Annotated in this window: 102 protein-coding genes, 3 pseudogenes and 1 riboswitch; of the genes and pseudogenes, 58 read left to right on the top strand and 47 right to left on the bottom strand. The window is 51.1% G+C overall.

Annotated elements, in window-relative coordinates; genetic code table 11:
• Positions 1-861 precede the first annotated feature (861 nt).
• The 3 genes from QLG08_RS06035 to QLG08_RS06045 all read right to left on the bottom strand — a co-directional run bounded on the left by QLG08_RS06035 (position 862) and on the right by QLG08_RS06045 (position 2866).
• On the bottom strand, positions 862-2094 hold the full coding sequence (locus tag QLG08_RS06035; RefSeq protein WP_174261550.1) for a hypothetical protein: 1233 nt from the start codon (positions 2092-2094) through the stop codon (positions 862-864).
• Between the two features lie 68 nt (positions 2095-2162).
• Positions 2163-2639 carry an HNH endonuclease signature motif containing protein gene (locus QLG08_RS06040; protein ID WP_174261549.1) on the bottom strand — a complete coding sequence of 159 codons (477 nt, stop codon included), beginning with the start codon at positions 2637-2639 and terminating at the stop codon, positions 2163-2165.
• 77 nt (positions 2640-2716) lie between these two features.
• Positions 2717-2866 (bottom strand): hypothetical protein, encoded by a 150-nt coding sequence (locus QLG08_RS06045; protein ID WP_174261548.1) that lies wholly within the window; start codon positions 2864-2866, stop codon positions 2717-2719.
• Positions 2867-3317: 451 nt separating this feature from the next.
• Here QLG08_RS06045 and QLG08_RS06050 point away from each other — a divergent pair.
• Positions 3318-4208 (top strand): annotated as a pseudogene (locus QLG08_RS06050) (lipoate--protein ligase); the annotation flags it as partial.
• 87 nt (positions 4209-4295) lie between these two features.
• On the opposite strand, the gene QLG08_RS06055 reads toward QLG08_RS06050, so the two are convergent.
• The gene (locus tag QLG08_RS06055) at positions 4296-5186 is read right to left on the bottom strand and encodes an ABC transporter six-transmembrane domain-containing protein (protein ID WP_105078650.1); all 891 of its coding nucleotides are present in this window, start codon (positions 5184-5186) and stop codon (positions 4296-4298) included.
• A 94-nt stretch (positions 5187-5280) separates the two neighbouring features.
• Here QLG08_RS06055 and QLG08_RS06060 point away from each other — a divergent pair, with 94 nt between their 5' ends.
• The 5 genes from QLG08_RS06060 to QLG08_RS06080 all read left to right on the top strand — a co-directional run bounded on the left by QLG08_RS06060 (position 5281) and on the right by QLG08_RS06080 (position 10479).
• Positions 5281-5865, top strand: a complete 585-nt coding sequence (locus tag QLG08_RS06060) for a TetR/AcrR family transcriptional regulator (RefSeq protein ID WP_014333223.1) — start codon at positions 5281-5283, stop codon at positions 5863-5865.
• Between the two features lie 466 nt (positions 5866-6331).
• Positions 6332-7714: a diaminobutyrate--2-oxoglutarate transaminase gene (locus QLG08_RS06065; protein ID WP_014598279.1), complete on the top strand. Its 1383-nt coding sequence runs from the start codon at positions 6332-6334 to the stop codon at positions 7712-7714.
• Positions 7715-7728: 14 nt separating this feature from the next.
• Complete coding sequence (locus tag QLG08_RS06070) at positions 7729-9195, top strand: aspartate aminotransferase family protein (RefSeq protein ID WP_072138431.1); 1467 nt, start codon at positions 7729-7731, stop codon at positions 9193-9195.
• A gap of 305 nt (positions 9196-9500) precedes the next feature.
• Positions 9501-9971: a DUF1203 domain-containing protein gene (locus QLG08_RS06075; protein WP_019105907.1), complete on the top strand. Its 471-nt coding sequence runs from the start codon at positions 9501-9503 to the stop codon at positions 9969-9971.
• 220 nt (positions 9972-10191) lie between these two features.
• On the top strand, positions 10192-10479 hold the full coding sequence (locus QLG08_RS06080; RefSeq protein WP_019105906.1) for a VF530 family protein: 288 nt from the start codon (positions 10192-10194) through the stop codon (positions 10477-10479).
• A 79-nt stretch (positions 10480-10558) separates the two neighbouring features.
• Here the strand turns inward: QLG08_RS06080 and mqo are convergent, their stop codons facing one another.
• Complete coding sequence (gene mqo / locus QLG08_RS06085; protein WP_019105905.1) at positions 10559-12208, bottom strand: malate dehydrogenase (quinone); 1650 nt, start codon at positions 12206-12208, stop codon at positions 10559-10561.
• 380 nt (positions 12209-12588) lie between these two features.
• Complete coding sequence (locus tag QLG08_RS06090) at positions 12589-13533, bottom strand: Rpn family recombination-promoting nuclease/putative transposase (protein WP_158150437.1); 945 nt, start codon at positions 13531-13533, stop codon at positions 12589-12591.
• Between the two features lie 259 nt (positions 13534-13792).
• Here QLG08_RS06090 and QLG08_RS06095 point away from each other — a divergent pair, with 259 nt between their 5' ends.
• Positions 13793-15433: a sensor histidine kinase gene (locus QLG08_RS06095; protein WP_029571380.1), complete on the top strand. Its 1641-nt coding sequence runs from the start codon at positions 13793-13795 to the stop codon at positions 15431-15433.
• Positions 15430-16149, top strand: a complete 720-nt coding sequence (gene dcuR / locus QLG08_RS06100) for a two-component system response regulator DcuR (RefSeq protein WP_013027948.1) — start codon at positions 15430-15432, stop codon at positions 16147-16149. The genes QLG08_RS06095 and dcuR overlap by 4 nt, the downstream gene beginning before the upstream one ends.
• Here dcuR and QLG08_RS06105 read toward each other — a convergent pair.
• Both QLG08_RS06105 and QLG08_RS06110 read right to left on the bottom strand, forming a co-directional pair.
• On the bottom strand, positions 16143-17111 hold the full coding sequence (locus QLG08_RS06105; protein WP_110286873.1) for an FAD:protein FMN transferase: 969 nt from the start codon (positions 17109-17111) through the stop codon (positions 16143-16145). The two genes, dcuR and QLG08_RS06105, sit on opposite strands and share 7 nt — an antisense overlap.
• Before the next feature lie 66 nt (positions 17112-17177).
• Positions 17178-19955 (bottom strand): flavocytochrome c, encoded by a 2778-nt coding sequence (locus tag QLG08_RS06110; protein ID WP_014333233.1) that lies wholly within the window; start codon positions 19953-19955, stop codon positions 17178-17180.
• A 590-nt stretch (positions 19956-20545) separates the two neighbouring features.
• On the opposite strand from QLG08_RS06110, the gene QLG08_RS06115 reads away from it, so the two are divergent.
• A complete protein-coding gene (locus tag QLG08_RS06115; RefSeq protein ID WP_013027951.1) occupies positions 20546-22054 on the top strand; it encodes a DASS family sodium-coupled anion symporter in 1509 nt (502 codons plus the stop codon).
• A gap of 156 nt (positions 22055-22210) precedes the next feature.
• Positions 22211-23857, top strand: a complete 1647-nt coding sequence (gene fumA / locus QLG08_RS06120) for a class I fumarate hydratase FumA (RefSeq protein WP_014598272.1) — start codon at positions 22211-22213, stop codon at positions 23855-23857.
• Between the two features lie 53 nt (positions 23858-23910).
• Here fumA and QLG08_RS06125 read toward each other — a convergent pair whose 3' ends face one another.
• Together QLG08_RS06125 and QLG08_RS06130 are read right to left on the bottom strand one after the other, a co-directional pair.
• Positions 23911-24564 carry an SDR family oxidoreductase gene (locus tag QLG08_RS06125; protein ID WP_014598271.1) on the bottom strand — a complete coding sequence of 218 codons (654 nt, stop codon included), beginning with the start codon at positions 24562-24564 and terminating at the stop codon, positions 23911-23913.
• An 87-nt stretch (positions 24565-24651) separates the two neighbouring features.
• Positions 24652-25716, bottom strand: coding sequence for an SDR family oxidoreductase (locus QLG08_RS06130; RefSeq protein ID WP_282472840.1), 1065 nt, complete (start codon positions 25714-25716; stop codon positions 24652-24654).
• Between the two features lie 99 nt (positions 25717-25815).
• On the opposite strand from QLG08_RS06130, the gene QLG08_RS06135 reads away from it, so the two are divergent.
• Together QLG08_RS06135 and QLG08_RS06140 are read left to right on the top strand one after the other, a co-directional pair.
• Entirely contained in the window at positions 25816-26718 is a 903-nt protein-coding gene (locus tag QLG08_RS06135) for a LysR family transcriptional regulator (protein ID WP_013027955.1), read from the top strand.
• Between the two features lie 296 nt (positions 26719-27014).
• Positions 27015-27800, top strand: a complete 786-nt coding sequence (locus tag QLG08_RS06140; RefSeq protein WP_272847700.1) for a CDP-diacylglycerol diphosphatase — start codon at positions 27015-27017, stop codon at positions 27798-27800.
• Between the two features lie 5 nt (positions 27801-27805).
• Here QLG08_RS06140 and QLG08_RS06145 read toward each other — a convergent pair whose 3' ends face one another.
• On the bottom strand, positions 27806-27985 hold the full coding sequence (locus QLG08_RS06145; RefSeq protein WP_019105900.1) for a hypothetical protein: 180 nt from the start codon (positions 27983-27985) through the stop codon (positions 27806-27808).
• Positions 27986-28006: 21 nt separating this feature from the next.
• On the bottom strand, positions 28007-28516 hold the full coding sequence (locus tag QLG08_RS06150; protein ID WP_282472841.1) for an alpha/beta hydrolase: 510 nt from the start codon (positions 28514-28516) through the stop codon (positions 28007-28009).
• A gap of 325 nt (positions 28517-28841) precedes the next feature.
• Between QLG08_RS06150 and QLG08_RS06155 the strand changes: the two genes are divergently transcribed.
• Positions 28842-30044 carry an MFS transporter gene (locus QLG08_RS06155; RefSeq protein ID WP_014598266.1) on the top strand — a complete coding sequence of 401 codons (1203 nt, stop codon included), beginning with the start codon at positions 28842-28844 and terminating at the stop codon, positions 30042-30044.
• Positions 30045-30406: 362 nt separating this feature from the next.
• Positions 30407-31882 (top strand): glycine betaine/L-proline transporter ProP, encoded by a 1476-nt coding sequence (gene proP, locus QLG08_RS06160; protein ID WP_013027960.1) that lies wholly within the window; start codon positions 30407-30409, stop codon positions 31880-31882.
• Between the two features lie 60 nt (positions 31883-31942).
• Here proP and QLG08_RS06165 read toward each other — a convergent pair whose 3' ends face one another.
• Entirely contained in the window at positions 31943-32479 is a 537-nt protein-coding gene (locus QLG08_RS06165; protein WP_013027961.1) for a YbhB/YbcL family Raf kinase inhibitor-like protein, read from the bottom strand.
• A 368-nt stretch (positions 32480-32847) separates the two neighbouring features.
• Here QLG08_RS06165 and QLG08_RS06170 point away from each other — a divergent pair, with 368 nt between their 5' ends.
• A complete protein-coding gene (locus QLG08_RS06170) occupies positions 32848-33021 on the top strand; it encodes a GhoT/OrtT family toxin (protein WP_014333244.1) in 174 nt (57 codons plus the stop codon).
• 327 nt (positions 33022-33348) lie between these two features.
• Here QLG08_RS06170 and QLG08_RS06175 read toward each other — a convergent pair.
• Together QLG08_RS06175 and clcA are read right to left on the bottom strand one after the other, a co-directional pair.
• Positions 33349-33546 (bottom strand): annotated as a pseudogene (locus tag QLG08_RS06175) (VasL domain-containing protein); the annotation flags it as partial.
• Between the two features lie 77 nt (positions 33547-33623).
• Entirely contained in the window at positions 33624-35030 is a 1407-nt protein-coding gene (clcA, locus tag QLG08_RS06180) for a H(+)/Cl(-) exchange transporter ClcA (protein ID WP_014333246.1), read from the bottom strand.
• A gap of 270 nt (positions 35031-35300) precedes the next feature.
• On the opposite strand from clcA, the gene glsB reads away from it, so the two are divergent.
• On the top strand, positions 35301-36221 hold the full coding sequence (gene glsB / locus QLG08_RS06185) for a glutaminase B (RefSeq protein WP_013027986.1): 921 nt from the start codon (positions 35301-35303) through the stop codon (positions 36219-36221).
• A gap of 1 nt (position 36222) precedes the next feature.
• On the opposite strand, the gene QLG08_RS06190 is transcribed toward glsB, so the two are convergent.
• Positions 36223-37164 (bottom strand): D-2-hydroxyacid dehydrogenase, encoded by a 942-nt coding sequence (locus QLG08_RS06190; protein ID WP_028716069.1) that lies wholly within the window; start codon positions 37162-37164, stop codon positions 36223-36225.
• A gap of 185 nt (positions 37165-37349) precedes the next feature.
• Between QLG08_RS06190 and QLG08_RS06195 the strand changes: the two genes are divergently transcribed.
• Positions 37350-37778 (top strand): DUF2946 domain-containing protein, encoded by a 429-nt coding sequence (locus QLG08_RS06195; protein ID WP_272847702.1) that lies wholly within the window; start codon positions 37350-37352, stop codon positions 37776-37778.
• A 63-nt stretch (positions 37779-37841) separates the two neighbouring features.
• On the top strand, positions 37842-39578 hold the full coding sequence (locus QLG08_RS06200) for a DUF2534 family protein (RefSeq protein WP_272847703.1): 1737 nt from the start codon (positions 37842-37844) through the stop codon (positions 39576-39578).
• Positions 39579-39637: 59 nt separating this feature from the next.
• Here QLG08_RS06200 and QLG08_RS06205 read toward each other — a convergent pair whose 3' ends face one another.
• Positions 39638-39856, bottom strand: a complete 219-nt coding sequence (locus QLG08_RS06205) for a helix-turn-helix domain-containing protein (protein ID WP_042676311.1) — start codon at positions 39854-39856, stop codon at positions 39638-39640.
• Between the two features lie 149 nt (positions 39857-40005).
• On the opposite strand from QLG08_RS06205, the gene QLG08_RS06210 reads away from it, so the two are divergent.
• The 6 genes from QLG08_RS06210 (at position 40006) to crtB (ending at position 46559) form a co-directional block, all read left to right on the top strand.
• Positions 40006-40554, top strand: coding sequence for a YtfJ family protein (locus QLG08_RS06210; protein WP_207806232.1), 549 nt, complete (start codon positions 40006-40008; stop codon positions 40552-40554).
• 243 nt (positions 40555-40797) lie between these two features.
• On the top strand, positions 40798-41706 hold the full coding sequence (locus tag QLG08_RS06215) for a polyprenyl synthetase family protein (protein ID WP_014333254.1): 909 nt from the start codon (positions 40798-40800) through the stop codon (positions 41704-41706).
• 9 nt (positions 41707-41715) lie between these two features.
• Positions 41716-43011, top strand: a complete 1296-nt coding sequence (locus tag QLG08_RS06220) for a glycosyltransferase (protein WP_014604684.1) — start codon at positions 41716-41718, stop codon at positions 43009-43011.
• On the top strand, positions 42995-44143 hold the full coding sequence (crtY, locus tag QLG08_RS06225) for a lycopene beta-cyclase CrtY (protein WP_282472842.1): 1149 nt from the start codon (positions 42995-42997) through the stop codon (positions 44141-44143). The genes QLG08_RS06220 and crtY overlap by 17 nt, the downstream gene beginning before the upstream one ends.
• A gap of 11 nt (positions 44144-44154) precedes the next feature.
• Positions 44155-45633: a phytoene desaturase gene (locus tag QLG08_RS06230; RefSeq protein ID WP_029571298.1), complete on the top strand. Its 1479-nt coding sequence runs from the start codon at positions 44155-44157 to the stop codon at positions 45631-45633.
• Positions 45630-46559 carry a 15-cis-phytoene synthase CrtB gene (crtB, locus tag QLG08_RS06235; protein WP_013027995.1) on the top strand — a complete coding sequence of 310 codons (930 nt, stop codon included), beginning with the start codon at positions 45630-45632 and terminating at the stop codon, positions 46557-46559. The genes QLG08_RS06230 and crtB overlap by 4 nt, the downstream gene beginning before the upstream one ends.
• Here crtB and QLG08_RS06240 read toward each other — a convergent pair.
• The 3 genes from QLG08_RS06240 to QLG08_RS06250 all read right to left on the bottom strand — a co-directional run bounded on the left by QLG08_RS06240 (position 46498) and on the right by QLG08_RS06250 (position 48751).
• Complete coding sequence (locus QLG08_RS06240) at positions 46498-47025, bottom strand: sterol desaturase family protein (protein ID WP_013027996.1); 528 nt, start codon at positions 47023-47025, stop codon at positions 46498-46500. The genes crtB and QLG08_RS06240 overlap by 62 nt on opposite strands.
• A 112-nt stretch (positions 47026-47137) precedes the next feature.
• Entirely contained in the window at positions 47138-48154 is a 1017-nt protein-coding gene (locus QLG08_RS06245; RefSeq protein WP_014333258.1) for an NAD(P)-dependent alcohol dehydrogenase, read from the bottom strand.
• A gap of 12 nt (positions 48155-48166) precedes the next feature.
• A complete protein-coding gene (locus QLG08_RS06250) occupies positions 48167-48751 on the bottom strand; it encodes a flavin reductase family protein (protein ID WP_282472843.1) in 585 nt (194 codons plus the stop codon).
• Positions 48752-49105: 354 nt separating this feature from the next.
• On the opposite strand from QLG08_RS06250, the gene QLG08_RS06255 reads away from it, so the two are divergent.
• The gene (locus tag QLG08_RS06255) at positions 49106-49657 is read left to right on the top strand and encodes a thioredoxin domain-containing protein (RefSeq protein ID WP_282472844.1); all 552 of its coding nucleotides are present in this window, start codon (positions 49106-49108) and stop codon (positions 49655-49657) included.
• A 53-nt stretch (positions 49658-49710) separates the two neighbouring features.
• On the top strand, positions 49711-50124 hold the full coding sequence (locus tag QLG08_RS06260; RefSeq protein WP_014333261.1) for an ASCH domain-containing protein: 414 nt from the start codon (positions 49711-49713) through the stop codon (positions 50122-50124).
• A 1-nt stretch (position 50125) separates the two neighbouring features.
• Here the strand turns inward: QLG08_RS06260 and QLG08_RS06265 are convergent, their stop codons facing one another.
• Positions 50126-50539, bottom strand: a complete 414-nt coding sequence (locus QLG08_RS06265; RefSeq protein ID WP_282472845.1) for a nuclear transport factor 2 family protein — start codon at positions 50537-50539, stop codon at positions 50126-50128.
• Between QLG08_RS06265 and QLG08_RS06270 the strand changes: the two genes are divergently transcribed.
• The 3 genes from QLG08_RS06270 to QLG08_RS06280 are packed head-to-tail and all read left to right on the top strand — an operon-like array spanning position 50528 to position 52153.
• Positions 50528-50980: a VOC family protein gene (locus tag QLG08_RS06270; protein WP_237734461.1), complete on the top strand. Its 453-nt coding sequence runs from the start codon at positions 50528-50530 to the stop codon at positions 50978-50980. The two genes, QLG08_RS06265 and QLG08_RS06270, sit on opposite strands and share 12 nt — an antisense overlap.
• A 53-nt stretch (positions 50981-51033) precedes the next feature.
• Positions 51034-51636: a LysE family transporter gene (locus QLG08_RS06275; RefSeq protein WP_014333263.1), complete on the top strand. Its 603-nt coding sequence runs from the start codon at positions 51034-51036 to the stop codon at positions 51634-51636.
• Between the two features lie 49 nt (positions 51637-51685).
• Positions 51686-52153, top strand: coding sequence for a GNAT family N-acetyltransferase (locus QLG08_RS06280; RefSeq protein WP_014333264.1), 468 nt, complete (start codon positions 51686-51688; stop codon positions 52151-52153).
• Between the two features lie 13 nt (positions 52154-52166).
• On the opposite strand, the gene QLG08_RS06285 is transcribed toward QLG08_RS06280, so the two are convergent.
• The 6 genes from QLG08_RS06285 to QLG08_RS06310 all read right to left on the bottom strand — a co-directional run bounded on the left by QLG08_RS06285 (position 52167) and on the right by QLG08_RS06310 (position 56331).
• On the bottom strand, positions 52167-53129 hold the full coding sequence (locus QLG08_RS06285) for a HesA/MoeB/ThiF family protein (RefSeq protein ID WP_072139184.1): 963 nt from the start codon (positions 53127-53129) through the stop codon (positions 52167-52169).
• A gap of 9 nt (positions 53130-53138) precedes the next feature.
• On the bottom strand, positions 53139-53897 hold the full coding sequence (locus tag QLG08_RS06290; RefSeq protein WP_282472846.1) for a thiazole synthase: 759 nt from the start codon (positions 53895-53897) through the stop codon (positions 53139-53141).
• A 2-nt stretch (positions 53898-53899) separates the two neighbouring features.
• A complete protein-coding gene (gene thiS / locus QLG08_RS06295) occupies positions 53900-54097 on the bottom strand; it encodes a sulfur carrier protein ThiS (protein WP_014598218.1) in 198 nt (65 codons plus the stop codon).
• Positions 54094-55026, bottom strand: coding sequence for an FAD-dependent oxidoreductase (locus QLG08_RS06300; protein ID WP_013028009.1), 933 nt, complete (start codon positions 55024-55026; stop codon positions 54094-54096). Before QLG08_RS06300 ends, thiS begins: the two co-directional genes overlap by 4 nt.
• Positions 55027-55164: 138 nt before the next feature.
• Positions 55165-55284: riboswitch (TPP riboswitch) on the bottom strand.
• Positions 55285-55342: 58 nt separating this feature from the next.
• Positions 55343-55663, bottom strand: coding sequence for an AzlD domain-containing protein (locus tag QLG08_RS06305; RefSeq protein ID WP_013028010.1), 321 nt, complete (start codon positions 55661-55663; stop codon positions 55343-55345).
• Positions 55660-56331, bottom strand: coding sequence for an AzlC family ABC transporter permease (locus QLG08_RS06310; RefSeq protein WP_282472847.1), 672 nt, complete (start codon positions 56329-56331; stop codon positions 55660-55662). The genes QLG08_RS06305 and QLG08_RS06310 overlap by 4 nt, the downstream gene beginning before the upstream one ends.
• A gap of 94 nt (positions 56332-56425) precedes the next feature.
• On the opposite strand from QLG08_RS06310, the gene QLG08_RS06315 reads away from it, so the two are divergent.
• The gene (locus tag QLG08_RS06315; RefSeq protein ID WP_210523885.1) at positions 56426-56974 is read left to right on the top strand and encodes an XRE family transcriptional regulator; all 549 of its coding nucleotides are present in this window, start codon (positions 56426-56428) and stop codon (positions 56972-56974) included.
• Positions 56975-56996: 22 nt separating this feature from the next.
• Here the strand turns inward: QLG08_RS06315 and QLG08_RS06320 are convergent, their stop codons facing one another.
• From QLG08_RS06320 to QLG08_RS06335, 4 genes are read right to left on the bottom strand one after another with little or no spacing between them, the layout of a single operon-like run.
• A complete protein-coding gene (locus tag QLG08_RS06320) occupies positions 56997-58430 on the bottom strand; it encodes an ATP-binding cassette domain-containing protein (protein ID WP_282472848.1) in 1434 nt (477 codons plus the stop codon).
• Positions 58427-59206: an ABC transporter permease gene (locus tag QLG08_RS06325; RefSeq protein ID WP_024471494.1), complete on the bottom strand. Its 780-nt coding sequence runs from the start codon at positions 59204-59206 to the stop codon at positions 58427-58429. Before QLG08_RS06325 ends, QLG08_RS06320 begins: the two co-directional genes overlap by 4 nt.
• Complete coding sequence (locus tag QLG08_RS06330) at positions 59203-60138, bottom strand: ABC transporter permease (protein ID WP_282472874.1); 936 nt, start codon at positions 60136-60138, stop codon at positions 59203-59205. The genes QLG08_RS06325 and QLG08_RS06330 overlap by 4 nt, the downstream gene beginning before the upstream one ends.
• Positions 60138-61664: an ABC transporter substrate-binding protein gene (locus QLG08_RS06335; RefSeq protein ID WP_282472849.1), complete on the bottom strand. Its 1527-nt coding sequence runs from the start codon at positions 61662-61664 to the stop codon at positions 60138-60140. Before QLG08_RS06335 ends, QLG08_RS06330 begins: the two co-directional genes overlap by 1 nt.
• 217 nt (positions 61665-61881) lie before the next feature.
• On the opposite strand from QLG08_RS06335, the gene zigA reads away from it, so the two are divergent.
• The gene (zigA, locus tag QLG08_RS06340; protein WP_014333273.1) at positions 61882-63114 is read left to right on the top strand and encodes a zinc metallochaperone GTPase ZigA; all 1233 of its coding nucleotides are present in this window, start codon (positions 61882-61884) and stop codon (positions 63112-63114) included.
• A 141-nt stretch (positions 63115-63255) separates the two neighbouring features.
• Here zigA and QLG08_RS06345 read toward each other — a convergent pair whose 3' ends face one another.
• Positions 63256-64626 carry an aldehyde dehydrogenase family protein gene (locus QLG08_RS06345; RefSeq protein ID WP_282472850.1) on the bottom strand — a complete coding sequence of 457 codons (1371 nt, stop codon included), beginning with the start codon at positions 64624-64626 and terminating at the stop codon, positions 63256-63258.
• A gap of 479 nt (positions 64627-65105) precedes the next feature.
• Here QLG08_RS06345 and QLG08_RS06350 point away from each other — a divergent pair, with 479 nt between their 5' ends.
• The 4 genes and pseudogenes from QLG08_RS06350 to QLG08_RS06365 form a co-directional block, all read left to right on the top strand.
• Positions 65106-66035: a RepB family plasmid replication initiator protein gene (locus tag QLG08_RS06350; protein ID WP_013028019.1), complete on the top strand. Its 930-nt coding sequence runs from the start codon at positions 65106-65108 to the stop codon at positions 66033-66035.
• A 1871-nt stretch (positions 66036-67906) separates the two neighbouring features.
• Positions 67907-69106, top strand: a complete 1200-nt coding sequence (locus QLG08_RS06355) for an AAA family ATPase (RefSeq protein WP_105088754.1) — start codon at positions 67907-67909, stop codon at positions 69104-69106.
• A gap of 7 nt (positions 69107-69113) precedes the next feature.
• Positions 69114-70085, top strand: a complete 972-nt coding sequence (locus tag QLG08_RS06360; protein ID WP_013028021.1) for a ParB family protein — start codon at positions 69114-69116, stop codon at positions 70083-70085.
• A gap of 366 nt (positions 70086-70451) precedes the next feature.
• Positions 70452-71533: pseudogene (locus QLG08_RS06365) on the top strand (DDE-type integrase/transposase/recombinase); the annotation flags it as partial.
• 2645 nt (positions 71534-74178) lie between these two features.
• On the opposite strand, the gene QLG08_RS06370 reads toward QLG08_RS06365, so the two are convergent.
• Positions 74179-74553: a RidA family protein gene (locus QLG08_RS06370; protein WP_014604569.1), complete on the bottom strand. Its 375-nt coding sequence runs from the start codon at positions 74551-74553 to the stop codon at positions 74179-74181.
• Positions 74554-74573: 20 nt separating this feature from the next.
• Complete coding sequence (locus QLG08_RS06375; RefSeq protein ID WP_013028026.1) at positions 74574-74906, bottom strand: hypothetical protein; 333 nt, start codon at positions 74904-74906, stop codon at positions 74574-74576.
• Between the two features lie 335 nt (positions 74907-75241).
• On the opposite strand from QLG08_RS06375, the gene QLG08_RS06380 reads away from it, so the two are divergent.
• A complete protein-coding gene (locus QLG08_RS06380) occupies positions 75242-75970 on the top strand; it encodes a YoaK family protein (RefSeq protein WP_272847711.1) in 729 nt (242 codons plus the stop codon).
• Positions 75971-76339: 369 nt separating this feature from the next.
• The gene (locus QLG08_RS06385; RefSeq protein WP_013028028.1) at positions 76340-76534 is read left to right on the top strand and encodes a hypothetical protein; all 195 of its coding nucleotides are present in this window, start codon (positions 76340-76342) and stop codon (positions 76532-76534) included.
• 88 nt (positions 76535-76622) lie between these two features.
• On the opposite strand, the gene QLG08_RS06390 is transcribed toward QLG08_RS06385, so the two are convergent.
• The 4 genes from QLG08_RS06390 to QLG08_RS06405 form a co-directional block, all read right to left on the bottom strand.
• Positions 76623-76877 (bottom strand): biofilm/acid-resistance regulator YmgB/AriR, encoded by a 255-nt coding sequence (locus QLG08_RS06390; RefSeq protein ID WP_014604571.1) that lies wholly within the window; start codon positions 76875-76877, stop codon positions 76623-76625.
• A 142-nt stretch (positions 76878-77019) separates the two neighbouring features.
• Complete coding sequence (locus tag QLG08_RS06395) at positions 77020-77307, bottom strand: hypothetical protein (protein ID WP_013028030.1); 288 nt, start codon at positions 77305-77307, stop codon at positions 77020-77022.
• Positions 77308-77476: 169 nt separating this feature from the next.
• Positions 77477-77722 (bottom strand): regulatory protein YcgZ, encoded by a 246-nt coding sequence (ycgZ, locus tag QLG08_RS06400; protein ID WP_019105874.1) that lies wholly within the window; start codon positions 77720-77722, stop codon positions 77477-77479.
• A gap of 229 nt (positions 77723-77951) precedes the next feature.
• On the bottom strand, positions 77952-78242 hold the full coding sequence (locus tag QLG08_RS06405) for a hypothetical protein (RefSeq protein ID WP_013028032.1): 291 nt from the start codon (positions 78240-78242) through the stop codon (positions 77952-77954).
• A 358-nt stretch (positions 78243-78600) separates the two neighbouring features.
• Here QLG08_RS06405 and QLG08_RS06410 point away from each other — a divergent pair, with 358 nt between their 5' ends.
• The 9 genes from QLG08_RS06410 (at position 78601) to QLG08_RS06450 (ending at position 87575) form a co-directional block, all read left to right on the top strand.
• The gene (locus QLG08_RS06410; RefSeq protein ID WP_231858616.1) at positions 78601-79476 is read left to right on the top strand and encodes a metal ABC transporter substrate-binding protein; all 876 of its coding nucleotides are present in this window, start codon (positions 78601-78603) and stop codon (positions 79474-79476) included.
• On the top strand, positions 79473-80294 hold the full coding sequence (locus tag QLG08_RS06415; RefSeq protein ID WP_014333019.1) for a manganese/iron ABC transporter ATP-binding protein: 822 nt from the start codon (positions 79473-79475) through the stop codon (positions 80292-80294). Before QLG08_RS06410 ends, QLG08_RS06415 begins: the two co-directional genes overlap by 4 nt.
• Positions 80291-81151, top strand: a complete 861-nt coding sequence (gene sitC, locus QLG08_RS06420) for an iron/manganese ABC transporter permease subunit SitC (RefSeq protein WP_014333020.1) — start codon at positions 80291-80293, stop codon at positions 81149-81151. The genes QLG08_RS06415 and sitC overlap by 4 nt, the downstream gene beginning before the upstream one ends.
• Positions 81148-81978: a metal ABC transporter permease gene (locus tag QLG08_RS06425; RefSeq protein WP_013028036.1), complete on the top strand. Its 831-nt coding sequence runs from the start codon at positions 81148-81150 to the stop codon at positions 81976-81978. The genes sitC and QLG08_RS06425 overlap by 4 nt, the downstream gene beginning before the upstream one ends.
• Positions 81979-82194: 216 nt before the next feature.
• On the top strand, positions 82195-82683 hold the full coding sequence (locus QLG08_RS06430) for a (2Fe-2S)-binding protein (RefSeq protein WP_014333021.1): 489 nt from the start codon (positions 82195-82197) through the stop codon (positions 82681-82683).
• On the top strand, positions 82680-83672 hold the full coding sequence (locus QLG08_RS06435; RefSeq protein ID WP_013028038.1) for a xanthine dehydrogenase family protein subunit M: 993 nt from the start codon (positions 82680-82682) through the stop codon (positions 83670-83672). The genes QLG08_RS06430 and QLG08_RS06435 overlap by 4 nt, the downstream gene beginning before the upstream one ends.
• Positions 83669-86005 carry a xanthine dehydrogenase family protein molybdopterin-binding subunit gene (locus tag QLG08_RS06440; protein WP_282472851.1) on the top strand — a complete coding sequence of 779 codons (2337 nt, stop codon included), beginning with the start codon at positions 83669-83671 and terminating at the stop codon, positions 86003-86005. The genes QLG08_RS06435 and QLG08_RS06440 overlap by 4 nt, the downstream gene beginning before the upstream one ends.
• A 2-nt stretch (positions 86006-86007) precedes the next feature.
• Entirely contained in the window at positions 86008-86607 is a 600-nt protein-coding gene (locus QLG08_RS06445) for a nucleotidyltransferase family protein (protein ID WP_348996723.1), read from the top strand.
• Entirely contained in the window at positions 86604-87575 is a 972-nt protein-coding gene (locus tag QLG08_RS06450; protein ID WP_105077514.1) for an XdhC family protein, read from the top strand. Before QLG08_RS06445 ends, QLG08_RS06450 begins: the two co-directional genes overlap by 4 nt.
• Before the next feature lie 55 nt (positions 87576-87630).
• Here the strand turns inward: QLG08_RS06450 and QLG08_RS06455 are convergent, their stop codons facing one another.
• Complete coding sequence (locus tag QLG08_RS06455) at positions 87631-88767, bottom strand: ABC transporter substrate-binding protein (protein ID WP_024471486.1); 1137 nt, start codon at positions 88765-88767, stop codon at positions 87631-87633.
• Positions 88754-90823 (bottom strand): TonB-dependent siderophore receptor, encoded by a 2070-nt coding sequence (locus QLG08_RS06460; protein WP_241533471.1) that lies wholly within the window; start codon positions 90821-90823, stop codon positions 88754-88756. The genes QLG08_RS06455 and QLG08_RS06460 overlap by 14 nt, the downstream gene beginning before the upstream one ends.
• A gap of 560 nt (positions 90824-91383) precedes the next feature.
• Here QLG08_RS06460 and QLG08_RS06465 point away from each other — a divergent pair.
• The 5 genes from QLG08_RS06465 to QLG08_RS06485 all read left to right on the top strand — a co-directional run bounded on the left by QLG08_RS06465 (position 91384) and on the right by QLG08_RS06485 (position 97072).
• The gene (locus QLG08_RS06465; protein ID WP_282472853.1) at positions 91384-92262 is read left to right on the top strand and encodes a MurR/RpiR family transcriptional regulator; all 879 of its coding nucleotides are present in this window, start codon (positions 91384-91386) and stop codon (positions 92260-92262) included.
• Positions 92263-92551: 289 nt separating this feature from the next.
• Complete coding sequence (locus QLG08_RS06470; protein ID WP_042676679.1) at positions 92552-94528, top strand: autotransporter domain-containing esterase; 1977 nt, start codon at positions 92552-92554, stop codon at positions 94526-94528.
• A gap of 208 nt (positions 94529-94736) precedes the next feature.
• Positions 94737-95609: a 23S rRNA pseudouridine(2604) synthase RluF gene (rluF, locus tag QLG08_RS06475; RefSeq protein ID WP_014598194.1), complete on the top strand. Its 873-nt coding sequence runs from the start codon at positions 94737-94739 to the stop codon at positions 95607-95609.
• Positions 95610-95624: 15 nt separating this feature from the next.
• Complete coding sequence (locus QLG08_RS06480) at positions 95625-96140, top strand: GrpB family protein (protein ID WP_105078514.1); 516 nt, start codon at positions 95625-95627, stop codon at positions 96138-96140.
• 260 nt (positions 96141-96400) lie between these two features.
• Positions 96401-97072 (top strand): hypothetical protein, encoded by a 672-nt coding sequence (locus tag QLG08_RS06485; protein WP_014333033.1) that lies wholly within the window; start codon positions 96401-96403, stop codon positions 97070-97072.
• Between the two features lie 48 nt (positions 97073-97120).
• Here QLG08_RS06485 and QLG08_RS06490 read toward each other — a convergent pair whose 3' ends face one another.
• The gene (locus QLG08_RS06490; protein ID WP_282472854.1) at positions 97121-98908 is read right to left on the bottom strand and encodes an EAL domain-containing protein; all 1788 of its coding nucleotides are present in this window, start codon (positions 98906-98908) and stop codon (positions 97121-97123) included.
• 690 nt (positions 98909-99598) lie between these two features.
• On the opposite strand from QLG08_RS06490, the gene QLG08_RS06495 reads away from it, so the two are divergent.
• Together QLG08_RS06495 and QLG08_RS06500 are read left to right on the top strand one after the other, a co-directional pair.
• Positions 99599-100792, top strand: a complete 1194-nt coding sequence (locus tag QLG08_RS06495) for a diguanylate phosphodiesterase (protein ID WP_282472855.1) — start codon at positions 99599-99601, stop codon at positions 100790-100792.
• Positions 100793-101278: 486 nt separating this feature from the next.
• Positions 101279-102049, top strand: coding sequence for a DeoR/GlpR family DNA-binding transcription regulator (locus QLG08_RS06500; protein ID WP_014333036.1), 771 nt, complete (start codon positions 101279-101281; stop codon positions 102047-102049).
• Between the two features lie 267 nt (positions 102050-102316).
• On the opposite strand, the gene QLG08_RS06505 is transcribed toward QLG08_RS06500, so the two are convergent.
• Positions 102317-102556: a hypothetical protein gene (locus tag QLG08_RS06505; protein WP_014598192.1), complete on the bottom strand. Its 240-nt coding sequence runs from the start codon at positions 102554-102556 to the stop codon at positions 102317-102319.
• 803 nt (positions 102557-103359) lie between these two features.
• Here QLG08_RS06505 and QLG08_RS06510 point away from each other — a divergent pair.
• On the top strand, positions 103360-105126 hold the full coding sequence (locus tag QLG08_RS06510) for a sensor domain-containing phosphodiesterase (RefSeq protein ID WP_013028054.1): 1767 nt from the start codon (positions 103360-103362) through the stop codon (positions 105124-105126).
• A 108-nt stretch (positions 105127-105234) separates the two neighbouring features.
• Here the strand turns inward: QLG08_RS06510 and QLG08_RS06515 are convergent, their stop codons facing one another.
• Together QLG08_RS06515 and ascF are read right to left on the bottom strand one after the other, a co-directional pair.
• The gene (locus tag QLG08_RS06515) at positions 105235-106665 is read right to left on the bottom strand and encodes a 6-phospho-beta-glucosidase (protein WP_014604583.1); all 1431 of its coding nucleotides are present in this window, start codon (positions 106663-106665) and stop codon (positions 105235-105237) included.
• Between the two features lie 29 nt (positions 106666-106694).
• Positions 106695-108143: a PTS cellobiose/arbutin/salicin transporter subunit IIBC gene (ascF, locus tag QLG08_RS06520; RefSeq protein ID WP_282472856.1), complete on the bottom strand. Its 1449-nt coding sequence runs from the start codon at positions 108141-108143 to the stop codon at positions 106695-106697.
• A gap of 312 nt (positions 108144-108455) precedes the next feature.
• On the opposite strand from ascF, the gene QLG08_RS06525 reads away from it, so the two are divergent.
• The gene (locus QLG08_RS06525; RefSeq protein ID WP_282472857.1) at positions 108456-109463 is read left to right on the top strand and encodes a LacI family DNA-binding transcriptional regulator; all 1008 of its coding nucleotides are present in this window, start codon (positions 108456-108458) and stop codon (positions 109461-109463) included.
• A 5-nt stretch (positions 109464-109468) separates the two neighbouring features.
• Here the strand turns inward: QLG08_RS06525 and QLG08_RS06530 are convergent, their stop codons facing one another.
• Complete coding sequence (locus tag QLG08_RS06530; RefSeq protein WP_041458051.1) at positions 109469-110227, bottom strand: DNA-binding transcriptional regulator YciT; 759 nt, start codon at positions 110225-110227, stop codon at positions 109469-109471.
• 36 nt (positions 110228-110263) lie between these two features.
• Positions 110264-111523, bottom strand: coding sequence for a DUF1479 domain-containing protein (locus QLG08_RS06535; protein ID WP_282472858.1), 1260 nt, complete (start codon positions 111521-111523; stop codon positions 110264-110266).
• Between the two features lie 223 nt (positions 111524-111746).
• Between QLG08_RS06535 and QLG08_RS06540 the strand changes: the two genes are divergently transcribed.
• Positions 111747-112568, top strand: coding sequence for a Cof-type HAD-IIB family hydrolase (locus QLG08_RS06540; RefSeq protein ID WP_014604586.1), 822 nt, complete (start codon positions 111747-111749; stop codon positions 112566-112568).
• A gap of 289 nt (positions 112569-112857) precedes the next feature.
• On the opposite strand, the gene QLG08_RS06545 is transcribed toward QLG08_RS06540, so the two are convergent.
• Entirely contained in the window at positions 112858-113544 is a 687-nt protein-coding gene (locus QLG08_RS06545) for a hypothetical protein (RefSeq protein ID WP_072404660.1), read from the bottom strand.
• Positions 113545-113714: 170 nt separating this feature from the next.
• On the opposite strand from QLG08_RS06545, the gene QLG08_RS06550 reads away from it, so the two are divergent.
• Both QLG08_RS06550 and QLG08_RS06555 read left to right on the top strand, forming a co-directional pair.
• On the top strand, positions 113715-114026 hold the full coding sequence (locus QLG08_RS06550; RefSeq protein WP_014333049.1) for a hypothetical protein: 312 nt from the start codon (positions 113715-113717) through the stop codon (positions 114024-114026).
• A gap of 189 nt (positions 114027-114215) precedes the next feature.
• Complete coding sequence (locus tag QLG08_RS06555; protein WP_028716050.1) at positions 114216-115274, top strand: diguanylate cyclase; 1059 nt, start codon at positions 114216-114218, stop codon at positions 115272-115274.
• The last annotated feature ends 69 nt before the right edge of the window (positions 115275-115343 follow it).

The raw sequence follows: 115343 nt of genomic DNA on the forward strand, positions 1-115343 counted from the left end.
TGGCGAAACGGGAAACATGAAGAAAAACCCACCGACATTACTAACTGAAGGTTGTATCTAATACTGGGGGCTGGTCAAATTCCCATATTAGTACTGCATGACACTTGATAAATTACCAGTGCTTCATATTGATAGGTATCAGTACTTTTAATTCTGATATATCGGTAAGTACTGAAGCAGTACCAATTGCTGGCGGGTACTTATGCATGATATCTGACCGCACCATCATAGGGGGTAGATTGATCCCTTGATCATGTACTGGACTTCAACAGGCCAGGGCAAGTGAGCGTAGCGAGTGCGTCAGGTACAAATCGGTACAATCCCCCTACTGTTGTTTTGTATTTGAGTACTTGAAAGGATTTCTTACGCACGAATGCCGAGTCCCGAGGCATGAGTAGTAAGTAAATCGATTTATGTTGAGTAAGCCCAAGAGATAGGTACATCTTCAACAGATACAGCAATCTTTGGGCTTACTGACCACTGTCTTCATACATGCCTTTTCACTATTAACAAATCTCACATCAGGCTCGTACCTCGCCTTATGCAAGATTGTCTCACTCACTCGAAAAAATCCCGCTGTTGCGGTCTTTTTCCTTCGTTCAGATTTCATCTATCAATTTTCTGATATTAATAGTTATATTATATAAGTAATATTATCAGATTATGATGGTGCTATCAGATCTCACCTGAGTAACGATCCAACTGTTCAAGCCAGACAAAACCGTACAACTCTGCATACTGTTCCTGCTTATGCCGCCACTTTGCAAACAACCCACGCACATTAGGCTTACCCTTGTTACTGTTCTTCCAACTGGCAAACTTTCGTGCAAGTACTTTATCGTCACTATCACGTGTTACTGGTCATCCTGCTTTCTTCTGAGTACTGACAAGTCCAATATCAATGTAGTTGTACTCTGCCCCACTTATGGTATGGGCTGTGACTTCATCGTATACGTACACATTCATTATCTGAGTACTGCTATAGTCGCGGATAACGCCACGATAGATGTACTGATTCAAAGTCTCAAAAGTCCACTCATTCACTAAGTCATTACTCTGGATTCCCCATATGTTGCCGTAATGAGGTATCACTACATCACTTGGATTCATTGCCGCCATGAACACGCATGAAGTTTTGTGCTGAAGAGTATTAATACCACGTTGCACAACTCCAACTTGGGATTCACGATTCAAGGTAAAGTTGATGGATTCATCATTGTTCTTTGACCAGTAGTAGTTCTCTACATTGCTAAGTATCCAATCCTGAATCAGTGGAATGTGTTCAGAAGTTCTCATGATGTTCTTGCTGAGTCCATACTGATTACCCGCAAGGAAGTAGTTCATCACGATGCGTTTATTGTTATCTTCCTGCCAGTGAGTTTTTGAGTACTCAACCTCCTGGAACTTGTCAGCGTGAGCACGGTACAAGCATGACATTTCAAACTGATTTGCAAGGTATGTGATATCGAGTTCATCAGCATATGCGGGGATATCATAATCACCCCACACAATGATCTTGTCTGATTCGGTAGTGAGCGATTTAGCAAGTATCCCCCGGCGAAGGTAGCCCGATAACTGATTATAGTAATCCCATGCACCTAACATATCTTCACTGACGTTCTCACGTGGGCACATATCGAAACTGAGATAGGTACTATCGAGTTCCCCACCTTCCCCATCAATTTCAATGTAGCCGCCAGTAATGAAAAGCTTGTTGTACACTGCTTCAATATTGTCTTCCTTCTTGTTACGTGCAAGCACGCTACAGAAGTTCAAACTGTCATCAATGAAGATCTTCCAGCCTTTAAGACGCCAGCGGTCAATCTTGTAGAACATTTTATCGGTGATGAATATTGTGCAGTCTTCAGGTTTCATGAGGTACATATGAATTTCACTGAGCAAATCGCCCTTGAACGATTCACTATTTAGTACTTTCACATCAATCATACCCCGTGAGAATTCATTGATAAGTTCAATGGTAGGCTGTACTACTAACTTACGTCCCAGTAATTTGCATTGTGCTTTTATGTGATTACCTTTACCTGTTCCAGGTTCAACACTTATGTACTTTATTTTTCCTTGATAAATAGTCATATAATTATAATCCTTTAGTTAATTTTCCTTGAGGTGAGGTATGTTCATGCATACCTCACCTTTTTCTTTTATTTCTTCGCTTTGTTATATGCTCTGGTATAAGTCTGACGATGAGAAGTACGAGAGTACTTTTCATTCATCTCTTTAGTTATTTTATTAAATGACTTTCCATCTTTACGCGATACTATAATCTCATCGATCTGGTTCTGCGTAAGACGTGGTTCATTATTACTTTTACGAGTGGCTTTCTGCATGTTTTGCTTCTGTGTAATCCACTGCAAATTATCAGCATGATTATTAAGCTTATCGCCATCAATATGATCCACTACAAGGCCAGGTTTAGAATTTGGTATAAAAATTTCAGCAACAATTCTATGAACTTCTTTCGTTACTCCGTTCTGTCCTTTTCCCATCGCAATACATACTTTTTTATAACCATTAGTTCCAGGTTTCGGATCTAATGGATTCTTCTTGGTGATATTGCGTACAACACCAGTATTACTTACTTCATAATTTTTATATTGAGTTTTCTTCCAAACTTCCATGTTATTTTCCTTTTTCTTATCTGGTACGTCCTGTACTCAGATTTAATTCCTCATTTTGATTTATTGTGATTACTTGATTATTCACCAAGCACCATATGTTTATTGATTAAGTACTGTATTGCTCCAGCTAAAGTTTTAGCCTTACCTTCATCAATTACTTTTTGTAGAGAATCCTTATGTGTGTCTGTAAATCTCACACTTACTACATTTGTTTTATTTTCCTTCATTTATCACCTTTTAGTTATGTAACCATTTATCGTAAAAATCCGCACAAAAAAACACCCCGCAATACTTCACGGGGAATTCTTGGAGGATTATGTTTCTGTCTTTACTACTTTATTTATCTTTCTTGTAGGGAATGAGCAACCAAATCAGTGCATAAATCGCAAAGATCGAAAATGCTGCTTTAGTGAATCCACTGAAAAGTAATGCGAGTAGGATGATTATCATATTTTCACCTCTTAATTAGATGAAAGTATTTATCATTACTGGAAGTATAGGACGCATAAATGTAACGTTTCACGGGAATTTTTAGGTATTAAGTACTCAATACTATAAAACGGTATTGAGTACTCTGAAAATGATATATGGTATTTAATACAATAGATTTGGGGGGTAATTTAGCTGTTTAATCACCAGCATATGATTATCATTCTCATGTGTGAAATATTTTGCATTACCGTGGTCATTGGTCGGGCGCAGAACCCGTGGAAAGAGTGCAATACACGTCGTATGGCAGAGGACGGTATTAAGCTGGCGCGACGCAGCAGTGGAGGCGGCGCGGTGTTTCACGATCTGGGCAACTGCTGCTTTACCTTTATGGCGGGCAAGCCAGGTTACGATAAAAGTGTCTCAACCGCTATCATCCTGCAGGCACTGGCAACGCTGGGCGTCAATGCGCAGGTTTCAGGACGAAACGATCTGGTGATCGACACCGGTGATGGCGTGCGCAAAATATCCGGCTCTGCTTATCGCGAAACGCCCGACCGTGGCTTTCATCACGGCACAGTTCTAATTAATGCCGATCTGTCGCGCCTGGCTGATTATCTCAATCCCGACGTGAAAAAGTTACAGGCGAAAGGCATCGCCTCCGTGCGAGCACGCGTGACAAACCTGCAAACGCTGGTGCCCAATATCAGCTACGAACGCCTTTGCCATGCCATCACGGAAGCCTGTTTTGAACACTTTGCCACTCGCTGTGAACCCGATGTTATTTCTCCTGATAACCTGCCGGATCTGCCGGGCTTTGAACAACAGTTTGCCCGTCAAAGCAGTTGGGCGTGGAATTTTGGCCAGGCGCCAGACTTTTCGCATCTTCTGGATCATCGCTTTGTATGGGGCGGCGTGGAGATACATTTTGATGTTGAACGGGGCGCCATTAGCCGCTGTCAGATATTTAGCGACAGCCTGAACCCTGCGCCACTGGAGGTGCTGGCCTCCCGCTTACAGGGTGCAGTCTATCAGCCTGACGTTATGGCTCAGCATGTAGAAACGTTGAAAACGGACTATCCGCTGCAGCAGCACGAACTGGATGAGCTTGCACAATGGCTGGTGACAAGTCTCCGCTGACAGTCCGGTGAGCGAGGTAGTGTTTGCCCGGCTCAGCAGCAGAAATGGGCCGCGTCAGACGATTGCCTGCGGCTGCTCAGGTTCAACTTAGCTTCCCGTATTGACGCGTTTGCCGATATCTTTCAGTTGCGAATATTTTTCAAGCAATCGGGGTCCGTCATCCAGGCTCATGGCAAACATCCACAGATAGGTCATGACCGAATAGATGTGCCCTGCGTCACCCATCCCATTACGGGTCATGGACAGGATGGTAAAGGCAAACAGCAGCGCCGCTGCTGTACCTATCGTTATAAAACCTAACGCCTCGCGATCGGATAGCCCTATGCGTAATCGCGCCAGTACGCCGTAGTGTTTCGCCAGAGCGGGTGCCTGGGCAACGGTGACCAGGCTAACCTCTTTTTCAAGCCGGTTATTCAGACGGCCAAACAGCGCTTCGTTCTTGCGCGAAAAGCCCGGCAGAAAGCAGGCAAGTATCAACAAAATGATCACACAGCCCACGCCCGTCCAGAACTCAATTACCAGAAGCATAATGGCTGCGCCGCTAATTGATGCCAGAGAGGTGATCAGCGTTGGCAGATGCAGCTCAAAAAAATCGACAAACTCACGTGACAAGGTCACGCGAGCGGCGATAGTGGAAGCATTTTGCTTCTCGTGACGTTGTGCCACGATAACCGGCACGGCCAGTTCGGCATAAATCCGGGCGAAGGTGCGGGTATCAACGCTGCGTCTTGCGGCGCCTAGTGCCCACATTGTAAAGACCATGACCGCATAAAGCACAGCATGAAGCGCCTGCCCGGTGACAATGGCGTTAATGGCGAACCCGGCTAACAGCGGATAAAGCAGGTAGGTAACGTTTTCCGCCACCACTAACAGCAGGGTAAGAAAGAGCTTTTTACTGTGACGACGTCCCAGCATCTTGAGGGTGGCAATGGCATTTTGCGGCGCCGTCTCCGGCGTTATTGTTTTGTGAGAACACATGATTTTCTTTTGGTAAACGGTTAAAATTGAGCGGTCGCTCAATAGCCAGCGCATCGTATTTGAGCGATTGCTCAAAGTCAATCCAGGAGTCATAATGAAAGCATCAACGGCAACATCTGGAGAAACACGCAAAGAGACGATTATTGCGGGCGCCATAGCGCTGTTTATCGAGAAGGGAATTGAAAAAACCACGACACGTGACTTAACGGAATCGCTGGGTATTTCACGCAGCCATATTTATCACTACTTTCCTGACTGGCACACGCTCACCCTGACTGCGCTGGAGCACTTTATGCAGCGCGAGTTGGATGATTTCACCCTTGAGCTGGCCGCCCTGGATCCTGTGCAGCAACTACACTCTATGATTGAAGGCCACATTCCTGACACATCAGATTCAGTCTGGCGGCTTTATGCTTCCTTCTGGCAAATGGCCAGCCATAATGCCGATTACGCTGAACTGGCCGACAAGATTATCGCCGGTTGGGATGCGTTGCTCTGCAAGATTATTCGCGCGGGCGTTGAACAAGGGTGCTTGCATACGGATGATGTGGCACGCAGCGCACGCCAGCTTAACGCCTTACTCAACGGCTACGCCGATCTGCTGAGTATTACGTCTTCACCCGCGCGAATTGAGCAGGCGTTGGCCGACATTCACCACTTTGTGCAATTTATGCGTTAACGGAGCGGGAAGTCAGTAAAGCGCCGTTTTCTTCTTTATTGCCATTAATTAAATGTTAAATAGAAGTTATACGAATGATGTGCATTACGCTTTAAATGTGTCATTCAAATGGCGCGCGCTTTACATTTTGTGGCTTGATTAATCTCAAATTTTATCGCTTATTCGCGCAGAAATGCTTGCTAACACACTTTATTTTTCTCGCCCAGACTGATGCCGAAATGCGATAAGCAGGTGTTTTTTGGCGCTTTATTGTTTACAGGTTTTGATAAAAGTGGCTGCCCTGGCCGTTAACTTGGGTCTAAGTCGCTGGTTTATAAAGTAAATACATTAACAAATCCTCATAAAATTAATCATTGAGTCCTGTGATAAAAACCAATATATTGGCCGCGTTTTTAACACTAGCTCTAAATTTTATTCACTTATCCAACTGCAGCGTGATGCCACGCCCGGTTGTAGGAGAGATATGATGACGGATAAAGTCCGTATTGATAGTTTGAATGCGAATACATTAAACGGTAACAATGAGTCTTATCTGGCCCGCCAGGCCGAGTTTGAATCAAATGTTCGAAGTTATCCGCGTAAATTACCATTAGCGATTGCGAAAGCTAATGGTGTCTGGATCACAGACGTCGAGAACAAACAGTATCTTGACTGTCTTGCCGGTGCCGGAACGCTTGCGTTAGGTCATAATCACCCTGACGTACTGCAAAGCATCCAAAATGTCATTACCAGCGGCTTGCCGTTACATACTCTGGATCTGACCACGCCACTCAAAGATGCGTTTTCAGAATACCTGCTCTCCCTGTTACCGGGTCAGGGCAAAGAATACTGCCTGCAATTCACCGGTCCTTCCGGCGCGGATGCCGTTGAAGCCGCTATAAAGCTGGCGAAGAAACATACTGGCCGTTCAGGGGTGATCAGCTTCTCCGGGGGTTATCACGGCATGACGCACGGTGCGCTTTCTGTCACCGGTAACCTGTCACCGAAAGAAGCCGTTAACGGCATGATGCCTGAAGTGCAGTTTATGCCTTATCCGCACCTGTACCGTTGCCCGCTGGGCATTGGTGGTGACGCGGGCGTAAAAGCGCTGACCTACTACTTCGAAAACCTGATCAACGACGTTGAAAGTGGTGTGCGCAAACCTGCGGCCGTGATCCTCGAAGCAGTTCAGGGTGAAGGCGGCGTGAACCCTGCCCCGGCTGAATGGCTGCAGCGCATCCGTAAAGTTACCCAGGAACACGGTATTCTGCTGATTCTGGATGAAGTTCAGGCAGGTTTTGCCCGCACTGGTAAATTCTTTGCGTTCGAGCATGCCGGTATTGAGCCCGATATCATTGTAATGTCAAAAGCCGTCGGCGGCGGTTTGCCGCTTGCCGTGCTGGGGATCAAAAAGCAGTTTGATGCCTGGTCACCTGGCCACCACACCGGGACATTCCGTGGCAACCAACTGGCCATGGCAACCGGCCTGACCACGCTGAAGCTGCTGAAAGAAAACAACATCGCTGGCAGCGTCGCTGAAAAAGGTGAGTGGCTGAAAGGCAAACTTGCCGAACTGCAGAAACGTTATCCTGCCATCGGTAACGTTCGCGGTCTTGGCCTGATGATCGGTATTGAAATGGTCAAGCCGAACGAAGCGCAGGATCATATGGGCTGCTACCCGGCCGATGGCGATTTATCGGCTCTGGTTCAGAAGAAATGCTTTGAAAACGGTCTGATCCTTGAGCGCGGGGGACGTCACGGTTGCGTATTGCGTCTGCTGCCTTCCCTGTTGATCAATCATGACGAAATGCAGGTTTTCCTGGATAAGTTCGAAAGCGCCCTGCTTGCCGCTGGCGTCGAAGCAGTTTGAGTGGAGTAAATTCGATGTCACGGTCAAATCCGATTCTGGCGTCCTCAGCGCAAAGCACTGAGGCTTACCAGCAGGCTATCGCACAAAGCAGTGCGGCAGTGGTTAAGTGGCTGGAACAGCCTGAAATGTATCAGGGTAAAACAGTTGGTGAACTGCGCGAACGTATCCAACTGGACTTTAATCCCGAGGGCCTGGGCAACCAGGCCGCCATTGAGCGCGCGATTGAGTATTTCCTGAAAGACAGTCTGTCGGTCCATCACCCACAGTGTGTGGCGCATTTGCACTGCCCGAGTCTGGTCATTAGCCAGGCTGCCGAGGTGCTGATTAACGCGACGAACCAGAGTATGGATTCCTGGGATCAGGCGCCTTCTGCCACCCTGATTGAAATGAAGCTGATTGAATGGCTGCGTTCACAGGTGGGTTATCAGGCAGGCGATGCCGGTGTGTTCACCAGCGGCGGCACCCAGAGCAATCTGATGGGGCTGATGCTGGCGCGTGATGCCTTCTTTGCCCGTCAGGGCCATTCTGTTCAGCAGGACGGGCTGATCGGCGATCTCAGAAAGATCAAAGTCTTTTGTTCAGAGAATGCCCACTTCTCCGTGCAGAAGAACATGGCGCTGCTCGGCCTGGGCTACCAGTCCGTGACGTTAGTGAAATGCGATGAGTTTGCACGCATGGACATAACCGATCTGGCTGACAAACTGGCACAGGCGAAAGCCAATAATGAACAGGTGCTGGCCATTGTCGCGACGGCAGGGACCACCGACGCCGGTGCTATCGATCCGCTGCGTGATATCGTCAAACTGGCCGCAGAGCAGAAAATCTGGGTGCACGTTGACGCGGCCTGGGGCGGTGCATTGCTGCTGTCAGAGAAGTATCGTCATTATCTGGACGGGCTGGACCTGGTGGATTCCGTTACGCTGGACTTCCACAAACAGTTTTTCCAGACCATCAGCTGCGGTGCTTTTCTGTTAAAAGAAGCCCGTCACTATGAGCTGATGCGCTATCAGGCGGCATACCTGAACTCTGAGTTTGATGAAGCACAGGGCGTGCCGAATCTGGTTTCGAAATCGTTGCAGACCACCCGTCGTTTTGATGCGCTGAAACTGTGGATGGGACTGGAAGCCCTCGGTCAGAAGCAGTACGCCGCCATTATCGACCATGGCGTAACGCTGGCTCAGCAGGTGGCGCAGTTTGTTGAGCAGCACGACGCGCTGGAACTGGTTATGAAACCTCAACTGGCGAGCGTCCTGTTCCGTTATCGTCCACAACAGATGGCGGAGTGGAGCGATGCCGACGTTGCGCTGTTCAATCAGCGTATTGGCGATGCTCTGCTGGAATCAGGTCGCGCCAACGTTGGCGTGACCGAGCATAACGGCGTTACCTGTCTGAAAATGACGTTGTTAAATCCAACCGTGACGCTGGAAGATATTACCGTCCTGCTGGCACTGCTTGAGAAAACAGCCCAGTCATTACGCTAAGTGCTTCATCATGCCGGTGACAGTGTCACCGGCATAGCGCTTTTATTTCCCATGCTGCTGGCGCATGAGTCCGCTGCACCCTCCCTCTGAATGCCTCCCTGCCCCTTTAATCAACAGGTTATCATCTGTTTGGACGTCACGGCGTTGCTGGACTTGCCGTTTGCAGGTCTCTTTAAGGCGAAGAAAAAGCGCAGCACCTATGGGATATCGCGCAGCACTGGCGTGATCATCTCCGTGGCCGAAAACAGCGAGAACGGCTGACGCAGAAACGTTATCGTCCTTCTGTTGATAACCGGAGGAGCACAATGACCTATCAAATCTCAGGCCTGAAAGCCGATGCTTTCACTCACCTTTACGGACAGAACGAGCGCTATTTAAAACAACATGGCGTAATGAGACTGAAAGTAGAAAACGCTCCTGGCTATCCCGACAGAATTTCACTGCGTGATATCCCGGCGGGTGAAACCGCGCTGCTGATTAATCATCTCTATCAACCGGCCCGAACGCCTTATTATGGTTCTCATGCGATCTACCTCTGGGAGCACTGTACCCAACAGGGCATTTACATTAATGCATTACCCCCGGTCATGACGCACCGGCTTCTTTCGTTACGGGGCTTTGATGCGCAAGATTTACTGATCCAGGCAGACGTCTGCGAAGGAAAAGCAGCAGACGAAATGATAACGCACTTTTTTAGCCACCCGACTGTGCGCTATATCCAGGTCCATAACGCCAGGCAGGGATGTTATTCCTGCCGGGTAGATCGTTGTGAGTAACGGGCCCGGCAGTGACCGGGGGAAGGCGAAAGGTGCGCTTCGTCTGTTTTGTTCCCGAAGTCGGTGAGGCGCAGAGAGTGAAATGATACAGCGCGCTCAGATAGCCCAGGAATGCGTGCAGCAGATTTTCAGAACAGACAGCGAATATGTTCAGTCAGCGCTTGCACCCTGAGGCACCATACTGCAGGATCGGTTTTTTACCGCATTTATCGGAAAGACTATGACCGTTCACGCCTCTAAAGATCCCCTGCATGGCGTTACGCTTGAAATGCAGGTCAACAGCCTTGTCGCACAGTATGGCTGGCCTGAACTGAGTAAGCGCATCAATATTAACTGTTTTAAAAACGACCCCAGCGTGAAGTCCAGCCTGAAGTTTTTACGCCGTACGCCGTGGGCGCGGGCAGAAGTGGAAGCGCTCTATCTGGCTTCGCTGAGTGAATCTCAGCCGGATTCTGCGCCCCCAGCCAGTGGTGATCCCTGGGCTAACTGGCGCGAAGATAAAACCTGAAAACGTGTTAACGCCCTTCTAAACAAAAAAAAGCCCGCGTCACGGATGGCGCGGGCTTAGTTTCGTTCAGATGACCGTATTACAGCGCCATATCGTGCTGCGCCGAGGCTGGGGCTTTTTCGCTGTTAGCAGCGGGCGCTTCAGTTGGCTGATTGCCCATCTGAATAACCGGCGGCTTGGTCAGCTGCAGCGTTGCTGCCGTTTCATCCCAGACCTGCTGCGTGAGCGCAGGGTTGTCGTTCAGTTTCTGGCCGTAAGCAGGAACGATTTTACGGATTTTTTCCTGCCATTCTGCTGACTTGAATTGTTCCGGGAACAGTTTCTGCATCACATTGATTGCGATAGGTGCAGCCGTGGATGCGCCAGGCGATGCACCCAGCAATGCGGCAACGGTTTTCTGCTGATCGGTCACAATTTCCGTACCCAGTTTCAGCACGCCGCCTTTATCCGCATCCTTTTTGATGATCTGCACGCGCTGACCGGCCTGAATCAGTTTCCAGTCTTCTTTCTTCGCTTCAGGATAGTACTCTTTCAGCGCGGCAAAACGGTCATCATCGCTCAACATAACCTGACCGATCAGGTATTTGACCAGGTCAAAGTTATCCATGCCTACGTGGGTCATCGGCATAAAGTTGTGCGTGGTCGTTGTGCTCAGTAAATCAAACAACGAACCATTTTTCAGGAACTTGGTTGAGAACGTTGCGAAAGGTCCAAACAGCACGACACGCTTACCATCAAGGTAACGGGTATCCAGATGCGGAACCGACATCGGTGGCGCACCCACGGAAGCCTGACCATACACTTTTGCCAGATGGCGATCGGCAATCGCGCTATTCTCTGTCACCAGGAAGGATCCCCCTACCGGGAAACCTGCGTAATTGTCGGCTTCCGGAATACCGGTTTTTTGCAGCAGTTTAAGCGCACCGCCACCTGCACCGATAAAGACGTATTTCGCGTCTACGGTACGTTCGCCGCCATTTTTGGCGTCTTTAATGGTAACGTGCCAGGAATTATCACTGTTACGTTTAAAATCGGTCACTTCCGAAGAGGTTTCCAGGCGGAAATTATCGTTCTTCTTCAGGCTGCCAATTAACTGACGGGTGATTTCACCATAGTTAACGTCGGTTCCTACTGGCGTCCAGGTAGCAGCCACTTTTTGTTGTGGATCGCGACCTTCCATAACCAGCGGCGCCCACTGCGCGATCTGCTTGTGATCGGTTGAGAACTTCATGCCCTGGAACAGCACAGTTTTCTGCAGTGCGGCATAGCGTTTCGTCAGATAATCAACGTTATCGCCCCAGACAAAGCTCATGTGCGGCGTTGAGTTAATGAACGAACGCGGATTATTTAACACGCCGTCTTTAACCTGAGAGCTCCAGAACTGACGAGAAATCATGAAGGCTTCGTTGATTTCCAGCGCTTTGGTCACGTCAATAGAACCGTCTGCACGCTCTGGCGTGTAGTTCAGTTCCATGTTGGCTGAGTGGCCGGTACCGGCGTTGTTCCAGCCGTTAGAGGATTCCAGCGCTACGCCATCAAGTTTCTCAACCATGATCTGTTTCCAGCCCGGTTGCAGCTCTTCCAGCAGGGTGCCCAGAGAGGCGCTCATAATACCGCCGCCAATCAGCAGAACATCTGTTTTTTCTGGTGAATTTTCAGCGTGGGTCACTGAAGAAACGAGTAACGCTGCAAGCGACAGTGCAGGTACAAATTTAGTTGATTTAATCATTAGGGATCTACGATTTCGTGGAGAACTAGTTAAAAAAAGTTCCGAAACTTTAAAATATTGTTATTTCGTAGTTAATATGAAAATAGTTAAAAAATTAAAAGACAGGGTTTTGCAGTTAATTTAGTTACAAAAGATTAACTTTGTTATCGATATATTTTAACCACACAATAAAGGGGCGTTTCGAAATATACAATGCCCTAACACAAATATTCTCTGTGCGACGAATAAACGGAAATGGCGGCGCCTGACCGGAAAGTGGGGTTATTTACTGCGGCAAACGTGCATTAACATGTACGGAACAGGATGAGGCGGTTGACGAAAAAGTATGGGCAGTACACGCAACCTGATGTCCCTGAACGATACGCCTTCAGGGACATGGATTAGTGGCGAATCAGCGCCAGTTCGTCTTCACTCAGACCGGTCATCTTCATAACCGTCTCACGGTCAAGACCGCTTTGAAGCATAGTGCGGGCGATTTTCAGCGTCGCTTCGCGCTCTCCCTCTGAGCGGCCTTCTTCGCGACCCAGTTGGATGCCTTTTTCCATGCCTTTTTCCATGCCTTTTTGTTCGAGCTGCTGCGCAATGGTCATCAGTACGTCTCCGTGTTGCGGCACGCGATGTGCCAGTTCTCTTACCAATGCTTCGGCGTCGGCGGTTTCTCCCGCCTGCACGATATAGTGTATCAGCGATACGACCTGTGATGAAGAAAGATAGCCCGCCAGTAAGACCGGGACAAGCTTATCAACCAACTCCGCTAAATCGCGCTGGTGGATATGTTTCTGAAGCAGGGTTAACGCGGCCATACTGCGGTGCTCTGCAATCTCCTCGTCAGGAATAATCGTGACATCCACCAGCGGAAAAGCCGTGCTATAGAGCCGGTTGGCCAGCGCAGGATCGGTAAATTCATCCAGCCAGCGCGTGGAATAAGGACAAGGACGACGTTTCCCGGTATAGAACAAGACAGGGATGACCAGCGGCAATTTTTTATGGCCGGCTTCAAGGTGGCGCTGCATCGCCGCCACGGCATAACGCAGCAGCCTGAATGCCATGTGCTTATCCGGTGAGGACTGATGTTCGATCAGGACGTGAACATAGCCGTCATCGCCTTGTGCGGTTTTCAGGCTGTACAACACGTCGCTGAAATATTGGCGAAGATCATCTTCAACGAAAGATCCGGATTCGAGTTTTAACGTGCTGAGATCGCACACGGCCCGTAATTCCGCAGGCAGGTGCAATTCCATAAAATCACGCGCAATCTCTGGCTGCGTAAGAAACTGGCGGAAGGTGGCATCGTGAGGCGTGGGTGTACTGTTTTTTTTCTTCATCTGTCCTGACTCTGCAAGCGCAACCTGGCGTAATGCTCACCGGCGCGAAAACGAATATGTCGATTCACACATACATTTTGTCCAGCACTCTCTGATTTACCTGCCATGCTGTCAGTATGATTTACAGGCGTTGTCCGTCATCATGCCAGATATCCACGGTTAAAAGCACGCTAACCTGCTTAATTTACTGGATTTCAGGCGCAAACTGTACTGGTGCGACGACTTCGCGTATGTTGCAACGCGTACCTCAACACATCTGATGCTGACTATGAATGACTACCGGCCACAACGATCGTTAAAGAAGCGCCCAATGAAGCTCAGCACCCTGTCGTCATTGATGATGGCGGCCGTGCTGATGACCGTAATATTAAGCGTCCATCTGCTTTATTACATCCAGATCGATAACTTCACCCGTTCGCATTTGAAAGATAAAGCGATGGCGGTGGCGCGCACTCTGGCCGACAGCCCGGAGATTCAGCAGGCCCTGACGCGGCCAGACGGAAGCACCATCATTCAGCCGATCGCGCAGGCAACGCGAAAACGTAACGATTTGCTGTTTGTCGTCGTCACCGACATGCGCGGTATTCGCTTCTCTCACCCGAACCCTGAAGTGGTTAATCAGCACTTTGTCGGGAACGATATTGAACCGGCGTTACGCGGCAGGGAGAATGTCGCGGTGAATCATGGCGTACTGGTTGAGGCGCTCAGGGTATTTACGCCCGTTTTCAATCAGGCGCATCAGCAAATTGGCGTGGTGGCAATTGGGATCTCGGTGAATGACGTCGCGGCGCAAATTGCGAAAAGCCGCTGGAATATTCTCTGGACCGTGCTGTTTGGCGGGCTGGTTGGCATGCTCGGCATATTAATCTTAGTGAAACGCTTAAAGCACATCTTACTGGGATTAGAGCCGTATGAGATTTCCAGCTTGTTTGAAGAGCGTCAGGCTATTCTCGATTCGATTAAAGAAGGTGTGATTGCGGTTGACGATCAATCCCGCGTCAGCCTGATTAATCAGGCTGCGCAGCAGCTGTTAAAAGAAACCACCCGCGAAGCGTTTCTGAGCGGTGACCGCGTGCCGGAAAATGCACAGATGCTGACGCATTTACGCGATGCATTGCACGAAGGCAAAGCCTCTTATGACGAAGAGCTGAACGTACGCGGCAAAATACTGATCAGTAACACCGTGCCGGTGCGCAGTCGTGACAGTATTATTGGGGCAGTGAGCACATTCAGGGATAAAACAGAAATCAGCCAGCTAATGCAGCGTCTCGACGGCATGGTAAACTATGTCGATGCACTGCGGGAGCGATCCCATGAATTCATGAACAAGCTGCATGTGATTCTTGGTCTGCTGCACATGAAAAACTATGCGCAGATGGAAGAGTACATCCTTAAAACGGCCAATAACTATCAAACGGAAATAGGTTCGCTGCTACAGAAGATTAAGTCGCCTGTTATTGCAGGCTTCCTGTTGAGCAAAATTAACCGCGTAACAGATGAAGGCCACCAACTGATCCTGAGCGAAGCCAGCTATCTGCCCGACAACGGCAGTGAACAGCAAATCGCAGCACTTATCACGGTACTGGGCAATCTGATTGAAAACGCGCTGGAAGCGCTTGAGCCGGAAATGGAAGGGGAAATCCATGTCATGCTGCATTATCAAAACGGCTGGCTGTCGTGCGAGGTCAGTGACGATGGCCCCGGTATTCCTGCCGATCAGCTCGCCGCCATTTTCGAACGCGGCGTCTCTACCAAAGGTGAAGATCGTGGCGTTGGACTGTTTTTACTCAAGCAACAAACGGAAAGTCTGGGCGGTAACGTCAGCGTGGAATCAGAACCGGGCGTTTATACTCAGTTTCTGGTTCAGCTTCCGTGGGAAAGAGGGAATATTAGCGAATGATCAATGTGTTAGTCGTAGACGATGATGCCATGGTGGCCGAACTGAACCGATGCTATATCGGGCAGATTGACGGTTTTACCTGCTGTGGTACCGCGTCCACCTTACAGCAAGCCAAAGAGCGCCTGTTGCAGACAGATCCGCCCGTTGATCTTATTTTGCTGGATATCTATATGCAGCAGGAAAACGGACTGGACCTGTTGCCAGAGCTGCGCAGTGCGGGGCGTCCGGTTGACGTCATTATCATCTCATCCGCTGCCGATGCGGCGACCATTAAAACGTCGCTGAACTACGGCGTTGTGGATTATCTGATAAAACCCTTTCAGTTTTCCCGCTTTGAAGAGGCGCTGACCGGATGGCGTCAGAAAAAACGGCTGATGGATAATCATCAGTTTTATCAGCAGGCCGATGTGGATCAACTGCTGCATGGTAATCAGGCCAATGCCAGCGAGACAAAACGCCTGCCAAAAGGGCTGACGCCGCAGACATTACGTACGCTGTGTTTGTGGATTGATGCGCACCCCGGTACCGAGTTTTCTACCGATGAGCTGGCCACTGAGGTGAATATTTCTCGCGTATCGTGCCGTAAATACCTGATTTGGCTGGCGCAGAGCAATATTTTGTTTACCAGTATTCACTACGGCGTCACGGGACGTCCGGTGTATCGCTATCGTCTGCAGCCGGAGTACCACACGCTTTTACGCCAGTACTGTCAATGACGGAGCTGAAAGCGGTTATCCAGTAAGGTGAAGTGAAAGTGACGTTGTGACGAGCAAATGACCTGCTTGTCGCGCGTCACGAAGACAGCCTCAATATCAGGATGGCTTTTCAGATACGCAATGCCCTTCTCAACGCCCATGCCATAAATCAGCGTGGTATAAATATCACCGTCGATCGACTGATCGGAAATAATGGTCACGCTATACAGCTCATTATCCAGCGGATAGCCGGTATGTCTGTCAAGAATATGGTGATAACAGACGCCATCCTGTTCGAAGTAACGTTCGTAGATCCCGGACGTCACCACGGATTTGTTCACAACATGAATGACCCCAATCAGGGCATCCTGGGCCGCAAAAGGGGTTTTCAGACCGATTGCCCATCCCTGCTGCGGCGCATCACGAGGTGCGCCTAACGTTTGCACGTTGCCGCCAAGGTTAATCAACGCGCTATCGACGCCCTGCTGCTGCAAAAAAGCCTGCACCCGATCGGCTATGTAGCCTTTGGCGATGGCACCCAGATCAATTTCCATCCCCGTTTTGTTCAGAAACACCGAACGCGTGTCCGCATCAAGCTGGACATTTTCAGGACAGGTTAAGGGCAACGTTGCCAGTATTGTCTCCCGCGCAGGAACGCAGTCACCCTGAAAGCCAATTTTCCAGCATTTCACCAGCGGGCCAATCGTGAGATTAAAACTGCTGTCTGGTAACAGACTGACGTTAAGTGCGCGCTGAATTAAATCAAAGACGGGTTGACTGACGCTCACGGGATGCTGACCGGCAGCATGGTTAATCGCCATCACTTCGGAGTGCGTCCGGTTAACCGTCAGCAGATTTTCGTACTGTTTGATTAATCTGAAAGCCTGTGCCGCAAGCTTTTCGTCGTGCTCGAATAGCTTAAGCAGAATGGGCGATCCCATCAGGACGGCGGAATAAGCAAAGACTTGCGACTCGGTTTGCATAAGCGACACCGCTCTGGGAGGGAATAAAACCGGCACCTGCATGCGGGCAGATGCCGGCGGTGACGACTAGCGTTTGGCTAACGCCGCAGCGTTGGCACCTGCCAGAATACCAAAGATGATGATGTCCGCAACCGCGTTACCACCGATACGGTTTGCACCGTGGATCCCGCCGACAACTTCACCGCACGCCCAGGCACCGTGGATTGGCTGTTTATGGCTGTCGAGCACGGCTGTGGTGGTATCAATGGTGACGCCACCCATTGTGTGGTGAACACCGGGCGCGATGCGGATCGCATGGAAAGGGCCCTCGTTCAACGGATGACGCAGCGCGGTCTGACGATCGAAGTCCGCGTCTTTCTGCTGTATCACAAAGCCGTTATAGCGATGCAGCGTTTCTTCCAGCGTCCGGTGTTCCATATTCAGTTTCACCGCCAGCTCGCCTACGGTTGGCGCGCTGATGACAAATCCTTTGGCAATATACTCATCGGCCGCTTTGTTATTCATACGAACCTGCTCATCGAAGACAATCCAGGCGCTTTTCTCCGGCAGTGCAATAATCTGCGCAGAAACTTTATCGCGGGTTTCCATCTCATTACAGAAGCGCTGTCCCGCCTGGCTGACCAGAATGGCCCCACCGCCACGAATAGACTCTGACACCAGATAGGATGTGGTTTGCTCAACCGTTGGGTGAATCTGAATCTCGCCCATATCCACGGTATCTGCACCAATTTTTTGCAGCATCGCAATGCCTGCGCCAGTGGCCCCTTTATGGTTGGTGGTGACAAAGCCATCCAGCTCAGGGCGGTATTTCACCACCATTTCCCGGTTGGCGCTGAAGCCACCTGTTGCGACGATGACGCTTTTCGCATTGAGAATACGGCTGTCGTTGTATTCATCCACCACTTTGACACCGCTGACCGCGCCGTTGTCGAACAAAATTTCCTCTACGGCGGTTTCAAGCAGGACGTCAATATTACGGTTATTGATATTTTTCACTAACCCACTGATCAGGAAGCCGCCAACGGCCGAGCGGTCGGCAGGACGGTGCGTACGATCAATGCTCATGCCGCCGGTGATGGTGATGTCATTCAGTTCGATACCGTGATCGGCCAGCCAGTCAATGGCTTCAGGCGCCAAATCAACGAACTCGCGCAGCAGGGTCGGGTTGTTTTTGTACTTACCGCCCTTGAGCGTTTCCTCATAAAACAGTTCTTTGCTGTCTTCGATACCTTTCAGTTTCTGAAAACGCGTCTCGGCGGCGTTCATCCCTACGGATGCTTTGATCGTGTTACCGCCGATAGTGGGCATTTTCTCAATGACAACCACTTTGGCACCTTCATCATGCGCCTGAATGGCCGCGGCCAGACCGGCACCGCCGCTTCCCACGACCACCACATCATACTGTTGCGGTGCATTGGGATTACCGCCCTCTTCAATCACATGGGCTTTATTTGAAGTGGTCATTGCACGCGATACTGCTTTTTTCAGGGCCTCACTCTGCGTGGTCGCGCCGGTGATAGCATCAACGTGTGGGCTGTTAGCCACCAGAATACGATTACGCAGGCTTTCGAAGGTGGTAGTGAAGTCAACGTCCAGCGTGTCGTCCGGTACCAGCGAGATATCTGTAATACGGTCGGTATCCAGCGTGACGTTGATCTTCAGCTTAAGCGCTTCAGCCTCAACTTTTTCCTGATAAACACCGGCTTTGTATTTGCGTCCCGACTCACTCATATCGCGAATCATGGCGTCAACCAGCGAGAAACGCCACAGCGGTTCAGGGATCAATAACGCTTCACGCTGGTTACTGTCGATGTAAAGTTCAAGATGCTCATTATTGATAATGCGATCTGTCCAGTCGGGATAAGCGATGCAGGCTTTACCAATCGCAACCAGGTCATAGCCTTTTTCCAGCGCTTTTTCCGCATCTTCTTTGTTTACCACACCGCCAACGCCAATGACCGGCACTTTCGCCAGCGTTGGGGACCGCATGTTAATAAACTTCTCAATCAGCGGGGTTGGATCGGTGGTATCAACGATAGAGGGGCGCATAAGCTGCCCAACAGAAAAGTGGACATAATCGAGCCCGCGTGCCGCCAGCTTTTCCAGTAGGTACAGGGTGTCATCGAAACGGATGCCCGGGACTTCAAGTTCTTCAGGGGAAAAACGATAGCCGATGATGAACCCGTTATGTGCAAATCGCGCGGCCATTTTATGGGTAATTTCGAGGACTTCCAGCGGAAAGCGGGCACGGTTATCGCGACTGCCGCCCCATTTGTCATCGCGTTGATTGGAATTGGGTGAGTAAAATTGCTGTATCAGATAGGTGTTTGCGCCATGAATTTCAACGCCATCAAATCCGGCTTTAATGGCGCGGTTAACGGCGTCACCAAATTTAGTGATCATGGTATCCACTTCTTCTGCCGTTAGCGCGCGCGGCGTCGTGGCACCCTCACGAGGTGCGGCAATGGCGCTTGGGGCGACAGGGGTTTTTCCCCCTATCAGCTCAGGCTCAACCATGCGGCCGCCGTGATAGATCTGCAAAATCGCTGTCGAACCTTCCTGCTTGATGGCGTCAGCAATTCGCTTTAGGCCCGGAATTTTGTTGTCGCTGTCGATGGCTATAGCCCCTGGAAACGCGGGACCTTTTGGATCGATAAAACAGCATTCAACAATGACCGTTCCGATGCTGCCAGCACGGGCACGATAATATTCAACCAGTTCACTGGTGACCGTTCCGTCATAAAAACCGGTGCAGGTTGTCATGGGTGCCATGATCAGGCGATTTTTTAAAACCGCGCCACGCGGCAACGTAATGGGATTGAGAATGGGGGTGAGTGTATTCATTGCGATTAACTCCAAAAATTCAAAACTCGGGAATTCTGTGCGGACGCTTTTTTATTAATAAATAAGTGGTCCGATGTCATAACGCTAATATACCAATTATTTTAGTTTCATAAGTTATAATTTTAGTTTTTTAACTTTTAAATATTTCATGCTTACTATTTGATTAAAGCAGGATCGTGATGTATATTTATTGTTAATCAATAGTTAAAGAAAATCAATGAGAATTATAAAATTAAAAATAATATAATAAAAACAAAAACTTAAACACGTAGTTTTGTTGCTTACCCTTGCCATATCAAGGCTTAAAACCCTTATTATTGCAGTTTAAATATTTAACTTTTGGTTATTAATAATTTAGTTGTTAAAAATTTAATCGTATATTTTAACTTACTTGATCTGGATCAATATTCTGTTTTTAATTAATCGCATCATATCCACATGATCTTTTATAAATGCCTCCATCGCACCAGAGGACAAGTTAAAAAATTATAAGGCATCACGGTTTATTCTCATAATTTAGAATAAAGAAGTCCCTATGGACGAATTGCCGGGACGCTGCTCGAATTATCCTTAACACGTAGAAAAATACTATGAAAACACTCTCAAACGTCAAAGAGCCTCCAAAAGCAGCCCCTGCAGCTGCGGGCAAAAATAAAGCACTTATGCTTCTTTTGCCGGTTTTGGTCGCCGTCCTGTTGTTACTCGTCCCCGTGCCAGCGGGTCTTGAACCTTATGCATGGCACTTCTTTGCCATCTTCGTCGGCGTCATCGTCGGGCTGATTTTTGAACCCTTGCCCGGCGCAGTGATTGGTCTGACCGGCGTCGTCGTCATCGCCTTGTTCAGCCAGTTCCTGCTCTTTAGCCCGGCAGAACTGGCCAACCCCAAATTTAAAGTGGCAAGTGAGTCATTTAAATGGGCGGTCAGCGGCTTCGGTAACTCAACCGTCTGGCTGATTTTTGGCGCATTCATGTTCGCTGCGGGCTATGACAAGACCCAGTTCGGCCGCCGTCTGGCATTGATTCTGGTGAAATACCTGGGCCGCCGGAGTTTAACCCTCGGCTATGCCATCACCTTCGCGGATTTGCTGCTGGCCCCTTTCACCCCGTCGAACACGGCCCGCAGTGGCGGTACCATTTACCCCATCATTGCCAATCTGCCGCCGCTTTATGGTTCAAAACCCAATGACCCCAGCGCGCGTAAAATTGGATCTTATCTGATGTGGGTTGCTATCACCGCCGCCTGTATCACCAGCTCCATGTTCCTGTCCGCCCTGGCCCCCAACCTGCTCGCCCTTGCGCTGGTCAAAAGCGTCATTGGTTTTGATATCTCCTGGGGAATGTGGTTCCTTGCCTTTTTGCCACTGGGCCTGCTGTTGATTCTGACCATGCCGCTGCTGGCGTACTGGTTCTATCCGCCTGAAGTGAAGGTGAATGATGAAGTGCCTCGCTGGGCGATTGCTGAGCTGGAAAAACTGGGTAAGTTGACCCGTAATGAAATCCTGTTACTGGTGTTTGTTGTCTGTGCGCTACTGATGTGGATTTTTGCCACTGCCTGGATCGAACCGGCCATGGCCGCTCTGCTGGTGATTATCCTGATGCTGTGGACTGGGGTACTTAACTGGAACGACATCACTAGCAATAAAGCCGCCTGGAACACCTTTGCCTGGTTTGCCACACTGGTTGCGCTGGCCGATGGTTTAGCCCGCGTAGGCTTTATCGCCTGGCTGGGCAAAGAAGGGGGAATGTTACTGCAGGGATACGATCCTCAAGTGTCGGCTGTGGTGCTGTTGATTGCCTTCTTCCTGCTGCACTACCTGTTTGCCAGTACCACCGCGCATACGACCGCCTTGCTGCCTGCGATGTTAACCATTGCCGCTTCCATTCCAGGTATTAACATGCCCGTGTTTTGCCTGATGCTGTGTACTTCACTGGGTGTGATGGGGATTATCACCCCTTACGGTACCGGCCCAAGCCCTATTTATTACGGCAGCGGCTATTTACCTACGAAAGATTACTGGCGTCTGGGCACCATCTTTGGTGCTATCTTCCTGATTGCTATGATGCTCATCGCCTACCCCTGGATGGTGTGGATGTTCTGATTGTGTCAAATGCATTTCGACGCGTCATACGATAACATGCCAACACTTGCCAGCCTGTGCTTATGGCTGGCAAGCATAATAAACAACTCATTCGCCTTTGATGTTGCTCCTGTCAGCCTGCGTTAACGGAGCCAGCACGTCATTAAGTGAGATACTATGTCGAACAAACCTTTTTTTTATCAGAACCCCTTTCCTCTTGCCCACGAGGACACCGAATACTATTTGCTTAGCCCCGACCACGTTTCCGTGGCTGAGTTTGACGGCCAGTCCATATTAAAAGTGGACCCACAGGCATTGACGCTGCTGGCCCAGCAGGCCTTTCATGATGCGTCTTTTATGTTGCGCCCGGCCCACCAGCAGCAGGTTGCGTCAATTCTGGCTGACCCTGAAGCCAGCGATAACGATAAATACGTCGCACTGCAGTTCTTACGAAACTCCGAGATCGCCGCTAAAGGTGTCTTGCCAACCTGCCAGGACACCGGCACCGCCATCATCATGGGCAAAAAAGGCCAGCGAGTGTGGACCGGTGGCGGTGACGAAGCCGCGCTGTCGCAAGGTATCTACAATACCTATATTGAAGATAACCTGCGTTACTCCCAAAATGCCGCGCTGGATATGTATAAAGAAGTGAACACCGGCACCAATCTTCCGGCGCAGATTGACCTCTACAGCGTGGACGGTGATGAATACAAATTCCTTTGCATCGCCAAAGGCGGCGGTTCCGCCAATAAAACCTATTTGTATCAGGAAACCAAAGCACTGCTCAGCCCCGGCAAGCTGAAAAATTATCTGGTCGATAAAATGCGTACGCTGGGTACTGCGGCTTGTCCACCCTACCATATCGCCTTTGTCATTGGCGGCACCTCTGCCGAAAGTACGCTGAAAACCGTCAAGCTGGCATCGACTCACTACTATGATGGTTTACCTACAGAAGGTAACGAGCATGGCCAGGCGTTCCGTGATGTTCAGCTTGAGCAGGAGTTACTGGAAGCGGCGCAGCAGCTTGGGCTGGGAGCACAGTTCGGCGGCAAATATTTTGCACATGATATCCGCGTAGTGCGTTTGCCTCGCCACGGCGCATCCTGTCCGGTTGGCATGGGGGTTTCGTGCTCCGCTGACCGCAATATCAAAGCTAAAATCAACCGCGAGGGTATCTGGATTGAAAAACTGGAAGCCAATCCTGGGCGTTATATCCCTGAGGCACTCCGCAAGCAAGGTGAAGGCGAAGTGGTCCACATCGACCTGAATCGCCCGATGAATGACATCCTTGCCCAGCTTTCGGAATACCCGGTTTCGACACGTTTGTCCCTGACCGGGACCATCATCGTTGCGCGTGACATTGCCCATGCCAAACTAAAAGAACGCATTGATAACGGCGAAGGCTTGCCGCAGTACATTAAAGATCACCCTGTCTATTATGCGGGTCCGGCCAAAACACCGGAGGGTTACGCATCTGGCTCACTGGGCCCGACGACGGCAGGCCGCATGGATTCGTATGTCGATCTTCTGCAGGCGAATGGCGGCAGCAAAGTCATGCTGGCAAAAGGTAACCGTAGCCAGCAGGTCACCGATGCCTGCCACAAGCACGGCGGTTTTTACTTAGGCAGCATTGGTGGTCCGGCTGCCGTTCTGGCGCAGCAGAGCATCAAGAGTCTGGAGTGCGTGGAGTATGCCGAACTGGGGATGGAAGCTATCTGGAAAATAGAGGTCGAAAATTTCCCGGCCTTTATCCTGGTGGATGACAAAGGAAATGACTTCTTCCAGCATATCGAACGTGAGCACTGCTCGCGCTGTGTGAAATAAACACGCGGCGGAAAACATGAAAAAACGGCCCCGTTACAGGGGCCGTTTTTTTATCATCGTTGCAGACGGAACATGGCGTCGCTTATGCTTTCGTCGCCTTCGGTCAGCTCAATAATTTTGCGCGAAATTTGCGGTGTTTCGACCAGAGCCACCAGCGTGGCGGCCACATCCTCACGCGGGACCGACCCGTAAGGAATCGCAAAATCTGCACGTACGGTGCCGCGGCCCGCCACATTGGTTAGCGTACCGGGACGAAGAATTACCCAGTCGAGTTGGCTTTCGACCAGGCGAACATCAGCCAGCCGCTTCACGCGCATGTAATTTTCGAAACCTTCAGATGTCTCTTCGCCACGTGCGGCATCCGGGAAGACTGAAACCAGCAAAAACCGCTTCACACCGGCCTTTTCGGCTGCGGCAACCGCCAGGGATGACCCCTCGCCGTCAATGGCGTTGGTCAGCTCAATACCCGCGCCTCCCGCCCCAGCGCTAAAAATCACCACATCGTGGCCGGCCATTTTCTGCGCCAGTTGATCCACGGTCAGCTTCTGGAGATCCCCCGCCACGGGAACCGCTCCGGCGGATTTAAGTGCTTCGGCCTGCTCAGATTTACGATGCAGTGCAGAAACCGCATGTTGCTTAGCGCTGAGCTGTTTCGTCAGATGAGAGCCAACGTTGCCCGCCGCGCCAATAATAAAACATGTCGTCATCGTCCTGCTCCTTTGAAAAAGTCAGATATCAGTATAGACAATAAGCGCAGCGGTAATGAGCGCCCGTCGGGGCGTTCCAGGACATGATTAAGGAATGATTTTCTCATGCTTCAGCTTATTGAAAAGCTGAGTGAAGGAATCCAAAGTGCTCCGGTAGCCAGTAAAGCCCGCCTTGCGACTTTTACTCATGTCGGTGAAGGCTTCCATGGGTCGCCCCAGATCCGCGTCGGTGTGCCACCATGAGGCCAGACGCGTGATATCCTGTTCACGCAGGTTTTCACGCTGAGCAAGCGCCTGCCATACGCTGGCCGCCTCCTGCATGCGCCCATCAAGCGGCATCATTTTCGCCGGATAAGCGGCAGCCTCGAGACCAAAATATGCCGCCAGTTTTGGCCACATCCAGTTCCAGCGGAAAACGTCACCGTTTACCGCGTTGAAGTCCTGATTTGCCGCGGCCGGGCTGGTCGCCGCCCACTCAAGTTGCTCAGCCAGAAGACCGGCGTCGGTCATATCCACCACGCCATTCCATTGCTCGGGTGAACCCGGGAAGATAAACGGCCAGCCTTTTTCTTTACATAAGGTGGCGTAAACGGCCAGAGTCTGCCCCATGTTCATGGCATTTCCGAGCGCATAGCCAATGATGGTATGCGGACGGTGGACGCTCCAGCGATAGCCATATTTTTCGGCGCCAGCGAAGACTTCATCCTCCTGGGCATAATAGAAGTTGTCTACAGGCTGACGACCCTGCTCTTCGCGGAAAGGCGTGACCGGCACAGCGCCTTTGCCGTAAGCTTCAAATGGCCCCAGATAGTGCTTAAGGCCCGTCACCAGCGCCACATGTGCGCCCTGGAGGCGTTCGCCAAGCGCTTCAATAACGTTGCGGATCATGCCGCCATTGACGCGGATATTCTCTTTTTCACTGTCCTGGCGCGTCCAGACGCTGAAGAACACTGCATCAGGTTTGACCGCTTTCAATGCCGTTTTTACCGCTTCAGGATCGGTTAAATCTGCGGTGAGGTTGCTGCAGCCCTCAGGTACCGCGCTGCGGCCCCGTGACAACCCGCTGACCTGCCAGCCTTCGTTATTTAGCCTTTCTGCTAACGCTCGACCAATCACACCACTGATTCCAACAATCAAAGCCTGCTTTTGCATGTTAATTCTCCTCTTTTTGCGTAATGCTAAGCGTAATAGAGAATTTCATTCCTATTTTGGGTAATAATTCACATCATTATCAACCTGAGTTCATCAATCATGCACGATCAGCGTCTTAAAGACATTGTTCCTTTTGTGGCCAGTGTAGAAAGCGGGAGTTTTACCGCTGCGGCTGCCCGTTTACATGTCACGGGTTCTGCCATCAGTAAAAGCGTTAGCCGACTGGAGATGCGACTGGGCTCGCGCCTACTCGAACGCACAACGCGAAAACTGCAACTGACGGATGCGGGCAGCGCGTATTACCAAACCTGCTTACGCATCATGGAAGAGCTGGCCGAAGCAGAAGCCGTCCTGGCTGCGCAACGGATTATTCCTTCCGGCCGTCTGAGACTGGCCGTGCCGCATACTTATGGCCGGCTGAACGTGATGCCGTTGCTGATTCCGTTTTGTCAGCAGCATCCCGAGCTTGAATTGAGAATGAGTTTTTCAGATCGCTTCATCGATCTGTTTGATGAAGGCATCGACGTTGCGGTCAGAATTGGCGGCTCAGATGATTTACCCGCATCAATGGGCTGCCGTCATATTGGTCGTGAACGCATGGTGTTTTGTGCCTCGCCAGCATGGCTGGAACGCGAAGGACGGCCGCAAAATGAACAGGCACTCATGCAGCATCGGGCCATTCTGTATGAACGGGCCGATAACACGCCAAAACCCTGGTTATTTAGTGGTAAAGACGGTCATTCGTACTGGCGGGACGTTCCCTTTCGCATGGCGCTGGCTGATGTGGATGCACAACTACAGGCAGTAATTGCCGGATTAGGCGTTGCACAAATGCCCTCGTGGCTGGTACAGAACGCCGTTGACAGTGGTGAACTGGAAATCTTACTGCCGCAGCAGCAACCCGAGGGGCTGCCACTCAGTGTGATTTGGCCCCGGCGTAAGCAGCTTCTGCCTAAAGTGGATGTTTTATTAACCACGCTAACGCAGTTAACCATTCGTTGATTGCGAGAGAATTTAATCGCTTTTTCACAGGGTGAGTAATGGAATATGGCGGATAATATAACGTCATTATAACGTTTATGCCTGTGCTGCCAGAATCGGATGGGCAGGTTAGGTCATAATATTTCAGTACTTTCTGGTCAACCCAATGGTGTTTATAACGGAGTGGCGCTAACGTAGAGGCATTCCAATCCGCTCAGGCGTAGGGACAAAGGCGATATGGCAGCAAGGGCGGTGAGCGTTAAAAAAATCAAAGGTTGTGAAACGTTGCCGGTACCTGACAGTGAACGGCTGCGTTTATGCTAAGTCTGCTCTTTCGCCTGATGATACTGACCATAATGGCACTTACGCTGGCGGGTTGCGCACGCTCAGATGCATTATGGGCGGTGACAGACAACGTTTGCATGGTGAACTATCACTACACTGGCCACCCGTCACCCTGTCAGCAAATCTATATCCCAGAGGGCAAACGGCAGGGTTTTGGCATTATTCAAAATCCTCGTTATCCCTATCATTTCATTCTGGTTCCCACGATTCCGGTATCCGGTATTGAAAGCCCGTGGCTATTCATGCCTGGCCGTCCAGATTATTTCGGCTACGCCTGGCTGATGCGTTATCAGTTGATGTCTCAATACGGCAGACCTGTGCAGGAGGACATGCTGGGCATGGCAATCAACTCGGCCTGGGGCCGCAGTCAGAATCAGCTACATATCCACCTCACCTGCCTGCGAGAAGATGTTTACAGGCAGTTAAAGGCTGAACGTCCCTATATTCAAGATGCGTGGCATCCCCTGCCCGATAAGCTCTTAACGCATACTTATTACGCTCGCCGTGTCCTTCAACCTACAGCGATGGGCATTTACCCTATCGCATCCGTTGCTCACTACTTTCGCCTGACGCCGCCTATGCTGGCTGAATATGGCGTCGCGTTAGTGCCGACAACGTTCTCGGGTGAAAAAGGGTTCATCCTGCTGGCAACCCGTCGCGGCTGGGATAAAGGCAATCGCGCCTCCGTTGAGTCTTTACTGGATAAGCGATGTGACATTCTGGGTTCGGGATCCGCAAAACCCTTACGTTTTAGATAATTAACTCACTTATGTAAAATGCGCTGAACCCACGCCCTCAACGCCTGATGTTCCCGAGGATGATGAAAATAGTGTTCGGCTCCTTGCACCGTCGTCAGTACCGCTTTGTGGCGGTGTGCAAAGGTGACAACCGCACTGAAATCGGCAATCTGGTCCTGGCTTCCAACCATAATATTCAGGGACAAGTTTTCTCCCGAAACCCGGTGCTATTGGAGATACGCAAGATAATCGGCTCGAAAAACCGTGCCGTCAGAAGCAATGATGGCCTTCTCGCGATTGAGCCGGGTTTCATCAACATCAGCCTTGACCATCATTTTTCTGATGAGACTGTCGAGATCGATAACAGGCGAAAGAAATAATGCCTGACTTATTTTTATTTTCTGAGCTGCAATCATGCTAAAACTGGCACCAATGCTGCAGGCAAATAGTGCCGTTGCACTGAATCGTTTCTGAGCATAAGCAAGCATGATTTTAATGTCATCAACGGCTTGTGCTACATGGTATTCAGACTCTACATGACGCCTTTCACCATGAGCAGGAAGATCGAAACTCAGTATGCTATATCCCGCTTTCACAGCCTCAGATGCCAGAATCTCAATGCACTGATCTTCTTTATGGGAAAAATAGCCATGTACGGCAAGGATAAGCTTACCGCCTGCCCGATTACCCCAGTGAACGCAAGGAATGCCCTGCACATGGCTTCGTGTGTTTAACATAGCGCTTCGCCTTCTTCAGCCTCTCACGTCCTCTGAGTCTAACCGGGCTCACAGCAGAAAATTTTGATTCTGGAACGCCTTAAACGGGACAGTTGTCGACGCCGCCAGGGAATGTGGACAACAGTGTGGCCCTGCATGGATACCTCTCACCACAGAACGGCCTTCAGACCTCACCGCCGCTAGACCAGATTACATAAAAAGTGAATTTTTTCATTTTGTAACTTTAACGTTATGTTACTTGGTATTTTTGCTGCCATGATTCATTGCGTTACTTATTGAAATGTGTTGGTCACCCAAACCTTACTATTGCTACAGGGAAAATCACATGTCACAACGGTCACTTCAGGCACTGTGTCTGATGAGTTTTTTTCTGGCCGACGTCAGAGACGGTCTGGGACCATTTTTAGGCATTTTTCTGACAGAACGCCACTGGAGCCCGGATGAAATAGGCCTGGTCATGACGTCAGGCGGCATTGCTGGGCTCCTCTCAACGTTGCCCGCAGGCGTGGTGGCGGATGCAACGCGCTATAAACGTCTTGTCATCCTGACAGGATGCATCGTGATTACCGTTGCGACCTTATTACTCTGGTACAGCAACCAGTCCTGGACGGCGATCATTTCACAGATCGTTGCCGGTATTGCTGCCGCTTTTATTGGCCCGACCGTAGCAGGGATAACGCTGGGCCTGACGGGGCAAAAAGGGTTCAACCACCAGATGGGGCGGAACGAGGCTTACAACCATGCCGGAAACACCCTGGCGGCTGTACTGGCAGGATTCGCAGCCTGGAAATGGGGGCTCGGCGCCGTTTTCATTTTAATGATGATAATGGCCGTCTTTGCCGCCATCGCGACGTTGGCGATACGTGGAGAGGATATCAATCATGAGGTTGCGCGCGGATTAGAAGACAATCAGTCTCAAAAGCCGACTCTGAGCCTGTGGATCCTGGCGCGCAAACCCGCACTGCTGGTAACCGGTCTGACTTTACTGCTGTTTCATCTGGCCAACGCCGCACTGTTGCCCATGCTGAGTATGCGCGTTGCCTCATCAACCGGGCCAGATGCGGTCGATCCCGGTTTGTATGCTGCGGCAACGGTTGTTATTTCTCAGCTGGTGATGATCCCTGTCGCGATTTACGTTTCACGCCGTGTGGATAAAATTGGCTATCGCTATTTGATCATGACGGCCCTGTTAATGATGCCGCTTCGGGCGCTTATTGCGGCAGAATTTCCAGAGACGCTATTCGTTATTCCAGTCCAGGTGCTTGATGGCATTGCGGCAGGAATACTGGGCGTTGCCGTGCCGGGCTACATTGTCTCCCTGCTGCGCGGAAGCGGGCACGTTAATGCGGGTCAGAGTGTGGTGATGCTAATGCAAGGCGTAGGTGCCTCCATGAGCCCAGCGATGACGGGGCTGATTGTGGCTCGCTATTCCTACAGTATTGCCTTTAGCGCATTGGGTTGTATCGCCCTGGTGGCCTTACTGCTGTGGTGGAGCACCGGACGAACGCCGGCGGCTGAACCGGCATAATTAAGGGTAATCTGCCAGCAATCTCACGCTGGCGGATTCTGGTTTACCCCTGAATACCGCATGCAATAGGCGAATCCGCCATCCTGAATGCCGTTTAAAAGGGACTCAGGCACCATCAAATGTGCCAGAATGTAAACAAAGGTAAAAAATGATTTATGCCTATCTCACTTATTAATCACTCTTTTTTCCTGATTACTTGCAAAAAATTACATTCATGTACTATGTTTTCTCGCTGCGGTTAAGAACGCTCTATCATTAATGTCACTGGCCTCTTATAGCTTTCTCTTCCTTTATTTCCGTTAACCTCGCTGACTGGCTGCGAAAGCTATAGGTCGTCTTCATTTAAGTAGTTTGAGGAAAATATGGATACAAACCGTTCATCGTCACCCAGGCCTAAAAAACATTTCTGGAATAAAAAGCAAAAAAAACTCACGGTTGATGACATAACCGTTATCGATAATGACATGTTAAAACGCGCTGTCGGTGCCGCCGCATTAGGTAATGCCATGGAGTGGTTTGACTTTGGCGTCTACAGCTACCTGGCTGTTATCATTGGTAAGGTCTTTTTCCCCGATGCCAATACGGCAATTCAGTTGATCGCGACCTTTGGTACCTTTGCAGCGGCGTTTTTAGTCCGCCCACTGGGCGGTCTGGTATTCGGTCCGCTGGGTGACCGAATCGGACGTCAGAAAGTGCTGGCCATCACCATGATCATGATGTCGATAGGCACATTTTGCATCGGCATCATTCCATCCTATGCCTCAATCGGCATCATGGCACCCATCCTGCTGCTGGTGGCCCGACTCGTTCAGGGATTCTCTACCGGTGGCGAATATGGCGGTGCAGCAACCTTCATCGCAGAGTATTCGACAGATAAACGTCGTGGTTTTATGGGAAGCTTCCTGGAGTTCGGTACATTAGGCGGCTACCTGCTGGGTGCCTGTCTGGTGACCGTAATGACGAGCTTTATCTCATCAGAAGCCATGATGTCCTGGGGCTGGCGCGTGCCCTTCTTTATTGCCGCGCCCCTTGGCTTGTTCGGCCTGTATGTGCGTTTGAAACTCGAGGAAACACCGGCTTTTAAACAACATATGCAGAAGCAGGAGGAGCTGGAGCAGAGTAAACCGCGCCTGACGCTCTTCAAGATGTTAAGTAAGCACCGCGTGCCCATGATGAAGTGTATCGGGCTGGTCTTATTGTTTAACGTTTCCAACTACATGCTGACCTCGTATATGCCCAGCTATCTTACCGGCGTACTGGGTTTACCTGAGCTCAGCGGGCTGCTGCTGGTAATGATCGTGATGTTTGTCATGATGCCGTTAACGCTGATGTGGGGCCGCTGGACCGATCGAATTGGTCGTCGCCCGGTGATTGGCTTCGGTGCAGTGGGCCTGATCCTGCTCGCTATCCCCAGCTTTATGTTGATCGGTTCACATAATATGTGGGCAGTCTTTGCCGGCCTGCTCATACTGGGTATTCTGCACACCTGCTTCAGTGGCACCATGCCCTCAACGCTACCCGCGCTTTTTGCCACTGATATTCGTTACAGTGCACTGGCGATCGGCTTCAATCTTTCGGTTTCACTGTTTGGCGGCACCACGCCTTTACTTACCGCATGGCTGGTTGATACCACGCAAAATACCATGATGCCGGCGTACTACATGATGGTTGCAGGGGTGGTGGGATTACTGACGATTCTGACGGTACGTGAAACGGCCCGTAAGCCCTTAACCGGCTCTTCTCCTGCTGTCGCAAGCGAAGCCGAAGCCCAAAGCCTGATTAATAAAATGGACAGAAAGGCTGAATCCGATCGACCCGCGCCAGCTGACGCGAAATAACCCGCCGTTTTCATCCAAAACACCCTGTCCGCAGGGTGTTTTTTTATGTGTACATTCAGTCTAGTCATTACCAAACCGGGCCACCGTGCTGGCCGCACCCAGGGCATGTCCTTTGAGTTTCTTCAACAGCTCGTCATGAGTCAAACCCGGTTCAAGCGCAGAGGGTGCAAGATCCGTGGCAATCAGCACGAAGTTATAGTGGTGAATGCCTGAACCGACAGGCGGACAGGGGCCGTAGTAATGGGCGGTGCCCGGTGAGTTTTTCCCACCCGTGTAACCTTTCCCCGTTGTCAGTTCACCCTGAGCAAAAGCACTGCGTTCAGAAGCAATGTTGTAAGCCACCATATGACTCACCCCGAGACCTTTAGCCCCCACGGGATCGGTCATCAGTAAGGCAAAGCTTTTGGTACCGGCCGGACTCTCTGACCAGTTAAGTTCGGGTGATACGTTTTCGCCGGTACAGGCCGCATTACTTTTATTCGCACCGGCAAATTTTTTATCTAACAAGCCATTATCGCTGAAGTCTTTCGACTGCAGGGTTAAAGCCAATGCAGCAGGACATAAAAAGATTAACAACAGATAAGGAAATTTTTTCACCTAATACTCCTGTGTTATCGAGAGGTTATCCTGGGACGAGAGTGAAATTCATCCAATCCACAGTGAAACAGTATATGTCTCAAAACCCGACAGAGAAGTGAGACAGGAGCCCACAGAAGAGAGGAGAAGAGAAATAAAAACGGCAGTTCGCCAGGGGCGACAGGCCTTAAGGATCGGCCTGTGAAGGGGAATAAGGCTTATTTTACTGTCATCTTTCAGGGTGAAATCGCCAGTATTTAGCGCCAGATTGCCGGTAGCAAACCGGTCTGACGCCTTTTTTTTATTTACACAAAAGGCCTGATACTTGATCTGAATCACAAAAATCCGCATGATCTGCATCAAACATTTAAACAGGTATTGAGGCAAAAATGACACTTTATCAACACATGCTGGTCTTCTATGGCATTGTTGCCTCGGTAGCGGCACTCATCACCTTCTTTATCGCCAAAGACAAGCTCAGCATCAAACTGTTGAGTGCTTTTCTGGTTGGTGCAACATGGCCTATGAGTTTTCCGGTAGCATTAATGTTCGCGCTATTTTGAAATTTCTCTCCTGTAGGTCAGATACATCGCTGCCTGCTGCGCGGTCTTCGCACTTCAATCAGACACCTTCACCAGACAATTTTGCATAACCTTCCCTTGGCGCAACAGCTGCCCTCTACTGTTCTGCAAAACCCGCTTTTTCTTGCAAGCGATGGCTGCAATCATCGCCACAGCGTGCCGTTCCGATAGACGCCTTTTGTCATGCACCGCACTCACTGACTTGCTGACGTCGCAAGATACCTGCTTTAAGCAGCGCGCGATCGCCCGCTACCGAAAGGGAAAATCGTAGGTTAAAAGACTGAATTTATTGAAGTTTTTACCCCACCTTTATTGTGAACCCAGGTGTGTTATTTCAGCATAACGGGCCGTCAGTTGCTTCAGGTGCATTTCCAGTTGAGACCGGGCAGCGGCAGGTAAAGGTTCGCCCGCAGGATGTTGTGACAATGCCCGCAGTTGCTCTTCAACCGGTATGGATTGGTTAAAGGACTGCATAGTGGAAAAAACCACTGATTTCAGCTCGCTGACCCGTTTCAAGAATGATTGCCGTCCGACCTCAGGCCAGATTCCCGGCGTTAATATCTGCGCAATTTCGCCCTGCTCACTCAGGCCCGATCGTGCGTTGCATTGGCCTCCGCCTCACTTTGTTGCTGCTTTGCCAGAGTCCGGGCGAGAAGCGTTGAATACAACGGCGTTCCGCCGAAATATTGCGCAGACAGGGTAGCCCCAAGACAGGTAATAATCATTGGCAGAATAAGCTGATAATTATTCGTCATCTCCAGCACCAGAATAATGCCGGTCAAGGGTGCGCGTACCGAGGCCGCAAATAACGCCCCCATGCCCGCAACGGCAAAGGTTGCCGCTTCAAGATGATACGCCGGAAACATTGCAACACAGAGTTGACCGACGCTGATGCCGAGTAATGTGCCGAGCGTCAGCATCGGCGCGAAAATACCGCCTGGCGCCCCGGATGCGAAACACAGCAAGGTAGTCAGCGCGCGAAGAAAAAACAGGGAGAGTAAAGCGGCGGAGGTATATGTACCGGCTGAAAAGTCGGGAATTAACGTAATACCGCCAGTGACGGCCTGAGGCAGTACCAGCCCCAGCAGACCGCATAATCCGCCCAACACTGCACCGCCCAGCACCCAACGTGAGGTTTGGCCCTTGTGAAGAGTCTGAAACAGATCCTGCAGCGTGAATATCAGACGATTAAAGGCCACACCGCAGCCACCAAATAGAATCCCTAACAGCAAATATAACCACAGGGTTTGTATCGGCGCATCTTTCAGTTGCCCGATATTAATGATGGGTTCGTTACCGTTCAGCGCACGAAAAACAATGCTTGAGGTAATGACCCCAACAAACACGGCTTTGATAGAAATAAGGCTAAAGCGAAACTGCAGGCGCATTTCTTCAATGATGAACAGAATGCCTGCCAGCGGGGCATTAAAGGCGGCGGCCAGGCCAGAAGCAGCACCGGTAGCCAGAATAGTATGACGGGATTCAGAAGACCGCATGCGGAAGATATCCAGACACATGCGTCCAATGTTGCCGCCAATTTGAACTGTCGGCCCTTCTCGCCCAAGCACCATGCCCGAGCCCAGCGCGCCCAGCCCCCCAACGAACTTCACCGGTAAAACTCGCCACCAGCGTACGGGCCTTAACTCCTCCAGCGCACCTTCTATTTCAGGAATGCCCGATCCACCCGCTTCAGGCGCAAATCGCCTGACAAGAAAATAGCCTGAAGCTGCCAGCCCTGCGGAAAAAATAAAGGCAAATAAGCCCATTAACAAGGCATTGTTTTCAAACTGGCTCAGCCAGTGGAGGCGGGAATGTATGACCCAGCTTACCGCTCTGTCGAATGCCACCGCCGTCAGGCCCGTTAATACACCCACCAGCGCGGCGAGCAGTAATAAGGCAACCGGCGTTTTATCTCGCCGAATAAGATATTGTAACAACCGTAGCCGACGGGGGCGAAAAAGACCGGGTCGGTTTGAGACAAAAGCGCGCATGCCTGACCTCAAAATTAGCGTGCTGAACAGCACCAACAATGCAAATTAAATCCAGAGGTTATCGCATCCCCGCCATAATTCCTCGCTTTTATTTATCTCCGAATTTTACTAAATCAGCAACCTGCTGCTGCATAAGGGATGATGTGGGGTAATCATCATGCCTGATAAAATTTCAGGCCTCGTCTGGCAATTTTATCTGCAAGCCATTGATTTGCAGCCTGAGGACGCTCATCATCCTGCGCCATCAACGATCTTTCTGGAGACGCGTGTGTGACCACTCTCAGTAATACACTGCTCGAAGCCGTTCTTGAGCAGGTCCGTCCGTTAGTTCATCAGGGCAAAGTCGCTAATTACATTCCGGCGCTGGCTGACGTCGCGGCCGACCATCTGGGTATAGCGGTCTGTTTACGTGATGGCACAGTTTTTCAGGCAGGCGATGCTGAAACACGTTTTTCGATCCAGTCCATTTCGAAAGTGCTCTCTCTCACCGTCGCGCTGACGCGTTATGAGGATGCGGAGATATGGCGGCGAGTGGGTAAAGAACCCTCCGGTCAGCCTTTTAATTCGCTGGTTCAGCTTGAACTGGAGCAGGGAAAACCCCGTAATCCCTTTATTAACGCCGGGGCGCTGGTGATCTGCGATTTGCTTGAAACCCGGCTGACAGCACCGCGTCAGCGTATGCTGGAAATAATCCGTCAGCTCAGTCAGCAATCGGATATTCAGTACGATCGTCACGTCGCCCGTTCTGAATACGAACACTCTGCCCGCAACGCGGCTATCGCCTGGCTGATGAAGTCATTTGGTAATTTTGACAACGACGTCACCAGCGTTATGCAGACTTATTTTCACTACTGCTCATTGTCCATGAACTGTATTGAACTGGCTCGCAGTTTTATTTATCTGGCTAATCAGGGAAAAACCCTGGATGGCGCGTCCCTGATTTCGTCCCGCCAGGCGCGGCAGATCAATGCGCTAATGATTACCAGCGGTATGTACGACGGGGCCGGCGAATTTGCCTGGCGGGTGGGCATGCCCGCCAAATCCGGGGTTGGCGGCGGTATCATTGCCGTCATTCCTGGTGAAATGAGCATCGCGGTCTGGTCACCCGGATTGGATAGCGCGGGCAATTCGTTAGCCGGCACCGCCGCGCTGGAGTGCCTGACTGACAAACTCGGCCGTTCGATATTCTGATTCAGCTCACGACATTCACGGGCCGGTTTTGCTCAAATCCCGCCAGGTTCACCATGAGTCCCTGAAGCAGATTATGCATGCCGCTGTTACTCGCCCAGGCAATGTGCGGTGTCAGGAGAAGATTGGGGATATCGGGCTGGAGTAGAGGGTGATCCCGCGCAGGGGGTTCACTGCTGAGAACGTCCAGCGCTGCACCGGCAAGGGTGCCATTCCGCAGGGCATCTGCCAGTTGCGCCTCGTGAATTAAGCCGCCCCGCGCGGTGTTAATCAGTAACGACTGGGGTTTCATCTTTTCCAGCGTCTCGCGATCGATCAGATGGCGGGTTTGCTCGCTAAGAGGGCAGTGCAGTGAAATGATATCGCTGGAGGCCAGCATCGCATCAAAGCTGACATAGCCGTCACGGATCCTGCTGCTGTCTTTGCGTTCGGCATAAAGCACACGCATTCCCAAGGCCTGTGCCAGCCTGCCGACTGCGCTGCCGATGTCGCCCTTTCCAACAATACCCAGCGTTGCGCCAGCAATATCCTGAATCGGCGCCCGGTGCAGGCAAAAATGAGAGGATTCAGGCCAGGAGTGACGCGTGCTGTTGGCGTATTCCACGATCTGGCGCCGCAAGGCAAAAATAAAGGCTATCACGCCTTCCGAAACACTTTGCGTTGAGTAACCCGGAATGTTGCTCACCACAATGCCACGTTCTTTGCAGGCTGCAATATCAATGCAGTCATAGCCCGTTGCCGTGACACAGATGTATCGCAGGTCGGGGAGCTGTGCCAGCGTCGCCGCACGTAAGGGCACCTTGTTGGTGATGGCAATGGTCGCCCCCTTTAGCGCTGTAACGATCTCGTCTTCGGCCGTGTCCGTTCGAAATTGCCAGTCACTACACCAGGCGGGCTGAGTCGGTGGCACGGGCAATGTGTCGCCATCGAGTGTTACGATTTTCATTAGATCTCCTTTATTACAATATCACCGACAAATAATGTTATTTAAATGTACGGCATGAGTAACGATAAAGTTAATTTCAAAGCCAATTTGAGTGAAGGTGCTCAAAAGGTGCGACTTTCGATGGCTTAAATGCCATTTTTTTTAACCCTTTTATCTCCGTCGCGTTACACTGCCGCCCTGAAATTGTGAATAACTATCCTGTTCTGATGATGAAATCCACCCGCTGTAAACAACAACGACTGAGCGCCTGTATTGCGATACTGGCTGTACTGCTGTTGTTTATTGCACCTGTGGTATCAAAAAATCTTGCTGAACGCCATGATGCGATGACGATGTCAGGCATGAGTGCGGATATGCCGATGATAGATCATCGCAGCGATATGGCGATGACCGATCACAGTATGATGAACGACGGCCTCGCCTGCGGTTATTGCGATCTGCTGGTGCATGTTCCGTTAATGTTGTGGGTATTTATTCCCTTCATCTGGTTGATCTGCCTGACCTGTCGCGCTCCTCCGCCCCGGCACATTGCGCGCCTGGCGTTACCGCGCCTGAACGGTATTTATCGACCCCGCGCACCACCGTTGCCCCGGTTGTTTATTTCCTTGATGTGATCTTTTCTTCTTACGCCATGGCGCAGGAGGAAAAGCCCGGTATTCTGAAAATATGGAATCGCTATGACTTTTTCACGGGAAAACAATCTTCCTCAACGCGGGGCGATGTTGAATGTTCTTCGTCGTTTACATTTTTATATTGGCCTGTTTATTGCGCCCTTTATTTTTGTTGCGGCATTAACCGGCACGCTGTATGTCATTACGCCGCAGTTAGAGAACCTGATTTATAATGATGCACTCACCACCAACGCCCAGGGCACTGCAAAGCCGCTTTCCGATCAAATTAGTGCGGCCAGGCGTTATGCCGGTAATGCCCGGATTTATGCCGTAAGGCCCGCTCCGGGCGAACACGACACGACGCGTGTGCAGTTTTCAGAGCCGCAGTCAGGCCCTTCAGAATCACGTTCTGTTTTTATCGACCCTTATACGCTCGCTGTAAAAGGGGACATGACGGTTTATGGCACCAGCGGCGTATTACCTCTTCGCATGTGGCTCGATCAGGTTCATCGCGGTCTGCTGCTGGGCGATGTTGGCCGTAATTACAGCGAACTGGCGGCGTCATGGTTATGGGTTGCGGCACTGGGTGGCATTCTGCTGTGGCTGGGGACGCGTCCGCGGCGCAAAGTCAGACAGCCGCGTTCTGGCTTTTTATTAACGCGTTCCTGGCATATTACGCTCGGCTTAGTCCTGTCCCTTGGTCTGGTCTTTTTCTCGGTAACGGGATTAACCTGGTCACAGTGGGCAGGTAGTAATATTGATAAAATGCGCAGCGATTTTGGCTGGTTGACGCCTCAGGTCAGAACAGCGCTAAATGGCGATGCACCGGTGGTGGCTGCCGATCCTCATGCCGAACATCATGCCACGATGGACGGTATGGCAATGGGCGGCACCCTGCCCAGCATGCCGGGTCATAAGACCGACAAACCCGTTATCCTTAATCAGCCTGATGCTGACTGGGACAGGGTTGAGGCGGCCGCACGTAGCGCAGGTATCAAGGCGGCAAAAATTGAATTACGCCAGCCGAAAAGTGCCGGTCAGGCATGGACAGTGAGTGAGATCGATCGCCGCTGGCCAAGTCAGGTCGATTCGGTTTCCGTTAATCCTGATGACTTCAGCATTGTCGATCACGTGGAGTTTGCCCATTTTCCGCTGGTCGCGAAGCTGACACGCTGGGGCGTGGATGCACATATGGGCGTGCTGTTTGGCCTACCGAACCAACTCATCCTGGCGCTGTTTGGTTCGGGGTTATGTGCGATGATCGTTCTGGGTTATCGCATGTGGTGGATTCGCCGCCCGGCATTACCGCAGGCCAATCCCGCGCAAACGCTGCTGGCAGCATGGCAGGTCTTACCGCGCTATCAGCAGGGGGCCAGCCTGATCCTGGCTCTCGCATTCGGTTATGCGCTGCCGTTGATGGGCGTGAGTTTACTGGCCTTCTTACTGCTTGATATCCAGCGCTGGCGGAAAGCACAGCGTGCTTCACGTCAGGAGGTTGTCACGCCGCTGGATAAACAGTCTCCATTGGCGATTGTTCAATCCCGGTTTGCCGTTAAGCGTAAAGAGATGCGTTATTTCCTGCGCAGCGTGGTCATTCTGGCAATTATTGTGGGAACCGTTATGGCACGCGCCATGGTGAGTGGCGTAATTGAGCAATACAATATTCCGTTCAGCGACTGGACGATAATGATGTATATCACTCAGGCCATGATGATTCTGCTTTATACCACCGTATTTACCGGCTTAATGTCGATTCCACTCTGGTATTTTTTCCTGGGTGAAAGTGACGAGCAGGGCAAGTAATAAAAATGCCCGCATTATGCGGGCGTTTGATGAATCAGAATGCATGGTAAGCCGGGTCTTTAATCATGATGGATATCGTGAACGCGTTGCAACGCGTGTTTTAACTGGCTGACATCCTCTTTTAACCAGTGCCGTTGCGTCAGAGGCAGATGATCCAGTCCTTCGGGAATCGGCACACCCTCTAACGCCCCCTCATTACAAAGCGCCCTGACCAGGGTTGCCTGCGAAACCCCTAGATAGGCTGCCATTTCAGATAATGTCATACGATCTGAGTGCATTTTTCACCTCCTGATCTTCACTTACTGATGCATTTTTGTTCAGCCCTCCCCCGGCTATATTGATCTCAAACAGGATTGGGCATAAAACAGTTGAAAGTGAATAAAGTTGCTAAGCTGGTAACTCAGATCCTAAAAACAGGGATAAGACTGTGCAACGTTATGGATTGATGGCGCTTTTCCTCGTTTCCTGCTGGGCCAGCGCGCATAACATCGTCATCGGGCAGCCCCTTCCGTCGGTTTTTATTGCGGATAAAGGTGAAATGCGGCTGGAGGGCGGCAAGGTTAACTATCAAAAATGGAACAGCCTTTCTCTTCCGGGTCGGACACGTTTAGTTATTCATGTTGCAGGACGATTGTCGGCCAAAGAGCAGTCCGCCCCGCTTATTGCGGCCCTGCAGCGCGCCAACCTGCCACAAGACCGGTTCCAGACCACAACCATCGTGAATACAGATGATGCTTTGCCTGGCAGCAGTCTGTTTGTGATTAACAGTATCCGCTCCAGTAAAAAAGCCTCACCATGGCAACAATTTATTATCGACAGTAGCGGCGTGGCACAACATCGCTGGCAGCTTAAGCCAGAAGGTGCCGCTGTCATCGTGCTGGACCCTGATGGTCAGGTAAAGTTTGCGAAAGACACGGCGCTCAGTGCGGATGATGTTTCTCAGGTCATTGCAACATTACGTGCGCTGACAGGCTGACCCCTGGCAACCCGGTAAAGGTACCGCACGGTCTGCCAATCCGACGGAGGTTTATGAATTTTCCACCTTTTCCACAAGCTCAACTAGTATTAACGATGTGGATTTAGCAAAAAAAACCTGTAACCCTAAATGTAAAATAACGGGTAAGCCTGCCAACCATGTTATGGCAGATTAAGCGTCTTTTTGAAGGGCACCGCATCTTTCGCGTTGCCGTAAATGTATCCGTTTATAAGGACAGCCCGAATGACGGTCTGCGCAAAAAAACACGTTCATCTCACTCGCGATGCTGCGGAGCAGTTACTGGCTGATATTGATCGACGCCTTGATCAGTTATTGCCCGTGGAGGGAGAACGGGATGTTGTGGGTGCCGCGATGCGTGAAGGTGCGCTGGCACCGGGAAAACGTATTCGCCCCATGTTGCTGTTGCTGACCGCCCGCGATCTGGGTTGCGCTGTCAGCCATGACGGATTACTGGATTTGGCCTGTGCGGTGGAAATGGTCCACGCGGCTTCGCTGATCCTTGACGATATGCCCTGCATGGACGATGCGAAGCTGCGGCGCGGACGCCCTACCATTCATTCTCATTACGGAGAGCATGTGGCAATACTGGCGGCGGTTGCCTTGCTGAGTAAAGCCTTTGGCGTAATTGCCGATGCAGATGGCCTCACGCCGCTGGCAAAAAATCGAGCGGTTTCTGAACTGTCAAACGCCATCGGCATGCAAGGATTGGTTCAGGGTCAGTTCAAGGACCTGTCTGAAGGGGATAAGCCGCGCAGCGCTGAAGCTATTTTGATGACGAATCACTTTAAAACCAGCACGCTGTTTTGTGCCTCCATGCAGATGGCCTCGATTGTTGCGAATGCCTCCAGCGAAGCGCGTGATTGCCTGCATCGTTTTTCACTTGATCTTGGTCAGGCATTTCAACTGCTGGACGATTTGACCGATGGCATGACCGACACCGGTAAAGATAGCAATCAGGACGCCGGTAAATCGACGCTGGTCAATCTGTTAGGCCCGAGGGCGGTTGAAGAACGTCTGAGACAACATCTTCATCTTGCCAGTGAGCATCTCTCTGCGGCCTGCCAACACGGGCACGCCACTCAACATTTTATTCAGGCCTGGTTTGACAAAAAACTCGCTGCCGTCAGTTAAGGATGCTGCATGAGCCATTTCGCGGCGATCGCACCGCCTTTTTACAGCCATGTTCGCGCATTACAGAATCTCGCTCAGGAACTGGTCGCGCGCGGTCATCGGGTGACCTTTATTCAGCAATACGATATTAAACACTTGATCGATAGCGAAACCATTGGATTTCATGCCGTCGGGACAGACAGCCATCCCCCCGGCGCGTTAACGCGCGTGCTACACCTGGCGGCTCATCCTCTGGGGCCGTCAATGCTGAAGCTCATCAATGAAATGGCGCGCACCACCGATATGCTGTGCCGCGAACTCCCTCGGGCATTTAACGATCTGGCGATAGATGGCGTCATTGTTGATCAAATGGAACCGGCAGGCGCGCTCGTTGCTGAAGCACTGGGACTGCCGTTTATCTCTGTCGCCTGCGCGCTGCCTCTCAATCGTGAACCGGATATGCCCCTGGCGGTTATGCCTTTCGAATACGGGACCAGCGACGCGGCTCGCGAACGTTATGCTGCCAGTGAAAAAATTTATGACTGGCTAATGCGTCGTCATGACCGCGTCATTGCCGAACACAGCCACAGAATGGGCTTAGCCCCCCGGCAAAAGCTCCACCAGTGTTTTTCGCCACTGGCGCAAATCAGCCAGCTTGTTCCTGAACTTGATTTTCCCCGCAAAGCGTTACCGGCTTGTTTTCATGCCGTCGGGCCTTTGCGCGAAACGTACGCACCGTCAACGTCTTCATCCCGTTATTTTACATCCTCAGAAAAACCCCGGATTTTCGCCTCGCTGGGCACGCTTCAGGGGCATCGTTATGGGCTGTTTAAAACGATAGTGAAAGCCTGTGAAGAAATTGACGGTCAGCTCCTGTTAGCCCACTGTGGTCGTCTTACGGACTCTCAGAGTGAAGAACTGGCGCGAAGCCGTCATACACAGGTGGTGGATTTTGCCGATCAGTCAGCCGCGCTGTCACAGGCGCAGCTGGCGATCACCCACGGCGGAATGAATACGGTACTGGACGCGATTAATTACCGGACGCCCCTTTTAGCGCTTCCACTGGCCTTTGATCAGCCCGGCGTCGCGTCACGCATCGTTTATCACGGCATCGGCAAGCGTGCTTCCCGCTTTACCACCAGCCATGCTTTGGCTCGTCAGATGCGTTCATTGCTGACCAACCTCGACTTTCAGCAGCGCATGGCGAAAATCCAGACCGCCCTTCGTTTGGCAGGGGGCACCATGGCCGCTGCCGATATCATTGAGCAGGTTATGCGCACCGGTCAGCCTGTCTTAAGTGGGAGCGGCTATGCAACCGCATTATGATCTGATTCTCGTGGGGGCTGGACTCGCGAATGGCCTTATCGCCCTGCGTCTTCAGCAGCAGCAACCTGATATGCGTATTTTGCTTATCGACGCCGCACCCCAGGCGGGCGGGAATCATACGTGGTCATTTCACCACGATGATTTGACTGAGAGCCAACATCGCTGGATAGCTCCGCTGGTGGTTCATCACTGGCCCGACTATCAGGTGCGCTTTCCCACACGCCGTCGTAAGCTGAACAGCGGCTACTTCTGTATTACTTCTCAGCGTTTCGCTGAGGTTTTACAGCGACAGTTTGGCCCGCACTTGTGGATGGATACCGCGGTCGCAGAGGTTAATGCGGAATCTGTTCGGTTGAAAAAGGGTCAGGTTATCGGTGCCCGCGCGGTGATTGACGGGCGGGGTTATGCGGCAAACTCAGCACTGAGCGTGGGCTTCCAGGCGTTTATTGGCCAGGAATGGCGATTGAGCCAACCGCATGGTTTATCGTCTCCCATTATCATGGATGCCACGGTCGATCAGCAAAATGGTTATCGCTTCGTGTACAGCCTGCCGCTCTCGCCGACCAGATTGTTAATTGAAGACACGCACTATATCGATAATGCGACATTAGATCCTGAACGCGCGCGGCAAAATATTTGCGACTATGCCGCGCAACAGGGTTGGCAGCTTCAGACATTGCTGCGTGAAGAACAGGGCGCCTTACCCATCACCCTGTCGGGCAATGCCGAGGCATTCTGGCAGCAGCGCCCCCTGGCCTGTAGTGGATTACGTGCCGGTCTGTTCCATCCTACCACCGGCTATTCACTGCCGCTGGCGGTTGCCGTGGCCGACCGCCTGAGCGCACTTGATGTCTTTACGTCGGCCTCAATTCACCAGGCTATTAGGCATTTTGCCCGCGAGCGCTGGCAGCAGCAGCGCTTTTTCCGCATGCTGAATCGCATGCTGTTTTTAGCCGGACCCGCCGATTCACGCTGGCGGGTTATGCAGCGTTTTTATGGTTTACCTGAAGATTTAATTGCCCGTTTTTATGCGGGAAAACTCACGCTGACCGATCGGCTACGTATTCTGAGCGGCAAGCCGCCTGTTCCGGTATTAGCAGCATTGCAAGCCATTATGACGACTCATCGTTAAAGAGCGACTACATGAAACCAACTACGGTAATTGGTGCAGGCTTCGGTGGCCTGGCACTGGCAATTCGTCTACAGGCTGCGGGGATCCCCGTCTTACTGCTTGAACAACGTGATAAACCCGGCGGTCGGGCTTATGTCTACGAGGATCAGGGGTTTACCTTTGATGCAGGCCCGACGGTTATCACCGATCCCAGTGCCATTGAAGAACTGTTTGCACTGGCAGGAAAACAGTTAAAAGAGTATGTCGAACTGCTGCCGGTTACGCCGTTTTACCGCCTGTGTTGGGAGTCAGGGAAGGTCTTTAATTACGATAACGATCAAACCCGGCTCGAAGCGCAGATTCAGCAGTTTAATCCCCGCGATGTCGAAGGTTATCGTCAGTTTCTGGACTATTCACGCGCGGTGTTTAAAGAAGGCTATCTGAAGCTCGGTACTGTCCCTTTTTTATCGTTCAGAGACATGCTTCGCGCCGCACCTCAACTGGCGAAACTGCAGGCATGGAGAAGCGTTTACAGTAAGGTTGCCAGTTACATCGAAGATGAACATCTGCGCCAGGCGTTTTCTTTCCACTCGCTGTTGGTGGGCGGCAATCCCTTCGCCACCTCATCCATTTATACGTTGATACACGCGCTGGAGCGTGAGTGGGGCGTCTGGTTTCCGCGTGGCGGCACCGGCGCATTAGTTCAGGGGATGATAAAGCTGTTTCAGGATCTGGGTGGTGAAGTCGTGTTAAACGCCAGAGTCAGCCATATGGAAACGACAGGAAACAAGATTGAAGCCGTGCATTTAGAGGACGGTCGCAGGTTCCTGACGCAAGCCGTCGCGTCAAATGCAGATGTGGTTCATACCTATCGCGACCTGTTAAGCCAGCACCCTGCCGCGGTTAAGCAGTCCAACAAACTGCAGACTAAGCGTATGAGTAACTCTCTGTTTGTGCTCTATTTTGGTTTGAATCACCATCATGATCAGCTCGCGCATCACACGGTTTGTTTCGGCCCGCGTTACCGCGAACTGATTGACGAGATTTTTAATCATGATGGCCTCGCAGAGGACTTCTCACTTTATCTACACGCGCCCTGTGTCACGGATTCGTCACTGGCGCCTGAAGGTTGCGGCAGTTACTATGTGTTGGCGCCGGTGCCGCATTTAGGCACCGCGAACCTCGACTGGACGGTTGAGGGGCCAAAACTACGCGACCGTATTTTTGAGTACCTTGAGCAGCATTACATGCCTGGCTTACGGAGTCAGCTGGTCACGCACCGGATGTTTACGCCGTTTGATTTTCGCGACCAGCTTAATGCCTATCAGGGCTCAGCCTTTTCTGTGGAGCCCGTTCTTACCCAGAGCGCCTGGTTTCGGCCGCATAACCGCGATAAAACCATTACTAATCTCTACCTGGTCGGCGCAGGCACGCATCCCGGCGCAGGCATTCCTGGCGTCATCGGCTCGGCAAAAGCGACAGCAGGTTTGATGCTGGAGGATCTGATTTGAATAATCCGTCGTTACTCAATCATGCGGTCGAAACGATGGCAGTTGGCTCGAAAAGTTTTGCGACAGCCTCAAAGTTATTTGATGCAAAAACCCGGCGCAGCGTACTGATGCTCTACGCCTGGTGCCGCCATTGTGACGATGTTATTGACGATCAGACGCTGGGCTTTCAGGCCCGGCAGCCTGCCTTACAAACGCCCGAACAACGTCTGATGCAACTTGAGATGAAAACGCGCCAGGCCTATGCAGGATCGCAGATGCACGAACCGGCGTTTGCGGCTTTTCAGGAAGTGGCTATGGCTCATGATATCGCCCCGGCTTACGCGTTTGATCATCTGGAAGGCTTCGCCATGGATGTACGCGAAGCGCAATACAGCCAACTGGATGATACGCTGCGCTATTGCTATCACGTTGCAGGCGTTGTCGGCTTGATGATGGCGCAAATCATGGGCGTGCGGGATAACGCCACGCTGGACCGCGCCTGTGACCTTGGGCTGGCGTTTCAGTTGACCAATATTGCTCGCGATATTGTGGACGATGCGCATGCGGGCCGCTGTTATCTGCCGGCAAGCTGGCTGGAGCATGAAGGTCTGAACAAAGAGAATTATGCGGCACCTGAAAACCGTCAGGCGCTGAGCCGTATCGCCCGTCGTTTGGTGCAGGAAGCAGAACCTTACTATTTGTCTGCCACAGCGGGCCTGGCTGGGTTGCCCCTGCGTTCGGCCTGGGCAATCGCTACGGCGAAGCAGGTTTACCGGAAAATAGGTGTCAAAGTTGAACAGGCCGGTCAGCAAGCCTGGGATCAGCGGCAGTCAACGACCACGCCCGAAAAATTAACGCTGCTGCTGGCCGCCTCTGGTCAGGCCCTTACTTCCCGGATGCGGGCTCATCCTCCCCGCCCTGCGCATCTCTGGCAGCGCCCGCTCTAGCGCCATGTCTTTCCCGGAGCGTCGCCTGAAGTTTTGACAGGGGCGGCGCATAGAGGAAGCCAAAAGAAACACAACCTTCTTTGCCCCTGACGGCGTGATGCATACGGTGCGCCATATACAACCGTTTGAGGTAGCCCTTGCGTGGAATATAGCGGAATGGCCAACGTTGATGCACCAGCCCGTCGTGCACCATAAAATAGAGTAATCCATACGCCGTCATACCTGCGCCAATCCACTGGAGCGGCCACATTCCTGTACTGCCCAGATAAATCAGCAGGATCGATAATGCAGCAAAAACCACGGCATAAAGATCGTTAACTTCAAACGCACCTTTACGCGGTTCATGATGTGAAAGATGCCATCCCCAACCCCAGCCGTGCATGATGTATTTGTGTGCCAGTGCAGCAACCACTTCCATGCCAATCACGGTAACGAAAACGATCAGGGCATTCCAAATCCACAACATAATTTCTCCGGTAGAGACGTCTGGCAGCAGGCTTAAGGATTCAATTTTAACAGAGATTAGCCGATCTGGCGGCGGGAAGGGAAAAAGGCGCGCCAGAAAGGCGCGCCAGGGATCAGAAGTCGGCTTTCAGAACCACACGGTAGTTGGCTTTACCTGCACGAACATGGTCCAGTGCATCGTTGATTTTCGACATCGGGAAGTACTCCACTGTCGGCGCAATATCTGTACGGCCAGCCAGCTTCAGCAGTGAACGCAGCTGCGCAGGTGAACCGGTTGAAGAACCCGTCACGGCGCGGTCGCCTAAAATCAGGCTGAAAGCCGGCACGTCAAACGGCTTCAGTACGGCACCCACGGTATGGAACTTACCGCGAGGCGCCAGGGCCGCAAAGTAGGGTTGCCAGTCGAGATCGACGGCGACCGTGCTGATAATCAGGTCAAACTGGCCCGCCAGGCTTTTTAAAGCTTCCGGATCACGGCTGTTCACCACATGATCGGCGCCCATGTCCAGAATAGCCTGCTTCTTATTGGCCGAAGAACTGAACGCCGTCACTTCTGCGCCCATCGCGTGCAGAATCTTAATGGCGATGTGGCCCAGACCACCAATACCGATCACGCCGACGCGGCTCATCGCGGTAATGTTATGCATAAGTAAGGGTTTAAAGACGGTAATCCCACCACACAGCAGAGGGCCGGCCGTGGCCGCATCCAGCTTTTCAGGTAATGGGATAACCCACTGCCAGTTGGCGCGCAGTTTGTCAGCAAAGCCACCATTGTTGCCAATTGTGGTTGTGGTGCCATTGGCGCAGTTGACGTGATCGCCGCTGATGCAGGGATCGCAATGCTGGCAGCTCTTGGCTGTCCAGCCGATGCCCACGCGCTGTCCCACTTTCAGGCCTTTCGTTTTGGCACTTTCGCCAAGCGCAGCCACGCGTCCAATCACTTCATGACCGGCAACAACGGGATACGCTGAAATTCCCCATTCGTTATCGATCATCGACAGATCTGAGTGGCATACGCCGCAGTATTCAACTTCAACTTCTACATCTTCAGCGTCTAACGGGCCGGGATCATAGTCGTAACGCTCCAGTGCTTGTCCCGCCTGCATGGCTGCGTAACTCTTAATTGTCATTCTGTACCTCATTTAACGCGTTGTTTTGGCGGTCAGCGTATTTGCAACTGTCACGAACTGACCGCCGCCAAGATGATGTAAAGTGTGTAGCGCTGAATTGCTGTCATCGAAATGCCAGCGACCGTCGTAAAAAACCCGATTGTCTGCCGCAGCGGTGACCACTTCACCAAACAGCGTGTCGTACGCCTGCTGCGCTTCGGTTTCAGGTGACAGACGGCATTCCATCCACGCTACACAACTCTCTTCCAACAGAGGCACACCGAAGTGTTGACTCTCGCTGGCCTGAATATCAAAAGCCGCAAATTTATCCTGATCGCGCCCGCTCGTGCTGCCAACAGCGTAAGCCAGATCGACAAATTGCGCGGCAGGGACACAAATACCAAATGCACCACTGGCTTCAATCAGCTCACGTGACCAGGTCGATTTATCCACAATAATCGCTACCCGCGGCGGCGAAAATTCGACGGGAACGGACCAGGCTGCGGCCATGATGTTGCGACGCTGTGACTGACTATCCCGACTGGTTATTAATATAGTCGGTCCGTGGTTCAGCAAACGGCTTGCGTGTTCCAGCGCGACAGGACGAAAGTGCGACATTCGAAGATCCTTAATGACTGGGTCAGGCAATATAACGCCAGTACACCCGGTTTGCAGGTTGATGAACCCGGTACTCTAGCGGTTTTTATCTCAGATGAACTTGCCGCTTTGTGCCTTAGCTTGACAAAATAGTGTTTAATATCATGATTTAACAATCTTGGAATTTTAAACAGGTTGCACGACAAGCGGAACCGCTGAAGGGATAATTTTAGTTCGGTTTGGTATGAAAGATGAGAAATAAGACTAATCCTTATCAGTCTGCATTCACGGCTGCTGGCAGGATCACCTGGCAGAATAAGCGTAAGTTTGTCACAGTCAGTGAAGCAGATTTTAACCATCGTAACGGGAGTTGCTATGAACAATGACAAACTACAGGCTGAACCTCTTGTCTGGGGACAAGGTCCACAGGTGTTTGAGGTTTTTATCGAACCCACCTGCCCTTTCTCTGTACGCGCGTTTAACAAATTCGATGCGCTGTTAGAGCAGGTTGGTGAAGATAAAATGACACTCAAAATTCATTTTCAGTCGCAGCCCTGGCACATGTACTCTGGCGTAATCGTGCGCTACATCCTCGCGGCATCGGTAGAAAGTAAAGCGGCGGCTAAAGCGGTTCTGCAGGCCGTTGCCGATCATCGGGAAGCCTTTGAGTTTACAGACCATTGTCGTGGTCCAAACCGAGACGTTACGCCTAATCAGCTTCTCGCCAGACTCAGAGAGTACAGCGGCGTCGATGCTTATGCGGCATTTGACCGGCCCGATTTGCAAAACCTGATCAAATGGCACTGTAAATATGCCCGCCAGAACGGTATTCATGTTTCACCTACCTTTATGATTAATGGCCTGGTACAGCCCGATATCGGCAGTGGTGATACGGTTGATGAGTGGGCAAAACGTATTCTGGCCTGACAGACTTGCTGCCCAAAAGCAGCCATTCAGGCCCTGCTGTAAAAGGACTTAATATGACGATGACGCTTGAACAGATTAAAACGAAATACCCTGACGCGCTGGCCTGGTCGTTTGGCGATTCACCCGATCTGGCCAATGAACTGGCCACGTTGGTCCTTACCGGCAAAAAAATCGCCACCTGCAGTTCTCTGCAAGGCTGGTATGAAGATGACGTGAAACCGCAACCCGGCGGCTATAGCATCATCTTAAACGGCGCGGATAATCCGGTTTGCGTCATCAGGACGACGGGGCTGTTTGTGACACGCTTCGATCGCGTTACGCCGGAGATGGCCATGATGGAAGGCGAAGGTGACCTGAGCCTTGAGTACTGGCAGCGTGAACATCAACGCTTTTTTCAGCGTAACGGTGGATTTAGCACTGAAATGGAACTGATATTTGAGACCTTTCAGCTTGTTGAAGTCATCTGAATCAGCCCTGCTCACTCAGTACAGGATCCAGTAGCGAAGTGCCATAGGAGTTATCCACGGTGCAGCGCCACTGGTTATCGCTTTCCAGGCGAAATACATAGGTGGCCCGGCGGGTGCTTTCTACGGACTGTCCCTGCCCATCGGGATAGCGCAGCACAGTTTCCATAATCACCAGCGCGGTGCCTGCGCCCTCAATGACCTCCATCCTGCCCTGCTCTACCACCAGCTGATGCTGAAAATAATTTGCAATCGTTTCAAAGGCGCGACGAATGGCTACGCGACCCGTAACGGTCATTCCGGGCTTCACAACCAGGCTGGCATCGGCAGCATAGTGTTTCATCAGGGCATCATAATTACCGGCTGATATCGCCCGGTCGCATAACCTGACAACCTCTAAAACGGGATGGTCATTCATCAGCACTTCCTCACACATAGCGGGTGTGCTAAGTATATCGCCATCAATGTTAAAAAGGAGTTATATATGTTTAGCCATATGGTTGTTGGTACGGATAATATTGAGCAAGCTAAAAAATTCTACGATGCTGTTTTTGCTGTGATCCGTTGCGAAGATCAGGGCATTGATGCCCTGGGGCGCCCTTTTTACGTTAAAAATCACCAGCGTTTTATTATCACTCAGCCCATTAATGGCCAGCCCGCGACCTTTGCCAACGGGGGTACCATTGGCTTTACCATGGCCTCCTCTGAAGACGTTTTCAACTGGTATCAAAAAGGTCTCGAAAACGGCGGCACTTCGGCTGAAACACCGCCTCATGTCAGAGAAACGGATGGAAGATGCGTCGCCTATCTGCGGGATCCAACCGGCAATAAGCTGTGTGCTTTTTATAATCCGGCATAATTTTTTAACGAATTTGATGTGCGCCTTGAAGCGCTCCCACAAGCCGGTGGCGGATGGAGATTAACCTGACAGGGTTTCTGCCTGCGCTTCTACCGATTGCCCTTTCTCCCGGCGCGAGTTTCACGCTGGCGATGAACAGCGCGCTTACGGCTGGCCGCAGGGGGCTGGTGAAAACGCTGCTTGGTACCGCGCTGGGTATTTATACGCATGCTTTGCTGATCGGTCTGGGCCTGTCGACAGCGCTGGTTGCGTCCCCCGCGCTGTTTGCCCTGTTAAAAATGGCTGGCGTACTTTACCTGTTTTGGCTGGGCGGCCTTTTATTTATCACTGGCATCAGGACCAGGGCATTCGTGCTGAAGACAACGGGTAGCGCAATTACCGTTAAAGGTGCGTGGCTGGCTAATGTCGCTAACCCCAAAGCTATCCTGTTTTACCTGACGGTGGTTTCACAGTTTGTTGGCGACAGGGCCGGTATCGATGCCTTTCTGACGCTGGCAACAGTGCACATTGTCGTAATGAGCCTGTGGTTAGCGCTCTTCAGCCAGGCGCTGGTCTTCTCGGCGCAAAAAATCAATCCTGTCGCGCTGAAACGCTACGTCAATATCGGTGGTGGATTACTGCTTATCGGCATTGCCGTACGCACTCTTATCGCCTGACAGGTCTTTCGCCACCGACTCTCATACTTAAACAAGGAATACGGGAAAAATGATGGCACCTGTTCAGCACTGGCATAACGGCGAGTATGCCGTTACGACGGATAAGTCGCAGATGGATATCGGGGCAATACACCGTTACCTCACCCGTTCAAGTTGGGCAGCGGGAATTGATTACGCCACGGTCGCGCGGTCAATTGAAAACAGCCTGAATTTTGGGCTTTTTCATCAGCAGCAGCAGATTGGCTTTGCGCGATTCATTACTGATTACGCGACCTTCGCGTACCTGTGCGATGTCTATGTACTTGAAGAATGCCAGGGCAAAGGACTGGGCGGATGGCTGATCGAATGCTGTCAGTCACATCCCGTGGTTAACACATTGCGCCGGCTGTTGCTCTTCACCTCAACCGCGCCCTGGTTATATCAAAAATTTGGCTACCAGCCGGTAAACAAACCCGACTATGCCTGGACAATCACCCGGCCCGATATTTATCAGGCCAACCGCGATGCCCAGACGTAATCAGCCGCCTGTATTACCGATCTGCAATAATCGCCAGCCGCTGGCAGCCACGTGCCTCCAGGGTCAACGCGGCCTGAGCGGCACGCATGCCGCTGGCACAGACCAGAACAATGCGTTTATCCGCGGGCGGCTGCCAGCCGGCAATGTGCTGTGGCAATATCCGCTGTGCATACTGGCTGACACTGACAGGTGCTTCCTCTGTCCCCCGTAGATCCACCACGCAGTCATCGGGGGTCAGCAAAGCAGGATCGATAAACGGGATGCCGGCCTTTTCGGGCTCAGGCGCATTATCGAACCGGAACTGACGCAGTTGCCATGAGACAAAATCACAGTTGATCATGCAGCCCAGTGGTGAGGGCAACAGGTGCAACAGAATGCTGAGCGCCATCTGCGCCTGTAAGGCGCCAAGGGTGGCAACCGCCGGGCCCAGCACGCCTGCAGTGTTACAGTTACCTGAGGCTTTGGGTAATTGTGGAAACAGTGCGCGATAGCTGGGCGCGCCGCCGCAAAAACTGCCTGCATAACCCTGTCGCCCCAGCACCGAAGCGCAAACCAGCGGTAGGTTACGGGCAAAGCAGCTGTCGGAAAGCAGATAAGTCACCGCGAAGTTATCCGCAGCGTCGATAACTAAATCAATATCCACCAGTGCTTCTTCAATACGACTTGCCTGTAACGCTACGGGATGTGCTTCAACCACCGTATCAGGATTACGCTGTGCCAGCGCACGTTGGGCGCAAAACACCTTTGGCTCGCCAATATCGGCAGTCGTAAATAGCGTCTGACGATGCAGGTTATGCAGCGCCACGACGTCGTCGTCATAGAGCCGGATATAACCGATGCCAGCGCCCGCCAGGAGCGGTAATAACGTGGAAGCCAGTCCACCCGCGCCAACCACTAAGACGCGGGCAGCGGACAAAGCCTGCTGCCCCTGCTCGCCCACTTCTGACAGCATTGTCTGTCGTTGATAACGTGCCATCTCTGCTCCTTAGCGAAATTGCGCCAGGCCGAAAACGGGCGTAGAGGCGGCAGCCATGTCGCGACGCTCCATCATGCCAGCCTGACGCGCCTGATGTCCCGCTTCAATGGCGCGCGCAAATGCGCCAGCCATACCAACCGGATCGCTGGATTTCGCCACGGCGGTATTCAACAGCACAGCATCAAACCCCAATTCCATCGCCTGAGCCGCCTGGCTCGGCGCACCGATCCCGGCATCAATAATGAGTGGAACGTCCTTAAACCAGGCACGCATCGTGCGTAAGCCCTCGATATTGCGTAATCCCTGGCCTGAGCCGATGGGCGCCCCCCACGGCATCAGCACTTCACAGCCCGCGTCCAGCAGTTTCTCGCCCACAATCAGATCTTCTGTGGTGTAAGGGAAAACGTGGAAACCCTCTGCACACAAAATACGTGCTGCTTCGACGAGGGCAAAGGGATCGGGCTGTAAGGTATCGGCATGACCGATCACCTCAAGCTTGATCCAGGACGTGGCAAACAATTCCCGCGCCATATGCGCAGTCGTCACGGCTTCTTTCACCGTATGGCAGCCTGCGGTATTGGGTAAAATGCGTTTATTTAAGGTTTTCAGGAGATCGCGAAAGGCTCCACCCTGGCTTCCTTCACGACGCAGACTCACCGTAATAATCTCGGCGCCGGATGCGCCAACGGCCTGTTGCAGAATATCCGGCGAGGGATAACCTGCAGTACCCAGTAAAAAACGTGACTGTCCGCTAAAGTCATAAAACATGGTTAGCCTCCCTGCATCGGCGATAACACTTCAAGACGACAACCCGCCACAAGCGGCTCTGAGGAATAGCGCTCCCGGGGAACAAATTCGCCGTTCACGGCACTGGCGACACAGCCAGCATCGATATGTTGTTCCACGAGTAATTCAGCCAGCGTGCGGGCTTCGGTTTCAATAGCAATGCCGTTCAGTTCTATTTTCATCGCACTCCCTCGGACGTCAGTTGTTGCATAAGCTTCTCGGCCATCATCGGGGCCAGCAGGAAGCCGTGACGGTACATGCCGTTAATGGAAAAAATGCCATTTTCATAACGCACTTCGGGCAGATTGTGGCGGTAAGCCGGACGCAAACCTGTGCCGCTTTCAATAATGCGTGCTTCGGCGAGGGCGGGATGGATGCTGTAGGCTGCGCTTAACAGTTCCATCATAGCGCGCGCGCTGATTGGGCTGTCATCCTGGCTTTCGACCATGGTCGCGCCCAGCATAAAATGCCCCTGAGCCCTGGGCACCAGATAACAGGGAAAACGCGGGTGCAGCAGGCGAACAGGACGGGAAAACGTTATTTCGTCGGTGTGGAGAATAACCATTTCACCGCGCACGGCACGCAATTCCGGTTGGGATTGCCGGGCATGAATACCCCGGCAATCGATAATTTTCCCGCTGGGTTTACCCGGGTGAAACCGGACACCCGCATTCAGTAAACGCGTTTGTAATTGTTGCATTGCCAGCCGGGGATCAAGATGACCTTCTGCGGCAAAGAACAAGCCACGGGCAAAACGGTCTTCCAGCGCAGGTTCAATCTCTGCCGGCGTCACCCACTGATGTGATGAGGTCATGTTAGCGAAACGCGTTAACTCAGCACTGTCGCGAGGAGGCGCAATCACCAGGGTACCCTGCTGTTCCACGCCGCTGACCCGGGCCGACCACCATGCCGCAGCATACTGACCCCAGTCAACGACCTGCTGTGGCGCACTTTCCGCTTCGCACCAGGGGGCCAGCATACCGCCAGCCCAGTGCGATGCCGCGCGGCAGTCCGGTAAGGTAATGATTTCGACAGGTTCACCCTGCTCCGCCAGTAGCGTGGCGATACACAGTCCGGACACGCCACTGCCGAGCACTGACCAGCGGCTCATTGCCAGCCAACCTGACAGGGTAACATCAGAAACAGGATTTTCACTTTGGCCTCTCTGTTAACAGTCAGAGACCCGTGATACAAGAAGGGAAAAAGCATGAGCCCGGCAAAAGCAGACTCTGCGGCAAGTATCTGCCTGGGGCAAAGATACCCGTCTTCCTACGCCAGTATCAACTGGGTCAGGTTCTAAGGGTCGCTAAGCCGCGCACTGCGCTATTAGCCTCTCAGTCTCTTTGGCGAGACTCCCCTGACGGGTTCTAGTTTTATTTTAAGCCGCGCCTTACGTCAAGGCTGATGCAGCAATTTGTCGTTAGCGACTAAGGCACATTCAGGTAACGCAGCAGAGCGGTCATACAGGCTGCGCCCAAAATGATGACGATCAGCGGCGCCCTGCGCCAGGCGAGAAAAATGGCAAACGACACGCCCAGCAGCCTTGCCATCCCGGCAAAATGCTGACCTTCGAACAACGTGGTGGTGGCTGCAACGGCCAGTAACAGTACCGTGGCCGCATCGGATAACACATTTTGCGTGCGCTCACTGACAGGCAACCGGTTACCCAGTTTGACGCCCGCATAACGAATGGCATAGGTTCCGGCAGCCAGCAAGGCAATGCCTGCAATTATCATCGGATGATTCATTTACGCGATCTCCACGTAAGCAGCCCTAACAACGAAAACAGAACAGGCATCCCTGCTGGAACAAATGGCGTGACCGCCAGCGACAGCACGGCGCCGGTAGCCGCAGGAATGCGGGTTCGGGGTTTGCGTAACGCCGGGAAGATGAGTGCGATAAGAATGGCGGGAAAAACCGCATCCAGACCGATAACGGAAATATTCGGGATAAACTGGCCAATCGCGGCCCCGAGCATGACGGTGAACGGCCAGATCAATCCGATACCGATGCCGCACAGCCAATACGCACTGCGGCGTTGAGCCAGCTGCGGCTGAGAGATGCCGAACACCACACTTTCATCGTTCATAATGTGACAGCCGAGCGCCCCCTGCCAGCTTCTGCCCACTAAGTCTTTAACCGCAATGCCAAAGGGAAGATGGCGGGCGTTGACCAGCAAACCTGCCGCCGCCGCGGTTAACGGACTGCCACCGCCGGCAACGATGCCAATAAATAAGAATTCCGATGCGCCAGCCAGCACCAGCGTTGATAACGCCAGCGGTACCCAAAACGGAAAGCCATCAGCAGTGGCGAGCGACCCGTAAGACAGGCCGACAATGCCATCTGCGATACAGACCAGAAAAATTGCTTTTATAACGCCTTTATCCAGCGTGAATTTTTTTGCCAGCATCAACATCGAATCCCATAACGAACGATAAATCCATTATAATGAACATCGGATATGTATTACAAGACGAACGATACGTTCATTTTAACGAACAGGAAAAGTGATGAGCACGCCCATTGATATCATTGCCCGAGGTTTAGTAAGAGAACGCCAGCGTGTCGGCCTGACGCTGGCTGAAGTTGCTCGCCGGGCGGGGATTGCAAAATCGACCCTGTCTCAGCTTGAAGCCGGTAACGGCAATCCGGGTATTGAGACGTTGTGGTCGCTGTGTGTCGCGCTCAATATTCCATTTGCACGCCTGATGGAGCCGGAAACGAACCGGTTACAGGTTATTCGCCGCGGAGAAGGCCCCACGGTGGCTGCTGAGCAGGCTGATTACAAAGCCGTCTTACTGGCAACCTGTCCACCGGGCGCACGACGGGATATCTATCTGCTGCACATACAGCCCGGCAGCGAACGCTGCTCACAGCCGCATTCACCGAATACCATCGAACATTTAATTTTGACGCAAGGGCGCGCAGAGGTTGGGCCGGTTGATTCACCCGTTGAGCTTGAGGTAGGCGATTACATCAGCTACCCGGGCGACACTGAGCATATTTTTCGTGCGCTTGAGCCAGATACGCTGGCTGTGCTGGTCATGGAGCATGTGTGAAGGCAGGTTTCCCTGCCTTCGGTTAAACACAGACTTCCTGGGCTATTGCGGCGCTCTGGCTGAGGGAAGCCAGTGAGATAACACGATGCGCGCTTTTCTCCAGTAAGGCGAGATCGTGGCTGACCAGCAAAATGGCGCAGCGTTGCTGTGTGGCCAGTTCGCTAATCAACGCCAGCGTCTGCTGCTGAACGACAGGATCCAGGCGCGACGTCGGCTCATCCGCGAATAAAAACACAGGGTCCAGTAACATCACCCTGAGCAGTGAAAAGCGCTGAAGCTCGCCGCCTGACAAACCTGAAGCCGGACGGTTCAGCAACGCGTACGCTAATCCCAGTTGTGCCATCAGTTCATCACGTCGTTTCACCGTGGCGTGGTGCAGCCGCAGCACATCATCGATAACTCTGACCATCGCGATGTCAGGTGGAAAGATGGCTGAGGGATCCTGATAAAGTTTTTGGTAACGTAACCTACTGGCAGCCCCTGGACGCACGACCTTGCCCGCATCGGGCGTTATCAAACCGCATAGCGTATCCCCCAGGCTACTTTTACCGCAGCCGCTTTCGCCGTAAAGCCCCACGATTTCGCCAGCCCGGAAGATTAGCGAGGCATTGTGAAACAGTTGCTTCCCTGACCGTTTCAGAGAAAGGCCCTCTGTCTGTAACACGATGGTTTCATCACAGGGTACTCGCGAGCCTGGCGCCCAGGCCTCAGGATCGGCCGCCAACAGCAGTTGGGTGTAAGGCGCTTGTGGACGGTATAACACCTGCCCGGCGCTGCCCTGCTCAACGACTTTGCCTTTATGCATCACCATGACCTCACCACCTAACTGCCGGGCCAGTGCAATGTCGTGCGTGATCGTCAGCAAGGTTTCACCCTGAGCCACCGCCGTATTTAACAGGTTACCCATTTCATCCCGCCGCGCGACGTCCAGCCCTTTAGTCGGCTCGTCTGCAATCAGCAGCGTCGCGCCCCCCGCGCGAGCAGCCGCGAAGCAAACCCGCTGGGCCATTCCCCCTGAAAGCTGCCAGGGAAAACGCGCAGAGGCGTGCGCAAGCCCCAGTTGGTCGAGTGCCTGTGCCGCGGCCTGTTGTGCATCCCTCCTGGCTAAGCCCCGCACGTACCGGTAACCTTCCGCGACCTGAGCGCTGACACGCATTGTTGGATCGAGCGCCAGCCCGGGTTCCTGGGGCAAAGACGCGATGCGATGCCCCCACTGAGCGCGAAGACGGGCCAGATCGGTTTGGAGATCATAACGTTGTCCGTCAATCTCAACCGTGCCTGTGGCACGGAGTCCTTCTGGTAACGCCCCCATGATGGCCTGGGCGAACAGACTTTTTCCCGATCCGGTTTCGCCCACCAGCGTCATGGGTTTGCCCGGCTGAATGACCATGCTCACGGGCTCGACGATGCAATCTTCGGCGTAAACGGCGACCTGTTTAATTACTATGCCCGTCATATCCGATCCTTATTCACTAATAAATTCATGCCAGTCAGTAACAAAAAAAGCACCAGCACGGGCTGGAGTAGAAGCCAGGGCGCTTCCCAGGCATAGGGAAAAAGTTCTGTCATCATCAGCCCCAGTTCTGGTGTCGGAGGGCGAACCCCCACGCTGATGAATCCCAATGCGGACACCGCCATAACGGCACTGCTAAACGCATAGACCGTTAACGTCAGCAACAAGGGCGCCATGGCTGGCCATAAGTGTCTGCGAAACAGATAGCGTATCGAGAAACCAAGCAGTGAAGAGGACTGGACGGCGGGAGACATAACAACGGGTCGCAGGGTGGCTCGCGTCACGCGGAAAAACTCGACCCACAGCACCAGTGAAATCCCCAGCCACAACATTTCTGGCGAGTCAGGTGAGATAGCCGCTAACAACAGCACCAGCAGCAGACCGGGAAGCGCAAGGCACATATCCGCTAATGCGTTGCACACCTTGTCCACCCAACCGCCGCGCCAGGCACTCATGATCCCCGCCAGCGTGCCCATTATCAGTGCCGTGATAACGCATATCGCTGCCAGGCCCAGTGATAACCTGAGTGCCGCACTTAACCGGGCCAGCATTGAGCGGCCAAGATGGTCATAGCCCAACCAGGCCTGCCCAGAGGGAAGCTGTAACATCTGCAACAGGTCCTGCTGCACAGGATCCCCAGCCCCGAATAGCGGCACCAGCCAGGCAAACGCGAGCAACGCCAGAATAATTGCCAGACCTGTTTTTTGACGAAAGGTCATATGCGTTTCCCCCTTGGATCCAACACATAGCACAAACCATCGACCAGCATGTTCAGGGTGACAAACGTCAGCCCCAGTACCATTGCGCTGGCCTGTATCACGGGCACGTCCCGGGCAAAAATCGCATGGACCAGCGCATGGCCAATGCCTGGCCAGGCAAACAGCGTTTCCACCACCACCACGCCTTCCACCAGCCAGACGAACTGCATGCCGAGCCAGGTCACGACCGAAACGCTGAGATTACGCAGGGCGTGACGCCAGAAAAGACGCGGTTGAGAGAGACCCTTTTGTGCCCCCCAGCGATACCAGCTGGCCGTTACAGCCTGGAATGTCGCCTCACGTACGACCCGAGCGCCCACGGCACTTAGCGGCAGCGCCAGCGTCACTGACGGCAGGATGAAATGTCGCCAGTTCCCCTGCCCGGCACTGGGCAGCCAGTCCAGACGCAGCGCAAACAAAACGATAAGCAGCAGGCCAAGAGCAAAATGCGGAACCGATTTGAGAATGGCGGCAGCGCCGTTAATGGCCCGGTCCAGGAAACGGCCGGGATGACAGCCTGCCCAAATCCCGAGTGGAATAATCAGCAGCAGGGTCAGTAACAGAGAAAAGCCGGCAAGGGCGAACGTTTGTTTCAATTGCCAGACCAGTTCGCCACTGACAGGCTCACCCGATACCAGTGAACGGCCAAAGTTGAAGCGCAGCAGATCCCACATCCACGGCCCCAGCGCACTTCCCTGGGCGGTCATATCCGCCAGTTGCTGTTTTACCTGGGCTACCGCTGCCAGATCGACCCTATCATAACCATAACGTCCCGATGCGATACGCCAGGCCATATCACCCGGTAATGCCTGTACCAGAACAAACGTTAAGATCCCGACCGCGAGAATGACGAAGGCGGCCTGGCAAAGGCGCCAGCTGAGTTGTTTAAGCATCATTTCACCCATTGCATATCACGCAGGCCAAAATGGCGTTCAAACGGATCCAGCGTGACCGAGGTGAGGCTGGCATTAACTGCCGCTGACTGCTGATACCAGGCGATGGGAATAACCGGCAAATCGCGCTGGAAAGCCGTAGTAATGACCTCTCTGGCCTTTTGTCGCACCGCAGGATCATGACTCTGCGATAGCGTACCGAGCGCCTCGTTAAAGGCCTTGTCGTGCCAGTTCATTGCTCCCCAGTCACCGCCTTGAGGGCCATAATCCTGAAGCAGCGTACCGGTGGGATCGGGCGTTAAAGCAAAATTACGGGCGAACAGCGCCATCTGCAGGCTCCCGTCGTGATGACGAGCGGGGATTTCACTGGAGTTAGTTGAATTAATGACGACATCGATTCCGATCTGACGCAGCTGCTGTTGGATCACCATCGCAATGAGCGGCAATTCAGGACGGTCCGGATAGGTCAGCAGCGTGAGCGTAAAACGCTGTCCATTACGGATCAATATCCCATCCTGACCGGCTTGCCAGCCTGACTGCGTAAGCAATGCTGTTGCACGCTGTGGTGAGTAATCCAGCGTGGGCAATGCCGGATTGTGCCACTCGGCCATCGAAGGCGGGAACATCTGTGTCGCCGCCCCCGGATAGCGCAAAACCGCATTAGCAAGCGCACTCCGGTTAATCGCCAGGCTTAACGCCTCGCGCGTGGTGTGGTCGCTGAGAAAGGGATGTGCCAGATTCAGTTTGAGCATCACCGTTCGTGGAACGGAAACGGTAAGCAGCTGCAGAGATTTTTTATGTGACAGGCGCTGCCGACTGGCGGCATCAAGGTTAAAAACATAATCGGCGTCTCCGCTTTCAGCCAGCAGTGCGCGTGTTTCAGCGCGTCCCGCAGATAAAAATTCAGCGCCAGCGATGGCCGGTTTTTTCCCCCAGTAACCCTCAAATCTCTTTACGCTCAGCGCCTGAGGCGGCTGGAAACTCACCAGCTGAAACGGACCGCTGCCAATGATCCGCGTGACAGCGTTCGTGCTATCCCATGATGCCAGCGCCAGAATTTGTGAACGACTTTCTGCCAGCACCGCCAGTAGCGGTGTAAAAGGTTCACTGAGTGTGATGGTGACCTGTCGATCTTCACCCACAATCGACGTTATCGGTGCCTTATCCAGCAAGCCCGGCTTACCGCGGGCGATGTTAAGTGATTTCACCACGCTTTCAGCAGTAACAGGGGAACCGTCGTGAAAATGGGCGCCTGGACGCAGTGTAAAGCGCCATTGCAGACCATCCGGAGAAGCCTGCCAGCTCTCAGCCAGCGCTGGAACAGGGGCTCCTTTAGCATCCGTCTCCACCAGCGTTTCCACCACATCCATGCGGAGTAAAATATCACCCGAAAGAGCGGGATCGGCACCCTTAATTTCAAATGGGGCGGCAATACGGACCGGTTTTGTTTCGGCAGAACCGGCACTCAAGGAGGCAAATAACAGGCACGCAAGCGTGCTGTGAAGAAGGTGCTTAAGTTGTTTCATAATATGTCTTTTAACCACATAATGTTACCCAGAAATATTATGTTATAACATATCAAACCAAAGCAAAACCCATCTGAACATGTCGAGTCGAAAACGGGATAGTCACTCAGCAGTTTCACGATCCTGTGTTTTGCTATTCCTGACAAACAGTGTTGAAAATCACCGCCATTTTGTTATGTTATAACATATTAAATGACACTGATTTTAAGGATCTCTCATGGCGCTTCATTCCTTACCGGACTCATCCGATCCCCGCTTGCCTGTTTCTGTACTGTCAGGATTTCTCGGCGCAGGTAAAACGACACTGCTAAATCACATTCTTAATAATCGCGAGGGTCGACGCATTGCAGTGATTGTTAACGATATGTCTGAAGTCAACATTGATGCGGCGTTGGTGCGTAATGGCGGAGCTGAACTCTCTCGTACCGATGAAAAGCTGGTGGAAATGAGCAATGGCTGCATATGCTGCACCCTTCGTGAAGACCTGTTACTGGAGGTCAAACGGCTGGCGCAGGAAGGCCGCTTTGATCATCTTGTCATAGAATCAACCGGCATCTCTGAGCCGCTTCCGGTTGCAGAAACCTTCACCTTCGCCGATGAGGACGGGGAGAGTTTATCCACTATTGCGCGGTTAGATACCATGGTCACCGTCGTAGATGGGTATAACTTTCTTCAGGATTACCGTTCGGTCGACTCGCTTCAGGCACGAGGAGAATCTCTTGGGGCAGAAGATGAACGATCTGTCGTCGATCTTCTGGTCGATCAAATCGAATTCTGTGATGTGCTGGTGGTTAATAAGACTGACCTCATCACGGAGGATGAGCAACGGACGCTTAAAGCGATGTTACATTCGCTGAATCCACGAGCGCGTATCATCACCAGCCACTTTGGTAACGTTCCCCTTGATCAGGTACTGGATACCGGTCTGTTTGACTTTGATCAGGCTGCACAGGCACCGGGTTGGCTGAAAGAGCTGCGCGGCGAGCATCAGCCTGAAACAGAAGAGTATGGTATTCGCAGTTTTGTTTACCGTGCCAGGCGCCCTTTTCATCCAGAACGTTTCTGGCATGCTGTTAACCATCAGCTTGATGGCGTCATTCGCTCGAAAGGCTATTTCTGGCTGGCCAGCCGTCCGGAATATGCGGCGATGTGGTCACAGGCCGGCGCGGTCGCACAGCATGGTTATGCCGGGAGCTGGTGGGCCAGCATTCCGCGGGACAAATGGCCCAGAGACAGCGAGTCTCTGAATTTTATTGCTGAGAACTGGCTGGATGGGATTGGCGATGCCCGACAGGAACTGGTTTTTATCGGCATTGAAATGGATGAAGATCAGGTGCGCAGCGCGCTTGACGCTGCGCTGTTAACGCCGCTGGAAATGGCTCAGGGCCCCGAATACTGGGTAACGCTTCCGGATCCCATGCCGGGCTGGTTTGGTGATGCTGATTCCTGATCGTTATATCCTGAGTGCATCCTCTGACTCGCAATAGAAAACCCGTTTGTCTGTTATGCATGAAGGCTGAAAGTGATAAGAAACAGGCGCATTGTCATGCGCCTGTTTTATTGTTGTTGTCGCCAGAAGCCAGAACGTGGATTACCGACGGTTTTTCCAAATCGTCTGCACATTACAGAACTCATGCACACCAAAATGTGACAGTTCGCGGCCATAGCCACTCTTTTTCACACCACCAATGGTGACGCGCGGATCTGAAGCGCCATTGCCATTAATAAACACAGCGCCCACTTCCAGCTCTTCACTCATCCGGGCAGCCATATGCTCATCGCCTGTCCAGACGGTCGCGCTCAGCCCAAACTCGCTGTTATTAGCGATTTCCAGAGCGTGCTCCGCATCCCGGGCCACGGCAATCGCCGCTACCGGACCAAACAGCTCTTGCCGGAAGGCGGTCATTTCGCTGGTGACGTCTGAAAGGATGGTGGGGGCGTAATAGTTGCCCTGCCCTGCTATTTTCTCACCGCCTAACACCAACCGGGCACCCTCACGCAGGCTGGCTTGTACCTGCTGATCCAGCTCATCACGCAGATCGGCGCGGGCCATTGGGCCGATATAGGTGTCCTCATTCAAAGGATCGCCGATTTTAAGCGCTTTGACAGCCTCTACAAAACGGGCCTCAAATGCCTCTGCGATGGATGCCTCAATGATGAACCGTTTAGCCGCCATACAGACCTGTCCGGTATTCTGATAACGGCCTGTCACCGCAGATTTTATCGCTTCATCGAGGTCTGCATCAGCCAGCACGATGAAAGGATCTGATCCGCCCAGTTCCAGCACGGTCTTTTTCAACGCTGCGCCCGCCTGTGCTGCGATCGCTGCACCAGCCCGAACACTGCCTGTTACTGCGACTGCAGCAATACGATCATCTTTGATAGCGGTTGAGACACCTTCGTTATCAACGTTAATCAGATTAAAACCGCCCTTTGGCAGGTCGGTTGCATCAAATAACTCAGCCATCAGCGTTGCGCTTCCCATGACGTTGGGCGCGTGTTTAAGCAGATAGGTGTTACCCGCCAGCAGCATGCCTACGGCGCCGCGCAGAACCTGCCAGAAGGGGAAATTCCACGGCATGACGGCCAGTATCACGCCTATTGGGCGAAAGGACTGCCACGCATCAGGTACCTGTGATGGCTGGTCTTCCAGCATCGCAGGTCCAAATTCTGCATACCAGTCACACAGATTGGCGCATTTCAGGATCTCCGCTCTCGCCTGCGCCACGGGTTTACCCATCTCGAGGGTAATCATGCGTGTCAGTTCAGGCTCGCGTTCACGAAGCTGATGACCGAGCTGGCGAAGCACCGTTACGCGTGATGCCATGCTGCTTTTTCGCCATTTTTTAAACGCGGCCGCGCTGGTGCTTAATGCCTGTTCCAGTTCAGCTGTGTTCTGCATGGGATAGCTGGCAAGAATGTCGCCCGTGGTTGGATTACGTGACACGGCAAAGTCAGTCATGGTTTCGATCCTTTTCAGTAAGTGATGTTGTCACCATACGCCGGGATAATGCTGATGAAAAATGAATAATGCTGAGCAAGTTGTTTATAAAAAATGAAGTGATCGCTTTGTCACGGCAGGTTTCGCTCAGGCGAACACCACGAGCAGCGCGTTACTATTTTGGCAGAACGGATCCGGACAGACGGCTGAATAACGTGAATGCCATATGTGTTTCAGGCAAGTTATCCACTTATACAGTGAATAGTTCCTATATAACGATCATAAAGAGATCCCTTATAGATCCAAAGAGATCCCCGATCGTCGCAGGCCGCACCACACAAGGGCTGAGAGGGGGTTTGCATTCACTGTAATCAGTAAAGTATTCACTGTAATCAGTACTTTATTCACTATACACAGTAGAATGTTCACTATAATCAGTGCTAATGTTCACTGTAATCAGAAAACGATCCTTTTCATCCACAGAATGAAGATCTTATCCAATGGCAGATAAAGATAGTGAAAACAAAGCGTTACTAGAGCCTTTTCTGTCTGTGACCAAAAACAGTGGTGAAGTTATTCAGCTTCATCCCAACAAAAATAATACCGTTCAGCCCGTGGCCTTAATGCGTCTGGGACTCTTTGTTCCCACGCTTAAATCCACAGCGCGGGGCATTTCTGGTGCTATGGCTTCAACCGATGCCACCAAAGAGCTTAAAAACCTCTCTCTGGTTAAAGCGGAAGGCTATGAAAAGATTACCATCACCGGTGCCAGACTGGATATGGATAATGACTTTAAGACCTGGGCCGGTATTATTCAGTCTTTTTCCCGTTACCCTACACAGGGTGATACGGTAACCCTGCCTTTTATTGATTTCGTGAAGATGTGCGGTATTCCCTCCGCCAACTCCTCTGCCGCATTGCGTAAGCGACTCGACGCTTCGTTACGCCGTATTGCGACGAACACTCTCTCTTTTGAAGGTAACGGTAAGGCCTATCATACGCATCTGGTACAGTCAGCTTATTACGATCGTGAAAAAGACATTGTCCGCATACAGGCTGATCCCAAGCTCTTTGAGCTGTATAACTTCGACCACAAGGTTTTACTGCAGCTGAGGGCTATCTCCCGCCTTAAGCGTAAAGAATCGGCTCAGGCGCTTTATACGTTCCTGGAGAGCCTGCCGACCAACCCTGCGCCCATTTCTCTTGCCCGCTTACGTATGCGGCTCAATCTTGGCTCAAAGATTACCACGCAGAATCACGTGGTACGACGCGCGATGGAACAGCTTAAAGAGATTGGCTACCTTGATTACTCTGAAGTCAAACGAGGCCGCTCCGTATTTTTCATCATTCACAGCAGAACACCGAAACTCGATGGAATCAGTAACCTGGAAGGAATCGATACGCTCGATGACATCGATTTTGAAGACTGATCCCAACGTTCACTGTAATCAGTACTCCTCGCGTTGCAGTGTCACTTTTGCCAAAAAGTGACACGTATGCCTATCATTTTCGTCTTAATTCTCCAGGCAGTTGGCTGGCCATTCACTGTAATCAGTAGTGTTCACTGTAATCAGTAAAAGTGGACTGGTTCACATATCTACTTTCGCGGTCCATTTTTTTAAGTGCAAACTTATCAATAATTTATAAGTTAGCTTGCACTTACTAACCTTTTTTAGAACACCTCTCTCCATGCGTTTAAACCGCTTTTACTGATTACAGTGAATGTCGGCTCGAAACCAGACCTCCGCGTCGTCATACTGTTTATAGTGAATTTACTGAGCTTTGTTATTTACAGAATACAGTGAATGTTAGAGTTAACCCATTGTTTAATAGTGTCTTTTTTTACCTCTGTTTTGCTGGCTATTTGCCCTGCCTTTCCTGTTCCAATTGGGTGCTTTTCCGCTTAAAAAAAAGTGACAGGGTTAAGCCAGTGCTGATTACAGTGAATGATGTGTGCCGTTTGGGATGAAGCTTCAGCATTTGTCACGAAGTCAGCTGACTACAGTGAACACTTAGCTCATTACAGTGAATGTTGAGATACTGGCAGGTTAAATGAAAATCACGTTTGCTGATTATAGTGAACATCCCATCTGACGCGGCCAGGTTCCGTTTGCAGCCAACCGAATTCCTTTCCTTCTTTTACTGATTACAGTGAATGTTTTACTGACTACAGTGAATCCCCTCTCACCCGTAAGCCCGCCCATGATGAGACGTGGCCTGATTCTGGTCACTGACCCGCGGGTCAGGACTTACTAAGTATACTGATTACAGTGAATGCTCTGACCATGCTGGGGCTGGTGGAAGTAGATTGAGTTGTTTAGCATTCAACCCCGTATGAGGTGTTTGGCTGGATGTGTATTTACTGATTACAGTGAATGTTTGAAACTCAGTCCCATAGCCGTTCTGCGTTTAAGTTAGAGTCTGGCTGTGGGAAAGGCCAGCCTGATGACTCCTCGTAAAGGGGCCATCAAAATGAAAGCGGAAGGTTACTGACTACAGTGAATGCCTAAAGTTACCCATAACTTTTACTGATTACAGTGAATATACTGAGCGCTGCACTTGCTGATTATAGTGAATCCTCTGTTGGCGCCCTGTGAAATGACTCCCCTTTTCTTTCGTTGAAAAACGGGATATGTCACCCTGCCAGTTGCCAGTTGCCAGTTGCCAGTTGCCAGTTGCCAGTTGCCAGTTGCCAGTTGCCAGTTGCCAGTCCGTTCAACTCAGTACCCTTTTGTCTACCGGCTTCACATGCAGGGCCACACATCGGCCTGAACTCAGGATGCACCCATCCCTCGTTACTGATTACAGTGAATCTTTTGCTGACTATAGTGAATCTTTCAGTTTAGCGATCTTACCGCTGCCAACCGGCATGAATCTGTGCTCCAGACATGCGCTTAAATCAGCATATTGGCCTGGCCCTCCTGCTTACGGTTAACACGTATTGGAACTGAATTGACCTCCTTCAGGTCTGCAAAAATTCGAATGCATTCATTCACTGATTACAGTGAACGTTCGACACTGTTATTGATGCCTTTTCTTACCAGCTTTTACAGGGGATAGAATTTGTCAGCTTTATCGTGTGCTGGATCAAGCGTCAAGGTTAAGGCTGTAAAGATGAATTGGCGGTATTTCAAGTGCGCGAGCTCAAGATGTGTCCCGCTCATCACAGTGAATTGTGCGAACAAAGTCACAGAAATCAGGAGTCCTACATTTAACACAGTATTGCGTTGATATGATAACTTGTTGCCTTGTGTGCAGGATTTAGGTATAAATTCATAAATCCTACACATTTGGAGTAAGTATGGCTAATGATGATAGTCAGGTCATGAAAGTTGCTCAGCGTTCCGAACGCATGTTATTGAGCCTTACTGAACAAATTCAGGCACAAAAGCTTGAGTTGCAGGAAAACAGCTACTACCAAATTTATGCCAAGGCGGCTCTGGCTAAACTGCCAAAACTGACCCGCGCCAGCGTTGATTATGCCGTAAACGAAATGGAAGAGAGTGGTTATCAGTTCGATAAGCGCGCCGCCGGTAGCTCGGTGAAGTACGCCATGTCCATTCAGAACATTATTGATATCTATCATCATCGCGGCGTGCCGAAATATCGCGATCGTCACACTGAAGCCTTTACCTTATTTGTGGGAAATCTTAAAGGTGGCGTTTCCAAGACGGTTTCTACTGTTTCTCTGGCTCACGCTCTTCGGGCTCACCCTCACCTTTTATATGAAGACCTGCGCATCCTTGTGATTGATCTCGACCCACAGTCTTCTGCCACGATGTTTTTGAATCACGAGCGTTCTGTCGGGCTCGTGGAGGCGACTGCCGCTCAGGCGATGCTACAAAACGTCACACGGGATGAGCTGGTAAGTGAATTTATCGTTTCATCCATTATTCCTGGTGTGGACGTATTACCTGCATCAATAGATGACGCATTTATTGCATCAAGTTGGGATCATCTGTGTGCCACTCATTTGCCAGGGCAAAACATTCATTCGGTGTTATATGATAATGTCGTGTCTAAGCTTAAAAAAGATTACGACTTCATCTTCATCGACAGTGGCCCACATCTGGATGCATTTTTAAAGAATGCGATCGCCGCATCCGATCTCCTGATGACTCCAGTCCCACCGGCACAGGTTGATTTCCACTCTACCCTCAAATACCTGACTCGTTTACCAGAGCTGATTGGCATTATTGAAGAGTCGGGAGCCGTATGCCGTCTCCAGGGCAATATCGGGTTTATGTCAAAGCTCTCTAACAAAGCAGACCATAAACTTTGCCACAGCCTTGCTAAAGAAATTTTCGGCGGCGACATGCTGGACGCAACCCTGCCCCGTCTGGATGGTTTTGAGCGTTGCGGTGAGTCGTTTGACACGGTTATATCGGCTAACCCGTCAACCTATGTAGGTAGCAGTGAGGCGCTGAAAAACGCTCGTTCTGCCGCCGAAGACTTCGCTAAAGCGGTTTTTGACCGCATTGAATTTATCCGCCTGAACTGAGGTTTTTATGAGTGCGAAAAGAATAACGATCGGCAGAACCTTCAGCCAGACACCGTTAAACACAGAAAAACTCTCTGATAACCCTTCGCAGACGTTTGTTCTTGCCACAGGAAAACGTGCCGTATTCCGTTTTGAACACATTCCTGCGAATGAGATAGAAAGCAAAACCTTTGTGACCATGGAAACGAATGGTCGCGATCAGTCTGGTCTTACGCCTGACTCACTGCGGGATATTATCCGCACGATTAAGCTTCAGCAGTTTTTCCCTGCCATTGGTGTGATGCAGGGCGAACGTATAGAGATACTGGACGGCTCACGACGTCGCGCGGCAGCACTTTATTGTAAAACCGGTCTGGATATTCTTGTGACCGATGCGGTCATCACTCCGGATGAGGCACGCAGGCTTGCGCAGGATATTCAGACGGCTCGTGAGCATAATTTGCGTGAAGTCGGGATGCGATTACTGGCGCTCAAAGACGGCGGCTTATCCCAAAAAGAGATTGCTGAAAATCAGGGCCTGTCGCAAGCCAAGGTCACCCGTGCTTTACAAGCTGCCAGCGTTCCCGCTGATTTGATCTCTCTTTTTCCTAATCAGTCAGAGCTGACTTATCCTGATTATAAAGCCTTGCTTCAGGCTGCGGATAAACTGAGTGAGACCGGGCAAACCGTCGAGGCATTGATAAACGCTATCTCGGCTGAAATCGATGTTGTCAGGGCTCGTGATGGTTTGGCTGAGGACGAGTTAAAAAACACGATTCTGAGGTTGATTCGTCAGGGTAGCCAGACGCTTGTTAAAGAACCTGAGAAAGATAAAACCACAGCGGTGGCTCTCTGGTCCTTTGCTGATAAGGATCGATTTGCGCGCAAAAAAACGCGAGGAAGAATGTTTAGCTATGAGTTTAACCGCCAGTCGAAAGAACTCCAGGACGAGCTTGATAAGGTCATTGCTGAGACATTAAAGAAGTATATGACCCGATGAAACATATCAAACCAGGCAAACTGATTGTCTGGTTTTTTATTCCCTCATATTTCCTTTATCCCTGTAATATTCGATATCGCTATAGCGAATTTCAGGCTGAAATCGCCAAATAAATAGCCTGAAATTTATCTCTAAGATACTGTTTTTTAAATTTTTTAATTTAATTTCCCAAAATGAAATTCGCTATATTTCCCGCCTGCCGCCTGCCGCCTGCCGCCTGCCGCCTGCCGCCTGCCGCCTGCCGCCTGTGGTTTTAATGTGGTTGTCTGCCTCGGTGCTAAAGGATTTTTGATTCGACTGACCTGCTCCCCGTTGCTGGCCACAACATGATGTTATAGCAACGCGAGGACATCCCAATTAAGACAGATTTTGTACGAACAGATCATCAGTATCGCTTGCATAGCCGAGGCTGGCACTTCCTCCCATAAGCATATTATTTCTGACACAAACTTTTGCGCCTGGCGTAAGACATTTAATGGCTTTGCACTCCCTGAAATAAAACGTCTGAAGAAGAGAGAGCCCGTCTCAGGAAGTGACTTGCAGAAGTGATGCCTGAGTGAAGATGCATTACAGGTGGTTGAGCCGATAATACTGACGACAGATCGCAAGCGGGAAGCGGTTGCAGTGAGGTGTGAAGTGATGAGTCTGTCACGACCTCGTGCGTGCACGTATGCTGATTTGTTCCTGTCGACTTGCTGCCATGAGAAGCAGCCTCCGGTGGCTGATGCGCATTTTTCAGGGCGCTCGATTGCGCTGCCATCCGAGCGACGGCGTTTCGGTTAGCGCCGTATAGCGGGAAACTACGGCAACGAGAAGGCCTGCATGTTAATCACAAGTACTTGTGATGCCTTTACCCTCTCAGCGGCCCGGGTGTTAATTGCAGGCGAGGTCGTAGAGTACGGGTTACAGAACGCCTTCCTCTGCTCCGTCTTGCTGCTCCTGGTCTGTCGTGGTCACCGTATTTCGTCATGGACGCACAGGCATCCTGACGCAGAATAAAGTGTTATATCTGCGTTGATGATTTTACCAATGAATACCTGTCAGTTTCTCTTACCTCAGGTATATCTGGCATGCAGGTCACACGTATTCTGGACAGTATTGTGCTATTTCATGGCTATCCGGTAACGTTAAGACCAGACTCTGCACCAGCGTTTACCTGGCGGGCACTGAACCAGTGGACCTTTGCGCATGGCGTTAAGCTTCGGCTTATTCAGCCGGGCGATCAAATACCTATGGGGTTATCGAAAGCTTAAATGGTAGTTTTCTAAAGGCGTGTCAGATTAAGCCCGGGTTAAGCGAAAGTGTTCACCCAAAAAAAACATTAACGACTGGCGGAAGGACTATAAGCGTTTCAGCCTCATTCCTGAGTGATTTATCTGACGTCAGCGAGGTTAGCAGTGGGCTGGCAAAATGCTAACAGAGAAGGTAACCCAACCGACATGGCTAACGGTCTATTGTGCTCAATGCTGTGGGGGCAAATCACGTCGATGATTTTTATTGGATGCAGTCTGCGCGATATTTACACAAACAGAGACGGATACAGCAATTTTTCGACGGCATCTCAATTAGCGGTGTTGCTGTGATTGCAATAAGAGATTTAGCAGTGTGTGGATTATCGGTGTCAGGGCGAAAGCGACGCTTTTTTCAACCCTATCTTCATGAAAAATATTGTTTTTATGATGGCGATTTCAGCCTGAAATTCAGTCAGCGATAAAAAGTAATCCCTTGGTTTCTGAGAGAAGTCAATGCGTCAGGGTTTTGCTTTGTTATTTTTTTGAAGACGAATGTCTTGGTCAAACTCTGGTTAAATTGATATACAGAAAATATCCCTTAGTTATCCACAGAAAAAGTGGATAAGTTGAGAGAGCCTTAATGACAGGGACATGCGCCAATCTTTCGCCTTACTGATAGGCGTTTCAGGAGTAAGTAAGTTAAGCACCTGGAGTTGGTTTCATCCCCCGATGCTAAAAAACATGTCGCAGTTTGTATCATGACTCTGGCCTTTCGTTTAATCGGAACAGATTCACACCTGGCAATTGCCCTCACGTTGATAAAACAACGATTTAGTGAAAACGAGCGCTGACACGACGACAGAATGCACAGCGACAAGCTGAAGTCGGTGCAGTCATCATACAAAACCCGTTTCAGCCCAGGTATTATTCGAATCAGTAACAGACAAGGCTGGAGAGCGAAAGCGTTCTGTTAGGCGCTAATGAAAGTAAAAGCCTGATGCTGTACAGCATTTTATCAAATTCGCATCAGTGCCTGCAGGAGGAGAAAACGCCATTCCTTACAGAACAGTGATGCCCGGGCGAAAGCTAACGGCTTCTGGCGTTGGCATGATGTTTTTACTAAATACTACAAGCTGCATTCAGGCCAACCCGACGTTCACTGTAATCTGTAAACGTTGGCCATAGGCTTGTTTCTACTATGTGTGGCACTGTCACATTCCCATCCATGATGGAAAACTGATTACAGTGAATCGGCAACGAGATCCTTTTGAGATTAACTGTTCTGGTCTTCACTCATAACATGCTCATGTTGGCTGAGTTTTGTTTATTTCATCCTGCTGAGGCTACATCCCGCTTCAGTCACGGGAATGACTTTCGATACTGATTACAGCGAATCACAACCACTGTAATCAGCAACCGCAAATGACCTGTTTGGCGATTTCAGGCTGAAATTCATACTTATCAATGGGTTTGCTGCATGAAATTGTTGAAAGCAGTCATTATGAAAACAGGCAAGCCTCGCTGGCGAGTGGCCGTTTAGACAGGGTTTTTTGATCGCATCATCCAGGCTTTACATTGGTATCTGGGTTGCAGTGTACAGTGAACGGTTAAGATGCGTTGCTCACCCGGGTTAAAAGTATTCTTCACATGATGGCGGGTTGGGGACAACTGTCTTTAACAGGCTTAAAATCGCTTTAAAGCAGATAAATGACGACTCGCCACGAAGGGAAATCCACGTGGCGGTATTAACGTGTTTTAGCCAAATCGAAGGAAAAATACGTCGCTGTCTTCTCAGGACGTCAACGATTTCAGGGGCGAAAATTTGCGACCGTGCCTGATTATTTAACATAATATAAAGGTTTGCCTGTGTTTTTGACGTTCAAAAAAATCATTCATCCTCTGGCTGGTTTTTATTTCCTCTTTCACTGATTACAGTGAATGCCACTTAAACGTTCACTGTAATCAGTAACACCTAAATGTTGGCGATTTCAGGCTGAAATTTATCTTATGCACCTAATGGCAATTTGCGGCACGTATATCAGCCTTGTGTAAATGGGAGTCTTACACGATTTCTTTTTATGAGCAGATAGCCACTGGTTCAGCATTCAAGCCGAAAAGCGCGCAGCCTTCCTTGTTAACTGAAACTGTTCAGCCCGGCGTGGAGTGCGACTGGCGTAAGCGTTCACGCAGACAAGGCACAAGCGGCGATTCGACAACATACGTATCTCTCAAGACGAAAATGTCTTTGCCAGCGTGACTGCAGAGTGAAAGCGGTAATGGGTGAAGATGGAGAGATGAGAGTTCAGTGACAATTCATGTGTCATGCGCGTTTCAAGGCAATAATGGTCAGTGGCTATTAGCCAGCACTGAGCTTCAGGTAAGTAAAGGGTAGGGCAGGGGGCTTTGTTACTCAACGATTCCAGAACTTCCACCAGATTACTCAGCATCACTAACGTCGGGGGCATTTATAGCCTTTCAGCACTGTGCCACTTACGCATAAACCTGTTCGTTCAATGCCATCTGACGGTGCGGCAACTGAAGTATAAAACGTTGGGTCAAGGATGAGAGAAGGGAAAGACGATCATAATCAGATGTTAATCATGCCCTATGATCAGAATTTGTTGTGTCTTTTTTGCCGGAATAGATGCCAGGCCTGAAAACATCTGTCGTCATCTGATATATCTGTCGATAACAGCCAGCGAAGGTTCAGGTCGCTCTGCGTGGTTTGAACGGCTTTGCGCGAAATGAAACTTTGCTCCCATTGCCAGTGAGTTGCACTGGATTAAGTACTGTGTCGGACATCATTGCGTTACCTCAATTTCTGCCCTTTTCATAACCCAGAAAATGAGGTTTATAAATGTTCAAAGACCCAGGATTGCGTCGATCTCAATCAGCAAGTCAGGTGAGAACAGAGCACTAACCTGTACCAATGCGCTCGCAGGTAAATAATCACCATAACGTTTAAACAGCACGTTGCGGAGTGCATCAATATCTTTAAAAGAGGTTACAAAGAGGGTGACCTTAATGAGTTGCTGCAGAGAGGTGTTTTCAGCCGCCGCTATGCTTTCCAGCTGATCAAAAATCACTTCGGCCTGCGCCGCGATATCCCCCTGGTTTGCAGGCGTGCCAAACGCCGTTAAGCCTGAGACATAGAGTGTTTGATTGTGGCTGACGGCATGGACATAGGGGGCAGTGACTTCCCCAAGCGAAGCATAGTTTTTCCGTACAGGCATCATAGTGCCTAACTCCCAATGTATTACTTGTTGGTCATTAGCAACTGCGAGCACGCATGATTGCTAAGTGCTGCCTGCTGCTGCTGTTCTTGAGTCAGACTTTTCCAGTTGTCGATCACCCGAGCGGCCAGGCCAGGAACAAAATGTATTTTTTGCAACGCATAGTCTGAATTACTGCCTTCTATAACGTTTTTCATGTCTTTCTGCAGCTGTTGCTCATTTTGCTGAGGTACGGCGCAGAGCACAGAAATGTAGTAGTTTTCATCTTCAGCGTCATAATGAGGTGTCAGCCACCACCCCAGGAACCCAACGACAAGGGCGGCAGGGATAAGAAAAGCGGGTTTTAGTACTGTCATCTATCCATCCAGAGTCATTCTTCTCACTGGCCAACAGGGGCATCAGTCCGGTCGCATATCCTGCCATAAATAGCGCTATTAGTTAAATCCTCTGCCTGGATTAGGCTATCAGGTGACACCAGGCACCAGCCCTGGTCATGAGCAGCATAAAAAATATGACCGGCATTGACGTTTTATGAAATCAGTCAATGAAACTATAAAAATCAATACAATTAACAGGTTACAGACCCAGACTTATCTGTATTCACCGCTGAGTTTTTAAAAGCATACTACTATTAGTTGTCTGGAGCCTCAGGATCCAGACTGATATTTATGCACATTTATAGGGGAACCGCGTGCTGATAAAGAAGAAGAAAATACGGTCACATACCGAGGATAGATATCTGGCTCTGGCACTGGCAACGACTGCCGGGATACTCAACGCAATGGCTTTAGGCGCGTTTGGTTTTTTTCCGTCACACATGAGCGGTAATACTTCTCAGATTTCTAACGAAGTTTTCACTTCTGACTTTGATAGTCTGGTTTTCCTTGCGGGTCTGATTTCTGCGTTTGTGATCGGTTGTACCACCGCGAGATTGTTCATTATTGCCGGCGAAAGACGGAAAATCAGAACCATCTTCTGCCTGATCATTCTGGCTGAAGGGTTTACACTGACGGCAGCCTCACTCTTCGAAAAATGGTTTTATTCACCCAGCTACAACGGTGAAGTATTGTTGATGCTGGGCTTCCTGATGGGCTTACATAATGCGACTTCTACGCAACTGTCGAACGGCCGTGTCAGATCAACCCATATTACCGGTACGCTAACTGACGCAGGCATCGCCTTAGGTTCCTATTTATCATCTTTTATATCCCGGGCAGAACCTTGCGACAGACGATTTGCCCAGAAGCAGCTCTATACACATTTAACAACGGTATTATCTTTTTTAACGGGGTGCATTGTCGGACTATTACTGTTTAAAACCTATGCATTTAACGCTATGATTGGACTGGGAATTTTCCTCATCGCCCTTGCAGCTGGCGCGATTGTTATTACATTGTATAATGCAAAAAAGCTTTACTAGTTGATTTTTATAAATGGCGGTTTCGTGAGATTTTATTTCAGGTGCCGCCATTACTAGCATGAATGATTATTTTAAGACTGTATTTTAAAAGTGGTGTGGCAATTTAGATAGAGGAATTAACTTCCAGAATATGACCGGTAAACAAGTCCATAAAATTGACAAAAAGTAATAGAAATTTACGTTTTATCCGATTTAGAAAAGAATTACCATTTCGCTAGATTGATCGTGGAAAAATAAAATTATTGTATAATTAAATCAATAATATAAGTAGATTATACCGCTTCGCTTAAGGTTTATTTCCTCTGCCGGCTTTGTTTTCCTGACCACAAAAGTGTTAGTCTGTATATACATACACCGGTTGGAGGTTATGTGAATAACCATGAAGACAACGACATTCGTGCGCTGATTGGGGCGGTGGTGAGTGAACTTCTGAAGGTAGGTGAGCCCGTGCAGTTTCACCAGATCACAGATGCATTGTTTCGTTTAAGTCAGGACAGCCGAGATAAAAGATTTAAAGTACTTTGCCAGCGCGCAATCCATTTTTTCTCACGCAAAATGCATTAAGAGTGACCTGCAATCTGGCTGCGTTGCAGGTCAACAAACTCACGCTGACTTAGGATAAACGCCCTCACCACAGATGTCAGATGCGAAACTACACACCTGCATCGTCTGGCGTACGTCCTACCACGATTTCAAGAGTTCTGCGTAACAGTTCGATGTGGAACTCATCATCCGTCGATTCGAGTTCTGCGATGAGGTACAGGATGATCGCTTTATTGGTTACGCGTTTTTCGTCACTGACAATATTTCTGATAACTCTGCCAAGCAGCTCAGTCTCCTGAGCAAGATGCTCTCCCTCACTGCGAAAAAACTCGATGATGGCTAAATCTGATGTGCTCTGTTGCATAGTTATCATTCTCTAAGAATCGTCAGTTGCGTCTTAAGGAGTCAGCCGACAAGGTCATTAAGTAGTAAGGGTTACCAGGCATAACACACTTTGATGCCCATCTTTTCTCTCGCTGGCACAGCTTAAATCTTAGACGCCAGCGTCAGTGTTTTTTAGAGCCTTCTGGTGGGCCGTCGTTGTTCAAACGGTGTTTATCGCGCTCGGGAAGATCCACCCGGCGGCGACTGTTCGCTGTGGCCATGCCTTTTTGTACTTCAACAATCGCAACTTTGATGGCTTTCAGCCTGGTTGCGTCCTCGGTTTCACTTGCCATTGCTTCAAGTTGAGCAATAAGTGCATTGCTGGATATCGGACTTTCTGATTTCAGTAAGATCAGAACGGCCTCACCAATCATGACATCCGTTATTTTTTCTTCTTCACTTCTGTACATACTGGCTTCTCTGATTACGAATTTGTAGCCACGCTCCGGCTACGATGACGGGGGACAGCTAACCTTCCCGCGTCAGCTGTGGGCAGTACTATCCCTGTGAGTAAACATGGTACTGCCCGATCAGAAATTACTTCAGGTAACGAATTAATTTTAAAGCGTTAAATTTATATTAGCTTTCGCGACTAAACAGTAATCCAATCAGCTCCTGGTAATGACTTTGCTGCTCTGTGGCATCACAACCGTCAAGACGATGGAGCAATTTACTGCAAATTGCTTTGCGTGAAAGTGTTTGGCCTGCGCGCAGTAGCTCAACAACAATCTCACCCAGCGTTTCCTGCTGAGAGGGCAAATTTGCCTGGCTGAAGTAACGGGCGATGTCGCTGGTATTATCCGGTGCATGTCCGTTCTGACGCATACGATTATCCTCAGGTGGTTAAAATGTACTTTGCCATAGAGCGAAAGTTATACATCTTTCAAAAACTTGTACAGAATTTTGATGGTCTTAACGGGAGTTTTTTGTGCAAAAAATGCTAATTGATTAAAAACAGAGAGTTACAGAGGTGTGAAGTAGGGCGGATGTTACCAAGCATTGTGCCAAAATTAAGCTTAAAAGTTAACACAATGCGTAAAATATGAGCATAGAACTATTTTATGACAATGTCATCGCCGTCGTTGTCTGAAGATCCTGAAAACGCTGATTTGCGTGCAGACCAGCCTCTGCCTGAAGTCAGGCGCGAACCAATTTGCCTGAAACCCATCAGCCATTTGGTTGCATCATCGAGCTGTGACAGCCTGGCTTCATCCACTTCAGACCGGGTCATTACTTTAAGCTCATCGACAAGAGACTCCACACTGACGTCCTGATTGATGGCGATCAGGTTCAGAGCGGCTTCTCCGATGATCGTGTTTGTCAGGTGCTGCTGGGAAAGTAACAAAATGACCTCCTTTGCCTTTCATACGACAAGTTTATTTTAGCAAAGCATAGCGTTCCTGTTTTACCCTGCGCGCGCTCAGCGTTGATCCATCCACTTTATGGACCTGCATCAGGAAGGTTTCTTCATTATTCGATGGCGCTACACTGCTGGACTTTTACTTTCAGAATAACTAGTTAGCCACTCTGCATTACAAAACTTAAAACTTCCATTCATTTCATTAAAAAACTTCACAAAGTGTTTCTGTGTGAATTTTATAGCCTGTGCTATAAAATTTAGCACGGGCTAAATTATTGGCGCTTTCTTCATTAATCTCAGGATGACGAACATGGTGAGTAAATTATCGGTTTCAACACTTGGCATGATGTTGAGTGTTTTTATTAGCCTCAACAGCTATGCGGCTGATAAATTTAAGGTTGTCACGACCTTCACCGTTATTGCTGACATGGCAAAAAATGTGGCAGGGGAGGCGGCTGAGGTGACGTCAATCACCAAACCTGGTGCCGAAATTCATGAGTATCAACCGACCCCTGGCGATATTAAACGTGCACAGGGTGCACAGTTGGTGATGGCTAATGGTTTGAATCTGGAATTGTGGTTTCAACGTTTTTATCAACATCTCAAAGGCGTTCCTGAAGTTGTTGTTTCAACGGGCGTTTCTCCGATAGGAATAGGGGAAGGACCTTATAATGGCAAACCCAATCCTCACGCATGGATGTCACCGGATAACGCACTGATCTATGTGGATAATATTCGTGATGCGCTTGTAAAGCACGATCCGGCCAATGCCAGCACCTATCAGCAGAACGCAGCCGCCTATAAGCAAAAGATCGTTGCAGCACTCGAACCTGTTCGTAAGCAACTCGCCGCCATACCAGAAAACAAACGCTGGATAGTGACCAGCGAAGGCGCTTTTTCCTATCTGGCACGTGATTTAGGGCTTAAAGAACTTTATCTCTGGCCAATCAATGCCGATCAGCAGGGAACGCCACAGCAGGTTCGGAACGTCATCGATCAGATGAAAAAGAATGCCATTCCCGTCATCTTCAGTGAAAGCACCGTCTCCGATAAACCTGCACGCCAGGTCGCGCGCGAAACGCACGCACATTATGGCGGTGTGTTATACGTTGACTCATTAAGCGCGGCCAGGGGGCCTGTGCCAACGTATCTTGACCTGTTGAGAGTTACCACCCAGACGCTGGTTAACGGCATTCAGGACGGGATGAAAACACGATGAACCCCACAATTGTCGTTTCGGACCTCTCGGTAACCTACCGTAACGGGCATACAGCGTTGCACAACGCCAGCTTTAGCGTGCCAGCCGGGTCAATTGCTGCACTCGTCGGGGTAAATGGTTCGGGTAAATCTACGCTTTTCAAAGCGCTTATGGGATTTGTACCTGCGCGATCGGGCCATATCAGCGTACTGGGATTGCCAACGCGTAAGGCGCTTCGCCGTAGCCTGGTCGCCTATGTGCCGCAGGCCGAGGAGGTTGACTGGTCTTTTCCGGTTCTGGTGGATGATGTGGTTATGATGGGGCGCTATGGGCATATGGGCCTGATGCGTATCCCTAAACGGCAGGATCGCGATCGGGTGACTGACGCGCTGGCACGCGTTGACATGCTGGATTTTCGCCATCGCCAAATCGGTGAGCTTTCCGGCGGTCAGAAGAAACGCGTTTTCCTTGCGCGGGCCATTGCGCAACAGGGTGAGGTGATTTTACTGGATGAACCCTTTACCGGCGTTGATGTTCATACCGAGGCCAAAATCATCAGCTTGTTGCGTGAGTTAAAGGAGGAAGGAAAAACTATGCTGGTTTCGACCCATAACCTTGGCTCCGTGACCGAGTTTTGTGATTACACCGTCATGGTTAAAGGCACGGTTCTTGCCAGCGGCCCCACGGCGACGACGTTTACGCAGCAGAATCTGGAGCGCACATTCAGTGGCGTACTGCGCCATGTCATGACTGAGGGCGGTATCACGCAGGTTATCGCCGATCATGAACGTCCGGTTAATGCATCCATGGACACGCATTCATCATGGGGTAAACGATGACCGCGCTCCTTGAACCTTTTGGTTATCAATATATGTTGAACGCCATGTGGATTTCAGCCATGGTCGGCGGGCTGTGCGCCTTTCTGTCCTGTTATCTGATGTTAAAGGGCTGGTCGCTTATTGGTGATGCGCTGTCACACTCTATTGTTCCCGGTGTCGCGGGCGCTTACATGCTCGGACTGCCGTTTGCGTTGGGCGCTTTTTTATCAGGGGGCTTAGCGGCAGGGAGCATGCTGTTGCTCAACCAGCGCACGCGGCTGAAAGAAGATACCATCATCGGCCTGATTTTTTCTTCGTTCTTCGGCCTTGGGCTGTTTATGGTTTCCCTCAATCCCACTTCTGTAAATATTCAGACTATCGTGCTGGGCAATATTCTGGCTATTGCGCCTTCCGATATCATTCAACTGCTTATTATCGGACTGACTTCTGTCGCCATTTTGTTTTTCAAATGGAAAGATTTAATGGTCACCTTTTTTGATGAAAACCATGCTCGCGCCGTTGGTTTAAATCCGGTGCGTCTTAAGATCTTATTTTTCACTTTGTTGGCCGTTTCGACCGTGGCTGCGTTACAAACTGTGGGCGCGTTTCTGGTTATCTGTCTGGTTGTCACGCCAGGCGCAACGGCCTGGTTGCTGACCGATCGCTTTCCCCGGCTACTTGCCATCGCGGTTGCCATTGGCAGCATCACGAGCTTTATGGGCGCGTGGGCAAGTTATTATCTTGATGGCGCAACGGGCGGCATTATTGTCGTTGCGCAAACGTTACTGTTTTTACTGGCCTTCATCTTTGCGCCTAAGCACGGTGTGCTGGCGAATCGTCGTCGTGCCCAGGCGCATGCTGTGCGGGAGACAAGATGATGTGGCTGGAACCTTTTCAGTTTGGTTTTATGAATCATGCTTTACTCATCGCGGCGGTGGTTGCCGTGCCTTGTGCGCTGCTGTCAGTCTTTTTGGTCCTGAAGGGCTGGGCGTTGATGGGTGATGCGATGAGTCATGCTGTCTTTCCAGGCATAGTGCTGGCGTGGATGATGGCATTACCTCTGGCAGTGGGCGCATTCAGTGCCGGTTTGTTTTGTGCTGTCGCCAGTGGCTACCTTAAAGAGAACAGCAGAATCAAGCAGGACACGGTTCTGGGTATTGTTTTTTCCGGGATGTTTGCGGTTGGCCTGATTTTGTACATCGCCCTGAAACCGGAGATCCACCTCGACCATATTTTATTCGGCGATATGCTGGGGATCAGCCAAAGCGATATTTTTCAGACGTTAGGTATTGCCGCTGTGATTGTCGCTGTCGTCGGTCTGAAATGGCGCGATTTCATGCTGTTCAGCTTTGATCCTCAACAGGCTCAGGTGTGCGGGCTTTCGGTGCGCTGGCTGCATTATAGCCTGTTGTGTATGGTGTCTCTGACCATTGTGGCAACGCTTAAGGCAGTAGGGATTATTTTATCGATTTCATTGCTTATTGCGCCCGGAGCGATTGCCGTTTTGCTGACGGATCGGTTTTCCCATGCGTTGATACTGGCGACGTTTGTTTCGCTGGTTGTCTCACTCTGCGGCGTTTATCTCTCATTTTTTATTGACAGTGCTCCCGCACCAACCATTGTGGTGCTTTTCGCTCTGGTCTTTATCGTCAGCTTTATCACCACTCACTATAAACTTTCTCGCCTGTCTAAATCCTCCTGCTGATTACTGTGCTGGTCGCCTGAATGAACAGGGCGACCAGCCGTGTTAATTAACGCAATCGTCGTCTTTTTACCTCTTACCCTGAAAATAAGTGCTAAACCTAATGACGTACATACGCATGTAAACATCAGGGTTATCCGGCTTTCCCCGTTCTTATCTCGCCCGTTATGTATAAGTAACCGATCACCTAACCGGCCCTGCAACCATGGGAAAAAGACAATGTCAGAAACAATACCGTTAACGATGCAGGTCAATGGTCAGACCCAACAGATCAGCATCGATCCTCGCGTAACCTTATTAGATGCGCTGCGCGATCATCTTAACCTGACCGGTACCAAGAAAGGGTGCGATCAGGGGCAGTGCGGTGCCTGTACCGTACTGGTAAACGAGCAGCGGGTACTGAGTTGTCTGACACTGGCCGTGCAGACGCAAGGTAAAGCCGTGACCACAATTGAAGGTCTGGAACAGTCCTCGGGTGAACTGCACCCGGTGCAACGCTGTTTTATTGAGCATGATGGTTTCCAGTGTGGCTACTGTACGCCAGGTCAGATTATGTCTGCGGTGGCCTGCATTAAAGAAGGCCATACCGGTTCTGACGACGAAATTCGGGAATATATGAGTGGCAACCTCTGCCGCTGCGGTGCTTATCCTTTCATTCTTGATGCCATTAAACAGGCCGCGGCGGAAATGGCGGAGGAGGCACGATGAATGAATTTCACTGGCAGGTTGCGCAGTCCGTTGAGGATGCTGCTGGCGCCAAACAACATCCCCAAAATCATCTTATCGCGGGTGGGACGACACAACTCGATTTAATGAAATGTGGTGTCTTTACGCCGTCCCGGCTCACTGATATCGCTGGATTACCCAACTTGTCTGCGATTGATTTTGGTCAGGATAACATCACCATTGGCGCTCTGGTCACTATGAGTGAGCTGGCGAATCATCCGGCCTGTGAACGCGAAGCGCCGGCTTTGTACGGCAGCTTATGGCAGGCGGCGTCGCCTCAGATTCGCAACATGGCTACTATCGGCGGCAATTTATGCCAGCGCACACGCTGCGCGTATTATCGCGATCCGGCCACCTTCTCTGCGTGCAATAAACGCGTGCCTGGCTCCGGCTGCGCTGCGCGGCATGGTGTGAATACCAACCACGCTATTCTGGGAAACAGCGACCACTGTGTGGCGGTTTATCCCGGCGACCTGGCGGTCGCTCTGACGGCATTCGATGCAACGGTGGTGGTGCAAAACAGCCAGCAGCAGAGCCGACGCATTCAGATTGAAGATTTCTTTCTTCTGCCAGGTGATACACCCCATCATGAACATGCGTTGCTGGCGGATGAAATCATCGTAGCCATTGAGATCCCATGCTCCCCGGCGCTTAAGCAGTCTCACTATTTAAAAGTCCGCGATCGCACCTCCTACGAATTCGCCAGCGCCAGTGCAGCCGTTGGACTCACGCTTAATCAGGGAATGATCGAAACGGTCCATATTGCTTTAGGTGGTGTGGCAACAAAACCCTGGCGCGCGCGCCGCATTGAACAGGCACTGACAGGACAGCCTTTTGAGCACCAAACGCTGTATGAGGCTGCAGAGCTGATTAACCAGGAAACACAGGCGCTCTCCGGGAATGCGCATAAAATACAGCTTACACCGCGGGTAATCGCACGCGCCTTGATGGCGGCAGGAGAAATCGTATGACCCATGACCAAAACGACCTGCTTCACAGTGGGAACGACGTGGATTCCATAGGCGATCACAACGAACGCTATCGCCGCGCACCCGCAAGCCTGTCAGGACTGGGAACGCCGCGCACCCGGGGTGATGGTGAGGTTAAAGTGACAGGAAAAGCGCGTTACGCGATCGAACATACACCCGAGAATGCTGTGCACGGCGTGGTCATCCAGTCCACCGTCGCCAGCGGTCGCATCAGAAACATGGATACCACTAAAGCAGAAAGCGCAGCGGGTGTTATTGCCGTTTATACGCATCTCAATTCACTGAAAATTCATCAGCCGACGGCAATCGCTGACGGGGGCGCCGCGCAGACAACCTATACGCCGATCCAGGATGACGTGATTATTCACAACGGTCAGAACATTGGCCTGGTGGTGGCCGAAACCTTCGAACAGGCAACTTACGCAGCTTCGCTGGTAGAGATTGACTATGACACCACGCCTGCGCTGATATCACCGACAGATGAAGGGGTGGAACCCAAGCCGCTCCCACCTCAGGATATTGAGATGGGTGATGCGCAGAACGCCATGAACCAGTCTGAAGTCCGCATCAATCAGCGCTACACGACCCCGCGTGAATACAATATGCCCATGGAACCCCATGGCTGTATTGCACAATGGGAGAACGATCATATGACCGTCTGGGAACCCAGCCAGTGGGTGATGGGCGCCCAGGTCGAAATTGCGGAATGGATGGGCATCTCACCCAAACAGGTACGTATCATTTCGCCCTATGTGGGGGGCGGCTTCGGTTCTAAGCCCGTGCCTTACACACATGTTGCGCTGGCCTGTGTGGCCTCGCGCGCGCTCAATCGTCCGGTTCGTGTGTCACTGACGCGACCGCAAACCTTCACGGGTTTGGGCGGACGTCCGGCAACCTCACAACAGCTGGAAATGGGGGCGACGCGGGAAGGAAAGATTCAGTCCGTTATCCTGCGCAGTTTTAGTGAGACATCACTTATTGACGTGTTCGCCGAAAACTGCAGCAAGGTCACTGGCCGCATGTATGCCATCGAAAACCTCTCTGCCCAACATCAGGTCAGACCTATTAATACGGTGACGCCTGGCTGGATGCGCGCACCGGGTGAAAACCCCAGCGCGTTCGGTCTTGAAGTAGCGATGGATGAGATGGCTTACGCACTGGATCTTGATCCCCTGGCTTTTCGGCTACTTAACTGGGCCGATCGTGATTACCAAAAAGATCTTCCCTGGAGTTCGCGTCGGCTTAAAGAGGCCTACCAAAAAGGGGCTGAGGCGTTTGGTTGGGATAAACGCGTCATGGCGCCCCGATCGATGCGTGAAGGACGCGAACTGATTGGCTGGGGAATGGCCTCGGGGACCTACCCGGTCAACACCATGCCAGCGGAAGCTAAAATCCTGCTTTCTCCGCAAGGTCAGTTCGTTGTGCAGTGCGCAGGAGCGGATATTGGTACCGGCACTTACACCATACTGGCGCAAACCGCCGCAGATATTCTGGGCGTTGATTCACAGCGCATTGATGTTGAATTAGGCGATACGCAACTGCCCCGGGCTGGCGTTGCGGGCGGCTCCCAGCTGGCAGGGAATCTGACCGCTGCCGTAGACGATACCGCGAAAAAGCTGCGCGCCCGTTTACTGGCGTTGGCCAGCCAGACCTCAGGTTCCCCTCTTGCCGGCATTTCGCATGACCAACTCACTCTGGCCCAGGGTGGCATCCATCTCACGGCTAAACCGTCTCAGGCCATTGATTTGGGGGCGCTGCTTAAGCTGGCTAACCTTAATGGGCTCAGCGTTGAAGGCGGCACGTTTTCACCGAACATGTCTGCGCAGGAACGGGACAGCGTTACCGGTAGCCTGAATGAAATGAGCCGACCGGATACGGTCTCGGCCCACAGCTGGAGCGCACAGTTTGTTGAGGTGCGGGTGGACGAAGACTTTGGCACCATACGGTTGAAACGTATGGTCGCGGCCTTCGACAGTGGCCGACTTTATAATCCTAAACTCGCCCGAAGTCAGTGGGTGGGCGGCATGATCATGGGGGTAGGTCAGGCATTACTCGAAGGCGGCATTATCGATCCGCGTAATGGTCGGGTGATTAACAATAATCTTGCCGATTATCTGATTCCAGTGAATGCGGATATTCCCGAGATTACCACCATTGATGTCGGCGAACCTGATTATCAGGCCACCAGCATGGGCGGGAAAACGGTCGGTGAACTGGGCATCGTGGGAGTCGCTGCGGCTATCAGCAATGCGGTTTATCACGCGACCGGTAAGCGCGTCAGGGATTTACCCATCACGCTGGATAAAATCCTTTAAATATGGGTAGCGAGGTTGCCGGGAAGGCGGATGTGAAGACGGCGATTGTGCTCACGGCGGCGGGGATGAGCCGCCGGTTTCGACAGGCAAGCGGCCAGCATAAACTGCTGGCGGTACTGCAAGGAAAAGCCGTCCTCCGGCATTCGCTGGAACAGGCAAGGGCAAGCGGTATGGATATCATTGTTGTGACGCGCCCGGAAGATAAGGCTATTCATGTGCTGCTGGACAACGTGCGTGCTGTTTTCTGTGTCAGTCAGGGGCTGGGAGATTCCATAGCAGCAGGCGTCAGCGCCTGCCTGGACTATGATGCCGTCATTATCGCGCTCGGCGATATGCCTTTTGTCACGACTGACAGCTATCAGGCGGTGGAGCAGGCGTTGCATGCTTCACCGCTTGTACGCCCGTGGGTCAAAGGACAGCCAGGCCATCCGGTTGGCTTCCAGCGAGCATTTTTTTCCGCGCTGCAACAGCTTTCAGGCGACACGGGGGCACAACATTTGCTGTTAAACCAGCAAATCCGCTATGTGCCGCTCAGCGATCGGGGCTGCCTGGAGGATATTGATTACCCGGAAGACTTACTGCGAGTAAGGAGCAGCTCATGATTACGCTGGATCAGCGGGTTATCGAAACGGCCTTGAACTGGCATCAGGCGGGACAGGCGATTTGGCTGTGCACCGTACTTCGCACCTGGGGTTCGTCCCCACGCGCGCCGGGGACAATAATGGCGATTAACGCCTGCGGTGATTGCTGTGGCTCGCTTTCTGGCGGCTGCATCGAAGAAGATTTCCTGGCACGTCTGGCGGAAGGGCATTACCGGATAAGCAGCCAGGTTGTCCGATATGGTGATGGCGGACGGCAAACCCGGGTGCAGTTGCCTTGTGGCGGCCGTCTGGACGTGCTGGTGGAACATCTGCTTCCTGACATGCTCAGTGGCGCGTTGTTAAGTGCGATGCATCAGGCGCTTATCGGCCAAACCCGGATGATCAAAAAGTTGTCCGTGGGCGAGCGCGCATCGTGGGAGAGGGTTGCAACGTCGGCCGCCTTACCCGTGCTTAGCTATCAGGACGCCGACATCGTGTTGCCAGTCGGCGCGATTCCTGAACTGTTGGTGGCAGGGTATTCCACGGTTGCGTTTGAATGCATTCGTCTTGGGCAATTTCTGGGTTTTCATGTGCGCGTCTGTGAGCACCGTTCGGCAATGTTAAGTGAACTGGAGCGTCATTTTTCGGGTGAAGACAACGTGACGATTGTGCCGCAGCATCCTGCGCGCTGGCTGGAGTTAAACGGTGCCCATGCTGCTGTTGCCATTGTGTCGTTAACACACGATCCCCGTATTGATGAGTTAACCATGATGGAAGCGGTCAATACGCACGCTTTTTATATCGGCATCATGGGATCGGTAAAAAACAGCGCTAAGCGTAAGGCACGCTTAACGACGATAGCCGGATTGGCTGAGGATGAGCTGGCCAGGATTCAGGCACCGATAGGTTTGGCCATTGGCAGTAAAACGCCTGCGGAGATAGCGTTATCAGTGATGGCCGATATCGTAAGGGTCAAAAACCAACACTGATATTATACCAGCCGGTTCTGGCGGCGCGATGTTCAGTCTGCCGCCAGACCGCGCTTTAAGGCGATGCTTTCTCCAGCGAATAAAAGTAGGTTCCTGAATAGGGAACAGGCAGGAACGTGGTGAATATCTGCTGCAGGGTGTGTTCCGGATCAACGTCTTTAAACCGATCCGGATAAAGGGTTTTAGCAAAAAATTCCGCTGCCGCAACGTGCCACGGGCTGAGATAAAAGTTGTGCCACAGCGCGGCAGCATGACCGTTATGAAGGGCCCGAAGCTGCTTAAGGCCATTTTGTTGCGCAGTCAGCTGGATCAGGGACGCGCGTGTTTCAGCCGAACTGATGGCGGGACCGATCTTCAGATCCGATGAATCGCCGCTGTCTCCGCTACCTGTCGCAAAATAAAAATCCGGATGCGCGACAATCACGGCTTCTTCATTCAGTCGGCCAAAAACGCCAGCCAGGGTTTTACCGGCAATGTTATCTCCCCCTGCCAGCGACAACACCTCGCCGAGACTGCCATTCACAGCGGTGACGCAACATTCATTGCGGCGGCCCAGGTGGAGCTGTAACAGCACGGTAGGTTTAGAGCCTTGATAACGGGCAAGGCGCTGCTGAATAACCTGCATATGTTGCTGATAAAACTGGTTGAACGCCGATGCACGCTGTGGCTGATCCAGTACATCCCCAAGGATGGCAACACTCCGCATGGTGTTTTGCAGTAAATGGACCCGCAAATCGATTTTAACCACGGGAATGTTTGCCGCTTTCAACGCCTTTTCCAGCCGTTGCCCGGCATCACTGCTGCGGGCGAGCTCGGGCAGGATCACCACGTCTGGTTTTAACGCAATCACCTGTTCAGGATTAATATCATTTATTCCATCAAAACCTAACGACGGTATGCTGAGCATCTCTGGAAATTTGTGCGCAAAAATATTCCATGTTTGCCGGTCATACTTCTTCAGATCTTGTGGCCAGCCGACCAGCCTTTTGAACGGATTGCCGGGTTCCAGCATGGCGAAGGTGTACAACATTCTGCTTTCGCCAAGAACAATACGCTGAGGACGATCGGGAATATCAACCCGATCGCCATTAATATCAGTAATCGTCTTGCCCCAGGCGACGCTGCTGACTGTCATGGAGAGCAGCAGGAGCAGGAGCCGCCAGAATGTTTTGCAGGGATCAGAATTCAACACGGGCTTGCACCATCAGGTTACGGGTTTCACCTTCACGTACGCGCAGGTTACCGCCGCTCGACGTGTAGTAATGTTTGTTAAACAGGTTATTAAGATTCAGTCTTAACTGCGTTTTTTTACCCAGTAGCTGATTGTTCCAGGCAATAAAGCCGTCAGCGACAACGTAATCCGGCAAAGAGAAGCTGTTATCCGGATCGCCGGCGCGACTGCCAACATAGCGTGCGCCACCACCTACACGAAAATCACCGGGTAAACTGCTTATCACCAGGTTATGACTGAGGTAAAGCGCCCCGGCATGTTCAGGTGCATTCTGTAGGCGATGGCCGTTGTTGGCCGGATTAATTCTGTCATCGACGATTTCGGCATTGTCATAACTGTAATTGGCACTGATGTCCCAGTCGGGCGCCACTTCACCATTAACCTCAAGCTCAACCCCTTGAGACCGCGCCTTGTTAATAGGGCGGGTGGTGCCGTTAATGCTCAACGACATCTGCCTTTCATCAATGTTGTAGAAGGCGACCGAGGCGAAAAGGCGAGGGGTGATTTGCCATTTGCTCCCTGCTTCCCATGTCGTTCCCTGTTCGGGTTGACTGACATTGCCCGCATCATCAACATCGGTTGACGGGGTAAAGGATTTACTTATGCTGGTGTAGAGCGAAATATCTGGCGTGATTTTATAAATCAGCCCGGCCTGTGGCAGGAATTTATTCCCTTCATCATCCAGTGTCTGAACGACCGGGTTAAAACCTTTTGAAGCTCGTTGCTCATAATGTTGGTAACGCCCGCCCACGACGGCGATCCAGTCGGACGTCAGCGAAATACTGTCTTTGACATAAACCGAGCGGCTGTGGATACGGTTTAAGTTGTTGGCATTCGCCGTATTCTCTGTCGTGCTGTCGGTGACGGGAGAAAACATGTCATAAACCGGATTGAAATAGTTGAAGCGCCTGTCATTCTTGCCCTGATACTGATGCGCCCGATAGGTTTGGTTCATTTCATAATCGGTGCCAAACACCAGCGCATGCGTCATGCCAAAAAGTTCCGGATTGCCCAGAACATCCCAGGAGACGTATTTGGTTTTTTGATTAAAGCCGCGATTGGCATCCGCGCGCCGGGTGACAACGCCGCTGGCAGGATCAATGGCCGTTACCCGCACCTCATTATTGTCATAACGGCGCTGATTCCAGCCAAGCGTCAGGCGCGTGCTCCAGCTGTCGTTGAACTGCCAGTCATAATGGGCGTTCAGCGCCTGATTGCGTCCCCAGGCATGATTGGCTTTATCGTCCAGCCGCTGTTTGTAGGGCAGTGAGAGGGGTGAGCCGTTGATAAACGCTGTGCCGCGATCGTAGGGAATATCATAACGATAATCGCTGTAACTGATTAACAGGCTGGCCTTCTCCCCATACCACTGAAGAGAGGGAGCCAGCAGCGAGTGTTCATCACTGCCAAAGTTACGCCAGTAATCCTGGCGTTGTTTTTCCGCGATGAGCCTGAAGGCAACGCCGTTGCCCAGTGGGCCCGTAACATCCAGCGTACCGGCACCGCCGCCTTCGCTTGCGTAGCGGCCACTGACCGCTGAGTGCCAGGAATATTGCGGCTTTTTGCTGATCACGTTGATGATCCCACCGGGATTCTGAATACCGTAGAGTAACGAAGCCGAACCCTTTAGCACCTCGACGCGTTCCGTGGTGGCATCCAGATTGAGTCCCTGGCTGCTGCGGATGCCGTCGCGATAAACAGACCCATCAGAATTACTCCCAAAACCGCGCCGCACAAAGCCATCTTCCGTGCCTGCCAGGGTGTTTGCTTCAGATACGCCACTGACAAAACGCATTGCATCACTCAGGCTGCTGGCCTGGTAGTCATCAAGCTGTTGTTGTGTCACGGTACTGACAGACTGTGCCTCATCCAGACGCGCCACCGGGGCTTTGCTGGCCACGCTGGTGGTGGGGATGGTGTAGCCATCGTGACGATCTGCGTCACTGGTTACCGTCACCGTATTATCACTGACCGCCGCCAGGCCTTTACCCGAGGCAAGCAACGCGCCAGAACACATCGCCAGCATGACTGCCTGCTGGATCCCCAGGTTTTTAATCTCGTTGGAACGTTTTTTCATTATTTTTTCGCTGATCATCAATGACAGAAATAAAGGGAATAACCCTGTGTATTGCGTGTATTTATTCAGCGACGGGCAGATAACCTCATCATCTCGCCCTCGCTTTTTTGTAATTGATAATCATTCAATCATTGGCTGATGTAGTAGTAAACAGAAAAGAGAGGGTTTTCACTACATTCTGAAATGTTACCTGGCATGCAGTAAAAACGGTGCGTGAATGAATTTATATATTGAATTTAAAGGTTTTTTTAATTCATGCTGGGCGAGTGAACGCGTAAGCTGTCCCAGGAAGAGGATCCTGTGGGCGATAAAATTGCTTGCTGACTACATTGTGCAGGGCCATTATCTGCAGGCGGGAAATGAGAAACATTATCCTTTATCCGGCTTATTGGGGCCTTCTGCATTCATGTTTCCGGCACTCATGTCGCTTCAGGATCAATACGTGCGGGAATAACATCACATGTTTACTAGTGAAAATGATAAGGCGGACGATCATCGCAATGCAGACTAAAAGCCGCGTTGATATCGTGGGTGAGCGTATCCGGTCACGTGAGCATCAACTCTCTCCACGCCTTCTGGCTGTCGCGCATTACATCAATAGCAATCGGGAAACGGTGCTTGACAGCACGGCGATGGATATTGCTGACGCCAATCATACCTCTGACGCCACCGTTATCCGCGCAATCCAGGCGCTGGGGTTTTCGGGCTTACGCGATCTGAAAAAAGTGCTGCAGGCCTGGTTCGGCCCTGGCATGTCGTCAGAGGAGAAGATGACAACCACGGTCAACGACGTAACGCGTGATGTCACCTCGTCCATAGACTTTGTTTTGCAGGGGCATCTTCATGCCTGCCATGTTTTATCCTCTGAGCAAAACCGTCAGGCGCTGGCCGAGGCTACCGGATTGATGATCGAAGCCCATCAGGTTGCCATTTTTGGCATCAATGCCTCAGGCATCCTTGCGGACTACAGCGCCCGCCTGTTAAACCGAATCGGCCTGGCGTCATTCTCACTTAATCGGGCAGGGATAGCGCTGGCGGAGCAAATGCTGGCCTTGCAGCGCGGCGATGTGCTGATCATGATGGCGCAGAAGTCTGCCCACCGTGAGGGAAGCACCGTGGTGCGTGAAGCCAAAAGACTCGGCGTGCCCATTATTTTACTCACGAATGCCACTGACTCCTTTTTTGCCCGCGAAGCGGATGTGGTAATCAACGTTCCACGCGGTGGAGAGAAGGGGCGAATTCCGCTCCATGGCACCGTAATGGTTTGCCTGGAGATGATGATTTTGTCGGTTGCCTCCTCCCTGCCTGACCGCACCGTGAAAACCATGAAAAGACTGCAGGACCTTTACCGCGGGCTTAAGCCTGCGGCTAAAAAATAGCGCCTTCGTTGGGTGTCACACAGCTCCAACCTGATGAGGCCTGTCCACGGCCGCCAGGGTTGACGACATTGCCTCCGTCCTGGCCTCGCCGGGCACGTTTTTCGCGCTCCGGGCTCAGGTGCGGCTGTGGCTGGCACTTTTCGGAATTTTAAAAAAAGTTTTCGTTTTTGCGAGCGCACCCCAGCTTTCACCTGGAGCCTTTTACTCTCAACGGCTATTACTGAGCCGTGATGTTATTTGCTGTTCTTCGATTTATCCATCCTTGTTACATCCCTGAGCGGAGCAAATGATGAAGAGAGCGCGCGTGTGGTTTCCTGTATCCTTAGTGGCGCTGGCCACGGTGAGTGCCCTGACAACACCGCTGCCGGCCATGGCATGGGACAGTCTTACCGTATTCGGTGACAGCCTGAGCGATACCGGAAATGTGGGTCGGTTTACCTATAATTCTGCAACCAATCCGCTGTATGACGAAATCCTTGCGCGGCAGGCAGGGCTTACGCTCCAGCCTTCTTCCCAGGGCGGCAGCAACTACGCGGCAGGCGGGGCCGTTGCCGTACCCGCTATTAATCCGCAGTTTAATACTCAGGATCAGGTGGCGCGTTACCTCGCATCGACCAACGGTCGGGCCGATCCCAACGGATTATATATTCACTGGATAGGCGGTAACGACCTGGCCGCAGCCGTTGCGCTTCCTCCGCTGGCAACCACCCTCATTGACAACAGTGCCGGTGCGGCCGCCAGTCAGGTGAAAGCGCTGCTCAATGCTGGCGCTGGCACCGTGATTGTGCCGACAGTCCCTAACGTAGGCGCCACGCCCGCGCTGATCGAGGCGATTCTTCAGCCGTTTAGTGCCGCAGCCGTGTCCGCTGCCTTTCAGTCACTGGATGCCGCCGCAACGCCCAACAGTGCCGCCAGACAGCAGGCTATTCAGGCTGCGTTCAATCAGGCAGCCGGACAACTCTCCGGTGTCCCGGCGGTTCGCGATCTGCTCGCGCAGCAGTTATTCGCCGCCTGGCAACAGCTGAGCGCTCAGGCGGCAGCCTTGACGGCGCGGTACAATCAGCTGGAGGAAAACGCGCTGGCAAATACCCAGGGAAATATCGTCCGGGTTGATATTAATGGGCTCTTTAGTGAAGTCATCGACAACCCCGCAGTTTATGGATTGAGTAATACCGCAGGCATGGCCTGTCCGCCCGGAACCTCCTCCGTTGACTGTACCTCATCAATAGCTGGTTTTTCGTCCCAGCAAAATTATCTGTTTGCCGATCGCCTTCATCCCAGTCCGGCGGTACATGCCATCATTGCCGACTACATTCAGTCGATTCTGGATGCACCCGCGCAGGTTGCGGTGCTGACGCAGGCCCCACTCGCCATGCTGCATGACATGCACAACACACTGGATGGTCATCTTCAGCAGCAGCGCAAGCAACCCGCTGAGGCCGGTCAGTTCACCGTATTTGGCGGTTATGCCGGTCAGCATGCCCGCAATAAAAACGATGTTTTCAATGATGGCGACACCGATACCGCCAACCTGTCTGTGGGCATCGGTTATCAACTGAGCGATAACTGGCAGGCCGGTGCGTTGCTGTCGACCGCCAGTCAACGCCAGCATCCCTCTGATCGGTATGATTACCGACTGCGTGGCAATATGGTTGCGCTCTGGAGCCAGCTGCAGCTGATGGATCGGCTCTGGCTTAACGCCGACGTCCACTATGCGGATCTGGATTACGATGCAATAGAACGGCGGATAAAACTTGGACCTGCAACGCGAACGGAGCAGGGAAGCAGCGGGGGTAAACTGATGGGGCTGCGCGTCCAGACAGGCTGGGATTTACCGCTAGGCGAGGTCATCACTACCGGTCCGGTAGCCAGCTATGCACTGGACTACGTGCAGGCAGATGCTTATCAGGAACGGGGCGACAGCAGCAGCGCCATGCGTTTCTCCGATCAAACGCGGCACTCACAGATTGGCGCAGCGGGCTGGCGTATCGACACCCAAGGATTATGGATAAACCCCTGGGCACAGGTCAGCTATAACCACCAGTTTGGCGACAACGACTCAGCCGTGAGCGCGGGGTTAAAATCTACCCGCACCACCTTCCGGCGCACCAGCGCCGGCCAGGATAAAGACTGGGTGGATATGGCCGTTGGCGCCAATGTGCCCTTGGGCGAGGCGGTGACCGCATTTGCCGCTGTTTCGACGGTGGTGGGTGACCGTGATTATCGCGACGTCACATGGAACCTGGGCCTGAGCGCTCGTTTTTAAGAGGATGTTGTCGCAGGGACGCGATAAAAGTTTGCTTTCTCATGAACCCGGGCGCTGGACTGACGGATACCCCGGCCTGTGTCCTGAGGTCACCGCCACGAGATAAATCGTTACCTGGCTGAGGGAGGGTGAACGGCTCAGAAAGTTTGACGGATCCCGCTTCGCAAGCGGGTTTCGGTAAGGTATAGTGCGCGTTTTTGGAGGAACCATGCTGACCCAATCATCTACACGGCTCAATAAATACATCAGTGAGAGCGGAATATGCTCCCGCCGCGATGCCGATCGCTTTATCGAACAAGGCAACGTTTTCATCAATGGCAAGCGCGCGGCGGTAGGTGCCCAGGTCTTTGCAGGCGATGTCGTAAAAGTGAATGGTCAGTTAATTGAGCCACGTGATGAAGATGATTTGGTGCTGATTGCGCTGAACAAGCCAACCGGCATTATTACCACTATGGAAGAAGGCGAGCGCGATAACATCAGTGATTTTGTCAATCACAGCAAGCGCGTTTTCCCTATTGGTCGGCTTGATAAAGATTCTCAGGGCTTAATTTTCCTGACCAACCATGGCGATCTGGTCAATAAAATTTTGCGTGCCGGCAACAACCACGAAAAGGAATATGTGGTGACCGTCGATAAGCCTGTTACCGACGAATTCATCGCGGGCATGGCGTCAGGTGTTCCCATGTTGGGTACGGTAACCAAAAAATGCAAAGTAAAGAAAGAAGCGCCTTACGTGTTTCGTATTACGCTGGTTCAGGGGCTTAACCGGCAAATCCGTCGCATGTGCAAACACTTTGGCTATGAAGTGACTAAGCTTGAACGCACGCGCATCATGAACGTCAATCTTAAAGGGATCCCTTTAGGAGAATGGCGCGATCTCACGGATGATGAACGGGTTGAACTGTTTAAGTTACTCGAAAATTCCTCTTCAGAAGACAAGCCAGCGAAGAAAACACCACAGAAGAGTCCGGCGGCAAAGAAACCGGCAAAAAATGCCGTTAAACAGGGCGAAAAGTCAGAGGATAAACCGGCGTCACGCAAGCGCTTTACCCAGCCGGGTCGTAAGAAAAAAGGGCGCTAGAACGGATGCGCATCAATGAGTCGTTTCCCTTTGATTATCCGTGAATACCGGCCCGAATGGGCGGATCACTTTTCTACCGAAGCTGCCGTTATCACGGCGGCATTGGGTGAGCATCTTGTGGCTATCCACCACATTGGCAGTACGGCTGTTGAAGGGTTATCAGCCAAACCTGTCATCGATATTCTGGCAGAAGTGATGAATCCTGATGCGCCAACAGCAGAGTCTGGGCTAATACAGGCAGGCTATCAACCGCGCGGAGAAAACGGTATTCCGGGAAGGCGCTATTTTACTAAAGGTGTTCAGGCGCGGACCCACCAGATTCATGCTTTTCTCCCGGGGAATCCGCATATCATACGGCACCTGGCGTTTCGGGATTATTTGCGACACTTTCCCGCGATTCGCCATGAATATGCTGCGGTCAAATACGCCGCACAACGTGCCTGCCAGGGCGATATGAAGATCTATTGCGCATTGAAACATGATTTTATTCAGTTTCATCAGCAACGCGCACTGGCGCTCTTTCCCTTCTGATTTCTTCCACATCCTCGCTCTCAATTACCCGCAACTTTTCTGAAATTGTGTTTCTGCCCTCTACACTTTTTCACTCAGCAGCAAGCGCGTACTGGCGTTTGCCGAAAGTGCCTGAAACGATGAGATAAAGCATGTGGGAACAGCCAATGCGTGCGAGAAAGCGTCAGGCCAGTGCCTCAGGCCGCATAATCAGAAGACGCCACCTTTTCAGGATGAAAACGACATGGCAGGATAAGCCAAATTACTAAGGAGTGGGCCTGATGTTACTGAAAGGTATGAATGATCCGTTACTTAAAGCGTATCAGCATCCAAAATCAAGGTTGATGATCAGTCGTTTCAGAGGGTTAGCGGGGGATCGTCGTCTCAGTGACTGGCAGGTTTTTTGTATTCTGGTCAATGGATTTACTAATTACTGGTACGTACTATCCGGTAATTTCAACATCCATGTTGAATATACTAAAACGCGGCAGTTCGATTTCATGCAGGATTTTTTGCATTTTTCTGTCACGCTCGATGGCTTATTAAGCGACGCGCACTTTCGCTGCCCCGATTTTATTTTGCCGCATTATGATGTTCCTTATGAATTTTGCCGCTGGCGCAGCAAACGCGGTTATGATTCTCCGGTGACGTATGTTGGCAACCACGGTGTTAAATCCCATAAAGGTCTGTTTATTGCCAGCCACGATGCGACGCGAGATGAGTACCTGATGAAATGGGAAGGAACAGTCACGGTTTTTGATAAAGCCTTTTTTAAAATGGGAAGTTTTCAGACTACCTGTGACTTTTTAGTGAATGATATGACAAAAACCATTCGTGAAGGCGTGATCAAGCATTTGAGCCTGTATCGTGACCTGTATAATTATATTTTTCCCTCGCCCGTGGAAGCGCGTATTCAGGCGCGTGACAATAAACGTTATTTGGCAAAGAAATAAACAATCGGCCAGACCTCTCCTCGCAATGCGTTCAGAAGGGGTAAACCGTTAGTGTCCGGAAGGCTCGCCAGGTATCTTCCAACGCAGCCAGGCATCCAGTTCAGTTTCGGCCATGGGCTTGATATTGAAATATTCATATGCGACATCATTATCTTGCGGGGGAGTGGCAAGGGGTGACGTCGCAGCGTGAAAGCCGGTTTCATCCGCTAAAACGATCGTATTAAACTCTTTTAAGGTGCTAAAAATACTGTGCGCTATCAGCCGTGAAGTGATTTTTGCATTGATCGCGTTTGCCAGGACGTTATTAAGCTTGATGATGACAGGCGGGCTTTGGCGAAGGTAGCGTATTTTGCTATAGCCTTTAGCGGCATCCTCCCACGACATACTGAATCCCAGACGTCTGAGCATTTCCAGCCCCAGCATGGCGGCCGGGCTGTCAATGATATGCTCCGTTTTCACTATCTTGATGATGAGCAGTGAGACCGGCAGCCCTGCCTTTAGCATTTTCTCCGCCAGCTTTTCTGCAAAAGCGACGTCAGCAACATCTCGCTCGTGAAGACTTATCGTTACAGGTAACTGAATAGGGTGATGCCGGAGACGCTTAAGGCGGCAAATAGCGCGGTCGACCAGCCAGGCTGTGAGCTGTTTGTCCAGCTCTGTTCCCTCAGCCAGCGTGGCAAAATTATCTGCCGGCAGTTCGCCGCGCAACGGATGGTGCCAGCGCATCTGTGCTTCAAGGCCCACAGGTTTGCCGCTTTTCAGGCATACCTTGGGCTGGAAAACTAAATGTAAACCGTGATTGTGTCGTAAGGCTTCTGCCAGTTCGCTCATCAGGGTAAAATCTGGCGCATTGCCTGAATCGCTAAGACGAAACGGCGAGACCTTTTGGTCACTCTCATATTCCAGCGCATTGACTGCTCGTCGGAGAACCTCATGGGCGGGGGCATCACCGGCAACAAAATCTGTTTGCCCGACGCAGGTGGTCAGGGCCATAGTCAGACCATCACCGACATCAGCACTGATTCCATTCAGACGCTCGACCACCCAGCGCGCACTGATGTGGCTGTCAGTATGGGTTAAAATCGCAAAACGCCCGGTGGCGATAGTATAAAGCAGGCCGCCACTGATTGGTCGAAGGCGTAAAGGCAGAAGCGTCGCCACATCTTTAAGCAACGACTCCAGCGATGCCATACCTAACGATCGGGATAATTCGAACGCGCGTGACATATCGATACAGTCAATCAGCACCAGACGGCGAGAAGCCGTGTCGTTCAGATTAGCAAGGAGCTGTATATCACGAACAAGACGTTCCCGATTCGCCAGGCCAGTAACCGGTTCGACAAAAGCCGCAGAGTGCCAGGCGTCAAGAAATGCGACAACTAACGCTGCCAGGGATTCAAAGATATTTTTTTGCTGGTTGTCGAAAGCGCGCGGTACCGTATCCGTTACGCACAGCGTCCCCAGCATCAGGCCATTTTTGTTTTTTAGCGGCGTGCCGACATAAAAGCGGATGAAAGGCGCATGCGTTATTAACGGATGATGAGCAAAACGTGCATCACGGCAGGTATCCGCGACAACGACCGTTGCGCCGCCTTCGACCACGTGCCGGCACAAGGCCTGCTCGCGAGATGAATCTTGCAGCTCAATATTATAACTGGCGCGAACAATATGCTGTTCATCGGTCAGGACGGTAATATAACTTCCATGGGTGCCCAGCAGCTGGCTGGCCAGACGCAGAAATTTCTTCAGACCTTCATCCCGGCCGCGATCGGAAATGCTGAGTGCATTTTTTTCACTGGTGCGGTGAGGTTCCTTTTTAGTGTATTCCATAGACATTCCCGCTCCTGCCCGTTTGCTGAATAGAACTGCAAAAAAAGAGTGTACGACAAATGCTGGAAATAAAACCCAATCAATATAAAAGGCAAAAGCAATTAATTTATTTCTTGTGGAGAGTGAGGGTGGGAATTATAAAGTTTTCATGTCTTTTTACTTAATGCAAATTTTATCCGTTTTTTTGGCGTTGTTTTTTGGTTAAGAAGTTTGACGCTGAAATATTATAAATAATAGTGCGGCCATTTTAATCAAACGATTCACTTTTATTTTATCATTCAGCCCTAAATTAAATTTCAGGTATTGTTCGTTTTTTTTAATGTATACATGCCGGGTCTTATGTCATTTATGCGTTGTGCATTACGCCGCCTGACGGGATGGCACTCAATGGTTACGTCTGCAATGTCAGCTAATACAAGGCATTATCTTGTCTCAATGGCGGGCGGTAACGAGGCGTTAAAGTCAACCAATAAGCCATGTCGGGATCTTTACGGTGAATAGGCATTTTTAAATAAATAACCTTAATGAATAGGTTTCACGACGCCACAAGATTAATCCGGATCGTGCCGCGATGAAGCGTCGTCACCGTAGTATATTAATGTAAATTATTGTGCCTGTTCGCGAACCGATACCTGCATGTTTGGACAATAACTGATAAGCTATCTTCTACAATCACGACGACGTTGGAGCTGCCCTTTGCTGACCACCATTATTTATCGCAGCCACATTTCGGATGACGTTCCTGTTAAGACGCTTCCAGGAATGGTGGATGATGCCAGCATACTTAATGCTTCCCATGAAGTGACAGGCATTTTGTTGTTTAATGGCACACATTTCTTCCAGTTGCTGGAAGGCCCGGAAGAGGGCGTTCTTGCTATTTACCAACGTATCTGTGCCGATCGCCGACATCACAACGTGGTAGAACTGATGCGTGACTACGCGCCATCCCGTCGCTTCGGTAACGCCGGAATGGAGTTGTTCGATTTGCGTGAACACGATCGTTCAACCGTGCTTCAGGCGGTTCTCGATAAAGGCACCTCCAAATATCAGCTGACCTATGCTGACAGAGCGCTGCAGTTCCTGCGTACCTTCGTAGAAGCGCGTGAAAAAGAAAACTACTACGAGGTATTACCGTCAGAATACTGGGAATTCATTCCTGAAGCGCCTGCCTCAAGCGCGGCAAAATCCTCTCCTTTGGGTATCACCTTCCGACCGGTTGTTGATCCCCTTGCCAGGCAGGTGACGGCTATTGAGGCGATTACGGATACGCGCCACAGCGGCAGCGATCCCAATGGGTCGGATAAAAAGTTACATGATGCCGACCTCGATGCCGTGATTAAAGCTTTCGAGATGGCAGGCAGGGCCTGTCCGGATGAAATGACCCTGTATGTCAGCCTGCTTCCTATGACGCTGGTGGTCGTGCCGGACGCCGTTGCCAAAATTGTTGCAACCATCAACGCCTCAGGTCTGGTGCCGGAGCAGGTGGTCATTGGCGTCAGTGAAACCGAAGTTATTTCACGGCTGGAAGCGTTTTCCGTGGCTGTCAGGGAGCTTAAAGCCGCCGGTATCAGCCTGTCCGTTGATAACTTCGGTGCGGGATCGGCGGGATTGTCATTGCTGACCCACATTCAGCCCGATCGCATTCGTATTGATTCCAGTATCACCACGGATGTTCATCGAAGCGGCCCGAAACAGGCAGTTGTTCAGGCGATCATCAAATGCTGTTCAGCATTAGAAATCACGGTAATTGCCGCAGGCATCGTGAAAGCGGAAGAGTGGATGTGGCTGGAAGCCGCGGGCGTGATCAACTTTCAGGGCAGTCTTTTTGCGTCGCCAGATTCGGGGCAGTCCGATGCGGTTGCCTGGCCAGAATATCGTGACGCCATGTAAGTATGCTCATGCCGTTATAACGGCATAGTCTGAACGTTTATCGGTAATCTATTCCTGGCAGCACGGAACGCTGCTGTTATTCCACTTATGCTCTACGTCCCCGCCCTGTATTATCCTTCTCTCCTGCTACGCATTTTGAATTCAGCCTGAATATCGCCATTTTTACCGATCCGCTATCTTCTATCGCGATTCATTGTTAATCGTCAGGCAGCCAGCAAGAGTGCTGGTGTGGTGCTGCGAAAGGGATGAATAACGATTCCTCGTACTCCGCGACAATATTTAATGTCTCCACTTTTCGTCAGAGAAATTAAAACGATTTTACCTGAACAGTCTGAGCAGGGTGGTCAGGAGGCGGGCGCATAAAGCGGTATTACTCACCAGTGAGCTGAGTTAATCACCTTTCCAGAGATTACCTGGACACAAAAAGCACAGTTTGCGATCATGGCAGCATTACGGAAAATAAAAACCTGTTCAGGTACACATAACATGAAAGAAAACAGTCGCTTAGAATCGATTATGAATTATCTTAAAGGCAACAATCTGGTCACGGTTGAACAGCTTGTTACGGTGACCGGTGCGTCACCTGCGACCATAAGACGCGATCTGATTAAACTCGATCACGAAGGTGTCGTCAGTCGCACGCATGGCGGCGTTACCCTGAACCGGTTTATCCCTTCTCAGCCCACGACGCTGGAAAAGTCGTCGCGCAATCTGGCTGAGAAACACGCGATTGCCCGCGTTGCGGCCAGTTTTATCAAAGCCGGTGATGCGGTGATACTGGACGCCGGTACTACCATGTTTGAGCTGGCGCGACAGATTACCCATATGCCTTTGCGTGTGATCACCAACGATCTCCATATCGCGCTGTTTTTGTCTGAGTTCAAACAGATTGAAGTGACAATTATTGGCGGTCGCATTGATGAAAGCAGCCAGTCGTGCATTGGTGACCACGGGCGAAAACTGCTTAATAATATTCATCCGGACATTGCCTTCCTGAGCGGTAACGGATGGGATGGGGTTAAGGGCGTGACGTCGCCTACAGAAGAAAAGGCCGCGCTCAAACGGGACCTGATCAGGAACGCCCAGCGCCGAATTTTACTGGCAGACAGCTCAAAATACGGCGCATGGTCGCTGTTCAACGTGGTGCATTTGAAGGAGCTTACGGATATTGTCACCGATGCCAACCTGGATAATGAGATCCGGCAAAGGTTGCTGTCAAACCCACTCCCTGCGCTGACGATCGCGGAACCCGTGTAACACGCCGTTGCCTATGGCGGTGTTGCAGACCCATCGGGTGCGGATGAGTGCGTGGCGGAACAGCGCGTTAACCGCGTGGCACAGATTATTGCCCGGGCATGGCATCAAGATTTGCCCAGAGGAGCGCGCGGCTGAGAAAGGATTAAGGGTTTGCGACAGGATAAATGCGTCAGGCAGGTACCAGGGTTGGCGCCAGAACACGACATCGCTGAACCGGCTGATAAAATACGCGCCTGGGTCACGCAACCGTTATCCCGCCAGCGAGCGTTACTCGTCTATCAGGGGTTTGAGATACAAGCGTGTATCGCCGTCTTCACCATGTTTTGGGTGCCAGACCATGGCTGCATTTTCATCGCCGATGTAGGTCATCCCCAAAGGTTCTATGACTGCATAGGGCCGCGCGAAAGCGGCCCGGTAGGCCAGTAACTCTTTTGCCATTGCCACAACCTGATGAGAAACGTCGTCGGGGTGGGTGACAATGTGATTCAACTGTTCTTCAGTCAGCATACTTCCATTCCTGAACACCCAGCCCATAAACGAAGCCATCTGGCAGGGGTTTTAAATCTGTTAATTATAGTCAAACGGGTTACCGTAAGCTTTCGTCATTGCTCAACGCTCAATGGACATGACCCATATTGGCTGTAGGGCGTAGCTTACTACGGGAAGGACAGATTTCGAAGGCCTGTTGACAGCCGTGCAGAAGAAAGGAAAGGGCAGCAGGACAGGCGTTACCTTATGCGTCGATAAATCAGACAGAAAAGACGCGACAGCTGGCCTGCGACATCTTCACTATTTATAGCCATATGATCGCGGTTGGTGTTATTGGCTTCAGCAACAGGGTAGCGCGCGTTTTACGCTTGTGCATGAGCCGCCATTTTCGCTTCCGCCCCGTCAGGCTCAGAGAATGAGGCGGTAACGCGTTACACAAAACGATCTGAAGATATTGCTGAAAGAGCGGTAAGCGCAACAGGTGAACGCATTTTCATGTTATAGCCTGCGGTTATTCAGGCAGGCAGCTGCGCTTTTGATGAGGTGAATGATAAATATGCCCGGAATAATCAGGTCGTTTATTGGCGCGATTGCTTCACTTTGGCTTGCAGTCATGTGTGATATCGACATAGCTGACAACGCCAGGCGCGAGGCTGACGGCGCGGTTTCTCGTTAAAAATCTTAGAAAAAAGTTCCGGTCATGTTATACAGTCCCGCATAGCCCTTGTTTGCGATAAATCGTCCTTTAACAGGGCGCTAAATATTTAAATTTAGGCTAAATTAGTTTCTGCGTTTTTGCACCCGCACAAGGGGAGGCTGTTGTGCACAATAATCAAAGTGGCAATGACGAAAATCGTCTCAAAGCGGTTAAAGCACTTTTGTCACCTGATGTTACCAGGGATGAGGTGCTGGAAAAGTTTGTTCATCTTGCCGCGCAGGTACTGGGCATTTCAGGCAGTTTTATTTCTATTATTGATGATAAAAATCAATATATTAAGGTTTCCCGTAATTTCAATCTTAAAGAATCCGCACGAGAAGTTTCCCTTTGTCGTCACGTGATTGACGGTGACGGACAGCTCGTTGTGCAGGACACATTACAGGATAACCGCTTTACCTTTCATCCACTTGTTGAGGGTGAGCCGCACATTCGGTTTTATGCAGGCGTGTCGTTATCTAATCTGGAAGGGCTGGTTTTAGGCACGCTTTGCGTGACCGACACAAAGCCTCATACGTTTAGTGATGAGCAACTGGACACCTTAAAGTCGCTGGCAAAACTGGTTAGTTCTTTTCTGGATGCCTGGAATCTTGCCAGTTTCACGGACCTGATCACGCTTTTACCCAACCGGCCCCGACTTATTCGCGACATGCAGCAGTTGGCCGTCAATAATCCCGATCGTCGTTTTCGCCTGATCCTCATCGACTGCCTTGATATTCCACAGGCGTATGAGTTATCCCGTACTTTTGGCATTGCGCCGGTAGAAAACCTGCTCAGACAAATTGCCGGACTGGTCGGTGTTCGTCTTCAACTGCAGTCAGATGACATGCTGTATTCATTTGCGCCCGGCCGGTTTGCGTTAATACAACCTTATCTTGGTGGTTATAATGCGCAAAGCACCGTTGAGGTATTAACCAGCCTTAAAGCAGATTTAGCGGATAACATTACGATTGATATTGATGTTTATACGGGTGAGACAGAGTTTGTTTCCCGCGACATCGATGCGAATGAAGTGGTGCGCCAGGCGGTCAGTGCATTACACGAATGTATCCATCAAAACATGGGCGCCATGACGTTCGATCATGCTTATGATTCGCGTCGCACTGAAGATTTTTTGATTATGAACGATCTGGCTCAGGCGCTTAAAAAAGATGAAGGCCTGTACCTCGCTTATCAGCCAAAGGTCTGTTTAAAAACGGGAAAAACCGTAGGGCTTGAGGCTTTGATCCGCTGGCACCACCCAGAGAGAGGCGAACTGTTTCCGGCCGACTTTATACCGCTGGCCATTAAAACCAACCTGATTTCTGTCCTCACTGACTGGGTTATCGATCGCGTCATTATTCAGCTTAAGCAATGGAACAACGAGTTTGAACTTATCCCGGTATCCGTGAACGTCAGCGAGCGTGACTTTTCCAGACCAGAGTTTGCTTCTGGCTTAGCCAGTAAAATGCAGGCGGCAGCCTTGCCGACAGCACTACTGGGCATTGAGTGTCTGGAAAACGAGCTCATTACGGAGAGTGATATCGCCATTAACGGGCTGGAGGCGCTTAAAGCTCAGGGATTTGTTATTTCACTGGACGACTTCGGTACGGGCTACAGTAATATCAGTTATCTGCAGGAAATACCGCTAGATGTCATTAAGGTCGATATGTCTTTAATTGGCCGAATGGATGGCGATCATGCGTCAAGAATCATCGTGCGGAGTATTATCATGATGTTGAAAGAGCTGAACTATACGGTACTGGCAGAAGGCGTTGAAACTGAAGCCACGTTGAGTTTGCTGAAGCAATACGGTTGTGACCAGATACAGGGTTACTTCTTTTCGAAGCCGCTCCCGGCCAGCGATATCGAACACTGGTTGCTGCAGAAGTAAATGCCCTGAAGGCGACAGTCAGTGTCGCCTGAAAAGCAGGACAGCCTGCTTCAGGGGGTTTTGCCAGCAGCGCTTCAGTCGGTTAAGAGGCTGAAGCGCGCTGTGCGATTAATCCAAATCCCTGCCGTTACTTGCTATCACCTTTTTATACCACCAGAAGGACTTTTTCCGCCGCCGGGCCAGCGTGCCTTCTCCACGATCGTCACGATCCACATAAACGAACCCGTAACGTTTGCTCATTTCGCCGGTTGATGCGGCAATCAGATCGATACAGCCCCATGTGGTATAGCCGATAACAGGAATACCGTCTCCGATCGCATCGGCCATCGCCCGGATATGTTCGCGCAGGTAGCTGATACGATAATCGTCAATAATTTCGCCTTTCTCCGTTAACTCATCGCGTGCGCCCAGGCCATTCTCGACCAGGAAAAGCGGCTTCTGATAACGGTCATACATCATATTCATGGTGATGCGCAGGCCAAGCGGATCGATGCCCCAGCCCCATTCACTCCGCTGAATATGCGGGTTGGTGAGGGATTTCACCACGTTTGCCGCGCTGCTATTGTTGTCATTCATCTCGGCCGAAGCACATCGGGATGCATAATAGCTGAACGACACGAAATCGACGGTATGCTTGAGTATATCCGCATCACCGTCTGCCATTTCAATCTGAATCCCTTTTTCGCGGAAAAGGCGCGCAGCGTAGGCGGGATAAGCACCTCGCGCCTGAATATCAATGAAAAACAGGTTTTCACGATCTTTTTGTAGCGCCGCCCAGACGTCGTCAGGTTTGCTCGACCAGGGATAAAAATTGCCACCTGCCAGCATGCATCCCACCTGATTATCAGGGTTGATTTCATGCGCGATTTTTGTCACCAGGGCGCTCGCGACCAGTTCGTGGTGAGCTGCCTGATATTTAACCTGCTCACTGTTTTCACCAGGTTCAAACACCAATCCGGCACCCGAAAATGGGCTGTGCAGCATGATGTTAATTTCGTTAAAGGTCAGCCAGTACTTCACTAACCCATCAAATGCGTCAAAACAGGTGCGGGCATAGCGGGCAAAAAACTCAATCATTTTACGATTACGCCACGAACCGTATTGCGTAACCAAATGCATGGGAACGTCAAAATGGCAGATCGTCACTAAAGGTTCAATGCCATGTTTACGACACTCGGTGAACAAATCACGATAAAAAGCCAGGCCCTGTTCATTCGGCGTGCTTTCATCGCCACGCGGAAAGATACGGCTCCACGCAATTGAGGTGCGAAAGACGGTAAAGCCCATTTCTGCCATCAAGGCAATATCTTCCCGATAACGATGATAAAAATCGATCGCAGTATGGCTGGGATAGAATTCGTCATCGCGCAACTCAACGCGTTTTTCCTGCCCCAGCTTCACTGGCATACGCGTGGGGCCAATGGGGATCATGTCAACGGTAGTGAGTCCTTTACCGCCTTCAAGAAAAGCGCCTTCTGACTGATTGGCGGATAAGGCACCGCCCCATAAAAAGCCTTCAGGGAATGTTGCTTCAGACATGAAATCCTCTTTAACAGGGTCATTAATGATCAGCTGGCGTTAGCCGCTTTCGTTTGTTCGGGGGATGCGCCAGGTTGTGATGGCGCCGGAGGGGTGGTTTCTGGAATATCTTCAAAACCCAGAATCAGGGTAAGAATGAACGACAGCACCACGGAAAGTACCATTACCGCGACAACCCAGACAATCGACAGGGGATTGGTCGGGTCAAAAAACTGGACGCTGGTAAATAAACCCGGTGAAGCCATTGAATGGCTGGCCAGACCGCCTATGCCGGCCACGGCACCGCAGATGAATCCACTGATCAAACTGGCAATCAAAGGGCGTTTTAATCGCACTGCCACGCCGTATAGAGCGGGTTCGGAAATGCCAGCCACAATAGCGGAGGCCGCCGCCGCCAGCGCGGTTTGACGTAATTCGCGGTTTTTTGTTTTAAAGGCCACCGCCAGCGACGAGCCGCCAAGCGATAAATTGGCGCCAATCTCAGAAGGCATCACCATGCCTTCTTTACCCGTTTCGGCAATGGTCTGGATGATGGTGGGAGTAAAAACCCGATGCATACCTGTCATGACCAGCAACGGCCACAGCCCACCCATAATGGCCACAGAAAGCCAGCCCAGATAACCGTGAATAGTGTAAACCAGAGCGGAAATCCCGCTGCCGATCCAGATACCAATCGGGCCAATCAATACAATGGCGATCGGCGCGGCGATCAACACGATCAACATAGGCTTAAGGAAGTTTTTTGTCACTGCAGGGGTGATACGATCCACCCCGCGTTCGATTTGAGACAAAATCCAGGTCATCACCAGCGCCGGTATTACCGTATAGGTATACTTCACCGCCGTAACCGGGATAAAAGCAAAGTCGACGTGTTGTCCCTGTGCTGCTTTAGCCATGAGGTCAATAAAGTTGGGATGCACCAGCACGCCAGCAATGGCGATAGCCAGTGACATATTGGTTTTGAATTTCAGCGCGGCAGACGCAGCCACCATAATGGGCAAAAAGAAGAAGGCACCATCACCTATCACGTTAAGTATGATTAGGGTTGATGAGCCTTTCTCAAATACGCCAGCCATATCCAGTATCATGGCCAGTAGCTTGACCATTGAACCGCCGATAATAGCCGGAATCAGCGGTGACATAGTGCCAACCAGCGCATCCAGAATGCCGGCGCCTACGCTTTTAAGCGTCATTTTGCGTTTTACGGGCGCGGCGCCGTCTGACTGCGGTTCGCCTAATGCCAGCACGGCCTGATAAGCCTTTGCTACCTCATTGCCAATAATCACCTGTAACTGAGTATCGGTATGAACAACGCCCATGATGCCGTCAATGGCTTTCAGGCCGGCAAGGTCAACCAGACGGTCGTCCTTCACCACAAAACGCAGGCGGGTCATGCAATGGGTTACCGCACTGATATTAGTCAGGCCACCCAGCTTACTGACGATAGCCTGTGAAATCTCTGCATAATTTCCTGGCATGATTTTATCTCGTAGGGAAGAGGAAAGTGCGCTCGGGTTTCCGCTCTGGCCGTCGTGTTGTTGTTTTACTTCGCCAGTCAGCCTGCCTTACTCTGCATCTGACCCACGGTGCGGCTAAATAGGAAACCGGTTTCACAAAATCATGAAGAGATTTCACCTTTTAAACAAGAGTGTAAAATAGGCTGATGTTATTTTTGTGATGATAATCACTTTGAGTGGCGAAGCAGGCGGCACGACATTAAGGCTAAATATTTCAAATAATGAAAGGCTTAGGTAAACTCCATTTACTCAGAAGATTCTGGCAGCGATAACATGACAACCATTTCACAAGTAGCAAAACGCGCCGGCGTCTCAAAAGCGACAGTTTCGCGGGTGTTGTCAGGTAAGGGTTATGTAGGGCAGGAGAAGCGGGAACGGGTTTTGCTGGCCATTGCGGAGACAGGCTATCGACCTAATCTGCTGGCACGTAATCTGGCAAATAAAAGTACCCAAACCATCGGGCTGGTTGTAACCAACACACTGTACAGTGGCAACATTTTCAGTGAGTTAATGTCTCACTCTGCCAGAATTATGGAGCAGCAAAATCGGCAGTTGATCCTGGCCGATGGCAAACATACCGCTGAGCAGGAGCGCGCTGCCATCCAGTTTCTGCTCGATTTACGTTGCGATGGCGTTATCATCTATCCGCGTTTTCTCAGCATCGACGAGCTGGATGCGATTATTTCGCAGCACAAGCAGCCTGTGCTGGTCATTAATCGTCGTCTGCGAATCAATGACAGCTTCTGTATTTACAGCGATCAGAAGGCAACCAGCCAGAGGGCCGTCAGTTACCTGATTGAACAGGGCCATCGTAATATTGCATTTATTACGGGATCACTGGATTCGCCGACCAGTCAGGAGCGACTTGCGGGCTATAAAACCGCGCTTCACACCCAGGGAATCGCAGTTAATCAGCAGCTAATTGTGCAGGGCAAATGGACGGCGCAAAGTGGGATGCTGGCGGTGAAAACATTGCTGGCGAGCGGACAGCCCTTTAGTGCTATCGTCGCCAGCAATGATGAAATGGCTATCGGGGCGATCAAACAGCTTACAGAAAATAATATTGCTGTACCTGGAACCGTCTCGGTCATTGGCTTTGATGACATTCCGCTGGCCCCTTATATAACGCCTGCGCTCTCCAGTGTTAAATTTCCCGTTACCGATATGATCAATGACACCATTAATCGACTGGTCTTTATGCTGGATGGCGGTGAATTAACGCCGTTTACTCCCTATCAGGGCAGCCTCGTTGTGCGTGATTCCATTACCGGCATCACCTGATGCCTTTACTGTGCTGAGTCGATCGCGACCTGTATTAACCCGATACCTTGCGCCGCGAGTCCGGCCACCACGTCCTGAGAAAGCCCCTTTTCCGTAATGACGTGACCGGGCTGAAAACCGGAAGACAGGGGATAAGGATGGATCTGCCCGAATTTAGAACTATCGGTCAGAACGTAGCTTTCTGCACCTTTAGCCAGCACGGCATCCACGACATCACATCGCAGCATATCCCGCCCGGTGAAGCCGGTTTCCGGGTGCCAGCCATCTGCACCAATAAAGGCCTTATGGAAGTGCATTTGCTGTACGCAATACCGGGTTAAGGGCCCCGTCATTGATTCGCTGCGCTTTTGCAACATGCCGCCCAGAATAATGACTTCACAGGCCGCGTCTTTAAGCAGATGGCCGATATAATGGCTTACGGTGATTAACGTCAAATTTTTGCGGCTGGCCAGCATATGTGCCAGCAGGGCGTTGGTGCTGCCGCCTTCGATCAATACAGATTCGCCATCGTTAATCCGCCCGGCTGCATAACGGGCGAGCGCCAGTTTTATCCCATAGCGGGTATGCATTCGCACGCCAACGTCGTCGCTGTCTAATGCCTGAGCCGCACCGTGAACCCGACGTAAAACCCGCTTTTCTTCCAGCAGGTTGAGGTCCTGGCGAATGGTAACCTCCGACACACCGGCCAGCTCAGCCAGTTCGCTGACGGCGACGTTGCCTCGGGTATTAACCAGTTCAATAATTTTCTGCTGACGCGTATTCATCATGGTTCTCTGCTCTGACGTTGAGTCTCGCTGGTTTCAGGCTAAATCCAGTCCACGTTTACCCACCGAATTGAGATCGGCGAGGGTAAACCGGTTCTTCCAGCCGGCCTCGTAATGTTCAGGCGGAAAATCAGCGGGGGAATGACCCTGCTCAAGTGCACTCGCCACCTGATGCGCATAAGCGCGGTTTTTATCACACATTGGCGCCGCGGGAATATACATAACGTTTCCCCATCCCTGTTGATTTTCAACCGGTGCGACCGCATGAATCAGGTCACAGTGCCACCATACCGAATCGCCTGCGGTGATCGCCGGTACGGAGCATAATCCTTTTACCAAATGCGGGTGCCATTTTTCACTAATCGGGAGTACGCGCCCCGGTTTAACACCGCATAATTCATCGTCAGCGACATCCGATAACAATGGGCGCAGCAGCACATATGCAATGGCCTCCGGTACGGGAACCACGTGCAGTAAGCCCTGACCCGGCATCATATCGGACAGCGCCGTCCAGCCCTGAAACGTCCGGAAAGCCGAGCATTTTGTGGTATCAGGAACATCGAACTCATCCACTTCGCTGCGATGTGCAGCATGCCACGGGTCGTAATGCTCAAGATTGCCGTCGAAAATCGATCGAAAAACGCGTTGGTAAGCGGGCAACAGCCAGCGTTCCAGCGCGCCGGAGTCAGTGTGTGCGCCCAACCCTTTCGAGGTCGTTCCTGGCGGTCGCCGACGAATGCGATCCGGATAGATAAGATTCACGTCCGGATCGAACCATTGCTGGCCCCCGGATTCAAACGTCCACAGGCGATTTAAACATGACTGCACCTGGGCCATTTCAGGACTCTGGCGCGCCTCCATTTGTGCGTGAGACCAGTAAATGGGATAGATTTCAGGGCGGGATGCTTCCAGGCTGCCGAAGAAATTATCGCCCGGGCCGCGGTACTGTGCATCAAACTGATTTTCGTCCAGGTAACGCAGCATGGAGGTATCCCATGCCAGCGCCTGTTCCCGAGGGAAATGCTGCTTAACCACCACACAGCCACGGCGCTTGATGCTTTCTCGGGTTTCAGGCGTCAGCCCTTGGGTGATCTCCTCGGGTGAAATAACCGGCCAGGCGCTGCCGTTTAGCCGCTCTTCCGCTTTTGCGTCGCTTATCGCCTGCTCGGTTCTCTGGCAAACCTGCCTGAATAAGCCTTCAACATCGCCAATCTGCTGACGGATCTGCTGTTTAAACTGGCGGATGGCGGCTGAAATATCCGTGGGTAACGCTGTGTGCTGAAGCTTTACATTCATGACTGCGCCCTTAACAGTGTTTTCATTTTACATATGAAGGTTTATTTCATTTCATTCGAAAGTCAGCACTATGTTTAACAGATTGCTGTTGGTGAAAACCGGAACTGGCGCACAATGTGAGCGAACAGAAGGATTTTTGATGACTGGAATTCTCATTATCCCCTTCAACGAGTAAGCTTAAAAATGAGTGAGCCTGTTCAGGCCGGGAAAAAGGGGGATGACAATGGCAGTAAGGATGATTGCAGTGGATATGGATGGGACGTTTCTGGACGAAAACAAGCAGTACAACGTCCAGCGCTTTTCACGCCAGTACGCCCTGCTAAAGCAAAAAGGTATTCACTTTGTTGTCGCCAGTGGCAATCAATATTATCAGCTACAGCGCTACTTTCCTGACATCAAAAACGACATTGCGTTTGTTGCCGAAAATGGTGCGTGGGTATCAGAAGGCGATGATGAAATTTTTTGTGGTGAGCTGGCAAAGGAAAGCGTGCACCGCGTGTTGGATATCCTGGCAAAAGAGCCGGATATCAGCACTGTCGTTTGTGGACGCAAAGGCGCTTATGTCCATTCTTCAATGCCAGACAGCGTTATTCAGATGCTTAACAATCATTATTACCGACTTGAAAAGCGCGATAATCTTTATGATATCGATGACACCATTTTTAAGTTTTCGCTTAACCTGGCCAACGAAGGCATAGACAGCCTGATGGATCGTCTGCATAACCAGCTCGGTGAAATCGATCATATTATGCACCCCGTATCGAGCGGCTATGGCTTTATTGACCTGATTATTCCAGGCTGTCACAAGGCACATGGTATTGCTTTGCTGCAACAAAAATGGGGCATCAGCGATTGTGAGGTGGTGGCCATCGGCGACAGTGCAAACGATATCGAAATGTTGCGCCAGGCCTGTTTCAGTTTTGCAATGGCCAATGCAGTTGAGTCGGTTTCAGCCGTTGCGCGGTTTAAAACGGAAAGCAATCAGGATGAAGGGGCGCTAAACGTCATTGCCAGAGTGCTGGCGCGCGAATTCCCTTTTGATTAACGCCGCAATGGCGGCTTTTCAATCATGAGCGCGGAAGGGGAGCCTCTTCAAAAACAAACTTAACGTGACGCTGTCACTTATTTTGCCTGCTTTTGATCTTTTCGGACTGTATAAGGTGCTGGCAGGGGATGTCAGTACCGCGCAAAGAAACCGCATGCAAAGACAGGTTAATGGGAATAGTTACAACATACTTTAAATGATTTTCTTAACACCGTTCGGTTAGATCGACGTCGTCTTTGTCTGGGCAAGAAAATCACGAAAAGCCCGGTCCAGGCCGGGCGGGCAGGCATTATTTATCCGCTTTCTTCTCATCCTCAGTGCCTGACGGCTCCGCTTCAGCAACGGACAGCCAGGGCTTGAGGAGTTGAATATCCAGAATGACGTAAACCATCGTGCTAATAAATAACGAAATCACGCTACCGAATACGCCGCTGGTGGTGAAGGTCAGATAGTTATAGATAATCAACCAGGTCAGGCAAATGAACAGGGAAAGGGCAAGCATAATCGATGAGAGTGAATAGTTGCTTGTGCCGGCGCCTTGTTGGTGCGTCAGCTTAAACAGGTTCCCGAGGGTGTATTTTTCCAGAATCAAAATCGTTTTTTGCCAGTTACGGCGTTGGCGTGAACCGGCGCGAACAATAAACAGATACAGTACGGAGATAAAAAAGCCTGAAAAGGCAATCAGTACCGGAACAGCCTCCAGAGCATACTCAATGCTTTTGTGGCTTGCGCCAGCCGGGCTCAGGTCCAGCGTTAATGAGGCACCCAGTGCGGCATACAGAAAAACGAATAGCGCCAAAAAGGTTATCGTGCGCTTCCAGTCCGCCTCTGCTTCGCGGTTCTGTTGCTGGAGGGCGACGGTAAAGGCGCGTTCGATATGTTCAGCCTGAGGTGAGTGCATTTCAATCGCCTCTACCGTTTCATCCAGCAGGGCAGTGATAAAAGGTTTGTGGTCGTTGTGCAGGGGAATTTTCATGACGTCGATTCTCGTTGAAATTTCCGCTTATTTTAGTCTGCCTGAAGGGAAATGATACCTGCTTAACGTGATTAACCTTGTCAGACTGAGCCACTTAACTCGCAGGTAATGCGCTTTGCGAGCACGGCATGATGTACACTGCTTATGAACTCACCACGAGGAAAGCGATTATGAATGACAAGAAAATGATTTCCATCGATCAGTTCAGTGATGAAGAGCGACTCGCCGTTAATGAAGTTCTTCAAAACCTGATGCAGAAGCACCGTCAACGCACCGGCAAAGAACCTGATGCAAAAAAAGAGAAAGAGTTAAACAGCGAAGCTCGTCAGCAGGTCATGGCCGATAAACTTCTTAATGAAAAGTTAAAAGCAGAAAAAGAAAGTAAAAAACCGCTCAGGAAAAAGAAACCCTCTTCGCTAACGGCCAGTGAAGTCGGCGATTTCAACTGGTCCGCCTCAGTGGCTAAAGGCCGCAGAAGATAAAGTAACGCCCAGTCGCGCTAAGGCCTGACGATATAACATGGATCGTTGGGCCATGTGGACCCGGCCAAATCATCGGCATAAGTCATCATAACGGCAATAACAAATAAAGGGTAAAAGTCTTAAAAATTAAAGCGCAGGGCGTTTTTTGTGGATAAACTGCGCTAAATATATTGTCAATTACGCGTGCGAATGACCTATTACTCACCTGATGATCATCATCTTAAAATGCGATCCACGCGATTTGTCCGTCGCATGTTTGCCATGCGCCAGCTTGGCACGCTTTTATGTTTTTTGCCGATTGCATCCGTTCTCCTGGAACTGGGGAAAGAACCAGCGATATTGGTATTACTGATTAGCAACGTTCTTATCTGGCCTTATCTGGCATACCGCCTTGCCGTAAAATCACGGGACTCCACCGCGCGGGAGCGTTCAAATTTAACGCTGGATGCCGCATTTGGCGGTATCTGGATTGCGCTGATGGCCGTGAGTCCTATGCCGTCCTTTGTCATCATCGCGGTTTTGATGGCCGACCGTTACGCCGCAGGAGGCTGGCCTCAGTTGCTCTCTGCTACGCAGGCATTTCTGTTTGCCTTTATTCTGGTATGGACGATTGAAGGCGCGCCGGTTTTGATGGAGTTTAGTACGCGCACAGCATGGCTTACCCTTCCACTGGCCACATTCTATATGTTGGCACTCAGCGTTGTATCACACAATTTGACGTTGAGCCTGCGTCAGAAGAACCGTGAGCTGGAGAGAATTGCGCTGATGGATCCCGGTCTGGAAATCCCTAATCGTCGTTTGTTCGAACGCCGGCTTGAAAGCGAGCTTTTGCGCACCTTGCGGGGTGACACCAGAGCGTATCTGATACTGATAGATGTCGACCATTTTAAAAACGTTAACGATACGTTCGGTCACGAAGCCGGGGATTTTTTGCTGGCTGAAATTTCCGGCCTGTTACGTGACAGCGTAGGTATGAAAGACATTCCGGCACGCTTTGGCGGAGATGAACTTGGCGTTATCATTCGTGATTCGAATGACGTTGACATCATCAGACTGGCCGAATCGCTTCAAAGAAATATTGGGCAATTACGCCTGCCTGCTTCTGTAACGTTCAGGTGTTCAGTCAGTATTGGCATTGCCAGTGCTGATAAAGCCGACTCAATACATGAGTGGCTGCGGCGCGCTGATAAAGCGTTATATGAAGTGAAACGATCAGGGCGGGATGGCCTGAAATTATGGCGGGCCTGATCCCCAGCGGAACAACGCATCGCGGGGTTCGGTAACGTCCACCCGTAGTGCATCACCAGACCGTCATCA

Source organism: Pantoea sp. V106_11, from assembly GCF_029967885.1.
Taxonomy (GTDB): domain Bacteria; phylum Pseudomonadota; class Gammaproteobacteria; order Enterobacterales; family Enterobacteriaceae; genus Pantoea; species Pantoea ananatis.

Coding starts and splice junctions, on each gene's coding strand:
- QLG08_RS06485 (WP_014333033.1), top strand. CDS start 96,401: ATGTTACTGAAAGGTATGAATGATCCGTTACTTAAAGCGTATCAGCAT.
- QLG08_RS06105 (WP_110286873.1), bottom strand. CDS start 17,111: ATGCAAACCGAGTCGCAAGTCTTTGCTTATTCCGCCGTCCTGATGGGA.
- QLG08_RS06150 (WP_282472841.1), bottom strand. CDS start 28,516: ATGTTAAACACACGAAGCCATGTGCAGGGCATTCCTTGCGTTCACTGG.
- QLG08_RS06220 (WP_014604684.1), top strand. CDS start 41,716: ATGAGCCATTTCGCGGCGATCGCACCGCCTTTTTACAGCCATGTTCGC.
- QLG08_RS06070 (WP_072138431.1), top strand. CDS start 7,729: ATGTCACGGTCAAATCCGATTCTGGCGTCCTCAGCGCAAAGCACTGAG.
- QLG08_RS06040 (WP_174261549.1), bottom strand. CDS start 2,639: ATGGAAGTTTGGAAGAAAACTCAATATAAAAATTATGAAGTAAGTAAT.
- QLG08_RS06200 (WP_272847703.1), top strand. CDS start 37,842: ATGACTTTTTCACGGGAAAACAATCTTCCTCAACGCGGGGCGATGTTG.
- QLG08_RS06535 (WP_282472858.1), bottom strand. CDS start 111,523: ATGAATGTAAAGCTTCAGCACACAGCGTTACCCACGGATATTTCAGCC.
- QLG08_RS06530 (WP_041458051.1), bottom strand. CDS start 110,227: ATGAATACGCGTCAGCAGAAAATTATTGAACTGGTTAATACCCGAGGC.
- dcuR (WP_013027948.1), top strand. CDS start 15,430: ATGATCAATGTGTTAGTCGTAGACGATGATGCCATGGTGGCCGAACTG.
- QLG08_RS06090 (WP_158150437.1), bottom strand. CDS start 13,533: ATGAAGAAAAAAAACAGTACACCCACGCCTCACGATGCCACCTTCCGC.
- QLG08_RS06450 (WP_105077514.1), top strand. CDS start 86,604: ATGATTACGCTGGATCAGCGGGTTATCGAAACGGCCTTGAACTGGCAT.
- thiS (WP_014598218.1), bottom strand. CDS start 54,097: ATGAAAATAGAACTGAACGGCATTGCTATTGAAACCGAAGCCCGCACG.
- QLG08_RS06285 (WP_072139184.1), bottom strand. CDS start 53,129: ATGGCACGTTATCAACGACAGACAATGCTGTCAGAAGTGGGCGAGCAG.
- QLG08_RS06355 (WP_105088754.1), top strand. CDS start 67,907: ATGGCTAATGATGATAGTCAGGTCATGAAAGTTGCTCAGCGTTCCGAA.
- QLG08_RS06330 (WP_282472874.1), bottom strand. CDS start 60,138: ATGCTTAAACAACTCAGCTGGCGCCTTTGCCAGGCCGCCTTCGTCATT.
- proP (WP_013027960.1), top strand. CDS start 30,407: ATGGATACAAACCGTTCATCGTCACCCAGGCCTAAAAAACATTTCTGG.
- QLG08_RS06350 (WP_013028019.1), top strand. CDS start 65,106: ATGGCAGATAAAGATAGTGAAAACAAAGCGTTACTAGAGCCTTTTCTG.
- QLG08_RS06300 (WP_013028009.1), bottom strand. CDS start 55,026: ATGAGCCGCTGGTCAGTGCTCGGCAGTGGCGTGTCCGGACTGTGTATC.
- QLG08_RS06215 (WP_014333254.1), top strand. CDS start 40,798: ATGACGGTCTGCGCAAAAAAACACGTTCATCTCACTCGCGATGCTGCG.
- QLG08_RS06500 (WP_014333036.1), top strand. CDS start 101,279: ATGAAAGAAAACAGTCGCTTAGAATCGATTATGAATTATCTTAAAGGC.
- QLG08_RS06255 (WP_282472844.1), top strand. CDS start 49,106: ATGAACAATGACAAACTACAGGCTGAACCTCTTGTCTGGGGACAAGGT.
- QLG08_RS06205 (WP_042676311.1), bottom strand. CDS start 39,856: ATGCACTCAGATCGTATGACATTATCTGAAATGGCAGCCTATCTAGGG.
- QLG08_RS06075 (WP_019105907.1), top strand. CDS start 9,501: ATGACCTATCAAATCTCAGGCCTGAAAGCCGATGCTTTCACTCACCTT.
- QLG08_RS06435 (WP_013028038.1), top strand. CDS start 82,680: ATGAATGAATTTCACTGGCAGGTTGCGCAGTCCGTTGAGGATGCTGCT.
- QLG08_RS06045 (WP_174261548.1), bottom strand. CDS start 2,866: ATGAAGGAAAATAAAACAAATGTAGTAAGTGTGAGATTTACAGACACA.
- ascF (WP_282472856.1), bottom strand. CDS start 108,143: ATGCCAGGAAATTATGCAGAGATTTCACAGGCTATCGTCAGTAAGCTG.
- ycgZ (WP_019105874.1), bottom strand. CDS start 77,722: ATGCGTCAGAACGGACATGCACCGGATAATACCAGCGACATCGCCCGT.
- QLG08_RS06360 (WP_013028021.1), top strand. CDS start 69,114: ATGAGTGCGAAAAGAATAACGATCGGCAGAACCTTCAGCCAGACACCG.
- QLG08_RS06280 (WP_014333264.1), top strand. CDS start 51,686: ATGATGGCACCTGTTCAGCACTGGCATAACGGCGAGTATGCCGTTACG.
- QLG08_RS06345 (WP_282472850.1), bottom strand. CDS start 64,626: ATGACTGACTTTGCCGTGTCACGTAATCCAACCACGGGCGACATTCTT.
- QLG08_RS06055 (WP_105078650.1), bottom strand. CDS start 5,186: ATGTGTTCTCACAAAACAATAACGCCGGAGACGGCGCCGCAAAATGCC.
- QLG08_RS06465 (WP_282472853.1), top strand. CDS start 91,384: ATGCAGACTAAAAGCCGCGTTGATATCGTGGGTGAGCGTATCCGGTCA.
- QLG08_RS06095 (WP_029571380.1), top strand. CDS start 13,793: ATGCTGACTATGAATGACTACCGGCCACAACGATCGTTAAAGAAGCGC.
- QLG08_RS06060 (WP_014333223.1), top strand. CDS start 5,281: ATGAAAGCATCAACGGCAACATCTGGAGAAACACGCAAAGAGACGATT.
- QLG08_RS06270 (WP_237734461.1), top strand. CDS start 50,528: ATGGTCATTCATCAGCACTTCCTCACACATAGCGGGTGTGCTAAGTAT.
- zigA (WP_014333273.1), top strand. CDS start 61,882: ATGGCGCTTCATTCCTTACCGGACTCATCCGATCCCCGCTTGCCTGTT.
- QLG08_RS06335 (WP_282472849.1), bottom strand. CDS start 61,664: ATGAAACAACTTAAGCACCTTCTTCACAGCACGCTTGCGTGCCTGTTA.
- QLG08_RS06430 (WP_014333021.1), top strand. CDS start 82,195: ATGTCAGAAACAATACCGTTAACGATGCAGGTCAATGGTCAGACCCAA.
- QLG08_RS06480 (WP_105078514.1), top strand. CDS start 95,625: ATGAGTCGTTTCCCTTTGATTATCCGTGAATACCGGCCCGAATGGGCG.
- QLG08_RS06080 (WP_019105906.1), top strand. CDS start 10,192: ATGACCGTTCACGCCTCTAAAGATCCCCTGCATGGCGTTACGCTTGAA.
- QLG08_RS06170 (WP_014333244.1), top strand. CDS start 32,848: ATGACACTTTATCAACACATGCTGGTCTTCTATGGCATTGTTGCCTCG.
- QLG08_RS06415 (WP_014333019.1), top strand. CDS start 79,473: ATGAACCCCACAATTGTCGTTTCGGACCTCTCGGTAACCTACCGTAAC.
- QLG08_RS06490 (WP_282472854.1), bottom strand. CDS start 98,908: ATGTCTATGGAATACACTAAAAAGGAACCTCACCGCACCAGTGAAAAA.
- QLG08_RS06375 (WP_013028026.1), bottom strand. CDS start 74,906: ATGACAGTACTAAAACCCGCTTTTCTTATCCCTGCCGCCCTTGTCGTT.
- QLG08_RS06290 (WP_282472846.1), bottom strand. CDS start 53,897: ATGTTTTATGACTTTAGCGGACAGTCACGTTTTTTACTGGGTACTGCA.
- QLG08_RS06425 (WP_013028036.1), top strand. CDS start 81,148: ATGATGTGGCTGGAACCTTTTCAGTTTGGTTTTATGAATCATGCTTTA.
- QLG08_RS06320 (WP_282472848.1), bottom strand. CDS start 58,430: ATGACGGGCATAGTAATTAAACAGGTCGCCGTTTACGCCGAAGATTGC.
- QLG08_RS06155 (WP_014598266.1), top strand. CDS start 28,842: ATGTCACAACGGTCACTTCAGGCACTGTGTCTGATGAGTTTTTTTCTG.
- QLG08_RS06555 (WP_028716050.1), top strand. CDS start 114,216: ATGACCTATTACTCACCTGATGATCATCATCTTAAAATGCGATCCACG.
- QLG08_RS06390 (WP_014604571.1), bottom strand. CDS start 76,877: ATGCAACAGAGCACATCAGATTTAGCCATCATCGAGTTTTTTCGCAGT.
- sitC (WP_014333020.1), top strand. CDS start 80,291: ATGACCGCGCTCCTTGAACCTTTTGGTTATCAATATATGTTGAACGCC.
- QLG08_RS06550 (WP_014333049.1), top strand. CDS start 113,715: ATGAATGACAAGAAAATGATTTCCATCGATCAGTTCAGTGATGAAGAG.
- QLG08_RS06305 (WP_013028010.1), bottom strand. CDS start 55,663: ATGAATCATCCGATGATAATTGCAGGCATTGCCTTGCTGGCTGCCGGA.
- QLG08_RS06445 (WP_348996723.1), top strand. CDS start 86,008: ATGGGTAGCGAGGTTGCCGGGAAGGCGGATGTGAAGACGGCGATTGTG.
- QLG08_RS06545 (WP_072404660.1), bottom strand. CDS start 113,544: ATGAAAATTCCCCTGCACAACGACCACAAACCTTTTATCACTGCCCTG.
- QLG08_RS06460 (WP_241533471.1), bottom strand. CDS start 90,823: ATGTGTTCTGGCGCGTTGCTTGCCTCGGGTAAAGGCCTGGCGGCGGTC.
- QLG08_RS06250 (WP_282472843.1), bottom strand. CDS start 48,751: ATGTCGCACTTTCGTCCTGTCGCGCTGGAACACGCAAGCCGTTTGCTG.
- QLG08_RS06115 (WP_013027951.1), top strand. CDS start 20,546: ATGAAAACACTCTCAAACGTCAAAGAGCCTCCAAAAGCAGCCCCTGCA.
- QLG08_RS06325 (WP_024471494.1), bottom strand. CDS start 59,206: ATGACCTTTCGTCAAAAAACAGGTCTGGCAATTATTCTGGCGTTGCTC.
- clcA (WP_014333246.1), bottom strand. CDS start 35,030: ATGCGCGCTTTTGTCTCAAACCGACCCGGTCTTTTTCGCCCCCGTCGG.
- QLG08_RS06140 (WP_272847700.1), top strand. CDS start 27,015: ATGCTAAGTCTGCTCTTTCGCCTGATGATACTGACCATAATGGCACTT.
- mqo (WP_019105905.1), bottom strand. CDS start 12,208: ATGATTAAATCAACTAAATTTGTACCTGCACTGTCGCTTGCAGCGTTA.
- QLG08_RS06275 (WP_014333263.1), top strand. CDS start 51,034: ATGGAGATTAACCTGACAGGGTTTCTGCCTGCGCTTCTACCGATTGCC.
- crtY (WP_282472842.1), top strand. CDS start 42,995: ATGCAACCGCATTATGATCTGATTCTCGTGGGGGCTGGACTCGCGAAT.
- QLG08_RS06265 (WP_282472845.1), bottom strand. CDS start 50,539: ATGAATGACCATCCCGTTTTAGAGGTTGTCAGGTTATGCGACCGGGCG.
- QLG08_RS06135 (WP_013027955.1), top strand. CDS start 25,816: ATGCACGATCAGCGTCTTAAAGACATTGTTCCTTTTGTGGCCAGTGTA.
- QLG08_RS06240 (WP_013027996.1), bottom strand. CDS start 47,025: ATGTTGTGGATTTGGAATGCCCTGATCGTTTTCGTTACCGTGATTGGC.
- QLG08_RS06315 (WP_210523885.1), top strand. CDS start 56,426: ATGAGCACGCCCATTGATATCATTGCCCGAGGTTTAGTAAGAGAACGC.
- QLG08_RS06230 (WP_029571298.1), top strand. CDS start 44,155: ATGAAACCAACTACGGTAATTGGTGCAGGCTTCGGTGGCCTGGCACTG.
- QLG08_RS06410 (WP_231858616.1), top strand. CDS start 78,601: ATGATGTTGAGTGTTTTTATTAGCCTCAACAGCTATGCGGCTGATAAA.
- fumA (WP_014598272.1), top strand. CDS start 22,211: ATGTCGAACAAACCTTTTTTTTATCAGAACCCCTTTCCTCTTGCCCAC.
- QLG08_RS06035 (WP_174261550.1), bottom strand. CDS start 2,094: ATGACTATTTATCAAGGAAAAATAAAGTACATAAGTGTTGAACCTGGA.
- QLG08_RS06310 (WP_282472847.1), bottom strand. CDS start 56,331: ATGTTGATGCTGGCAAAAAAATTCACGCTGGATAAAGGCGTTATAAAA.
- QLG08_RS06540 (WP_014604586.1), top strand. CDS start 111,747: ATGGCAGTAAGGATGATTGCAGTGGATATGGATGGGACGTTTCTGGAC.
- QLG08_RS06190 (WP_028716069.1), bottom strand. CDS start 37,164: ATGAAAATCGTAACACTCGATGGCGACACATTGCCCGTGCCACCGACT.
- QLG08_RS06505 (WP_014598192.1), bottom strand. CDS start 102,556: ATGCTGACTGAAGAACAGTTGAATCACATTGTCACCCACCCCGACGAC.
- QLG08_RS06525 (WP_282472857.1), top strand. CDS start 108,456: ATGACAACCATTTCACAAGTAGCAAAACGCGCCGGCGTCTCAAAAGCG.
- QLG08_RS06065 (WP_014598279.1), top strand. CDS start 6,332: ATGACGGATAAAGTCCGTATTGATAGTTTGAATGCGAATACATTAAAC.
- rluF (WP_014598194.1), top strand. CDS start 94,737: ATGCTGACCCAATCATCTACACGGCTCAATAAATACATCAGTGAGAGC.
- QLG08_RS06395 (WP_013028030.1), bottom strand. CDS start 77,307: ATGTACAGAAGTGAAGAAGAAAAAATAACGGATGTCATGATTGGTGAG.
- QLG08_RS06515 (WP_014604583.1), bottom strand. CDS start 106,665: ATGTCTGAAGCAACATTCCCTGAAGGCTTTTTATGGGGCGGTGCCTTA.
- QLG08_RS06470 (WP_042676679.1), top strand. CDS start 92,552: ATGAAGAGAGCGCGCGTGTGGTTTCCTGTATCCTTAGTGGCGCTGGCC.
- QLG08_RS06440 (WP_282472851.1), top strand. CDS start 83,669: ATGACCCATGACCAAAACGACCTGCTTCACAGTGGGAACGACGTGGAT.
- QLG08_RS06130 (WP_282472840.1), bottom strand. CDS start 25,716: ATGCAAAAGCAGGCTTTGATTGTTGGAATCAGTGGTGTGATTGGTCGA.
- QLG08_RS06370 (WP_014604569.1), bottom strand. CDS start 74,553: ATGATGCCTGTACGGAAAAACTATGCTTCGCTTGGGGAAGTCACTGCC.
- QLG08_RS06245 (WP_014333258.1), bottom strand. CDS start 48,154: ATGACAATTAAGAGTTACGCAGCCATGCAGGCGGGACAAGCACTGGAG.
- QLG08_RS06260 (WP_014333261.1), top strand. CDS start 49,711: ATGACGATGACGCTTGAACAGATTAAAACGAAATACCCTGACGCGCTG.
- QLG08_RS06125 (WP_014598271.1), bottom strand. CDS start 24,564: ATGACGACATGTTTTATTATTGGCGCGGCGGGCAACGTTGGCTCTCAT.
- QLG08_RS06110 (WP_014333233.1), bottom strand. CDS start 19,955: ATGAATACACTCACCCCCATTCTCAATCCCATTACGTTGCCGCGTGGC.